General features: G+C 31.6%; 122 protein-coding genes, 1 rRNA gene and 4 pseudogenes (1 of these 127 running past the window's edge). 95 read left to right on the top strand and 32 right to left on the bottom strand.

The window, feature by feature from the left end:
* The 20 genes from IDG45_RS05195 to pepG1 all read left to right on the top strand — a co-directional run.
* Positions 1 to 828: the 3' end of a terminase large subunit gene (locus IDG45_RS05195; protein ID WP_000133304.1), read on the top strand. It extends 867 nt beyond the left edge of the window; the window shows 828 of its 1,695 coding nt (coding positions 868-1,695); the start codon falls outside the window, past its left edge; the stop codon is at positions 826 to 828.
* 13 nt (positions 829 to 841) lie between these two features.
* Complete coding sequence (locus IDG45_RS05190; RefSeq protein ID WP_000365300.1) at positions 842 to 1,042, top strand: hypothetical protein; 201 nt, start codon at positions 842 to 844, stop codon at positions 1,040 to 1,042.
* 5 nt (positions 1,043 to 1,047) lie between these two features.
* Positions 1,048 to 2,298 carry a phage portal protein gene (locus IDG45_RS05185; protein ID WP_000511067.1) on the top strand — a complete coding sequence of 417 codons (1,251 nt, stop codon included), beginning with the start codon at positions 1,048 to 1,050 and terminating at the stop codon, positions 2,296 to 2,298.
* Positions 2,291 to 2,875, top strand: a complete 585-nt coding sequence (locus IDG45_RS05180) for an HK97 family phage prohead protease (RefSeq protein WP_000032525.1) — start codon at positions 2,291 to 2,293, stop codon at positions 2,873 to 2,875. Before IDG45_RS05185 ends, IDG45_RS05180 begins: the two co-directional genes overlap by 8 nt.
* An 87-nt stretch (positions 2,876 to 2,962) precedes the next feature.
* Positions 2,963 to 4,210, top strand: a complete 1,248-nt coding sequence (locus tag IDG45_RS05175) for a phage major capsid protein (protein ID WP_000849950.1) — start codon at positions 2,963 to 2,965, stop codon at positions 4,208 to 4,210.
* A gap of 35 nt (positions 4,211 to 4,245) precedes the next feature.
* Positions 4,246 to 4,404 carry a hypothetical protein gene (locus tag IDG45_RS05170; RefSeq protein ID WP_001252099.1) on the top strand — a complete coding sequence of 53 codons (159 nt, stop codon included), beginning with the start codon at positions 4,246 to 4,248 and terminating at the stop codon, positions 4,402 to 4,404.
* Positions 4,405 to 4,412: 8 nt separating this feature from the next.
* Entirely contained in the window at positions 4,413 to 4,745 is a 333-nt protein-coding gene (locus tag IDG45_RS05165) for a head-tail connector protein (protein WP_001177483.1), read from the top strand.
* Positions 4,732 to 5,067: a phage head completion protein gene (locus tag IDG45_RS05160; RefSeq protein ID WP_000975314.1), complete on the top strand. Its 336-nt coding sequence runs from the start codon at positions 4,732 to 4,734 to the stop codon at positions 5,065 to 5,067. The genes IDG45_RS05165 and IDG45_RS05160 overlap by 14 nt, the downstream gene beginning before the upstream one ends.
* A complete protein-coding gene (locus tag IDG45_RS05155; RefSeq protein ID WP_000501244.1) occupies positions 5,067 to 5,444 on the top strand; it encodes an HK97-gp10 family putative phage morphogenesis protein in 378 nt (125 codons plus the stop codon). Before IDG45_RS05160 ends, IDG45_RS05155 begins: the two co-directional genes overlap by 1 nt.
* Complete coding sequence (locus tag IDG45_RS05150; RefSeq protein ID WP_000611452.1) at positions 5,441 to 5,821, top strand: hypothetical protein; 381 nt, start codon at positions 5,441 to 5,443, stop codon at positions 5,819 to 5,821. The genes IDG45_RS05155 and IDG45_RS05150 overlap by 4 nt, the downstream gene beginning before the upstream one ends.
* Positions 5,822 to 6,775, top strand: a complete 954-nt coding sequence (locus tag IDG45_RS05145; protein ID WP_000570652.1) for a major tail protein — start codon at positions 5,822 to 5,824, stop codon at positions 6,773 to 6,775.
* Positions 6,776 to 6,839: 64 nt separating this feature from the next.
* Positions 6,840 to 7,286 (top strand): phage tail assembly chaperone G, encoded by a 447-nt coding sequence (gene gpG, locus IDG45_RS05140; RefSeq protein ID WP_000442602.1) that lies wholly within the window; start codon positions 6,840 to 6,842, stop codon positions 7,284 to 7,286.
* A gap of 59 nt (positions 7,287 to 7,345) precedes the next feature.
* A complete protein-coding gene (gene gpGT / locus IDG45_RS05135) occupies positions 7,346 to 7,468 on the top strand; it encodes a phage tail assembly chaperone GT (protein WP_000570353.1) in 123 nt (40 codons plus the stop codon).
* A 55-nt stretch (positions 7,469 to 7,523) separates the two neighbouring features.
* Complete coding sequence (locus tag IDG45_RS05130) at positions 7,524 to 12,173, top strand: phage tail tape measure protein (RefSeq protein WP_054193856.1); 4,650 nt, start codon at positions 7,524 to 7,526, stop codon at positions 12,171 to 12,173.
* Positions 12,173 to 13,663, top strand: coding sequence for a phage distal tail protein (locus IDG45_RS05125; RefSeq protein ID WP_001154327.1), 1,491 nt, complete (start codon positions 12,173 to 12,175; stop codon positions 13,661 to 13,663). Before IDG45_RS05130 ends, IDG45_RS05125 begins: the two co-directional genes overlap by 1 nt.
* 15 nt (positions 13,664 to 13,678) lie before the next feature.
* Positions 13,679 to 17,464: a phage tail spike protein gene (locus tag IDG45_RS05120; RefSeq protein ID WP_000582192.1), complete on the top strand. Its 3,786-nt coding sequence runs from the start codon at positions 13,679 to 13,681 to the stop codon at positions 17,462 to 17,464.
* Positions 17,454 to 17,606: a hypothetical protein gene (locus IDG45_RS05115; RefSeq protein ID WP_000654329.1), complete on the top strand. Its 153-nt coding sequence runs from the start codon at positions 17,454 to 17,456 to the stop codon at positions 17,604 to 17,606. The genes IDG45_RS05120 and IDG45_RS05115 overlap by 11 nt, the downstream gene beginning before the upstream one ends.
* Positions 17,607 to 17,652: 46 nt before the next feature.
* A complete protein-coding gene (locus tag IDG45_RS05110) occupies positions 17,653 to 17,940 on the top strand; it encodes a hypothetical protein (RefSeq protein ID WP_001040255.1) in 288 nt (95 codons plus the stop codon).
* A gap of 55 nt (positions 17,941 to 17,995) precedes the next feature.
* Positions 17,996 to 18,370, top strand: coding sequence for a hypothetical protein (locus IDG45_RS05105; RefSeq protein WP_000340977.1), 375 nt, complete (start codon positions 17,996 to 17,998; stop codon positions 18,368 to 18,370).
* A 184-nt stretch (positions 18,371 to 18,554) separates the two neighbouring features.
* Positions 18,555 to 18,689 carry a type I toxin-antitoxin system toxin PepG1 gene (gene pepG1, locus IDG45_RS05100; protein ID WP_000880504.1) on the top strand — a complete coding sequence of 45 codons (135 nt, stop codon included), beginning with the start codon at positions 18,555 to 18,557 and terminating at the stop codon, positions 18,687 to 18,689.
* Positions 18,690 to 18,741: 52 nt separating this feature from the next.
* On the opposite strand, the gene IDG45_RS05095 is transcribed toward pepG1, so the two are convergent.
* On the bottom strand, positions 18,742 to 18,849 hold the full coding sequence (locus IDG45_RS05095; protein WP_031762631.1) for a hypothetical protein: 108 nt from the start codon (positions 18,847 to 18,849) through the stop codon (positions 18,742 to 18,744).
* 51 nt (positions 18,850 to 18,900) lie between these two features.
* Here IDG45_RS05095 and IDG45_RS05090 point away from each other — a divergent pair, with 51 nt between their 5' ends.
* From IDG45_RS05090 to scn, 5 genes and pseudogenes are all read left to right on the top strand, one after another.
* Entirely contained in the window at positions 18,901 to 19,155 is a 255-nt protein-coding gene (locus IDG45_RS05090) for a phage holin (RefSeq protein ID WP_000611512.1), read from the top strand.
* Positions 19,156 to 19,166: 11 nt separating this feature from the next.
* Positions 19,167 to 19,922, top strand: coding sequence for a CHAP domain-containing protein (locus tag IDG45_RS05085; protein ID WP_000861038.1), 756 nt, complete (start codon positions 19,167 to 19,169; stop codon positions 19,920 to 19,922).
* Between the two features lie 190 nt (positions 19,923 to 20,112).
* Positions 20,113 to 20,604 carry a staphylokinase domain-containing protein gene (sak, locus tag IDG45_RS05080; RefSeq protein WP_206171566.1) on the top strand — a complete coding sequence of 164 codons (492 nt, stop codon included), beginning with the start codon at positions 20,113 to 20,115 and terminating at the stop codon, positions 20,602 to 20,604.
* A 647-nt stretch (positions 20,605 to 21,251) separates the two neighbouring features.
* Positions 21,252 to 21,590: pseudogene (locus IDG45_RS05075) on the top strand (SH3 domain-containing protein); the annotation flags it as partial.
* A gap of 510 nt (positions 21,591 to 22,100) precedes the next feature.
* Positions 22,101 to 22,451 carry a complement inhibitor SCIN-A gene (gene scn / locus IDG45_RS05070; RefSeq protein WP_000702263.1) on the top strand — a complete coding sequence of 117 codons (351 nt, stop codon included), beginning with the start codon at positions 22,101 to 22,103 and terminating at the stop codon, positions 22,449 to 22,451.
* 51 nt (positions 22,452 to 22,502) lie between these two features.
* On the opposite strand, the gene IDG45_RS05065 is transcribed toward scn, so the two are convergent.
* The 4 genes from IDG45_RS05065 to IDG45_RS05055 form a co-directional block, all read right to left on the bottom strand.
* Positions 22,503 to 22,763: a hypothetical protein gene (locus IDG45_RS05065; RefSeq protein WP_001791826.1), complete on the bottom strand. Its 261-nt coding sequence runs from the start codon at positions 22,761 to 22,763 to the stop codon at positions 22,503 to 22,505.
* Positions 22,742 to 23,050, bottom strand: a complete 309-nt coding sequence (locus IDG45_RS14065; RefSeq protein WP_001789576.1) for a hypothetical protein — start codon at positions 23,048 to 23,050, stop codon at positions 22,742 to 22,744. Before IDG45_RS14065 ends, IDG45_RS05065 begins: the two co-directional genes overlap by 22 nt.
* 23 nt (positions 23,051 to 23,073) lie before the next feature.
* Positions 23,074 to 23,253 (bottom strand): hypothetical protein, encoded by a 180-nt coding sequence (locus tag IDG45_RS05060; protein ID WP_000669791.1) that lies wholly within the window; start codon positions 23,251 to 23,253, stop codon positions 23,074 to 23,076.
* A 371-nt stretch (positions 23,254 to 23,624) separates the two neighbouring features.
* Positions 23,625 to 23,822 (bottom strand): hypothetical protein, encoded by a 198-nt coding sequence (locus IDG45_RS05055; RefSeq protein WP_000239611.1) that lies wholly within the window; start codon positions 23,820 to 23,822, stop codon positions 23,625 to 23,627.
* Between the two features lie 388 nt (positions 23,823 to 24,210).
* On the opposite strand from IDG45_RS05055, the gene eap reads away from it, so the two are divergent.
* Together eap and IDG45_RS05045 are read left to right on the top strand one after the other, a co-directional pair.
* Positions 24,211 to 25,647: an extracellular adherence protein Eap/Map gene (eap, locus tag IDG45_RS05050; RefSeq protein WP_046463167.1), complete on the top strand. Its 1,437-nt coding sequence runs from the start codon at positions 24,211 to 24,213 to the stop codon at positions 25,645 to 25,647.
* A gap of 14 nt (positions 25,648 to 25,661) precedes the next feature.
* Positions 25,662 to 25,952, top strand: coding sequence for an MAP domain-containing protein (locus IDG45_RS05045; RefSeq protein WP_000671713.1), 291 nt, complete (start codon positions 25,662 to 25,664; stop codon positions 25,950 to 25,952).
* Between the two features lie 270 nt (positions 25,953 to 26,222).
* Here the strand turns inward: IDG45_RS05045 and IDG45_RS05040 are convergent, their stop codons facing one another.
* Positions 26,223 to 27,509 (bottom strand): aminotransferase class I/II-fold pyridoxal phosphate-dependent enzyme, encoded by a 1,287-nt coding sequence (locus IDG45_RS05040; RefSeq protein ID WP_001068524.1) that lies wholly within the window; start codon positions 27,507 to 27,509, stop codon positions 26,223 to 26,225.
* A gap of 199 nt (positions 27,510 to 27,708) precedes the next feature.
* Between IDG45_RS05040 and IDG45_RS05035 the strand changes: the two genes are divergently transcribed.
* The 7 genes from IDG45_RS05035 to pmtD all read left to right on the top strand — a co-directional run bounded on the left by IDG45_RS05035 (position 27,709) and on the right by pmtD (position 32,047).
* Positions 27,709 to 27,807, top strand: a complete 99-nt coding sequence (locus IDG45_RS05035; RefSeq protein ID WP_000990056.1) for a Trp-rich small protein — start codon at positions 27,709 to 27,711, stop codon at positions 27,805 to 27,807.
* A gap of 242 nt (positions 27,808 to 28,049) precedes the next feature.
* Positions 28,050 to 28,226 carry an SE1626 family protein gene (locus IDG45_RS05030; RefSeq protein WP_000681972.1) on the top strand — a complete coding sequence of 59 codons (177 nt, stop codon included), beginning with the start codon at positions 28,050 to 28,052 and terminating at the stop codon, positions 28,224 to 28,226.
* Positions 28,227 to 28,483: 257 nt separating this feature from the next.
* Positions 28,484 to 28,864 (top strand): PSM export ABC transporter transcriptional regulator PmtR, encoded by a 381-nt coding sequence (pmtR, locus tag IDG45_RS05025; protein ID WP_000691584.1) that lies wholly within the window; start codon positions 28,484 to 28,486, stop codon positions 28,862 to 28,864.
* Positions 28,861 to 29,757 (top strand): phenol-soluble modulin export ABC transporter ATP-binding protein PmtA, encoded by an 897-nt coding sequence (pmtA, locus tag IDG45_RS05020; protein ID WP_000991298.1) that lies wholly within the window; start codon positions 28,861 to 28,863, stop codon positions 29,755 to 29,757. Before pmtR ends, pmtA begins: the two co-directional genes overlap by 4 nt.
* Positions 29,758 to 30,438 (top strand): phenol-soluble modulin export ABC transporter permease subunit PmtB, encoded by a 681-nt coding sequence (gene pmtB, locus IDG45_RS05015; protein WP_000645727.1) that lies wholly within the window; start codon positions 29,758 to 29,760, stop codon positions 30,436 to 30,438.
* On the top strand, positions 30,435 to 31,307 hold the full coding sequence (gene pmtC, locus IDG45_RS05010) for a phenol-soluble modulin export ABC transporter ATP-binding protein PmtC (RefSeq protein ID WP_000763047.1): 873 nt from the start codon (positions 30,435 to 30,437) through the stop codon (positions 31,305 to 31,307). Before pmtB ends, pmtC begins: the two co-directional genes overlap by 4 nt.
* Positions 31,307 to 32,047, top strand: coding sequence for a phenol-soluble modulin export ABC transporter permease subunit PmtD (gene pmtD, locus IDG45_RS05005; RefSeq protein ID WP_001221656.1), 741 nt, complete (start codon positions 31,307 to 31,309; stop codon positions 32,045 to 32,047). The genes pmtC and pmtD overlap by 1 nt, the downstream gene beginning before the upstream one ends.
* A gap of 65 nt (positions 32,048 to 32,112) precedes the next feature.
* Here the strand turns inward: pmtD and IDG45_RS05000 are convergent, their stop codons facing one another.
* Positions 32,113 to 32,676, bottom strand: a complete 564-nt coding sequence (locus tag IDG45_RS05000) for a thioredoxin family protein (RefSeq protein WP_000182842.1) — start codon at positions 32,674 to 32,676, stop codon at positions 32,113 to 32,115.
* Positions 32,677 to 32,796: 120 nt separating this feature from the next.
* Between IDG45_RS05000 and IDG45_RS04995 the strand changes: the two genes are divergently transcribed.
* From IDG45_RS04995 to IDG45_RS04985, 3 genes are read left to right on the top strand one after another with little or no spacing between them, the layout of a single operon-like run.
* Positions 32,797 to 33,321 (top strand): membrane protein, encoded by a 525-nt coding sequence (locus IDG45_RS04995; protein ID WP_000966288.1) that lies wholly within the window; start codon positions 32,797 to 32,799, stop codon positions 33,319 to 33,321.
* A 59-nt stretch (positions 33,322 to 33,380) separates the two neighbouring features.
* A complete protein-coding gene (locus tag IDG45_RS04990; RefSeq protein WP_001033968.1) occupies positions 33,381 to 33,938 on the top strand; it encodes an HAAS signaling domain-containing protein in 558 nt (185 codons plus the stop codon).
* Positions 33,935 to 34,777 carry a DUF4097 family beta strand repeat-containing protein gene (locus IDG45_RS04985; protein WP_000713074.1) on the top strand — a complete coding sequence of 281 codons (843 nt, stop codon included), beginning with the start codon at positions 33,935 to 33,937 and terminating at the stop codon, positions 34,775 to 34,777. The genes IDG45_RS04990 and IDG45_RS04985 overlap by 4 nt, the downstream gene beginning before the upstream one ends.
* A gap of 56 nt (positions 34,778 to 34,833) precedes the next feature.
* Here the strand turns inward: IDG45_RS04985 and IDG45_RS04980 are convergent, their stop codons facing one another.
* Positions 34,834 to 35,874, bottom strand: coding sequence for a C45 family autoproteolytic acyltransferase/hydrolase (locus IDG45_RS04980; protein WP_001188066.1), 1,041 nt, complete (start codon positions 35,872 to 35,874; stop codon positions 34,834 to 34,836).
* 450 nt (positions 35,875 to 36,324) lie between these two features.
* Here IDG45_RS04980 and IDG45_RS04975 point away from each other — a divergent pair, with 450 nt between their 5' ends.
* Positions 36,325 to 36,498: a hypothetical protein gene (locus IDG45_RS04975; protein ID WP_000267034.1), complete on the top strand. Its 174-nt coding sequence runs from the start codon at positions 36,325 to 36,327 to the stop codon at positions 36,496 to 36,498.
* A gap of 56 nt (positions 36,499 to 36,554) precedes the next feature.
* Here the strand turns inward: IDG45_RS04975 and IDG45_RS04970 are convergent.
* Positions 36,555 to 36,860: pseudogene (locus IDG45_RS04970) on the bottom strand (YolD-like family protein); the annotation flags it as partial.
* A 183-nt stretch (positions 36,861 to 37,043) separates the two neighbouring features.
* Here IDG45_RS04970 and IDG45_RS04965 point away from each other — a divergent pair.
* From IDG45_RS04965 to IDG45_RS04950, 4 genes and pseudogenes are all read left to right on the top strand, one after another.
* Positions 37,044 to 38,156 (top strand): tyrosine-type recombinase/integrase, encoded by a 1,113-nt coding sequence (locus IDG45_RS04965; protein WP_000706213.1) that lies wholly within the window; start codon positions 37,044 to 37,046, stop codon positions 38,154 to 38,156.
* A 2-nt stretch (positions 38,157 to 38,158) separates the two neighbouring features.
* Entirely contained in the window at positions 38,159 to 40,222 is a 2,064-nt protein-coding gene (locus IDG45_RS04960) for a site-specific integrase (protein WP_000026850.1), read from the top strand.
* Positions 40,223 to 40,230: 8 nt separating this feature from the next.
* Complete coding sequence (locus tag IDG45_RS04955) at positions 40,231 to 40,596, top strand: DUF6262 family protein (protein WP_000410574.1); 366 nt, start codon at positions 40,231 to 40,233, stop codon at positions 40,594 to 40,596.
* A gap of 4 nt (positions 40,597 to 40,600) precedes the next feature.
* Positions 40,601 to 41,970 (top strand): annotated as a pseudogene (locus IDG45_RS04950) (hypothetical protein).
* 42 nt (positions 41,971 to 42,012) lie between these two features.
* Here IDG45_RS04950 and IDG45_RS04945 read toward each other — a convergent pair.
* Positions 42,013 to 42,423: a YolD-like family protein gene (locus tag IDG45_RS04945; protein ID WP_000612779.1), complete on the bottom strand. Its 411-nt coding sequence runs from the start codon at positions 42,421 to 42,423 to the stop codon at positions 42,013 to 42,015.
* Positions 42,424 to 42,736: 313 nt separating this feature from the next.
* Positions 42,737 to 43,582 carry a penicillin-hydrolyzing class A beta-lactamase BlaZ gene (gene blaZ, locus IDG45_RS04940; RefSeq protein WP_000733622.1) on the bottom strand — a complete coding sequence of 282 codons (846 nt, stop codon included), beginning with the start codon at positions 43,580 to 43,582 and terminating at the stop codon, positions 42,737 to 42,739.
* Between the two features lie 106 nt (positions 43,583 to 43,688).
* Here blaZ and blaR1 point away from each other — a divergent pair, with 106 nt between their 5' ends.
* A complete protein-coding gene (blaR1, locus tag IDG45_RS04935) occupies positions 43,689 to 45,446 on the top strand; it encodes a beta-lactam sensor/signal transducer BlaR1 (RefSeq protein WP_001096367.1) in 1,758 nt (585 codons plus the stop codon).
* A complete protein-coding gene (gene blaI, locus IDG45_RS04930; protein WP_001284658.1) occupies positions 45,436 to 45,816 on the top strand; it encodes a penicillinase repressor BlaI in 381 nt (126 codons plus the stop codon). The genes blaR1 and blaI overlap by 11 nt, the downstream gene beginning before the upstream one ends.
* 87 nt (positions 45,817 to 45,903) lie before the next feature.
* On the opposite strand, the pseudogene IDG45_RS04925 reads toward blaI, so the two are convergent.
* Positions 45,904 to 46,005 (bottom strand): annotated as a pseudogene (locus tag IDG45_RS04925) (hypothetical protein); the annotation flags it as partial.
* A gap of 270 nt (positions 46,006 to 46,275) precedes the next feature.
* Between IDG45_RS04925 and pglS the strand changes: the two are divergent.
* Entirely contained in the window at positions 46,276 to 47,304 is a 1,029-nt protein-coding gene (pglS, locus tag IDG45_RS04920) for a 6-phosphogluconolactonase (protein ID WP_000181312.1), read from the top strand.
* A gap of 119 nt (positions 47,305 to 47,423) precedes the next feature.
* Here the strand turns inward: pglS and IDG45_RS04915 are convergent, their stop codons facing one another.
* Positions 47,424 to 48,803: an aldehyde dehydrogenase gene (locus tag IDG45_RS04915; RefSeq protein ID WP_001021218.1), complete on the bottom strand. Its 1,380-nt coding sequence runs from the start codon at positions 48,801 to 48,803 to the stop codon at positions 47,424 to 47,426.
* A 51-nt stretch (positions 48,804 to 48,854) separates the two neighbouring features.
* On the opposite strand from IDG45_RS04915, the gene IDG45_RS04910 reads away from it, so the two are divergent.
* Positions 48,855 to 49,028, top strand: a complete 174-nt coding sequence (locus IDG45_RS04910) for a hypothetical protein (RefSeq protein ID WP_001790680.1) — start codon at positions 48,855 to 48,857, stop codon at positions 49,026 to 49,028.
* Between the two features lie 192 nt (positions 49,029 to 49,220).
* Here the strand turns inward: IDG45_RS04910 and IDG45_RS04905 are convergent, their stop codons facing one another.
* Entirely contained in the window at positions 49,221 to 50,150 is a 930-nt protein-coding gene (locus IDG45_RS04905; protein WP_001140871.1) for a manganese-dependent inorganic pyrophosphatase, read from the bottom strand.
* Positions 50,151 to 50,202: 52 nt separating this feature from the next.
* The gene (locus IDG45_RS04900; RefSeq protein WP_000149686.1) at positions 50,203 to 50,763 is read right to left on the bottom strand and encodes a cysteine hydrolase family protein; all 561 of its coding nucleotides are present in this window, start codon (positions 50,761 to 50,763) and stop codon (positions 50,203 to 50,205) included.
* Positions 50,764 to 51,134: 371 nt separating this feature from the next.
* On the opposite strand from IDG45_RS04900, the gene IDG45_RS04895 reads away from it, so the two are divergent.
* Positions 51,135 to 52,232, top strand: coding sequence for a glycosyl hydrolase family 28-related protein (locus tag IDG45_RS04895; protein ID WP_000275712.1), 1,098 nt, complete (start codon positions 51,135 to 51,137; stop codon positions 52,230 to 52,232).
* Between the two features lie 204 nt (positions 52,233 to 52,436).
* Positions 52,437 to 53,999 (top strand): SLC13 family permease, encoded by a 1,563-nt coding sequence (locus IDG45_RS04890; protein WP_000323164.1) that lies wholly within the window; start codon positions 52,437 to 52,439, stop codon positions 53,997 to 53,999.
* Between the two features lie 10 nt (positions 54,000 to 54,009).
* Here the strand turns inward: IDG45_RS04890 and IDG45_RS04885 are convergent, their stop codons facing one another.
* From IDG45_RS04885 to IDG45_RS04875, 3 genes are all read right to left on the bottom strand, one after another.
* Positions 54,010 to 54,117 carry a hypothetical protein gene (locus IDG45_RS04885; protein WP_001802312.1) on the bottom strand — a complete coding sequence of 36 codons (108 nt, stop codon included), beginning with the start codon at positions 54,115 to 54,117 and terminating at the stop codon, positions 54,010 to 54,012.
* Between the two features lie 71 nt (positions 54,118 to 54,188).
* Entirely contained in the window at positions 54,189 to 54,983 is a 795-nt protein-coding gene (locus tag IDG45_RS04880) for a prephenate dehydratase (protein ID WP_001177828.1), read from the bottom strand.
* Positions 54,984 to 55,002: 19 nt separating this feature from the next.
* A complete protein-coding gene (locus tag IDG45_RS04875; protein WP_000897647.1) occupies positions 55,003 to 56,079 on the bottom strand; it encodes a nitric oxide synthase oxygenase in 1,077 nt (358 codons plus the stop codon).
* 183 nt (positions 56,080 to 56,262) lie between these two features.
* On the opposite strand from IDG45_RS04875, the gene IDG45_RS04870 reads away from it, so the two are divergent.
* The 4 genes from IDG45_RS04870 to IDG45_RS04855 all read left to right on the top strand — a co-directional run bounded on the left by IDG45_RS04870 (position 56,263) and on the right by IDG45_RS04855 (position 59,571).
* Entirely contained in the window at positions 56,263 to 57,732 is a 1,470-nt protein-coding gene (locus tag IDG45_RS04870; protein WP_206171564.1) for a nicotinate phosphoribosyltransferase, read from the top strand.
* Positions 57,725 to 58,546, top strand: a complete 822-nt coding sequence (nadE, locus tag IDG45_RS04865) for an NAD(+) synthase (protein ID WP_000040872.1) — start codon at positions 57,725 to 57,727, stop codon at positions 58,544 to 58,546. Before IDG45_RS04870 ends, nadE begins: the two co-directional genes overlap by 8 nt.
* 268 nt (positions 58,547 to 58,814) lie before the next feature.
* Positions 58,815 to 59,417, top strand: coding sequence for a DUF2179 domain-containing protein (locus IDG45_RS04860; protein WP_000011539.1), 603 nt, complete (start codon positions 58,815 to 58,817; stop codon positions 59,415 to 59,417).
* Positions 59,398 to 59,571, top strand: coding sequence for an NETI motif-containing protein (locus tag IDG45_RS04855; protein WP_000669861.1), 174 nt, complete (start codon positions 59,398 to 59,400; stop codon positions 59,569 to 59,571). Before IDG45_RS04860 ends, IDG45_RS04855 begins: the two co-directional genes overlap by 20 nt.
* Before the next feature lie 290 nt (positions 59,572 to 59,861).
* Here the strand turns inward: IDG45_RS04855 and IDG45_RS04850 are convergent, their stop codons facing one another.
* A complete protein-coding gene (locus IDG45_RS04850) occupies positions 59,862 to 60,188 on the bottom strand; it encodes a staphostatin A (RefSeq protein WP_000434533.1) in 327 nt (108 codons plus the stop codon).
* Positions 60,189 to 60,218: 30 nt separating this feature from the next.
* A complete protein-coding gene (gene scpA, locus IDG45_RS04845) occupies positions 60,219 to 61,385 on the bottom strand; it encodes a cysteine protease staphopain A (RefSeq protein ID WP_000827765.1) in 1,167 nt (388 codons plus the stop codon).
* Positions 61,386 to 62,244: 859 nt separating this feature from the next.
* On the opposite strand from scpA, the gene purB reads away from it, so the two are divergent.
* The 6 genes from purB to IDG45_RS04815 all read left to right on the top strand — a co-directional run bounded on the left by purB (position 62,245) and on the right by IDG45_RS04815 (position 70,223).
* Positions 62,245 to 63,540, top strand: a complete 1,296-nt coding sequence (purB, locus tag IDG45_RS04840) for an adenylosuccinate lyase (protein WP_000572880.1) — start codon at positions 62,245 to 62,247, stop codon at positions 63,538 to 63,540.
* Between the two features lie 108 nt (positions 63,541 to 63,648).
* Positions 63,649 to 63,951 carry a YerC/YecD family TrpR-related protein gene (locus IDG45_RS04835; protein ID WP_001165363.1) on the top strand — a complete coding sequence of 101 codons (303 nt, stop codon included), beginning with the start codon at positions 63,649 to 63,651 and terminating at the stop codon, positions 63,949 to 63,951.
* A 171-nt stretch (positions 63,952 to 64,122) separates the two neighbouring features.
* The gene (gene pcrB, locus IDG45_RS04830) at positions 64,123 to 64,815 is read left to right on the top strand and encodes a heptaprenylglyceryl phosphate synthase (RefSeq protein ID WP_000272064.1); all 693 of its coding nucleotides are present in this window, start codon (positions 64,123 to 64,125) and stop codon (positions 64,813 to 64,815) included.
* Complete coding sequence (gene pcrA / locus IDG45_RS04825) at positions 64,812 to 67,004, top strand: DNA helicase PcrA (RefSeq protein WP_000992924.1); 2,193 nt, start codon at positions 64,812 to 64,814, stop codon at positions 67,002 to 67,004. Before pcrB ends, pcrA begins: the two co-directional genes overlap by 4 nt.
* A 3-nt stretch (positions 67,005 to 67,007) precedes the next feature.
* Positions 67,008 to 69,011, top strand: coding sequence for an NAD-dependent DNA ligase LigA (ligA, locus tag IDG45_RS04820; RefSeq protein ID WP_000774565.1), 2,004 nt, complete (start codon positions 67,008 to 67,010; stop codon positions 69,009 to 69,011).
* Positions 69,012 to 69,023: 12 nt separating this feature from the next.
* Positions 69,024 to 70,223: a CamS family sex pheromone protein gene (locus tag IDG45_RS04815; protein ID WP_000831693.1), complete on the top strand. Its 1,200-nt coding sequence runs from the start codon at positions 69,024 to 69,026 to the stop codon at positions 70,221 to 70,223.
* Positions 70,224 to 70,505: 282 nt separating this feature from the next.
* On the opposite strand, the gene IDG45_RS04810 is transcribed toward IDG45_RS04815, so the two are convergent.
* Positions 70,506 to 71,465 carry an NAD(P)H-dependent flavin oxidoreductase gene (locus IDG45_RS04810; RefSeq protein ID WP_111063786.1) on the bottom strand — a complete coding sequence of 320 codons (960 nt, stop codon included), beginning with the start codon at positions 71,463 to 71,465 and terminating at the stop codon, positions 70,506 to 70,508.
* Positions 71,466 to 71,589: 124 nt separating this feature from the next.
* Here IDG45_RS04810 and IDG45_RS04805 point away from each other — a divergent pair, with 124 nt between their 5' ends.
* Positions 71,590 to 71,943 carry a winged helix-turn-helix transcriptional regulator gene (locus IDG45_RS04805; RefSeq protein ID WP_000238681.1) on the top strand — a complete coding sequence of 118 codons (354 nt, stop codon included), beginning with the start codon at positions 71,590 to 71,592 and terminating at the stop codon, positions 71,941 to 71,943.
* Positions 71,944 to 72,101: 158 nt separating this feature from the next.
* On the opposite strand, the gene putP is transcribed toward IDG45_RS04805, so the two are convergent.
* Positions 72,102 to 73,640 carry a sodium/proline symporter PutP gene (putP, locus tag IDG45_RS04800; protein WP_000957020.1) on the bottom strand — a complete coding sequence of 513 codons (1,539 nt, stop codon included), beginning with the start codon at positions 73,638 to 73,640 and terminating at the stop codon, positions 72,102 to 72,104.
* Between the two features lie 365 nt (positions 73,641 to 74,005).
* Here putP and gatC point away from each other — a divergent pair, with 365 nt between their 5' ends.
* From gatC to dinB, 8 genes are all read left to right on the top strand, one after another.
* Positions 74,006 to 74,308 (top strand): Asp-tRNA(Asn)/Glu-tRNA(Gln) amidotransferase subunit GatC, encoded by a 303-nt coding sequence (gatC, locus tag IDG45_RS04795; protein WP_000170162.1) that lies wholly within the window; start codon positions 74,006 to 74,008, stop codon positions 74,306 to 74,308.
* Position 74,309: 1 nt separating this feature from the next.
* Positions 74,310 to 75,767: an Asp-tRNA(Asn)/Glu-tRNA(Gln) amidotransferase subunit GatA gene (gene gatA / locus IDG45_RS04790; RefSeq protein ID WP_000027928.1), complete on the top strand. Its 1,458-nt coding sequence runs from the start codon at positions 74,310 to 74,312 to the stop codon at positions 75,765 to 75,767.
* Between the two features lie 12 nt (positions 75,768 to 75,779).
* Entirely contained in the window at positions 75,780 to 77,207 is a 1,428-nt protein-coding gene (gene gatB, locus IDG45_RS04785; RefSeq protein WP_000545370.1) for an Asp-tRNA(Asn)/Glu-tRNA(Gln) amidotransferase subunit GatB, read from the top strand.
* A 38-nt stretch (positions 77,208 to 77,245) separates the two neighbouring features.
* On the top strand, positions 77,246 to 77,392 hold the full coding sequence (locus IDG45_RS04780; protein ID WP_001807163.1) for a hypothetical protein: 147 nt from the start codon (positions 77,246 to 77,248) through the stop codon (positions 77,390 to 77,392).
* A 465-nt stretch (positions 77,393 to 77,857) separates the two neighbouring features.
* Positions 77,858 to 78,805, top strand: coding sequence for a diacylglycerol kinase (locus IDG45_RS04775; RefSeq protein WP_001231458.1), 948 nt, complete (start codon positions 77,858 to 77,860; stop codon positions 78,803 to 78,805).
* A gap of 80 nt (positions 78,806 to 78,885) precedes the next feature.
* Positions 78,886 to 80,247 (top strand): 23S rRNA (uracil(1939)-C(5))-methyltransferase RlmD, encoded by a 1,362-nt coding sequence (gene rlmD, locus IDG45_RS04770; RefSeq protein WP_001196015.1) that lies wholly within the window; start codon positions 78,886 to 78,888, stop codon positions 80,245 to 80,247.
* A 169-nt stretch (positions 80,248 to 80,416) separates the two neighbouring features.
* The gene (locus IDG45_RS04765) at positions 80,417 to 80,947 is read left to right on the top strand and encodes a DUF3267 domain-containing protein (RefSeq protein ID WP_000548781.1); all 531 of its coding nucleotides are present in this window, start codon (positions 80,417 to 80,419) and stop codon (positions 80,945 to 80,947) included.
* Between the two features lie 245 nt (positions 80,948 to 81,192).
* Complete coding sequence (gene dinB / locus IDG45_RS04760; protein WP_000140174.1) at positions 81,193 to 82,263, top strand: DNA polymerase IV; 1,071 nt, start codon at positions 81,193 to 81,195, stop codon at positions 82,261 to 82,263.
* 66 nt (positions 82,264 to 82,329) lie between these two features.
* Here dinB and IDG45_RS04755 read toward each other — a convergent pair whose 3' ends face one another.
* Entirely contained in the window at positions 82,330 to 82,884 is a 555-nt protein-coding gene (locus tag IDG45_RS04755) for a 3'-5' exonuclease (RefSeq protein ID WP_000613738.1), read from the bottom strand.
* 216 nt (positions 82,885 to 83,100) lie between these two features.
* On the opposite strand from IDG45_RS04755, the gene IDG45_RS04750 reads away from it, so the two are divergent.
* Positions 83,101 to 83,193, top strand: a complete 93-nt coding sequence (locus tag IDG45_RS04750; RefSeq protein ID WP_001790679.1) for a hypothetical protein — start codon at positions 83,101 to 83,103, stop codon at positions 83,191 to 83,193.
* Between the two features lie 81 nt (positions 83,194 to 83,274).
* On the opposite strand, the gene ftnA is transcribed toward IDG45_RS04750, so the two are convergent.
* The gene (gene ftnA, locus IDG45_RS04745) at positions 83,275 to 83,775 is read right to left on the bottom strand and encodes an H-type ferritin FtnA (RefSeq protein ID WP_000949467.1); all 501 of its coding nucleotides are present in this window, start codon (positions 83,773 to 83,775) and stop codon (positions 83,275 to 83,277) included.
* 291 nt (positions 83,776 to 84,066) lie between these two features.
* Between ftnA and murT the strand changes: the two genes are divergently transcribed.
* From murT to IDG45_RS04725, 4 genes are all read left to right on the top strand, one after another.
* Positions 84,067 to 85,380, top strand: coding sequence for a lipid II isoglutaminyl synthase subunit MurT (murT, locus tag IDG45_RS04740; RefSeq protein ID WP_001250333.1), 1,314 nt, complete (start codon positions 84,067 to 84,069; stop codon positions 85,378 to 85,380).
* A 1-nt stretch (position 85,381) separates the two neighbouring features.
* On the top strand, positions 85,382 to 86,113 hold the full coding sequence (gatD, locus tag IDG45_RS04735) for a lipid II isoglutaminyl synthase subunit GatD (RefSeq protein ID WP_000544973.1): 732 nt from the start codon (positions 85,382 to 85,384) through the stop codon (positions 86,111 to 86,113).
* A gap of 85 nt (positions 86,114 to 86,198) precedes the next feature.
* Positions 86,199 to 86,309, top strand: a complete 111-nt coding sequence (locus IDG45_RS04730; RefSeq protein WP_001790257.1) for a hypothetical protein — start codon at positions 86,199 to 86,201, stop codon at positions 86,307 to 86,309.
* 28 nt (positions 86,310 to 86,337) lie between these two features.
* A complete protein-coding gene (locus IDG45_RS04725) occupies positions 86,338 to 86,751 on the top strand; it encodes a hypothetical protein (RefSeq protein WP_025174475.1) in 414 nt (137 codons plus the stop codon).
* 188 nt (positions 86,752 to 86,939) lie between these two features.
* Here the strand turns inward: IDG45_RS04725 and IDG45_RS04720 are convergent, their stop codons facing one another.
* Positions 86,940 to 87,926, bottom strand: a complete 987-nt coding sequence (locus tag IDG45_RS04720; RefSeq protein ID WP_000999713.1) for an FUSC family protein — start codon at positions 87,924 to 87,926, stop codon at positions 86,940 to 86,942.
* A gap of 172 nt (positions 87,927 to 88,098) precedes the next feature.
* Here IDG45_RS04720 and IDG45_RS04715 point away from each other — a divergent pair, with 172 nt between their 5' ends.
* The 6 genes from IDG45_RS04715 to vraR all read left to right on the top strand — a co-directional run bounded on the left by IDG45_RS04715 (position 88,099) and on the right by vraR (position 92,359).
* Positions 88,099 to 88,554, top strand: coding sequence for a hypothetical protein (locus IDG45_RS04715; RefSeq protein WP_142392776.1), 456 nt, complete (start codon positions 88,099 to 88,101; stop codon positions 88,552 to 88,554).
* Positions 88,555 to 88,622: 68 nt separating this feature from the next.
* Positions 88,623 to 89,381, top strand: coding sequence for a type I methionyl aminopeptidase (map, locus tag IDG45_RS04710; protein WP_000636142.1), 759 nt, complete (start codon positions 88,623 to 88,625; stop codon positions 89,379 to 89,381).
* 216 nt (positions 89,382 to 89,597) lie between these two features.
* Positions 89,598 to 89,984, top strand: a complete 387-nt coding sequence (locus IDG45_RS04705) for a hypothetical protein (RefSeq protein WP_001110179.1) — start codon at positions 89,598 to 89,600, stop codon at positions 89,982 to 89,984.
* Positions 89,985 to 89,998: 14 nt separating this feature from the next.
* Complete coding sequence (vraT, locus tag IDG45_RS04700; protein ID WP_000149068.1) at positions 89,999 to 90,700, top strand: cell wall-active antibiotics response protein VraT; 702 nt, start codon at positions 89,999 to 90,001, stop codon at positions 90,698 to 90,700.
* Positions 90,697 to 91,740, top strand: a complete 1,044-nt coding sequence (vraS, locus tag IDG45_RS04695; RefSeq protein ID WP_001017131.1) for a sensor histidine kinase VraS — start codon at positions 90,697 to 90,699, stop codon at positions 91,738 to 91,740. Before vraT ends, vraS begins: the two co-directional genes overlap by 4 nt.
* The gene (vraR, locus tag IDG45_RS04690; protein ID WP_000153530.1) at positions 91,730 to 92,359 is read left to right on the top strand and encodes a response regulator transcription factor VraR; all 630 of its coding nucleotides are present in this window, start codon (positions 91,730 to 91,732) and stop codon (positions 92,357 to 92,359) included. The genes vraS and vraR overlap by 11 nt, the downstream gene beginning before the upstream one ends.
* A gap of 112 nt (positions 92,360 to 92,471) precedes the next feature.
* Here the strand turns inward: vraR and IDG45_RS04685 are convergent, their stop codons facing one another.
* The 3 genes from IDG45_RS04685 to IDG45_RS04675 all read right to left on the bottom strand — a co-directional run bounded on the left by IDG45_RS04685 (position 92,472) and on the right by IDG45_RS04675 (position 94,713).
* The gene (locus IDG45_RS04685) at positions 92,472 to 93,689 is read right to left on the bottom strand and encodes a YihY/virulence factor BrkB family protein (protein ID WP_000037088.1); all 1,218 of its coding nucleotides are present in this window, start codon (positions 93,687 to 93,689) and stop codon (positions 92,472 to 92,474) included.
* Positions 93,690 to 93,966: 277 nt separating this feature from the next.
* Positions 93,967 to 94,242: a YtxH domain-containing protein gene (locus IDG45_RS04680; protein ID WP_000428172.1), complete on the bottom strand. Its 276-nt coding sequence runs from the start codon at positions 94,240 to 94,242 to the stop codon at positions 93,967 to 93,969.
* Between the two features lie 6 nt (positions 94,243 to 94,248).
* Complete coding sequence (locus tag IDG45_RS04675) at positions 94,249 to 94,713, bottom strand: low molecular weight protein-tyrosine-phosphatase (RefSeq protein WP_000228666.1); 465 nt, start codon at positions 94,711 to 94,713, stop codon at positions 94,249 to 94,251.
* Positions 94,714 to 94,859: 146 nt separating this feature from the next.
* Here IDG45_RS04675 and IDG45_RS04670 point away from each other — a divergent pair, with 146 nt between their 5' ends.
* From IDG45_RS04670 to IDG45_RS04660, 3 genes are all read left to right on the top strand, one after another.
* A complete protein-coding gene (locus IDG45_RS04670) occupies positions 94,860 to 95,060 on the top strand; it encodes a DUF1128 family protein (RefSeq protein ID WP_000180462.1) in 201 nt (66 codons plus the stop codon).
* A gap of 2 nt (positions 95,061 to 95,062) precedes the next feature.
* Positions 95,063 to 96,319, top strand: a complete 1,257-nt coding sequence (locus IDG45_RS04665; RefSeq protein ID WP_001793428.1) for an aminopeptidase — start codon at positions 95,063 to 95,065, stop codon at positions 96,317 to 96,319.
* A gap of 89 nt (positions 96,320 to 96,408) precedes the next feature.
* A complete protein-coding gene (locus tag IDG45_RS04660) occupies positions 96,409 to 96,939 on the top strand; it encodes an acyl-CoA thioesterase (RefSeq protein WP_000184381.1) in 531 nt (176 codons plus the stop codon).
* A 259-nt stretch (positions 96,940 to 97,198) separates the two neighbouring features.
* Here the strand turns inward: IDG45_RS04660 and yfkAB are convergent, their stop codons facing one another.
* On the bottom strand, positions 97,199 to 98,350 hold the full coding sequence (yfkAB, locus tag IDG45_RS04655; RefSeq protein WP_001089604.1) for a radical SAM/CxCxxxxC motif protein YfkAB: 1,152 nt from the start codon (positions 98,348 to 98,350) through the stop codon (positions 97,199 to 97,201).
* Between the two features lie 223 nt (positions 98,351 to 98,573).
* On the opposite strand from yfkAB, the gene IDG45_RS04650 reads away from it, so the two are divergent.
* From IDG45_RS04650 to IDG45_RS04620, 7 genes are all read left to right on the top strand, one after another.
* Positions 98,574 to 98,735, top strand: a complete 162-nt coding sequence (locus IDG45_RS04650; protein ID WP_001005407.1) for an SE1561 family protein — start codon at positions 98,574 to 98,576, stop codon at positions 98,733 to 98,735.
* 129 nt (positions 98,736 to 98,864) lie between these two features.
* Complete coding sequence (locus tag IDG45_RS04645; RefSeq protein ID WP_000163287.1) at positions 98,865 to 99,380, top strand: type 1 glutamine amidotransferase domain-containing protein; 516 nt, start codon at positions 98,865 to 98,867, stop codon at positions 99,378 to 99,380.
* A 339-nt stretch (positions 99,381 to 99,719) separates the two neighbouring features.
* On the top strand, positions 99,720 to 100,529 hold the full coding sequence (sgtB, locus tag IDG45_RS04640) for a monofunctional peptidoglycan glycosyltransferase SgtB (RefSeq protein WP_000830380.1): 810 nt from the start codon (positions 99,720 to 99,722) through the stop codon (positions 100,527 to 100,529).
* A gap of 260 nt (positions 100,530 to 100,789) precedes the next feature.
* Positions 100,790 to 101,608: a recombination regulator RecX gene (recX, locus tag IDG45_RS04635; RefSeq protein ID WP_001124428.1), complete on the top strand. Its 819-nt coding sequence runs from the start codon at positions 100,790 to 100,792 to the stop codon at positions 101,606 to 101,608.
* Positions 101,586 to 101,900, top strand: a complete 315-nt coding sequence (locus IDG45_RS04630; protein ID WP_000435806.1) for a YfhH family protein — start codon at positions 101,586 to 101,588, stop codon at positions 101,898 to 101,900. The genes recX and IDG45_RS04630 overlap by 23 nt, the downstream gene beginning before the upstream one ends.
* A gap of 14 nt (positions 101,901 to 101,914) precedes the next feature.
* Positions 101,915 to 103,432 (top strand): ABC transporter ATP-binding protein, encoded by a 1,518-nt coding sequence (locus IDG45_RS04625; RefSeq protein WP_042908027.1) that lies wholly within the window; start codon positions 101,915 to 101,917, stop codon positions 103,430 to 103,432.
* Between the two features lie 8 nt (positions 103,433 to 103,440).
* Complete coding sequence (locus IDG45_RS04620) at positions 103,441 to 104,277, top strand: membrane protein (RefSeq protein ID WP_000886457.1); 837 nt, start codon at positions 103,441 to 103,443, stop codon at positions 104,275 to 104,277.
* Positions 104,278 to 104,537: 260 nt separating this feature from the next.
* Here IDG45_RS04620 and IDG45_RS04615 read toward each other — a convergent pair whose 3' ends face one another.
* Positions 104,538 to 105,515 (bottom strand): metal-dependent hydrolase, encoded by a 978-nt coding sequence (locus tag IDG45_RS04615; RefSeq protein WP_000379098.1) that lies wholly within the window; start codon positions 105,513 to 105,515, stop codon positions 104,538 to 104,540.
* Positions 105,516 to 105,666: 151 nt separating this feature from the next.
* Between IDG45_RS04615 and mutY the strand changes: the two genes are divergently transcribed.
* The 3 genes from mutY (at position 105,667) to IDG45_RS04600 (ending at position 109,577) form a co-directional block, all read left to right on the top strand.
* Positions 105,667 to 106,704, top strand: a complete 1,038-nt coding sequence (gene mutY, locus IDG45_RS04610) for an A/G-specific adenine glycosylase (RefSeq protein WP_000284743.1) — start codon at positions 105,667 to 105,669, stop codon at positions 106,702 to 106,704.
* A gap of 302 nt (positions 106,705 to 107,006) precedes the next feature.
* Positions 107,007 to 107,549: a nucleoside tri-diphosphate phosphatase gene (ntdP, locus tag IDG45_RS04605; protein WP_000251253.1), complete on the top strand. Its 543-nt coding sequence runs from the start codon at positions 107,007 to 107,009 to the stop codon at positions 107,547 to 107,549.
* A 291-nt stretch (positions 107,550 to 107,840) separates the two neighbouring features.
* Positions 107,841 to 109,577, top strand: coding sequence for an SAV1866 family putative multidrug efflux ABC transporter (locus IDG45_RS04600; protein ID WP_000597233.1), 1,737 nt, complete (start codon positions 107,841 to 107,843; stop codon positions 109,575 to 109,577).
* A 189-nt stretch (positions 109,578 to 109,766) separates the two neighbouring features.
* Here IDG45_RS04600 and IDG45_RS04595 read toward each other — a convergent pair whose 3' ends face one another.
* Entirely contained in the window at positions 109,767 to 110,861 is a 1,095-nt protein-coding gene (locus IDG45_RS04595) for an FUSC family protein (RefSeq protein ID WP_001236371.1), read from the bottom strand.
* Between the two features lie 292 nt (positions 110,862 to 111,153).
* Positions 111,154 to 112,443, bottom strand: coding sequence for a glutamate-1-semialdehyde 2,1-aminomutase (locus IDG45_RS04590; protein ID WP_001011598.1), 1,290 nt, complete (start codon positions 112,441 to 112,443; stop codon positions 111,154 to 111,156).
* Positions 112,444 to 112,523: 80 nt separating this feature from the next.
* On the opposite strand from IDG45_RS04590, the gene bcp reads away from it, so the two are divergent.
* The 4 genes from bcp to IDG45_RS04570 all read left to right on the top strand — a co-directional run.
* Entirely contained in the window at positions 112,524 to 112,979 is a 456-nt protein-coding gene (gene bcp / locus IDG45_RS04585; protein WP_000939527.1) for a thioredoxin-dependent thiol peroxidase, read from the top strand.
* A 5-nt stretch (positions 112,980 to 112,984) separates the two neighbouring features.
* Positions 112,985 to 113,935, top strand: coding sequence for a phosphoglycerate dehydrogenase (locus IDG45_RS04580; protein WP_000869457.1), 951 nt, complete (start codon positions 112,985 to 112,987; stop codon positions 113,933 to 113,935).
* Positions 113,936 to 114,031: 96 nt separating this feature from the next.
* Entirely contained in the window at positions 114,032 to 114,478 is a 447-nt protein-coding gene (perR, locus tag IDG45_RS04575; protein ID WP_000110011.1) for a peroxide-responsive transcriptional repressor PerR, read from the top strand.
* A gap of 739 nt (positions 114,479 to 115,217) precedes the next feature.
* A 16S ribosomal RNA gene (locus IDG45_RS04570) occupies positions 115,218 to 115,343 on the top strand; the annotation flags it as partial.

The following is a 115,343-nucleotide window of genomic DNA, read 5'->3' as shown; positions in this document are numbered from 1 at the left end:
GAACATAGAAAAACTATACTTCAAAATGTAAAAGCTGATATACAAGACGAATTAGAAAAAGGGACATCATATCATAAGATTTTGATTAAAAACTTCAATTTATGGCAAGCGCAAAGAGAAGATAGCTTGCTAGATATTTCAGATTGGGAACAAGTAATAACGCCTATGCCTAATATCAATGGTAAAGATGTGTATATAGGTGTCGACTTATCGAGATTGGATGACTTAACATCTGTAGGGTTTATTTTCCCTAACGACGATAAAAAAGTGTTTTTACATAGTCATTCTTTCATTGGATTAAGAACAAACTTAGAACAAAAATCTAAGAGAGACAAAATAAATTATGAATTAGCGATTGAACGTGGCGAAGCTGAGACTACACAATCAGATAGCGGCATGATTGATTATAAACAAGTTATCGATTTTATAGTGAAATTTATAACGACGCATGACCTGAATGTACAGGCTGTTTGCTATGACCCTTGGAATGCGCAAAGTTTTATAACAACAATCGAATCAATGGCTTTAGATTGGCCACTCATTGAAGTGGGACAAAGTTTTAAGGCGTTATCACAATCTATTAAAGAATTTAGAATGTGGGTTGCAGATGAAAGAATACAGCATAACGATAATATGTTACTTACAACATCAGTTAATAATGCCGTTTTGATTCGTGACGGAGAAGACAATGTGAAAATAAATAAAAAAATGAATCGTCAAAAAATAGATCCGATTATTTCGATTATCACAGCTTTCACTGAAGCTAGAATGCACGAATTCCAAGAAAATTGGACGGAGAAATATGAAAGCGAAGAATTCGGATTTTAAAGGTGGTGACAAAATGGACTTGAATAAAATAAATGTCTTTTTTAATTTCTTGGTTGCTAATTTGGTTAGCATCCTTTTTTTATTAGGTTTGTTTGTGGTTAATGTTTCTGTGTATAAAGCATTCGGTCAAAATATAGGACTTTTATGCATTGGTATAACACTGATTGTTATTTCGTTGATTTTAAATCACGAAAGCAATCAAGAAAGGAGTTAGTAGTTGTGGGGATTTTTTATAAAAATGAAAAACGAGACTTGCAATACAACGAAGATGATTTGCAAATGATGGTTCAAACTTTGCCAGGTTTTCAAGGAACAAAATTACGACAATATAAAGATATAGAAGCAATTAGGCATAGCGACATCTTTACTGCAGTTATGATGATTGCTTCTGATTTGGCGCGCATGCCAATTAGGGTGACAGTGAACGGCCAAATTAATTATAGTGACAGGATTGTTAATTTGTTAAATACACGTCCTAACCCAATGTATAACGGCTATATATTCAAATTAGTAGTGTTTGTTAGTGCCTTACTAACATCGCACGGCTATATTGAAATTACACGTGATAAAACAGGAGAACCTATGAATTTAACGTTCAGAAAGACATCCGAAATAGAATTGAAATCAGACGCAAGAGGTCGACTGTATTATTTTCATCAAAGGATAGACAGTAACGGAAATAATATAGAACGTAATGTTAAGTTTGAGGATATGCTAGACATCAAATTTTATTCGTTGGATGGTATAAATGGTTTGTCACTGTTAGACACATTAAGTCGCACGATAGAATCAGATAACAATGGAAAAGATTTCCTTAATAATTTCTTGCGAAATGGCACACATGCTGGTGGTATTTTGAAAATGAAAGGTGTATTAGATAATAAAAAAGCAAGAGACCGTGCCAGAGAAGAATTTCACAAAAGTTTTAGTGGAACTAAACAAGCTGGGAAAGTTGTCGTACTCGATGAATCAATGACGTTTGATCAATTAGAAGTTGATACAGAAGTTTTAAAGCTTATCAGAGAAAACAAATCATCAACAAGAGAAATAGCAGGTGTATTTGGTATTCCATTGCATAAGTTCGGCATAGAAACAGCGAACATGAGTATCACGGATGCTAATTTAGATTACTTATCAACTTTAAAACCTTATATTACATGCGTTTGTGCAGAATTGAATTTTAAGTTTAATGATGAATATGTGAATCGTGAATTTAAATTTGATACCACTGAAATACGAGTTGTTGATGAAAAAACACAAGCTGAAATTGACAAAATTAACATTGATTCTGGAAAGATGAATATCGATGAAATTAGACAACGTGATGGATTAGCGCCAATACCAGGCGGTAATGGTAGCATTCACAGAGTCGATTTAAACCATGTAAATATTGAACTTGTAGATGAGTATCAGATGAATAAATCGAGAGCTACTGATAAAAAATTGAAAGGTGGTGAGGAAAATGAGTAAGGAAACGAGAGTTGGCAACATTATTGAGGTACGCTCAAATGATAACAACGAAATGGTCATAGAGGGGTATGCGTTAAAGTTTGACACTTGGTCTGAAAATCTTGGTGGATTCAAAGAAACGATTTCACGTCGCGCTTTAGAAAACACTGATTTATCTGATGTGCGTTGTTTAGTAGATCATATCCCATCGCAAATAATTGGTAGGACAAAATCGGGTACTTTGGAGCTCGAAACTGATGATGTTGGACTTAAATATCGTTGTAAGTTACCAAACACAACATTTGCACGTGATTTATATGAGAACATGCGTGTAGGCAACATCAATCAATGTTCGTTTGGTTTTATGCTTGACGATAAAGGCGATGAAGTGCGTTTTGATGAACAAGAAAACATTTACAAACGTACTTTAACAGCAATTCGTGAACTTACAGATGTTTCTGTAGTGACTTATCCGGCTTACAAAGACACTGATGTTAAACCAGCATTACGTAGTATTGAAACCGTTAAAAAAGAACAACGTAAAAAAGAATTAGAAATAAGACTAAAGAAACACTCTATATTAAATAATATTTGGTGAAGTTGAACACCATTATCAAATACAGCCATTGGACATGCTGAATATAGCGATGTCTATTTTTTTATGCCAATTTTAGGAGGAAATTAAATGAAAACAAAAGAAGAGTTACAATCTGAGATTTCAGACATTAAAAGACAAATTGATTTAAAGGTGAAGTATGCAACGAGAGCACTTAATAACGATGAGTTAGAAAAAGCAGAAAAATTAGAACAAGAAATTACTGATTTACGTTCTCAAATCCAAGAAAAACAAGAAGAATTAGATAAGCTAAAAGAAAAAGATGGAACTTCAGAAAACAATCAACAATCAGTGGAAGTAAACGAAGCACGTACTTATCGAAACCAAGCAAACATTAATGATTTAGGTATTTCGATTCAAAACACAAAGGTAACATCACAAGAAGTTAGAGATTTTACTGAATATCTTGAAACACGCAATGATATTCAAGGTGGTTCGTTAAAAACAGACTCAGGATTTGTAGTTATTCCAGAGGAAATTGTTACAGATATTTTAAAATTAAAAGAGGTTGAGTTTAATCTTGATAAGTATGTGACGGTCAAACGTGTTACAAATGGTTCTGGTAAATATCCGGTAGTACGACAATCAGAAGTTGCAGCCCTTGAAAAAGTTGAAGAATTAGAAGAAAACCCTGAATTAGCAGTTAAACCATTCTTCCAATTAGCATATGACATTAATACACACCGTGGTTACTTCCGAATTTCACGTGAAGCAATCGAAGATGCAAAAGTGAATGTTTTGCAAGAATTGAAACTATGGATGGCGCGAACTATTGCAGCAACACGAAACAAAGCAATTATTGATGTTATCACTAAAGGATCAACGGGTTCTACAAGTTCAGGTTTTGAAAAAGAAGGCAAGAAATTAGAAGTTAAAAAAGCAAAATCTTTAGATGATATTAAAGATGCTATTAACCTGAATGTTAAACCAAATTACGAACATAATGTTGCGATTGTTTCGCAAACTATGTTTGCAAAATTAGACAAAATGAAAGATAAGCTAGGAAACTATTTAATCCAACCAGATGTTAAAGAAAAAACGCAACAGCGTTTATTAGGAGCTAAAATCGAAATTTTACCTGATGAAGTACTAGGGCAAAAAGGTAATAACACTTTGATTATCGGTAACTTAAAAGATGCGATTGTTTTATTTGACCGCTCTCAATACCAAGCATCATGGACTGACTACATGCATTTCGGAGAATGTTTAATGATTGCTGTACGTCAAGACTGTAGAATTCTAGATTATAAATCAGCAATTGTGATTGAATATGATGATAGTGAACGCGGTGAAGGCGATCTTGGCTTAGAAGCATAATAAGCGCTCGATACTTTATAAAGAGGTGATAAACTATGGCAATGTATGAAGTGAAGAAATCTTATACTGACTTGGAAAAAGGCCAGTATTTAAAGTCAGGTAAACGTGTTGAAATGACAGTAAAACGTGCTGAATATGTTAACAAAAAGCTGAAAGAGCATGGAGTAATACTTGAAAGAGTAAAAGAAGAATAGGTGATTGAATGCAATTAACAGCTGAGGAACTTAAGTTATTAAAAAAGCATTGCAAAATAGATCACAATTCAGAGGACGACTTATTAGAAATATATTACTCTTGGGCATTCCATGAAATAGCTAGCGCTGTTACGGATGAACCAAGTAAATATATTGATTGGTTTAAAAGTCATCCTCTATTTGCTCGTGCTATATACCCTTTAGCAAGTTACTATTTTGAAAACCGTATTGCTTATTTGGATAGGGATTTATCGCTTGCGCCACATATGGTTTTAAGTACGGTGCATAAATTGAGAGGTTCATTTGAGCAATTTTTGGAGAGTGAAAATGATGAAATTTAATTCCAATAAATTAAATGAACGTATAGATTTTTGTGAAGATGTAAGCGAGAGAGTGAACGGAAATCCGATGAAACCGAAGACGAAAATATTATACTCTTGTTTCGCTTGCATTCAAGAATCTAAAGAATCCGACACTCAAACGAATCTCAATACAGGTAGCAAATTCATTAAAACTATTATTATCAGAGATACACGAGGTGATTATAAACCAACAAATAAGCATTACGTCTTGCATGAAGGGCAAAGATTTAACATCAAATATGTAAAGCCAGATTATCAAGATAAATCTTATTTGCGTATCTATGGCGAGGTGGTCATTTAATGGGGGCAAGAATTGAAAGTAATAACATCGAACAAGGTTTGAAAAATGCAGTTTTAAAAATGAATTTAAATAGTAATGTAATTGTCAAAGCTGGGGCTATGTCATTAGTCCCGCTTTTAAAAAGTAATACACCTTTTGCGAATACTAAAAAGCATGCTCGCGATCACATAGCTGTTTCTAATGTGAAAACAGACAGACACACAAGTGAGAAAATCGTTACAATTGGTTACGCTAAAGGTGTCTCACATCGTATTCATGCAACAGAATTTGGAACAATGTACCAAAAACCACAATTGTTTATAACAAAAACAGAAAAGCAAGGGAAAAACAAAGTTTTAAAAACAATGCTTGATACTGCTAAGAGGTTGCAAAAATGATTAATGTTACCAAATTAATTAGAAACGCTATTATTGCAAATAACATTACAGATGAAGTGAATGTGTTTAACTACACTATAGATGACCATTTTCACGAAAAAACTGACAAGCCTATTATTCGTATATATCCCTTACCGTTCAATCCTGACACATACGCTGATGATAACGAGATTTCAAGAGAATACCATTACCAAATTGATGTTTGGTGGTCTCAAGATGAACCGAACGAGCAAGCAGAAAAAATTGTTGAGTTACTCAAAGTGATAAATTTTCAATGTTATTACAGAGAACCGTTATACGAGAGTGACGTCATGTCATTCAGACATATTATAAGAGCAAAAGGCTCGATTTTATCAATGAAATTGGAGGAAAATTAAATGATTGAAAAATTGAAACAAGCACCAAGATTTTTAAAATTAAACTTACAACATTTTGCAGATACAGGAGTTTCGGGTATCGCAATTGGGGTATCAAACTTTTATTATGCACCTATTTTAAAAGATACAGAAAATGAATGGGAAACTGGAGCTGGCACACGTATTCGTTTCTTAAAAGAAATTGAAGTAGACCGTCCACAAGATACCGAGGAAGATTATGGGGATGATATGGTCGCAGCAACTGCTGTATCTAATGGTAAACTAAGTGTTAAGACAACATTTGTTACTGTTCCTGCTGACGATAAGGCGTTCTTGAATGGCGCTAAAAAAGGTGTAGGTGGTTATAAATATGGAGCTAAGGATATCCCGCCAGATGTAGCGATTGTATTTGAAAGACGTAATCATGATGAGTCTTCAGAATGGGTTGGCTTGTTCAAAGGTAAATTCACTCGTTCAAGCATCAAAGGGCAAACAAAACAAGATAAAGTTGAATTCCAGAATGACGACGTAGAAGGCAATTTTATTGATCGTTTGTTTGATGAGAGCTCGCATGTTACTGGCTATGATAAAAAAGGAAGCACTACAGGGCGCGATTATGTATTCATGGAAACATTTGGTAAAACTTATGATGAATTCATGTCTAGTCGAGGAGAACAAAATATGGAACCTGTAGAAAAAGAAATGAAAAAAACAGAAAAAGTTGAAGTCACTTCTGTAAACGTCACTGATGAACAAGTTACAGTTAAAGTTGATGCTACTAAACAACTATCAGCCACAACCGAACCATCTGGACAGAAAGTAACTTATGCAGTGACTGAGGGGCAAACGTATGCTAGCGTAACATCAACTGGCCTCGTTAAAGGTTTGGCGGAAGGTAATGCGACCGTTACAGCGACTGCAGGAAAGCAAACTGATACTGTGCAAATTACAGTACAATCTAATTTAGAAATGTAAGTTTTGAGGGCTTAACGCCCTCTTTTTATTTTGGCCAAATTAAAAAGAAAGTAGGAATTTAATAATGGAACGTACATCAATTGAATTAATTACAGGATTTACAAAAACAGGAAAGCCGCAATATCAAAAGTATTTAGCGAAGCCGATTATTACTTTGTTTGAAACAATTCAAGGTTCAAAATTAGGTTTGAAACTTAACAAAGCCTTTAAGGGGGCTGATTTTAAAGATCTAACAGAAGAAGAATTTAATAACTTAAGTGTGACAGAACAGGAAGAATACAGAAACAAGCAAGAAGAATACGAAAACAACATGGCTGTACAAATGGAAGTATTAGAAGAAGTTTTGGATTTCATCGTTGAAGCTTTTGATAATCAATTTACCAGTATAGAACTTCAAAAAGGATTACCAAATGGTCAAGAAGGTATTGAAAAGATTGGACAGTTAATTGGACGAATTACAGGTGGGGAACCTAGCGATACAAAAAAGTTCGTGACAGAGAATCAGAAATAAGAAAAGAAGATTTAACACCTGAAGCTGTCTACAACAATTACAGGAAAATAGCTAAAGATTTGATAGAAAAAGGCATGGATGCAGAAAAAGTGGCTAACATGCCGATACACTTCTTTTTAGACATTGTCGAATCGAAGATTGAAACAAAGCGAACTGCGAAAAGTTTTAAAGATATTTTTTAATCAGCCTTTAAAGGTTGATTTTTTATTTACATCTTGGAAGAAAGGAGGTTTTTAAATGCCTAATCCTATAGGTAATATGGTCATAAAGGTTGATTTAGATGGTTCTGGATTCAATAGAGGTGTGACAGGTTTAAATAGGCAAATGAAAATGGTTTCGCGTGAGCTTTCGGCTAATTTATCACAATTTTCTAGATATGATAATTCATTAGAAAAGTCGAAGATAAAAGTCGAAGGTTTGAGTAAAAAACAAAAAGTTCAAGCCCAGATTACTAAAGAGCTGAAAGATAGTTATGACAAACTTAGTAAAGAAACTGGTGAAAACAGTGCAAAGACACAAGCTGCGGCTGCTAAATACAATGAAGCTTACGCTAAATTAAACCAATATGAGCGAGAGTTAAATCAAGCCACACAAGAATTAAAAGACATGCAAAGAGAGCAGAAAGCATTAAATACTGCAATGGGAAAACTTGGTACCAACTTTAATAATTTTGGTCCTAAACTTCAAGAAATTGGTAACAGTATGAAAAATGTAGGCCGTAACATGACTATGTATGTAACTGCGCCGGTGGTTGCTGGGTTTGCTGTAGCAGCTAAAAAAGGTATTGAATTCGATGACAGTATGAGAAAAGTTAAAGCAACTTCAGGTGCTACTGGGGAAGAGTTTGAAGCTTTGAAGAAAAAGGCTCGCGAAATGGGTGCAACAACAAAATTTAGTGCATCAGATTCGGCTGAAGCATTAAATTACATGGCACTTGCTGGTTGGGATTCTAAGCAAATGATGGAAGGTTTAAGCGGAGTTATGGATTTAGCGGCAGCATCTGGCGAAGAACTGGGAGCAGTAAGTGACATTGTTACAGATGGACTAACGGCATTCGGTTTAAAAGCAAAGGATAGTGGTCATTTTGCGGACATTTTAGCACAAACTAGCTCGAAGGCAAATACGGATGTTAGAGGGCTCGGAGAAGCTTTTAAATATGTCGCTCCTGTAGCAGGTGCGTTAGGTTACACGATTGAAGATACATCTATTGCGATAGGTTTAATGAGTAATGCTGGTATCAAAGGTGAAAAAGCAGGTACAGCGTTACGAACAATGTTCACCAATCTTTCAAGTCCAACTAGAGCTATGGGGAATGAAATGGAACGCTTAGGAATATCTATTACAGATAGTAATGGGAAAATGATTCCTATGCGAAAGCTTTTAGACCAACTGAGGGAAAAATTTAAACATCTTTCAAAAGACCAACAAGCTAGTTCTGCAGCTACAATATTTGGTAAAGAAGCGATGTCAGGAGCATTAGCGATTATAAATGCTTCTGATGAAGACTATCAAAAGTTAACCAAATCTATAGATTCATCTACCGGCGCATCTAAAAGAATGGCCGATACAATGGAATCTGGTTTAGGTGGGAAATTAAGAACTTTAAGGTCGCAATTAGAAGAACTAGCCTTAACGATTTATGACAGAATAGAACCAGCACTAAAGATTATAGTAAGTGCTTTTAGCAAAGTAGTGACATGGGTTACTAAATTACCAACGTCAATTCAATTAGCGGTTGTTGGGTTTGGATTATTTGCAGCAGTTTTAGGTCCTTTAGTTTTTATGTTCGGTTTATTTATCAGCGTGATGGGGAATGCAATGACAGTTTTAGGACCCTTGTTAATAAACGTTAATAAAGCTGGTGGTTTATTCGCGCTTTTAAGAACTAAAATCGCATCACTTGTTAAACTATTTCCGATTTTAGGTGTGTCGATATCAAGTTTAACGTTACCTATAACATTAATTGTAGGTGCATTAGTTGGTATTGGCATAGCTTTCTATCAAGCTTATAAACGTTCAGAAACTTTTAGAAATATTGTAAATCAGGCAATCTCTGGTGTAGCAAACGCATTTAAAGCAGCTAAACTAGCGTTACAAGGTTTCTTTGATTTATTCAAAGGTGATAGTAAAGGCGCGGTTACCCTAGAGAAGATATTTCCACCCGAAACTGTAGCAGGAATACAAAATGTAGTTAATACGATTAGAACAACTTTCTTTAAAGTAGTTGATGCAATCGTTGGTTTCGCCAAAGAGATAGGCGCTCAATTAGCCTCTTTCTGGAAAGAGAACGGCTCAGAAATAACACAAGCTTTGCAAAATATAGCTGGTTTCATTAAAGCAACCTTTGAATTTATTTTTAACTTTATTATTAAACCAATCATGTTTGCGATTTGGCAAGTGATGCAATTTATTTGGCCGGCGGTTAAAGCTTTGATTGTCAGCACTTGGGAAAATATCAAAGGTGTAATACAAGGGGCTATTAATATTATTTTGGGTATTATCAAAGTGTTCTCTAGTCTTTTCACAGGAAACTGGCGAGGCGTTTGGGACGGCATTGTAATGATACTGAAAGGTACTGTGCAGTTAATTTGGAATTTAATACAACTGTGGTTTGTAGGTAAAATTCTAGGTGTAGTGAGATACTTTGGTGGATTACTTAAAGGTTTAATATCCGGTATCTGGAGTGTTATCAAAGGTATCTTTACAAAATCTTTATCGGCAATTTGGAATGCGACGAAAAGTATTTTTGGTTTCTTATTCAATAGTGTTAAATCTATTTTCACTAATATGAAAAACTGGTTATCTAGTACGTGGAATAATATCAAAAGCAATACCGTCGGCAAGGCTCATTCGTTATTTACGGGTGCAAGGTCTAAATTCACAAGTTTATGGAATGCGACGAAAGATATATTTACTAAATTAAGAAATTGGATGTCAAACATCTGGAACTCTATTAAAGATAACACTGTAGGTATAGCTGGTCGCTTATGGGATAGAGTACGTAACATCTTTGGAAGCATGCGTGACGGTTTAAAATCTATCATTGGTAAAATTAAAGATCATATCGGTGGTATGGTAGACGCTGTTAAAAGAGGTCTTAATAAATTAATTGAAGGTTTAAACTGGGTCGGTGGTAAGTTGGGTATGGACAAAATACCGAAGTTACACACTGGTACTGAACATACGCATACTACTACAAGATTAGTTAAGAACGGTAAGATTGCGCGGGATACGTTCGCTACGGTTGGGGATAAAGGACGTGGAAATGGTCCGAATGGTTTCAGAAATGAAATGATTGAATTCCCTAATGGCAAACGGGTACTTACGCCTAATACAGATACGACAGCGTACTTACCTAAAGGTTCAAAAGTATATAACGGCGCACAAACTTATTCAATGTTAAATGGAACGCTTCCAAGATTTAGCATAGGTACTATGTGGAAAGATATTAAATCCGGTGCATCATCGGCATTTAACTGGACAAAAGATCAAATAGGTAAAGGTACAAAGTGGCTTGGCGATAAAGTTGATGATGTCATGGACTTTATCGATAATCCAGGCAAACTTTTAAATTATGTACTTCAAGCGTTTGGAGTTGATTTCAGTTCTCTAACTAAAGGTATGGGTATTGCTGGCGATATAACAAAAGCTGCATGGTCTAAGATTAAGAAAAGTGCAATCAAGTGGCTTGAGGATGCTTTCGCAGAGTCGGGTGATGGCGGTGTATTAGATATGAGTAAATTACGTTACTTATACGGTCACACTGCTGCTTATACACGAGAAACCGGACGCCCATTCCATGAAGGTCTGGATTTTGATTACATTTACGAACCTGTTCCATCAACCATTAATGGTAGAGCACAAGTTATGCCTTTTCATAATGGTGGTTATGGAAAATGGGTGAAAATTGTAAAGGGCACCTTAGAAGTTATTTATGCACATTTATCTAAATATAAAGTTAAAACTGGTCAACAAGTTAGGGTCGGCCAGACTGTTGGTATATCGGGGAATACGGGGTTTAGTACAGGACCTCACGTACATTATGAGATGCGTTGGAATGGAAGACATAGAGACCCGTTACCGTGGTTAAGAAAGAATAATGGGGGCGGCAAAAGTACACCCGATGGTAATGGTGCAGCTAATGCTAGACGAGCTATTAAGGCTGCTCAAAATATTTTAGGAGGAAGGTATAAGGCGAGTTGGATTACTAACGAGATGATGCGTGTTGCGAGTCGTGAATCCAATTATACAGCTAATGCAGTCAATAATTGGGATAGCAACGCAAGAGCTGGTATACCTTCAAGAGGTATGTTCCAAATGATAGATCCTTCATTTAGAGCGTACGCAAAGTCGGGTTACAATAACCCTCTCAACCCAACTCATCAAGCTATATCGGCTATGAGATATATTGTGGGTAAATGGGTACCAAGAACAGGCTCATGGAGAGCTGCGTTCAAACGCGCTGGTGATTACGCATATGCTACTGGTGGCAAAGTCTATAACGGATTGTATCACTTAGGGGAAGAAGGATATCCAGAGTGGATAATACCTACTGATCCAAGTAGAGCGAACGAAGCACACAAATTATTAGCTTTAGCTGCTAACGATATTGATAACCGCTCTAAAAATAAGCGACCAAACAACTTACCAAATCCAAGTATAAGTAATAGTGATACAAACTATATTCATACATTGGAGAATAAACTGGATGCGGTTATTAATTGTTTGGTTAGTTTGGTTGAGTCTAATCAAGTTATTGCAGATAAGGATTACGAACCAGTTATTAATAAGTATGTGTTTGAAGATGAGGTAAATAATTCTATCGATAAACGAGAGCGTCACGAATCTACAAGAGTTAGATTTAGAAGAGGAGGCACGATAATCTAATGCAAGATACAATTCAAATAGACAATAAAACAATTGGATGGCTGGTTGTGCAAAGAGGGTTCGAGATACCCTCTTTTAATTTTGTTACTGAAAAAGAAAACGTAAAAGGTAGAGCGGGATCTATTGTTAAGAATCGTTATTTAAATGATATCGAATTTGATTTACCATTAATTATTCGAAACGAAAAATTGTCACCAGGTGGAGAAAAAACACACGATGATATATTAGAAGCATTGGTCAAGTTCTTCAATATTAAAGATTTAACACCTAAAAAACTTAAATTCAAATCTCAAAACTGGTATTGGTTTGCATATTTTGATGGTCCATTAAAATTACCGAAAAACCCAAGAGGTTCAGTGAAGTTCACTATAAAAGTAGTGTTAACAGATCCTTATAAATACTCGGTAACTGGAAACAAAAACACCGCGATTTCAGACCAAGTTTCAGTTGTAAATAGTGGGACTGCTGACACTCCTTTAATTGTTGAAGCCCGAGCAATTAAACCATCTAGTTACTTTATGATCACTAAAAATGATGAAGATTATTTTATGGTTGGTGATGATGAGGTAACCAAAGAAGTTAAGGATTACATGCCTCCTGTTTATCATAGTGAGTTTCGTGATTTCAAAGGTTGGACTAAGATGATTACTGAAGATATTCCAAGTAATGACTTAGGTGGTAAGGTCGGCGGTGACTTTGTGATATCCAATCTTGGCGAAGGATATAAAGCAACTAATTTTCCTGATGCAAAAGGTTGGGTTGGTGCTGGCACGAAACGAGGGCTCCCTAAAGCGATGACAGATTTTCAAATTACCTATAAATGTATTGTTGAACAAAAAGGTAAAGGTGCCGGAAGAACAGCACAACATATTTATGATAGTGATGGTAAGTTACTTGCTTCTATTGGTTATGAAAATAAATATCATGATAGAAAAATAGGACATATTGTTGTTACGTTGTATAACCAAAAAGGAGACCCCAAAAAGATATACGACTATCAGAATAAACCGATAATGTATAACTTGGACAGAATCGTTGTTTATATGCGGCTCAGAAGAGTAGGTAATAAATTTTCTATTAAAACTTGGAAATTTGATCACATTAAAGACCCAGATAGACGTAAACCTATTGATATGGATGAGAAAGAGTGGATAGATGGCGGTAAGTTTTATCAGCGTCCAGCTTCTATCATAGCTATCTATAGTGCGAAGTATAATGGTTATAAGTGGATGGAGATGAATGGATTAGGTTCATTCAATACGGAGATTCTACCAAAACCGAAAGGCGCAAGGGATGTCATTATACAAAAAGGTGATTTAGTGAAAATAGATATGCAAGCAAAAAGTGTTGTCATCAATGAGGAACCAATGTTGAGCGAGAAATCGTTTGGAAGTAATTATTTCAATGTTGATTCTGGGTACAGTGAATTAATCATACAACCTGAAAATGTCTTTGATACGACGGTTAAATGGCAAGATAGATATTTATAGAAAGGAGATGAGAGTGTGATACATGTTTTAGATTTTAACGACAAGATTATAGATTTCCTTTCTACTGATGACCCTTCCTTAGTTAGAGCGATTCATAAACGTAATGTTAATGACAATTCAGAAATGCTTGAACTGCTCATATCATCAGAAAGAGCTGGAAAGTTCCGTGAACGACATCGTGTTATTATAAGGGATTCAAACAAACAATGGCGTGAATTTATTATTAACTGGGTTCAAGATACGATGGACGGCTACACAGAGATAGAATGTATAGCGTCTTATCTTGCTGATATAACAACAGCTAAACCGTATGCACCAGGCAAATTTGAGAAAAAGACAACTTCAGAAGCATTGAAAGATGTGTTGAGCGATACAGGTTGGGAAGTTTCTGAACAAACCGAATACGATGGCTTACGTACTACGTCATGGACTTCTTATCAAACTAGATATGAAGTTTTAAAGCAATTATGTACAACCTATAAAATGGTATTGGATTTTTATATAGAGCTTAGTTCTAATACCGTCAAAGGTAGATATGTGGTACTCAAAAAGAAAAACAGCTTATTCAAAGGTAAAGAAATTGAGTATGGTAAAGATTTGGTTGGGTTAACTAGGAAGATTGATATGTCAGAAATCAAAACAGCATTAATTGCTGTGGGACCCGAAAATGACAAAGGAAAGCGTTTAGAGTTAGTTGTGACTGATGACGAAGCACAAAGTCAATTCAACTTACCTACCCGTTATATTTGGGGAATATACGAACCTCAATCAGATGATCAAAATATGAATGAAACACGGTTGCGTTCTTTAGCCAAAACAGAGTTAAATAAACGTAAGTCGGCAGTTATGTCATATGAGATTACTTCTACTGATTTGGAAGTTACGTATCCGCACGAGATTATATCAATTGGTGATACAGTCAGAGTAAAACATAGAGATTTTAACCCGCCATTGTATGTAGAGGCAGAAGTTATTGCCGAAGAATATAACATAATTTCAGAAAATAGCACATATACATTCGGTCAACCTAAAGAGTTCAAAGAATCAGAATTACGAGAAGAGTTTAACAAGCGATTGAACATAATACATCAAAAGTTAAACGATAATATTAGCAATATCAACACTATAGTTAAAGATGTTGTAGATGGTGAATTAGAATACTTTGAACACAAAATACACAAAAGTGATACACCGCCAGAAAATCCAGTCAATGATATGCTTTGGTATGATACAAGTAACCCTGATGTTGCTGTCTTGCGTAGATATTGGAATGGTCGATGGATTGAAGCAACACCAAATGATGTTGAAAAATTAGGTGGTATAACAAGAGAGAAAGCGCTATTCAGTGAATTAAACAATATTTTTATTAATTTATCTATACAACACGCTAGTCTTTTGTCAGAAGCTACAGAATTACTGAATAGCGAGTACTTAGTAGATAATGATTTGAAAGCGGACTTACAAGCAAGTTTAGACGCTGTGATTGATGTTTATAATCAAATTAAAAATAATTTAGAATCTATGACACCCGAAACTGCAACGATTGGTCGGTTGGTAGATACACAAGCTTTATTTCTTGAGTATAGAAAGAAATTACAAGATGTTTATACAGATGTAGAAGATGTCAAAATCGCCATTTCAGATAGATTTAAATTATTACAGTCACAATACACTGATGAAAAATATAAAGAAGCGTTGGAAATAATAGCAACAAAATTTGGTTTAACGGTGAATGAAGATTTGCAGTTAGTCGGAGAACCTAATGTTGTTAAATCAGCTATTGAAGCAGCTAGAGAATCCACAAAAGAACAATTACGTGACTATGTAAAAACATCGGACTATAAAACAGACAAAGACGGTATTGTTGAACGTTTAGATACTGCTGAAGCTGAGAGAACGACTTTAAAAGGTGAAATCAAAGATAAAGTTACGTTAAACGAATATCGAAACGGATTGGAAGAACAAAAACAATATACTGATGACCAGTTAAGTGATTTGTCCAATAATCCTGAGATTAAAGCAAGTATTGAACAAGCAAATCAAGAAGCGCAAGAAGCTTTAAAATCATACATTGACGCTCAAGATGATCTTAAAGAGAAGGAATCGCAAGCGTATGCTGATGGTAAAATTTCGGAAGAAGAGCAACGCGCTATACAAGATGCTCAAGCTAAACTTGAAGAGGCAAAACAAAACGCAGAACTAAAGGCTAGAAACGCTGAAAAGAAAGCTAATGCTTATACAGACAACAAGGTCAAAGAAAGCACAGATGCACAGAGGAAAACACTGACTCGCTATGGTTCTCAAATTATACAAAATGGTAAGGAAATCAAATTAAGAACTACTAAAGAAGAGTTTAATGCAACCAATCGTACACTTTCAAATATATTAAACGAGATTGTTCAAAATGTTACAGATGGAACAACAATCAGATATGATGATAACGGAGTGGCTCAAGCTTTGAATGTGGGGCCACGTGGTATTAGATTAAATGCTGATAAAATTGATATTAACGGTAATAGAGAAATAAACCTTCTTATCCAAAATATGCGAGATAAAGTAGATAAAACCGATATTGTCAACAGCCTTAATTTATCAAGAGAGGGTCTTGATATCAATGTTAATAGAATTGGAATTAAAGGCGGTGACAATAACAGATATGTTCAAATACAGAATGATTCTATTGAACTAGGTGGTATTGTGCAACGTACTTGGAGAGGGAAACGTTCAACAGACGATATTTTTACGCGACTGAAAGACGGTCACCTGAGATTTAGAAATAACACCGCTGGCGGTTCACTTTATATGTCACATTTTGGTATTTCGACTTATATTGATGGTGAAGGTGAAGACGGTGGTTCATCTGGTACGATTCAATGGTGGGATAAAACTTACAGTGATAGTGGCATGAATGGTATAACAATCAATTCCTATGGTGGTGTCGTTGCACTAACGTCAGATAATAATCGGGTTGTTCTGGAGTCTTACGCTTCATCGAATATCAAAAGCAAACAGGCACCGGTGTATTTATATCCAAACACAGACAAAGTGCCTGGATTAAACCGATTTGCATTCACGCTGTCTAATGCAGATAATGCTTATTCGAGTGACGGTTATATTATGTTTGGTTCTGATGAGAACTATGATTACGGTGCGGGTATCAGGTTTTCTAAAGAAAGAAATAAAGGTCTTGTTCAAATTGTTAATGGACGATATGCAACAGGTGGAGATACAACAATCGAAGCAGGGTATGGCAAATTTAATATGCTGAAACGACGTGATGGTAATAGGTATATTCATATACAGAGTACAGACCTACTGTCTGTAGGTTCAGATGATGCAGGAGATAGGATAGCTTCTAACTCAATTTATAGACGTACTTATTCGTCCGCAGCTAATTTGCATATTACTTCTGCTGGCACAATTGGGCGTTCGACATCAGCGCGTAAATACAAGTTATCTATCGAAAATCAATATAACGATAGAGATGAACAACTGGAACATTCAAAAGCTATTCTTAACTTACCTATTAGAACGTGGTTTGATAAAGCTGAGTCTGAAATTTTAGCTAGAGAGCTGAGAGAAGATAGAAAATTATCGGAAGACACCTATAAACTTGATAGATACGTAGGTTTGATTGCTGAAGAGGTGGAGAATTTAGGATTAAAAGAGTTTGTCACGTATGATGACAAAGGAGAAATTGAAGGTATAGCGTATGATCGTCTATGGATTCATCTTATCCCTGTTATCAAAGAACAACAACTAAGAATCAAGAAATTGGAGGAGTCAAAGAATGAAGGATAACAAACAAGGATTACAAGCTAATCCTGAATATACAATTCATTATTTATCACAGGAAATTATGAGGTTAACACAAGAAAACGCGATGTTAAAAGCGTATATACAAGAAAATAAAGAAAATCAACAATGTGCTGAGGAAGAGTAATCCTTAGCACTATTTTTATACAAAAATTTAAGGAGGTCATTTAATTATGGCAAAAGAAATTATCAACAATACAGAAAGGTTTATTTTAGTACAAATCGACAAAGAAGGTACAGAACGTGTAGTATATCAAGATTTCACAGGAAGTTTTACAACGTCCGATTCAGCAAGTTATGCACAAGATTTTAAATCTGAGGAAAACGCTAAAAAGATTGCTGAAACTTTAAATCTTTTATATCAATTAACAGGCAATCAAAACGGTGTGAAAGTTGTGAAAGAAGTTGTGGATAGAACTGACTTGTCATCTGATAAATCAGTTGATAGCGAAACAATGTAACTATACTAAGTTATGAGCATTACGCTCATAGCTTTCTTAGAAAGTAGGTGTAGTTTTGGATGATATTCAGAAAATAAAAAAAGAGCTTTCTGAATTAGTTGAACGTGTTGATGATGTTGAAATACTAGCAAACGAAACAGCTGATCATGTGCTTGAACTTAGAGAGGAACATAAGCAACATCATAATGAACTAAGAGAATCTCATAAAGAACTTAAAGATAAGCAAGATAAAGTTGTAGATGAGAATTTAGAGCAAACAAAGATATTAAACAGAATTGAAGAAAGATATCAAACGCAAGTAGATGTTGCGCAAAAAAATGAAGAAAAGACACTCGCCCAAAATAAATGGCTCGTAGGTGCCATATGGGCGCTTGTAACAATTGTTATGATTGCAGTCATTACTGCATCAATTACTGCGTTATTACCTTAAGGGAGGTGGACATAATGAGTTGGGCAAGATGGTTATCATGTTATTTGTATGGTCGTAAATGTAAATAATGTTTTTGGTCAGTGCATCGGCACTGGCTTTTTATTTATTGTTGTAATTATGGTAATATGCAGAAGTGAGCAAGTTGGATAGATGGTGGCTATCTGAGTATAAGGAGGTGGTGCCTATGTTGGCATTACTGAAATCTTTAGAAAGGAGACGCCTAATGATTACAATTAGTACCATGTTGCAGTTTGGTTTATTCCTTATTGCATTGATAGGTCTAGTAATCAAGCTTATTGAATTAAGCAATAAAAAATAACCATCGCTAACTTTGGCTGGTTTCGATGGTTAAATGGTTATTAATTTAATCTTTAATCTAAAATAGCCACCGTCTTTTTAACGGGCTCACTAGGGTAACATGTTTGCGCATGTTGCCCTTTTTCTATATATAAATTAACACACCATAATATAAATATCAAATAGACGGCTTATTAGTCGTCTTTTTATTTTGGATAAAAGGAGATAAGAATATGATTAATTGGAAAATTAGAATGAAACAAAAATCATTTTGGGTAGCGATATTGTCAGCTATCTTTTTATTTGCTCAAAACATCGCCAAAGCTATTGGGTATGATATTCAAGTTTATACAGAGCAATTAACAGACGGTTTAAACGCTATATTAGGATTTTTAGTATTAACTGGTGTGATTCAAGACCCGACTACTAAAGGTATAGGTGATAGCCACCAAGCTTTAGAATATGAAGAACCAAGAAGAAAATACTAGGAGGTAAAATAATGAAAACATACAGTGAAGCAAGAGCAAGGTTACGTTGGTATCAAGGTAGATATATTGATTTTGACGGTTGGTATGGTTACCAATGTGCAGATTTAGCAGTTGATTACATTTATTGGTTGTTAGAAATTAGAATGTGGGGAAATGCAAAAGATGCAATCAATAACGATTTTAAAAACATGGCAACAGTATATGAAAACACACCATCGTTTGTTCCACAAATAGGTGATGTGGCTGTATTTACCAAAGGAATATATAAACAATACGGTCATATTGGTTTAGTGTTTAATGGTGGTAATACAAATCAATTTTTAATTTTGGAACAGAACTATGACGGTAACGCAAATACGCCTGCAAAGTTACGTTGGGATAATTATTACGGCTGTACTCACTTTATTAGACCTAAGTATAAAAGTGAGGGCTTAATGAATAAGATCACAAATAAAGTTAAACCACCTGCTCAAAAAGCAGTCGGTAAATCTGCAAGTAAAATAACAGTTGGAAGTAAAGCGCCTTATAACCTTAAATGGTCAAAAGGTGCTTATTTTAATGCGAAAATCGACGGCTTAGGTGCTACTTCAGCCACTAGATACGGTGATAATCGTACTAACTATAGATTCGATGTTGGACAGGCTGTATACGCGCCTGGAACATTAATATATGTGTTTGAAATTATAGATGGTTGGTGTCGCATTTATTGGAACAATCATAATGAGTGGATATGGCATGAGAGATTGATTGTGAAAGAAGTGTTTTAATTCTTAGGTTAAAATGTTAAATATTTGTTAATTATTTTTTAATGTAAGTTTAGTTTCTTTTAATATTTTATTGATTTTTAATATTTTCTCAATATAAAATGAAGTTGTTGATATTTATCATCTTAAATAAGGGTGTTAGCTATAAAAAGAGATAAATAAAAACAAATATATTATATTTGGAGGAAGCGCCATGCTCAAAAGAAGTTTATTATTTTTAACTGTTTTATTGTTATTATTCTCATTTTCTTCAATTACTAATGAGGTAAGTGCATCAAGTTCATTCGACAAAGGAAAATATAAAAAAGGCGATGACGCGAGTTATTTTGAACCAACAGGCCCGTATTTGATGGTAAATGTGGCTGGAGTTGATGGTAAAGGAAATGAATTGCTATCCCCTCATTATGTCGAGTTTCCTATTAAACCTGGGACTACACTTACAAAAGAAAAAATTGAATACTATGTCGAATGGGCATTAGATGCGACAGCATATAAAGAGTTTAGAGTAGTTGAATTAGATCCAAGCGCAAAGATCGAAGTCACTTATTATGATAAGAATAAGAAAAAAGAAGAAACGAAGTCTTTCCCTATAACAGAAAAAGGTTTTGTTGTCCCAGATTTATCAGAGCATATTAAAAACCCTGGATTCAACTTAATTACAAAGGTTGTTATAGAAAAGAAATAAAACAAAATAGTTGTTTATTATAGAAAGCAATGTCTTGATTGAATATGTGTAGTGAAAATTATCTTTCATCAAATTCTCATTCATGCACGAATGGTTCTTCCCCACCTAATCAGATATTAGGTGACTTATGGGGAGAAATCAGTTAGGATGAAAAAGTGGATAATCCTTTTTTAGGCAGGTACTTCGGTACTTGCCTATTTTTTTATGTTATAATCTTTCTAGACGTATTCAAAGGACGTCTTTTTAGATTGTATGTTATAGCTAGCTTTCGGGCTAGTTTTTTGCTATGATGTGTTACACATGCATCAACTATTTACATCTATCCTTGTTCACCCAAGCATGTCACTGGGTGTTTTTTTCTTATGATAGAGAGCATAGTTTTCATACTACTCCCCCGTAGTATATATGACTTTAGCATTCCCGTATAATAGTTTACGGGGTGCTTTTTATGTTATAATTAAGTGTATATAGTAGGAGTGAACTATATAGCCTGTTAAGTGGCCTAGTAACCTAACACTTATCCTGCAATTGATATCCTTTTTGCCCTTCACTCGATACATATATCTCAACAACATAGAAATATTACAGTCGCTACACCGCATCTTAAATGGTGTGGTTATTTTTATTGGAAGTGTGTATCAGGTATCAGTAATGTTAAAACACCAGCTAAAAATGAAAAGAATTCACCAGTGCCAGCAGGTTATACACTCGATAAAAACAATGTACCGTATAAAAAAGAGACTGGTTATTACACAGTTGCCAATGTTAAAGGTAATAACGTGAGGGATGGCTATTCAACTAATTCAAGAATTACAGGTGTATTACCCAATAACGCAACGATCAAATATGACGGCGCATATTGCATTAATGGCTATAGATGGATTACTTATATTGCTAATAATGGACAACGTTGTTATATAGCGACAAGAGAGGTAGACAAGGCAGGTAATAGAATAAGCAGTTTTGGTAATTTTAGCGCACTTTGAAAAAAAGTGTGTAAAGTTTCATATGAAGTTAATTAATTTATTATAGAATAGTTTGAAATTATGCTATAATCATTTTAGACACAGCAATGTGTTCAAATTTTCATCTATTCATAAGCTAGCCTTCGGGCTAGTTTTTTTGTGCTATATATTTGTTTTAATTAAATAAAATTAGATAATGCAATAGTAGCCATTTTATGTTAATATTACCTTGGGCGTTTTCAAGGAGCGCCTTTCATTTTTTATGTATTGCTCCCCTTCGGGCTAGTATATTAAATTTATTTTTGCGCTTTCCAAATCAATGTATATGTGTTATATTGTTTATGGGAAGTAGGTAAGCATTTCGGTGCTTACCTTTTTTTGTTTTTCTATAAATACAATAAGGTATGTCAATTTGATAATTTATTAATTTTCATTTAATAAGAAGATCTATATAGTTAATGAATAATTAATGTACTTTTTTTTAGTTAGTCATTAAAATAAATTAGTACTAATTACTAAGGAGAATAAAAAATGAAAATTAGAAAATCTATACTTGCGGGAACTTTAGCAATCGTTTTAGCATCACCACTAGTAACTAATCTAGATAAAAATGAGGCACAAGCTAGCACAAGCTTGCCAACATCGAATGAATATCAAAACGAAAAGTTAGCTAATGAATTAAAATCGTTATTAGATGAACTAAATGTTAATGAATTAGCTACTGGAAGTTTAAACACTTATTATAAGCGAACTATAAAAATTTCAGGTCAAAAAGCAATGTATGCTCTTAAGTCAAAAGACTTTAAGAAAATGTCAGAAGCAAAATATCAACTTCAAAAGATTTATAATGAAATTGACGAAGCACTAAAAAGTAAATATTAAAAAACCACCCGTAAAAGGGTGGTTTTAATTTTCTAGATAATATAAAAGTGTTCATAAATAAAACAGTATAGGTAAACAATAAAGTATTGAAAAAAGTAAGTTTAATATGAAAATTGTTAAATGAACGACATCTTTTGTTTTTATAAATATCAAGAAAATAATCAAACTCAAAATAAATAACGTAACTGTAGTCATAGGCGTCCATACATAATCAGCATTAGTCATTAAGAATGGTGCGGCCATTATGAAAAAATTTATAATGCAGATGAAATAGACAATTAGACTATAAATTAGGTAAATAACAATACACACCCTTCATAAATAAATAATTTAAATCCTATATATTTTAACAAAAGTAAAACACAGAAGTGTAGAAAATAAAAAATATTGGTAAATAAAATCAATAAGTTTAACCAATATGTTGCTCGCTTCATACCGTATATTGCAACAAAAATTCCGATCAAGAAAAATATAGCCCCTATGATAAAACAGAAATCCGATGCTGAATTATTAAAAAATGAGGTGTTTAGAGTTAGAAAATGAGTTAATGAGTTGACTATAACTAATAAGATATTAATTATATTTGTATGGTTCTTCACATGATACCTCCAAGTAAAAAAATCTAATTAATAAAGTGAATGCTTGATGAACAAGCAGTTATTCCAAACAGAATCAATAAGAAAAGTAGAATCAACATGCTAATGCCCCATAAACAACCCTTTTCACTTTCACTATTATTAATTTCTTGACTTCTTTTAAAGATATTATTACTTTTACATTCTTTAGTTGTTTTAAATTTCACGTTTTTATTACTTCCTTTTGTTTAAAAGTTTACAATGAATTTTTGATTATAATAATATATTCAAAATAGTACTATCTAGTTTGATATGTCAAGCAATATTATTATAAAATTGGAATTCTGAGTTGTCTACTCTAATTTATTATATTTACCTATAAAAATACACCTCAAAAAATAGATTTTTCAGTCTAGCTTTTGGGGTGTACATTCCACACAAACATGTGATTATTTTGATGTTTCTATTAAACTTGTAATTTTAAATTTAAAGTCCCTAAAAAGTCCCTAAAATTTTATTTTATATGAGGTATTATTGATAATGATAAAGTTATAAACCTTGATATTATGCTGTTTTACTTTTTGAATGATAAGTAATTTTATGTTAAAAGTCTCCAGTTTGAATACAAAACGGTCGATAACATATAAACGTTATGACTAACTAACTTCAAATCAGTATCATCTTTCTTAGATTCGGCTTTGGCACTATTGTCAGTAAGTGCACCAACTAATAATAAATTTGCTAATGCAAGTGTTGCAACTTTTTTTAGTGAATTGGATTTTGTTTTTTTCACCATCATTATCACTCCTTTTATATAGCTTACAACAAAATAGATGCAAAATTGATTAACTAAATTTAAATTAATTATTAAATCGAATTTATATTTTTAAGCAAATGTTTTTTGAGTATAAAGATGCTGTAAATATAATCGACAAATGTAATCGGAATTAAGAAATGAATGTTGTTATGACATTTAAGTTTGAAGATTGGTATAAACAAAACCAAACAACATTTTAGGTATTGTAAATTAATTAGTTAATCAAAATTAAAAGAACTTTTAACAGTGTTAAAAAATTATTGTTAAAGATAATTTATTATTAATATTCAGTTAATTCAAAAAATAGAGAAAGTCTGGCTATAATTAAGTTGCAATTACGAATTACACAAAAAAGGAGAGATAATTTATGAAATTTAAGTCATTGATTACAACAACTTTAGCATTAGGTGTTTTAGCATCAACAGGTGCAAACTTTAATAATAATGAAGCGTCTGCCGCAGCTAAGCCATTAGATAAATCATCAAGTTCGTTACACCATGGATATTCTAAAGTCCATGTTCCATATGCAATCACTGTGAACGGTACAAGCCAAAATATTTTATCAAGCTTAACATTTAATAAGAATCAAAATATTAGTTATAAAGATTTAGAGGATAGAGTTAAATCAGTTTTAAAATCAGACAGAGGTATTAGTGATATAGATTTAAGACTATCGAAGCAAGCGAAATATACTGTTTACTTTAAAAATGGAGCAAAAAGAGTTATCGATTTGAAAGCAGGTATTTACACAGCTGATTTAATTAATACAAGTGAAATTAAAGCTATTAATATTAACGTAGATACTAAAAAGCAAGTTGAAGATAAAAAGAAAGATAAAGCAAATTACCAAGTTCCATACACAATTACTGTGAACGGTACAAGCCAAAATATTTTATCAAACTTAACATTTAATAAGAATCAAAATATTAGTTACAAAGATTTAGAGGGTAAAGTTAAATCAGTTTTAGAATCAAATAGAGGTATTACCGATGTTGATTTAAGACTATCAAAGCAAGCGAAATATACAGTTAATTTTAAAAATGGAACGAAGAAAGTTATTGATTTGAAAGCAGGTATTTACACAGCGAACTTAATAAATTCAAGTGATATTAAAAGTATCGATATTAACGTAGATACAAAAAAACATGTCGAAAATAAAGCTAAAAGAAACTATCAAGTTCCATATTCAATTAATTTAAATGGTACATCTACAAACATTTTATCGAATCTTTCATTTTCAAATAAACCTTGGAAGAATTATAAAGATTTAACTAGTCAAATAAAATCAGTACTGAAGCATGATAGAGGTATTAGTGAACAAGATTTAAAATATGCTAAGAAAGCTTATTATACTGTTTATTTTAAAAATGGTGGTAAAAGAATCTTACAGTTAAATTCAAAAAATTACACAGCAAACTTAGTTCATGCGAAAGATGTTAAGAGAATTGAAATTACTGTTAAAACAGGACCTAAAGCGAAAGCAGACAGATATGTACCATACACAATTGCAGTAAATGGCACATCAACACCAATTTTATCTAAATTAAAACTGTCTCAAAAGGAATTAATTAGTTACAAATATTTAAATGACAAAGTGAAATCTGTATTAAAAAGTGAAAGAGGCATCAGTGATCTTGACTTAAAATTTGCGAAACAAGCAAAATATACAGTACATTTCAAAAATGGAAAGAAACAAGTAGTGAATTTAAAATCAGACATCTTTACACCTAATTTATTTAGTGCCAAAGATATTAAAAAGATTGATATTGATGTAAAACAACACACTAAATCAAAAAAAAAATAAATAAATCTAATAATGTGAAATTCCCAGTAACAATAAATAAATTTGAAAACTTAGTTTCAAATGAATTTGTGTTCTATAATGCAAGCAAAATTACAATTAATGACTTAAGTATAAAACTTAAATCAGCAATGGCAAATGATCAAGGGATTACTAAACATGACATAGGGCTTGCTGAACGCGCAGTGTATAAAGTGTATTTTAAAAATGGTTCGTCAAAATATGTAGACTTAAAAACTAAGTATAAAGATGGAAAAGTATTTAAAGCAACTGACATTAAAAAGGTAGATATTGAACTTAAATTCTAATCTTTAATTTTATAATAAGGCATCTCACAATCGTGGGGTGCCTTTTACATTTGTAGAGATGTGATGCTTGAATTGATTTGCCAAAAGTTATATAAATTTGTACCAAATAAATTAAATTTTGTTAGGAGAGATGTATAAAACTAATTAGGTATAGTGTTTGATAAGTAGCTGAATAAAATATATCTTATGATGCTTTGAAAGTAGGAATAATTTTAAAAATAAAAAACCAATAATCAGAGTCATACTCATCAGATTATTGGTTGAAATTAATTATCTTAAGTCATCAATCGCTTTAGCAATTGAATCAAATACATGTGGGATATCTTCTTTTTCTACACAGCTAAACGCAATACGAATATCTGTTGCATTTAGTGCAATAACACCAATTGAATATTTTTCAATTAAATGTTTACGAAGTTCTTCAGGGTCAACATCATGAACTTTTATTGCCATAAAGTATCCAGAGTTAAAGTCATAGGCTTGCCAATGTGAATGATATTTATCAGCATAGACAACTTCCTTAGTGACTTCATAGCGTTCTTTTAATGTTTGAATATTTTGTTCGATTTCTTTATCGAATTGTTTATTATTTTTTAATACATGCTTAACAGCGCTTTGTGTTGGAAGAGGTCCACTAGAAATGTTACTTCGTATAAGACCTTTTACTTTGGCTTCTAATACTTCTTTAGTTGTTTGATCAGACGTTCCAAATGTCATAAATCCAACACGGAATCCCCATGCGAAAAATTCTTTTGTTGCACCATCTAAACGAACAGGTAATATTGCATTTGAATTTAAATTAGATAATGCAGTAAATAATGATTGAGTATACACATCTTCATAGAATAAACCATAGTATGCGTCATCCACAACAGCTATAACTTTTGTACCTTTATCAGCTAATGCTTTAATTGCATCGACGATGGTAGTCACTTCTTTATGCGTAGGTGTGTAACCTGTCGGATTATTAGGATAATTTAAAATCATAATGACTTTATCTTTATTGTATGATTGTAAAGCTTCTACTAGTGAATCAGTAGTATAATGCCCGTCTTTATCAAAGATAGGATATGTTTGAAGGTTTGCACCATTTCTCGTATTGAAAACAAGTTTGTAATTACCCCAATTATGCTCTGGTAACAAGATAGTGTCACCTTGATTTACAAATAAATCGCCAACTAAAGATAAACCATGTGTTAATGCATTCGTAACAATTGGTAGAGACATGTTGTCGATTGATAGCTCTGGATTGTCACGCAACATTTTTTGTTGCCATAAATCACGTAATTCTTCGATGCCTTGTGGTGGCGCATAAGGGAATATCTCATCTGGAGTTAAATCATTAAACATTGCATCTAAAGATGATGCAAACATTTTTCCGTCTTTGTTTGTCGCCATACCTATAGTTGCATTATATGTTGTACTCTTTGCTTCAGCAGATTGAGATAAAATGCCTTTTGGATAAAACATATTTTGACCTAAGTCAGATAACATTGCAAAGGCAGTTGCATTTGACTGTTGAAGTTGTTCATTTAAGCTTTGGGCTAAAGGATTCATTATTGCTTAACCTCTCTTTAAAAAAATTGTATGCCTATATATTATCTTCAATTATACCAAAGATAAAGTGTTGTTGGTGAATTAACGAATAATATGTAAAATCCGCTATCAAAATACGAACATATGTTCTGTTTTTGTGTTAGAATAGGTGTAGGTCATCCTTCAGTATGATACTTTAGTCGAACGGAGGTGTAGTGTAATGATGTGGTGGCAAGAAGGGATGATGACACTTATTACAGGTGGCTTACTAATTATTTTTCGACTTTGGTTAGAACTGAAATGGAAAAATAAAAAATGATCCTACACACATAAATAACCCCAAGTCTGCTGGTACCAGACTTGGGGTTGTGTAGTATAATTCTGTGGATACACTTAAATAATATCATTGAACACAATATATCGCAATCAATAATCATTTTGATTGAATGGTTTTGTTGCGCTATTTTAGTTGAAAGTGATTAGCCCCTTGAACTGTTGAAATTCAATAACTTATTAAAAAAATTTATATTTGTTATAATAACGATGTTGAGGTGAAAGAAGTTGAAACATCTAACGAAAGTATTTGTAGCATTAGCAATTATTTTATTTATTGTTGGTTATTATTTACAAGCAACAAACCATGAGAGCCAAGGTATAAAACTATTATTGGCAGCAATTATGTTTATAATTTGTGCTTTTATAAGTAGAAGTAATGATCGACGTAAAAATAACAAATAGAATTGACTGTTTTAAACGACTGTTCTTGATGACGCGACAATCACCGTTAAAGTATAAGAATATTCGTTTTGACAGTCTTTTTTATTGAAATAGACAATGCAAGATTAAATGGTAGTGTCATTTCATTTTATTCAACTGCTAATATTACAATACTCAGTGTTATTTCTGAAGACTGGTTGATAATGAGATATGCATATTTACAAAAATGTGTATATTGTGTATATTGTATATATACAGAAGGTGATAGGGGGACGTTGATGAAAATAATTTTAAAAAACAATAGTGATTTTCCGATTTATGAACAGATTAAGCAACAAGTAAAACAAAATATTTTAAAGGGGCATGTTGCTCCTGGAGAGCATTTGCCATCAATGAGGGAACTTGCCAAAGATCTTCAAGTAAGTTTGATTACTACCAAACGTGCTTATGAAGATTTAGAGAAAGACGGTTTTGTTACAACAATTAGAGGAAAAGGGACCTTTGTTAAGGAACAAGATAGTTCTATTTTAAAAGAGAAACAATTTTTTACCATTGAAAATTTGGTTAAAGAATTGGTTAATGAAGCGCAAGCCATCGAAATGTCACTTGAGGAACTTCAAGATATTTTAACGTTCATTTATGAGGAGGAATCATCATGAATGCCATAGAATTAAGTAATGTTAATTATTCAAGTGACCAGTTTAATTTAAAGAATATCTCTTTCAAAGTTCCTCAAGGATTCGTCACTGGTTTTATTGGTAGAAATGGCGCTGGTAAAACCACAATAATAAGGTTAATTATGGATTTGTATCAACCTCAAACTGGTGTTATTAGAGTATTAGAAGAGGATATGGCTCTCAATCCGATAGAGTTAAAGAATAGAATTGGGTTTGTTTACGCTGAAAATTATTTTAATGAGAGATGGACTACGAAGCAACTTGAAAAAATGATTGCCCCTTTTTATCGTAAATGGGACCATCAAGTATTTGAATTTTATCTTGAAAAGTTCGATTTACCAATCAATAAATCAATAAAAACATTTTCGACTGGCATGAAAATGAAATTATCACTAGCAGTTGCATTTTCACATCATGCTGAATTGTATATTTTTGATGAGCCTACTTCAGGTCTTGATCCCTTAGCTAGAAATGAGCTATTGGAGATAATTCAGCAAGAATTAATTGATGAAAATAAAACAATATTCATGTCGACACACATTATCTCAGATTTAGAAAAAATAGCTGATTATATCATTCACTTAAGTGACGGTGAAGTTATCTTAAATGGTTCAAAAGAACAACTGTTACAAAGATATCAAGTTGTGAGTGGTGCAATTGAGGACCTTGATGATGAATTAGCATCTCTACTTATTTTTGAAGAACATAAGCGTACGGGATTTATAGGATTAACAGAACATGCGCAAGTATTTAAAGAAATTTTAGGTCATAAAGTGAATATCACTACACCTTCTATTGAGAACCTAATGGTTTATCTTGAAAAGAGAAAACCTAAATATCATGAAAACATCAAATTGATGGAAGAAGGTTTTTAAATGAAGGCATTGTTAATTAGGAATTTTAAATTACGACGATATACACTTATCATCTATGTTCTATTATTAACCTTATATCCTTTTTATATAATGCTTGACTCAACAAAGTTCTTTTACTTATTGCAATCTTTTATAAGTCCAACAATATTGATTATTTGGATTTTAGATGCTGGTCACTTATTTAGACTCAATCGTAGATTAGGTGGTAATGATTCATATTATTTTTATATGAGTTTACCAGTGTCAAAAAAACAATTGCTTAATGCCAACTATATTACATGCATTGTTTTAACATTAATTGGAACGCTTGTTATTAGTTTATATGCTTATGAAGCAGATGTGATTGAACCAAATTCAATCTATTTTTCAACTGCATATGCATTTGTCATATCTAACTTCTTGTCTATACCAATTGCATTTAGTCAATTTACAGAATTGCGTAGAGTCAAAGTGCCATATGGTATATACGTGTTTACTATTATCATTTTAGTTCCATTTTTATTTTCAATTGCAATAGTGTTGGTGAATTATTTTGTTCTAAGTCAATCATCATTCCCAGATCTATATTCATATATTTTAAATATTGGTTTTCTAATTATAAGCATTGTTATACTTATTGTTAATTATTTTAAACAGCTCAATAAAATAAATACTAGAAAATTTAAAGGAGGCAGTCGATGAAATTAGAACATATTACAAAAAAATACGGCTCAAATGTCGTTTTAAATGATATTGATTTTGACTTTGGCGATAGTAGAATTGTCGGATTAATAGGAAAAAACGGTGTTGGTAAAACAACCGTTATGAAAGTAATGAATGGTAATATTATTAAATTTGATGGAAAAGTAGATATTGATAATGCAGATAATATCGGTTTTTTAATTGAGCATCCTAAATTATATGATAATAAATCAGGATTGTATAACTTGAAATTATTTGCACAAGTATTAGGTAAGGGTTTTGATAAAGCATACACAGACAAAATTATAGATGCATTTGGTATGAGACCTTATATTAAAAAGAAAGTTAAGAAATATTCAATGGGGATGAAGCAAAAGTTAGCAATTGCAGTATCTTTAATGAATAAACCTAAATTTTTAATATTGGATGAGCCTACAAATGGTATGGATCCAGATGGCTCAATTGATGTGCTGACTACAATTAAGTCTCTAGTAAATGAACTTGATATGAGAATTCTAATATCAAGTCATAAGTTAGAAGATATTGAATTAATTTGTGATAGAGCTGTATTTTTAAGAGACGGACATTTTGTTCAAGATGTAAACATGGAGGAAGGTGTTGCATCTGACACAACGATAGTTACTGTTGATCATAAAGACTTTGATAGAACTGAAAAATATCTTGCAGAGCATTTCCAATTACAAAATGTCGACAAAGCAGACGGACATTTAATGATCAATGCACAAAAAAATTATCAAGTTATACTAAAAGCATTATCTGAATTTGATATTTATCCGAAATATATTGAAACACGTAAAAGTTCATTGCGTGATACGTACTTCAATATAAATCAAAGAGGTGATAAATAATGAGAATTTTAAATTTAGTTAAGTATGATCTTTATAGTATTTTTAAAAGTCCTTTAACATATTTAGCGATACTAGTCGTATCTAGTTTGATTGCAACTCAAAGTATACTTATGGCAAATTCGATGGATAACCCGAAACATATTATTGTCTATGGATCTGTATTTGCTGCAGCAAAATGGTTATTGTTAATAATTGGATTAATGTTTGTTGTTAAGACAATTACGCGTGATTTTTCACAAGGTACAATTCAACTATATATGAGTAAAGTTAAAACACGCGTTGGATACATTATTTCGAAAACAATTTCAATTATTTTAATTTCAATATTATTTGCATTAATTCATTATGTGATTTTGATTGTTGTGCAGGCATCTAGCAATGGAAAAAATTTGGCGTTTTCTAAATATGTAGATAATTTATGGTTCTTCCTAATCTTTTTACTATTCTTTGGCTTGTTTTTATTCTTAATCACACTTGCATCACAAAAAACAGCAATGATATTTTCATTAGGTGTATTTTTAGTACTCATTGTACCGTTTATTAAACCTTTTATTACATTTATCCCAAGATACGGTGATAAAGTTTTAGATGCTTTTGATTATATCCCTTTTGCTTACTTAACTGATAAAATGATTAGCTCTAACTTTGATTTTAGCAATTGGCAATGGGTAATTTCATTAGGTTCTATAGTGATATTCTTCATTTTGAATATCTTATATGTCGCTAAAAAAGACATTTAATAAAAATAATTTTGAGGTTGGGAATTTTAAATTTTCCCAACCTCAAAGTTTGTCTTATTGTAAATTTATTTATTTTCTAATTTATTTAGGATGGAATTATAAACTGCTTTCCAAAATGAAGCGTCAGTTTTATAGCGGTTTGATATAACTAAGTGTGTTTCTTTTTCTAAATCTGCATAGTCTGGATGATCTTTGCTCGGTAATTTATCAGCACGAACATCAGTTACAAATTTTTGGACTTCATTTGCTCTTGGTCCCCAAACTGTTTCTTGTTCGAATTGATCATTCAAGAATACGAAGATAGGAATTGCACGTGATTTACCATTTGTTAAATATTGATCGATCAGTTTTGTATCATCATCTCTATGGAACACGCGTACTTCTAAATTTAATGCTTCACTGATGTGTTTTAGAATTGGGAGATTCATCATTGCATCTCCACACCAGTCTTCAGTAATTACTAATACTTTAGAATAATTCATCTCTTTTATTTTTTTGATGCGTGAATCATCTTCTGGTAACTCAAATGATTGATAGATACTGAGAACGGTATCTTGATTTGTCTTCATTCCATCAATGTATTCATTTAAGGGTTGGCTATTTTTGAAATAAGTTTCTAAATTTGTCATTGTAAAAACCTCCTTTAGCATTTACAACATTATACCAATTTATAGTAATAAAAGGTAATGAAATAAATTAATTGCAAATTCTTTGTTAATTTTTGTTAAGGATGAAACGGGAAGCACCTTATGCTATATTTAAATAAGTACAAAGAAAGGGTGACATCAGTGCGTATTCAAAATCGCTGGGTTGTGTTTATATTATTTTTAATCTGTTCTTTTGGTGTATTAATTGGTTTATATCAATATCGTCATACGAAAACTGTGGATTTGTCTAATCTTGAAATAAACGATATTAAATTAAATGAGAAGTTTGATAAAAAAGGCTATGAAGTAAATAAAAAAATTAAGTTTGATCGTTTTAAATTTTATAACAGTAAAGCTCACCCTGACCTTACCGTTAAAGTGAGAGAAAAGGATAACATCGTTAAGGGGATAATATTAGTAAGAGATGAAAAGATACATACTAATTTTGATGGGGGAATTGGTTCGCCGATAAATAACGCGATTGAAAATCTTGGATTCGGATATAAAAGAACAAAAGTTGGCAATGATTTCTCATCGGTAAAGTATATTGATAGAGATAACCATTTAAAATTAAACTTACTTTATCAAGATTTAGAAATTAAACGTATTGAATTTTTTAGTAAATAGCTTTAGGTCTTAAAGTTATAAAAAACGAATGAATAATTTTATTGGGATGAGTGACCTATATGAACAAGATTACTTATTTAAATGAATTAGAAACAGCACTTGATGCGCTACCTAGGCATTTAAGAGATCAAAAAATGTATGAATATGAACGTTATTTTTATGAGCAAGAACTTAATGGCGTTGATGAAGAGGAAATTTTAAAGAAGTTAAAAGACCCACAAGATGTTGCAGCTGAAACAAAAGCTAGAAGTGTTATTGATTATGCTGAATCTAAACCAACATTTGAAAATATTTCAAGAGCTGTTGCTGCTTCATTAAGTTTAGGCATTCTATCTATTTTTGTCATCCTTATACCAGTATCTATAGTTGGATTATTTGTATTAGCATTATTTTTAATATCACTTTTGTTGCTGTTTTGTCCAATTATTTTATTAGCATCAGCAATATCCAGAGGAATTGTAGACTCAATTAGTAATGTATTTTTTGCCATATCATATTCAGGATTAGGATTAGTATTTATCATTGTCATATTTAAGATTTTAGAATACATTTATCGTTTAATCTTAAAATATTTACTTTGGTATATTAAAACTGTCAAAGGAAGCGTTAGAAAATGAAGAAATTCTTTTTTATTGGGCTTTTAGTGTTTGTTGTCTTTTTTACAGCAGCAACCATTATTTGGTTCAGCTATGATAAAAACAAATATGGTACTAAACAATATGATAAAACATTCAAAGACGATGCTTTTGACAATGTATCTATAAATTTGGATAGTACAGAACTTCGTATAAAACGGGGGAATCAATTTAGAGTTAAATATGATGGTGACAATGATATATTAATTAATATAGTAGATAAGACGTTGAAGGTTAGTGATAAAAGGTCTAAGACAAGAGGATATGCAATTGATATGAATCCTTTTCATGAGAATAAGAAAACGTTAACGATTGAAATGCCTGATAAAATGATCAAACGTTTAAATATATCGTCTGGAGCAGGAAGTGTTAGAATCAGTGATGTTGATTTAGAGAACACAAGTATTCAAAGCATTAACGGTGAAGTAGTTATTAAAAACTCAAATCTTGACGCACTAGATTCAAAGACAAATGATAGTCCTACTTATATTAGTAAAAGTAACATTAAAAATAGTAATATTAAAGTTGTTATTGGTACGCTACAAATCGACAAGAGTCAAATTAAACAATCCATATTTTTAAACGATCATGGTGACATTGAATTTAAAAACATGCCATCAAAAGTAGATGCAAAAGCTTCTACTAAACAAGGAGATATTCGTTTTAAGTATGATAGTAAACCTGAAGATACTATACTAAAGCTAAATCCGGGAACGGGTGATAGCGTAGTTAAAAATAAAACATTTACTAATGGTAAAGTTGGGAAAAGCGACAATGTTTTAGAATTTTATACGATTGATGGTAATATCAAAGTTGAATAAATAAAGGATGTAAGCACCGATATTAGGAAGCATAATTTCTCTAATATCGGTGTTATTTATTTGTTGGCAAAAGTTAAGTCGGTATCTATATTACCAGTAAAGTGAGTGATATTAAGGTCTTGACCATCTAACCATGATTTGAAATCTATTATTTCTGGTGGCGCATTTTCTCCCAATGTAAAATATGCAGTTAATGTTTCAGGGTGATACATTGATGTATGGATGGTGCCAGACCAGCTTTTGAATAGTTTACTGTAAATTTCATACTGAGGATTATTGAATAACTTAAATGCTGTAGTCATATCTAAATTATCATTAGTTTGTGAAATGGTACGCGCTAGTCTTTCTTTAGATTCTTTTGTATAATTGCGATTTTCATGTGTTAATATTTCAAAATGATTTGTACATATATTATCATAACGAACATCTATTGATCTCGGCGTCACTTCAACAATTGCATGGTTCAATGATTTGTCCATCAGTATGTAGCTAAATGAGCTTCTGTGTGGTATTTCTTTCAATAATTGGATTGCTTCTGTTACATTTCGGCAATTTTCAAGAATTAGACGACCAATCATATAACATACAAAACCATTTGCTGGTTTCTTCCGGTGCATAAAGTTATAGCCCATAGTTAATCCTGACTCATTCATACCATCCATTCTTCCAGTTACCCTTGATACAGGACCAATTTGAGCTAAACCGCTATCTGTAGGTTGATATAGTAAGTAGCGACCATCATAAGTTGCAGGGTGGTAATCATAATTTCGAACCATGAAGTCTTTGCCTTCAAAGACCGTGCAACCACTTTCTTTTAAATCGGTAAAACGATAATGTCCAAAGTTTAAAATAATTTGGCGTGTTGGCATTTTGAGTATACTTTGTAGTCCCATTAATTCTTCCCATATTTGAGGTGCGTAAGTTTGGAATATTTGATAAGTTTCATTTACATCTATATCGAAACGTGGGACACGTTTTTTCCATTCTTTTTCTCGGTTTTTTAGCAGAGGCGTTTGTTGAAGCCATTTACCAGTTTTAACACCTAACTCGAAATGTGAACCTCTAAAAGTCATGATATCTGATGTCACTTGTTGCATATCATCGGCCCCTTTCTTTTTAGTTGTAATATATTGTAAATAAATAGTAATCGTATGTATATTGAATGTCATGTTAAATAAAGTTATATTTTACTAAATGAAATATAAAATTGTTTGAGGTGATTTCTCGGTGTATAAGACTTATCAATCAGTTAAAACATATTTTTATAGATGGTGGGGATATTAAGTTAAAAACTTAAAATCATCTTATCATAAATATCAATCTTAAGTTAGCATTCACGATAATAGTCATTGTTAACATTAGCATATAAGGTCATGTCACGTTGAAACAGAGGTTCCTCGGCATTTTTGAAAATAATCATTAGCTTGCTCGCTATATAATTTGATGAATATATTTCGTAAAAGTGGGTATTTATTTAATGATTATTCTATATATGATAGTATAATGAAATGTAGATAGGTATTTAATTTAACAGAGGTGAAATTGAGATGTGGAATTTTATTAAATGTGTGTTTAAATTCGTATTTAGCTTAGTTGCTATTACAACATTAGTTGCTGGTGTTGGTGTAGTAGCATTTGCTTATATCTTTAAAAAAGATTTTGAAGATATTGAAAGAAAAACTAAAGAAATTATTTCTGATATCGAAAGTAAAAATAACTAATAACATTTAGGCAAGGACAATATAGATTGTTCTTGCCTTTAATTATGTTCAAAGCATTAAGGTAACAAGACAATATCTAAGATATCAAAGATAGAAATTTTTTGACGTTGTTGCTGATTGTAAACATAACCATCAATTTCATAATTAATAGCATCAATACGATAAATGGTTAAGCGTACTGAATCTACAAAGCCATTATTATAAAATTTAACTTCTACAGGTTGGGCATATTGTAGCGCCTCGTGTAGCCGAATGTTTAGCTCAGCCAATTGATCATCTGATAATACAGGACGTGTAATTTTGTTTTGGTCGATAATGTATTGTTGAATCGTTTCGAATTGTTCGGGTAATGTTGCAAAAGGTTATATATATGTTGAAGAATATAGACTATTTTGTTTAAAATGAATCATATTTTAAGAAAAAATGAACAAAGTAAAAATATTAAATAGTCTTTTTTTATTACGTGTAATAAGTTTAATATGTATGATGTAAAAAGAATTTGAATAGTGTATACTTATACTATTAAAATTAGAAATGAGATTATTATGAAAATAGTAGAAGTAAAATCTAAGAATGGTACCAATTTTATGATTTTAGATGGTAATAATGAACCTATAGTAGATGCAGTAAGATATTTGAAGTATCTGGATAGTGTTAAGAAAAGTTTAAATACCAAGAAAACCTATGCCTATGCACTAAAAAATTTTTTTGTTTACTTAGAAAGTAAAAAGATATGCTATAAAGAAGTTAGTTTTGATAACTTTGTTGATTTTATAAGATGGATGAAAACACCTTTTGAATATGAGAATGTCCTCTCTTATCACCGAAAAGAAAAAAGCATTAGTCCTAAGACAATTAATCTGACTATGACTGTAGTATCTAATTTTTATGATTATCTCTATAGGAGTAAAAAATTAGATGTTAATTTCTATGATTTTATGCATATGGAAAGTAAATACTCTAAAAAATATAAAAGTTTCATGCATCACATAAATAAGGACTATAGAACGTTGAAAAATATTTTGAAAGTTAAAGAACCAAAGAAAAAAATAGAAGTGTTAACTAATGCGGAGGTTAAGAAATTATTAGAGGAAGCTAATAATATTAGAGATAAATTCTTAATACAATTACTATATGAAACCGGATTACGTATAGGTGAGGTATTATCATTACGTATTGATGATATTAAATTTGACTTTAGAAAAGGCCATCAAATAGTTTTGAAAAATAGATTTAATGATAATGGTACTTATTTGAAAACTGGGGAAAGAAAAATATTTATTTCCCAATCGTTAATTGATTTATACGATGATTATGTCTACGAAATAATTGACGAACTTTCAATATGTTCTGATTATCTTTTTGTAAAAATAAAGGGGAGAAATGTAGGAGAAGCTATGAATTATAGTGATATATATTCATTATTTAAAAGGCTAAAACATAAAACATCTATAAATGTTCATCCTCATTTATTTCGCCATACACATGCAACTGTTTTTTATAATGAAACTAAGGATATAAAACAAGTTCAAGAAAGACTTGGTCATAGTAATATACAAACGACTATTAATTTATATGTTCATCCCACTGAAGAAGATATACGTGAAGATTGGAATAAAGTAAAGCATCAATTTCAAGTTTTTAATAAAGGGGAATGACTATGTCAATACCAATTAATTTACCTACAAACAGTACTATGATTAATGAATTATGTACATTACAAAGTAGAACCATCAATATAAAAGGAGAGGTTTTAATAACTGAAATATATGATGATTACTTTTTTAAAAATGATGAGTGGCACATTACAGCTTTTAACAAATTCAAGCAATTTCAAGATAGTATCAAGAACTATAGAGACAAAAGAAAAAATGTTTTCTTTAGGATTAAAAGTAAAAATTTGAATTTAGAATTTAAATACCTTTTTTTGAAACTGATAGTTAAAGAGGATTGGTCCTTATCTAATTTATTTAATACTGGAGCAGTAAAGCTTAATAAGATTGCTAAGTTCTTTAATGAAGTTTATCCAAATTTAAATTCTTTACTTGATTGTGATATAAATACATTAGAAAAGCACTGGTTTAATTGGCTGACTGAAAATAATATACCAATAAAAAGAAGATCATCAACAATAGTTTTTGGTGATTATGAATACAAAAGCGGACTGGCTTCTTTTTTAAAGAATATGTACATTAATCTAATTAAGTTCATTGATAAGCGAGAAGAATGGGAAAAAGATAAATGGGATATTAGAAATTTAGAAAAATATGGATTGAGTTATAATAAAACACTAACTGGCAATTATTTAAACTTTGAAAAAATTGAGTCAATTAAAATGCGAGAATTAGCAAAAAAATATTTAAAAAATCGTTTGATAACTGGTGATATAGCATTTGCTACAGCAAGGTTTTATATAAGAGTTTTAACTAGGTTTTTTCAAAATATATCTAAAAATAAAGAAACAAGGAATAGTTTAAATGAACTAGATAGATGTCATATCGAAGCATATATAGAATTTTTGTTTGAATATGCAGCTAATAAACATTTGCAAAGTACTAAGAATTTTGTGAGAGAAGAATTAAAAACAATTAGAAGGTTCTTAAACGATATTATAACTCAAAACTATGCTATAGCACCGTACCAAGATATACGATTTTTAATTTATCCTCAAGACTTACCTAAACACGAAAAGAAAAATAGTAGCCAAATTGATTATATCCCAGATTTTGTATTGGAACAGCTTTTTGAGCATATAAATGATTTGCATAAAGATTTAATACCTGTAGTTTGGATAGCTTTTAAAACAGGATTAAGAATTTCTGATGTATTGACATTACAAAATAATTGCCTTGCAAAAGTTAATGGAAAGTATTCAATAATCACAGATATTGCTAAAACTTTTGTTAAAGGACATAGAATACCAATTGATAATAAATTAGCTGATATAATAGCAGTTTTAATAGCCGATTCTAAAAGTAAAAGTACAAAAGATAATAATCCTAATAATTATATTTTTGCTATTTATAAAGGAAAAAGAAAGGGAATGCCCTTTACACAACATATGGTCAGAGCACACTTAAATCATTTATCAAAGACTAAAAATATTATTGATGAACAAGGAGAAATCTTCCATTTCAAAACTCATCAATTTAGACATACCTATGCAGTAAAATTGTTAAATGGTGGAGCAGATATATTAACGATACAAGAATTATTAGCACACTCCTCACCAGAAATGACTCTAAGATATGCTAAGTTACTTGATGATACAAAGAGAAAGGCTTTTGAATCAGTTATTGATCAAGGAGCTTTTAGTTTTGATGTTGACGGTAAAATTAAAAATATACAGCATAGTAGTGAACTATCTGAAAAAGCATTGAATTCTTTATGGCAAGAACATAAATTAAACGCAATGGACAATCCTTATGGCACTTGTCATGCTAGATTGAGTGGTGATTGTCCATACATGGAAGCTCCGCCATGCCTGACTTGTAATTCTGGGAAACCATGTAAGGATTTAGCTATTGGATTTTCTGATTTAGATGTTGAAAAATATGAATTACATATCAAATCAACGGTCAAATCTATAGAATTAGCTAAAAATAATAATAGACAAGATATGGTTGAAAAGCATATAAATATATTAAATAAATATGAAGAAATACTAGGTAATATAAAAGATGGAAACATTATATTCGGGAGAAGTAATAGAATAAAAGTATAGAGGTTAAGATGGAAAAATTTAATAGACAAGAACAATTAAAACAGTTGCATGCAGAACGAAAAGTTAAAACCGAGAAAAAAGTTGATAAAGCAATAAATGATTTAGTTCAAAAAAATAAAGAAATTAACTTTAACATCGTTTCTAAACATTCAAAAGTTTCGAAAGCTACATTATATAAAAATAATAAAATTCGAAAGAAAATAGAGAAGTTACGTGAACAAAACAGAGAAATATTTGTTCATAAAAATAAAAATGACGGTAAAGATGCGTTAATCTCCTCTTTAAAAAGAAAAGTAAATTCTTTAGAAAAAGAGAAAAAAATGTTGAAAGAAGAAATTAGCGTTTTATATTCTAGGCTGTATGAGGATATTTAAAATAATGGACAATAAAATTGAAAAGATTCTAGAAGATATTAATAAATTACAAGGCTATAAAGTAACATATCAATATGCTACTGCTATAAATATAAAAGATAATAACATGAATCCTTGGTTTGAAAAAATTGAGGAAATTCTATTGAATGTAAAAGGAGTTATACGCATTTTATCTCCTGACAACCCCCCGGTAAATTATGATTATTGGATTTTACCTGGAAGATATAAAAGACATACAAAAGAATATCACGAAAAACTAGAAAAATTTTTAGAAAAATTTGCTACTAATGCAAATATTAATGATGGATTGTTTGATCAAAATAATATACATGGATACAAATATAAAAAATATATATTCACTCCACATATTGAAATTACTCATGAGAACACTTTGAATTTATTTTTTTAACCTTAACTATATTTAACAATGGTACATTTGTTATAGAAATCATTGAAGACTTAGAGAGTATAAACTTTGGAAGCGACTTGTATAGTACTTTCTCATGTGTAAAAGATAAGATATATCCTCTAATTAATCAAGAAAAAAATAATAGACAAAGACAGTATCAATTGTATGGTAATAGACATTGTAAAAATATTAGAGATGTTTCTAGACAAATTAATAGAATTATAAAAATTAATAGTAAGGATATTTTTGAATATAAAGTATCTAAAAATATGGGTTTTGAAGTTTATTATTTAGCTAATGAAAATGAATTTACTGATGATCCTTTCTATGAGGACGTGAAGATTCAAGAGTGGTTAGTAAATGCGCCTATTTTTTCATTTGAAGGAAAAAGTAAACATTTTAGGCAAGATGGTTATAGCGATAATTATATAAACTTCTTGAATAAAGCATCTGTTTTTGTAGTTTGGATGGATGAGCAAGAAGAAGATGTTTTAGAAAAATGTTCTCAAATGGCACTTTATTTCAATAGTTCTGCTAATTTCTTTTTCTTAGAAACTATGTTAAATGAATTACAATTGTATGGGTATCAACAATATAATTTAAATGGAAAAAAAGAAGCCCTATATTTTAGACAATGGATACTAAATTTCAAGAGATCTATTGCAATTATTTATAGAACAGAGCTTTTACCTAGTTTATATTTATATTTGTATCTAAAGAATAATAATGATTTTAAATCTCCACAATATATTGAAGAATTAAACAAAGAAGAATTATCACTAATTGAATTGGAGCAGTCATATAAGGAAGAAGAAAGAAGCGAAAAATTAAATAAACTTTTGTTAATAATAAGTCTTTTATCAATTTTCCAAGTAGTAGAAATTTTTTTCAGTGATAAAAATAATATATTTAATATCAGTATGATACTTATAATGATTTTGCTAGAAGTATTTCGAAAAAGGTAATTATAAGAACACTATTTAAACTTTTTAAAAGTTTAAATAGTGTTAAGTGATACTACAAACGTTAGCATTATTTAAATTATATATATTATTGTTAGTATCAGAAAAGGAAAATGTATTACTAATTTCATCCTTTTTTAAAATTTTTCCTGTATATTTTGAAATGTTACCGTCTTCCCAATATGAGATTGTACATAACTCATCATTTTGAATTTTTATTTGAAAAATCTGATCTAAATTATCTAATGAATCATGTGTTAGCAATGGTTTTTCTATTTTATTTTGATCCTTTATAATTTGTTCTAAAATTTCAAACTGTTGCGGGAGAGTCGCAAAAGCTTGCCATTTGATTTTTCCACGCCCTTGAGGGATTTTAGGGTTTAAATATTTTCTTGGTATTTTTCTATAATCAGTTTCATATTTATATTCATCTGGCGCATTAGGATTTGGAATCATGTTTACCACCTCATCATCATTGTAGAACGTATGTTCTTTTTTGGCAAGGATTATATAATTTTTTAATGTGATTAATTAATTAATTTAAAATAAGTTATTTTCTATATGGAAAAGTTGAGTAAGATTATCGAGCATTTATAATTATAGTAACTGGAATTATGATGTTTGGTATGTTAATAGTATTTTCTCTTTTAAAAAATGTGAACATAAAAAAATAGAACATATATAATTATAAATAATATATATGTTCTTCGATATTATGAAGTTTTATGAAAGATAGAATTATATCAGTTTTTGTAGTACATTTAGACTATTAAAATTTGTTTATTACATTCTTGGCGGTTTCACTTATCAATTTATCATTAGGTTTATCACTTTTATTGTCTTTATTCGTAAAAATGACTAAAATAATAGGTTCAGATTGGTTCTTAGGATAAACAAAAGCTACATCATTTCTAGAAGCATATGTTATTGCTTGACCACTTTTATCAGCAACCTTATAGTCTTTTGGAACACCATCTTTAATTAAAGTGTCTCCGTTTTTATTATTTAACATTAAATCAAGTAAGAAATTTTTATTTTTTTTGCTTAATTTTCCATTTGCGATAAGTTTATTTAAAGTCTTGCCGAAAGCAGCAGGCGTTGAAGTATCTTTTTTGCTCTTTGGTGAATAGTAATTTAATTCTATTTCATATCTAACTGGATTTGTTACTTTATCTCCCAATTTTTTTAAACGTTTTTTAATTTTTTTGATTCCACCGATTTCGTTTATAATTTTATTGTTTGCTGTATTATCACTATACTTCATTGAAGCCTCAATAAGTTCTTTTAAAGTGATATCTTTTCCTACATATTTTTCTAAAATAGGAGAATAAGCAACTATATCATCTTTGTTAATATGTACTTTTTTATTTAACTTATTATAAGGTACTTGTTCTAACAAAATAGCACTATTTATCGCTTTTGAAGTTGAAGCATAGGCAAATCTCTTATCGGCATTAAATTTTACTTCCTTACCACTTTTAGTATCTAATGCATAGACACCAATATTAGCATTATATTTCTTTTCTAAATTATTTAACTCTTTAGCATGTGAACTGGTTGAATTACATGCACTTAAAACTAAAGCAATTGCAATTAAAAGTATTAACTTTTTCAAAATATACCCTCCAATATTACAGTTGTAATTTCTATAAATCAATAATATTACAATTGTAATATTCGCGTCAATAGTTTATTATAAATATTTGAAAGAAGGTGTTGAAATGGCTAAGTTATTAATAATGAGCATAGTAAGCTTTTGTTTTATATTTCTATTGTTATTATTTTTTAGGTACATATTAAAACGCTATTTTAATTATATGTTAAATTATAAAGTTTGGTATCTAACTCTTCTTGCAGGATTAATTCCTTTCATCCCTATTAAATTCTCTTTTTTTAAATTTAATAATTTGAATAATCAAGAGCCCACAGTTGAAAGTAATTCACACAATTTGAATCCTAACATAAATACCACTAAACCTGTTCATGAGTTTACAACAGACATCCATAAGTTTAATTGGGATTCAATAGATAATATCTGCACAGTTATTTGGATAGTTTTAGTTATTATTTTAAGTTTTAAATTTTTAAATTCTTTATTATATCTTAAGTATTTAAAGAAACAGTCACTTTATCTAAATGAAAAAGAAAAAGATAAAATAAACAAGATACTTTTCAATCATCAATATAAAAGAAATATTGTGATTCGAAAAGCAGAATCTATTCATTCTCCAATAACTTTTTGGTATGGAAAATATATTATTTTGATTCCCAGTTTATATTTTAAAAGTATAAATGACAAAAAACTAAAATATATAATATTGCACGAGTATGCTCATGCTAAAAACAGAGATACTTTGCATTTAATTATCTTTCATATTTTTTCTATTGCTATGAGTTATAATCCACTAATACAAATTGTAAAAAGAAAGATGATTCATGACAATGAAGTAGAAGCCGATAGATTTGTCCTTAATAATATTAACAAAAATGAATTTAAGTCTTATGCGGAAGCTATTATGGATTCCGTATTAAAAACCTCATTTTTCAACAAAAATATATTAAGCCATTCATTTAATGGTAAAAAATCATTACTCAAAAGAAGATTAATTAATATAAAAGAAGGCAATCTGAAGAAGCAGTCAAAATTAATTCTAATTTTTATTTGTATTTTTACTTTTTTTATCATGATAATTCAAAGCCAGTTTTTAATGGGGCAATCCTTAACTGATTATAATTATAAAAAGCCCTTACAAAGCGATTACCAAATTTTAGATGAAAGTAAAAATTTTGGTTCAAATAGTGGATCTTTCGTTATGTACAGCATGAAGAAAGACAAATACTATATTTATAATGAAAAAGAAAGTAGAAAAAGATATTCTCCTGATTCAACTTACAAAATTTATTTAGCACTGTTTGGACTTGACCGTCATATTATAAGTGATAAAAATTCACGTATGTCATGGAATCATAATCATTATCCTTTCGATTCTTGGAATAAGGATCAAGATTTAAATACGGCAATACAAAACTCAGTTAATTGGTACTTCGAACGTATTAGTAATCAATTATCAAAGAACTATACTTCTGATCAACTCAAGCAATTGAATTATGGTAATAAAAATTTGGGAAGTTATAAAGCCTATTGGTTGGAAGATAGTTTGAAAATATCTAATCTTGAACAAGTAATAGTTTTAAAAAATATGATGGAACAAAATAACCATTTTAGTAAAAATGAAAAGAAACAATTATCTTCTTCGTTATTGATTAGAAAAAATGAAAATTATGAATTGTATGGGAAAACAGGTACAGGTATAGTAAACGGGAAATATAATAATGGGTGGTTTGTAGGTTACGTAATTACAAATCATGATAAGTATTATTTTTCTACACATTTATCAGATGAAAAAGCCTCTGGTGAAAATGCTAAATTCATAAATGAAAAAATATTAAAAGAAATGGGTGTTTTAAATGGCCAATAAGCAAGTTGAAATATCTATGGCTGAATGGGATGTTATGAATATAATATGGAATAAAAAATCAGTATCAGCTAATGAAATTGTAGTTGAGATTCAAAAAAATAAAGAAGTTAGCGATAAGACGATTAGAACATTAATTACAAGACTATATAAAAAAGAGATTATAAAACGCTATAAATATAATAATATTTATTTTTACTCATCAATTATTAAAGAAGATGATATTAAAATGAAAACTGCTAAAACCTTTCTTAATAAATTGTATGGAGGGGATATGAAAAGTTTAGTGCTTAATTTTGCGAAAAATGAAGAATTAAATAACAAAGAAATTGAAGAATTGCGAGACATTTTAAATGATATTAGTAAAAAATAAATAGATATAGGGTTCAAACATAATACATATATAAATTATGTTTGAACCCTATTAAATTAGATTTTTTATGAGATTAGTACATATAACAAAAGGAGCCCATTTAATCATGCCTCTTCCCATAGGTATATTGTTATCTAGTAATTCTCTTGGAACGTTACGATAATCAGTTTCTTCTTCATAACTTGTCATCCTTAATTCACCCCAATCTGATAATTACATTATACGAACATGTGTTCTGTTTTGCAACAAAAATTTTGTAGAAGCATAAACGCGTTAATAATTAATGCTCGTGTAAGTAAAAAAGGGGGATTAATTAAAATCGAATAATGACATATCACCAGCAAATAGTTCTTTTAAAGTAGTTAAACAGTTTTAGCTTTAAGGGAATGATAAATGATTGTTAATTCTAGCTAAAATTTAATAAAATGAAAATAAGACTAACATGGAGGGGTAAAAGTAATGACAAATGGATATATTGGTTCTTACACTAAAAAGAATGGTAAAGGGATTTATCGTTTTGAATTAAACGAAAATCAGTTACGTATTGATTTATTAGAAACAGGATTTGAATTAGAAGCGTCTACATATTTGGTGCGTAATAACGAAGTTTTATATGGAATCAACAAAGAAGGAGAACAATGCGGTGTTGCGAGTTTGAAAATTGATGACAATGGTGAATTACATTTATTAAATAAATGTTTGTCTTCAAAAGCTGGTACAGGTTGTTATGTATCGATTTCAGAAGATAAACGATATTTATTTGAAGCGGTATATGGTGCTGGCATCATACGTATGTATGAATTAAATACGCACACAGGTGAAATTATACGTCTAATTCAAGAACTTGCGCATGATTTTCCAACAGGTACACATGAAAGACAAGATCATCCACACGCACATTATATTAATCAAACTCCAGATGGTAAGTACGTTGCAGTAACAGATTTAGGTGCTGATCGTATTGTTACTTATAAATTTGATGACAACGGGCTTGAATTTTATAAAGAATCTTTATTTAAAGATAGTGATGGGACAAGACATATTGAATTTCATGATAATGGAAAATTTGCTTATGTCGTACACGAATTATCCAATACTGTGAGTGTTGCAGAATATAATGACGGTAAATTTGAAGAGCTCGAGCGTCATTTAACAATTCCTGAAAACTTTGATGGAGATACTAAACTTGCAGCAGTGCGTTTATCTCATGATCAACAATTCTTATATGTATCTAATAGAGGGCATGATAGCATTGCAATTTTTAAAGTTCTTGATAATGGTCAACACTTAGAACTAGTAACAATTACTGAAAGTGGTGGTCAATTCCCAAGAGATTTTAATATTGCCTCATCAGATGACCTTTTAGTTTGTGCTCATGAGCAAGGAGATTCAGTTGTAACGGTTTTCGAAAGAAATAAAGAAACAGGTAAAATTATGCTAAGTGATAACACTCGTGTAGCATCTGAAGGTGTATGTGTCATATTTTAATCTTTGATTAATCATGATAAAAAGAAAACCATGTTTCCAAAAAATTTGTGTATACCTTGAAATTTATTGTTTTCAAGAACATCAAATTATGGAAGCATGGTTTATTTTTGTCTCAAAAATTAATTTTTAAAGAAAGCTTTGATGTATTTAAATTTACCTTTATATGGTGGTAAATGGACACCTGATTCTAATCGTGTAGATTTGAAAATGTAGCTTTTTTCATGTGTAAAAGTGTCGAATGAATATTTACCATGATAGCGTCCCATACCTGAGGCGCCAACACCACCAAATGGTAATTTAGGATTCGCTAGGTGCATCAATGTATCATTAATAGCGCCGCCGCCAAATGATAGCTCGTTTATTACACGTTGTGTAGCATTTTCATCTTCGCTAAATAAATATAAACTCAAAGGTTTTGGTCTTTGGTGAATAAAGGCTATTGCTTCATCCAATGACTGATATGTTAAAATCGGTAAGATAGGACCAAAAATTTCTTCTTGCATAATTGCTGAATCACTTGTAACGTAATCTAACAATGTTGGTTCTATATAACGTTCATCCTCATCACTATGACCACCAAATACAATATTCATTTGTGCACTGTTAAGTAATGACGTCAGACGATGATAATGTTTAAGGTTTACAATGCGGCCATAATCTGGACTTTGTTGTATATTTTGACCATAAAATTCACGCAACGTTTTTGATAGGGCTGTGATTAAATCATCTTTTACAGATTCGTGTACTAAAATGTAATCTGGTGCAACACATGTTTGGCCGGCATTAGTGAATTTCCCAAAACAAATGCGTTCACTGGCAACTTTAATATTCGCTGTTTCATCAACGATGACTGGAGATTTACCGCCCATTTCTAATGTTACAGGAACTAAATTTTCGCTGGCAGCTTGATAAACGATTTTGCCTACATTTTCACTTCCTGTAAAGAAGACATAGTCAAAAGGTAAGTGAATTAACGTTTGCGTTTCTTCAATTCCTCCCTCAATAACTTCAATGTAATTTGCATCAAATGTTTCATTGATTAATCGTTTAATCACTCGTGCAACATTTGGTGTCAACTCAGATGGTTTAATAATTGCTGTATTACCTGCTGCAATAGCACCGATTAAAGGTTCGAACACTAGTTGAAAAGGATGGTTAAATGGTGCAATGATCAAAACTGTTCCATAAGGTTCTTTTTTGATATAGCTTTTTGTTGGAAATAAATATAAAGGTGTGTCTACATTTTTTGTTTTAGTCCAGTTTTTAAGTTCCTTACGGGCATTTTTGATACTTTTCAAAGTTATGCCAATTTCAGTAGCATAAGCTTCGACTTTATTTTTTCCTAAATCTGTATATAGTGCTTCTAAAATATCGCTCTCATATGATTTAATAGCTTTGCTTAACTTCTTTAATTGCTCTTTTCTAAAACTAATATCTTTAGTTTGTTGTGTATTGAAAAAAGCTTTACTGTCATAAAATTTTTGCTCAATGATATTCATAATGAAAAGAACCTCCTTATATGATTATTTTGGAAAAAGTGATTAATTGATTTGAATGTTGTGGCCGTTAATTTTAAATGGTCTTTCGAATTATATATGTTGAAAGTTGAAAATAGAGCGATGAATCGTGTACATAATAATATTTATAACTTTAATCATAACGAAAAAGGTAGGAAGAAAACAAAAATTTATACTCAACATCGCAAATATTTTAAGAAAATGTAAAGACAAAAGGGGAATTGTATAGAAATCACTAATCTGTGGGTTAGGATAGCTAAAGGAATGAAAACTACTATTGAAAAGGTTGTAAATTAGTCAAACGTAAATAAAAAACAGTTCATTGAAAGTGAAATAAATTCTACTTTAATGAACTGTTAGTTAAATACAACATGTCTATAATTAGACAGTAATATAGTATTATTTTGTTAATGCTTCAGTGATTTGAGGTACGATTTGTTTTTTTCGAGAAACAACACCAGATAAGAAGGCCATGTCATCTTCTAATTGAACATTGAATGCTTCGCCAACTTTATCTTTTTCAGCACCAACAACTAAAATTTTAGAATCACTATTAATGATGTCAGTAACAACAAGTACAAATAAGTCATATTTTTCTTGTGCACTTACAGCTAACATTTCTTTTTCTAAATCTTCTTTACGATTTAACACTTCGTCAAGGTCAACAGCATTAACTTGTGCAATACGAGTCACATAGTCACCCATAGTAAATGATTTAGCATCCATGTTTAATAAGAATTCAACTGATTTATCAGTTGTTGAAGCACCTGCTTTTAACATATCTAAGCCGTACTTTTGAATATCAACTTTAGCAATATCTTTTAATTCTTCAGCTGCTTTAACATCTTGTTGTGTACATGTTGGTGATTTGAAAAGTAAGCTATCTGAAATAATTGCTGATAACATTAAACCAGCAATTTCAGGTTTAATTTCAAAGCCACGTTCTCTAAACATTTTGTATAAAATTGTAGCTGTACAACCAACTGGTTCAGCACGATAACATAAAGGGCCAGCAGTTTCGAAATTTGCAATTCTGTGATGATCAATTACATGCTTAATTGTAGCAGAGGCAATCGTATCAGAACTTTGTTGGAATTCGTTATGATCAACTAAGATAACATCTTGACCATCTAAATCATCCGTTAATAATTCCGGAGCAGGTACATTAAATGTATCTAACGCGAATTGAGTTTCTGCACTCACATCACCTAAACGGTATGCTTTGGCTCCTGAATTACCTCTAAGTTGTTCAAATTCTGCCATAATAATCGCAGATGAAATTGCATCAGTGTCTGGATTCTTATGTCCGAAAATATATGTTTTAGCCATTGTCAAATATCTCCCTTGTATATTGTATTCTTTATAATTATTTTAGCACGATTTAAACGTGTTGTTCTACCTCTGCACCTAATGAGTTTTTGAAATGTGCAAGTGCCCATTCATGCCCTTTTTGATTAAATGAAGCCACTCCCTCAGCAGGTACTGAAATTTTATAACCTAAGTTGTATGCAGAAATTGCTGTATGTAACACACAAATATCGGTACATACACCAACGATTTCGACTTGATTAATACTTCTTTCTCTCAATAAACTATCAAGCGGGGTACCAAAGAACGAATCATAGCGCGTTTTATCAATGAAATGTACATTAGGTTGCGCTTTAATTGTTTCGTATAATTTACCTACTTTACCGTATAATTCTCTACCACTTGTATCTACGATATTGTGTGGTGGGAATAATTTACTTTCAGGATGATGAATGTCATGTAAATAATGTAAATCCATTAAAAAGAATATATGGTCTTGATAATAATTAAAGTCATTGATACGAGAAACAATAAAATCTTCAATATTTTGTCCAGGTTTACCGCATGTTAGTAAGCCGTCGTCTGCGATAAAGTCATATGAATAGTCAACAACTAATAGTGCGCGATGTGTCATTCAACATCTCTCCTATATAATAATAAAATAAACTCCCATCTATTCATAAATGCTAGAGTAATTTTTAACCCTAATGGTTAATATATAAATATAGATTAAGTATATAGATTAATCAACTTTTTTGGAAGAGCAAATCACGCAATCAACAAATATTATAAGATGTTTTTACGGTAGTTTTAAAATAGCTGTAATAGAATACTAAATGTGACAAACTTAGAACTAATATCAAGTGATGATGTTTTGAATATAAAAATGCTAATAGATGTCATCACGAGATTTATGACTATCTGCTAAATCAACCTAACACGATTATAATTTGAATAATTGGTTAATATATGAGTGATTAAAAAATAGACAAAGGATGACGATTTATGTATATCAATATGAAAGATTATGGGTTAACAGGCATAAACAAAACTAAAGATACTCGAGCAATACAACGTGCGTTAAATCATGGAAGATGTAAACCAACGACAGTTTATATACCGAAAGGGACGTATGATATTTGCAAACCATTAACGATATATGGCAATACAACACTTTTGTTAGATAATGAAACTATTTTACGCCGATGTCATTCGGGTCCTTTATTAAAAAATGGTCATCGCTTTGGTTTTTATCGTGGTTATAATGGACACAGTCATATTCATATCAAAGGCGGCAAGTTTGATATGAATGGCGTATCGTATCCTTATAACAATACAGCTATGTGCATTGGGCATGCTGAAGATATTCAATTAATAGGTGTAACCATTAAGAATGTAGTGAGTGGTCATGCAATTGATGCTTGTGGGATTAATGGACTCTATATTAAAAACTGTTCATTTGAAGGATTCATAGACTATAGTGGCGAACGCTTTTATTCTGAAGCAATACAATTAGACATTCAAGTACCTGGTGCTTTTCCAAAATTCGGAACGACAGATGGTACGATAACGAAAAATGTCATTATCGAAGATTGTTATTTTGGACCTTCAGAATTGCCCGAAATGGGAAGTTGGAATCGTGCTATTGGCTCACATGCAAGTAGACATAATCGTTACTATGAGAATATTCATATTAGAAATAATATATTTGAAGATATACAAGGTTATGCATTAACTCCCTTGAAGTATAAAGATGCTTTCATTATTAATAATAAGTTTATTAACTGTGAGGGTGGTATTAGATATTTAGGAGTTAGAGATGGTAAAAATGCTGCAGATGTTATGACAGGAAAAGACTTAGGTTCCCAAGCAGGAATAAATATGAATATAATTGGAAATGAATTTAAAGGATCAATGTCTAAAGATGCGATACATGTACGTAATTATAATAATGTTAAACATAAAGATGTATTAATCGTTGGGAATACATTCAATAATTCGACTCAATCAATTCATTTGGAAGATATTGATACAGTGTTTTTAAGTCCTGTTGAAGCGGGTATTCAAGTTACTACAATCAATGTAGATGAAATAAAAAAGTAAAAAGTTTCGCATGACATTAGGATTAAGAATAGTAGATAATTTTTGAAAGCGCATTCATAAAACGGTATAAATATGCTATAATAAACCCAATTATCTGATAAAAGGGGTATTTTGACGGTAATGATAATACAAGATAGACAACTTTCTATACTCTAATATAGTGAGTTGAAGCAGCTTGTCATAACCATCATGAGGGGGGAATTTATGGCTTATTTCAATCAACATCAATCAATGATATCAAAAAGGTATTTAACATTCTTTTCAAAATCAAAGAAAAAGAAACCGTTTAGTGCGGGACAACTTATTGGACTAATATTAGGTCCATTACTTTTCCTATTAACATTATTATTCTTTCATCCACAAGACTTACCTTGGAAAGGCGTCTATGTTTTAGCAATTACTTTATGGATTGCGACTTGGTGGATTACTGAAGCAATTCCTATTGCAGCAACGAGCTTATTACCAATTGTGTTATTACCATTAGGTCATATACTTACACCAGAACAAGTATCATCCGAATATGGCAATGATATTATCTTTTTGTTTTTAGGTGGATTTATTTTGGCAATTGCAATGGAAAGATGGAATTTACATACGAGAGTAGCGTTGACAATTATTAATTTAATTGGTGCAAGCACTTCAAAAATATTACTTGGATTCATGGTGGCAACAGGATTCTTATCTATGTTTGTATCGAACACTGCAGCTGTAATGATCATGATTCCGATTGGTTTAGCAATTATTAAGGAAGCACATGATTTACAAGAAGCCAATACAAATCAAACAAGTATTCAAAAGTTTGAAAAATCTCTAGTTTTAGCAATTGGCTATGCAGGTACGATTGGCGGATTAGGTACACTTATCGGAACGCCACCGCTAATTATTTTAAAAGGACAATACATGCAACATTTTGGACATGAAATTAGTTTTGCTAAATGGATGATTGTAGGGATTCCAACGGTCATTGTTTTGTTAGGTATTACTTGGCTCTATTTAAGATATGTTGCGTTTAGACATGATTTGAAATATTTACCTGGTGGTCAGACGTTAATTAAACAAAAGTTAGACGAGCTTGGCAAAATGAAGTATGAAGAAAAGGTAGTACAAACTATCTTTGTACTTGCCAGCTTATTATGGATTACAAGAGAGTTTCTTCTGAAAAAATGGGAAGTTACGTCATCCGTTGCAGATGGTACGATTGCTATTTTTATATCAATATTATTATTTGTTATTCCAGCTAAAAATACTGAAAAACATCGTCGTATCATTGACTGGGAAGTTGCAAAAGAGCTCCCGTGGGGTGTATTAATTTTATTTGGTGGCGGTTTAGCATTAGCGAAAGGTATATCAGAAAGTGGTTTAGCAAAATGGTTAGGCGAACAGTTGAAATCATTAAATGGTGTTAGTCCGATTCTTATTGTAATTGTCATAACGATCTTTGTCTTATTTTTAACTGAAGTGACATCTAATACCGCAACTGCAACGATGATTTTACCGATTTTAGCAACGTTGTCTGTTGCGGTTGGAGTGCATCCATTACTACTTATGGCACCTGCAGCTATGGCGGCTAACTGTGCATACATGTTACCAGTAGGGACACCACCGAATGCAATTATCTTTGGTTCAGGTAAAATATCTATCAAACAAATGGCATCAGTAGGATTCTGGGTAAACTTAATCAGTGCAATAATTATTATTTTAGTCGTGTATTATGTAATGCCTATAGTTTTAGGTATTGATATAAATCAACCACTGCCATTGAAATAGTAATTGCAGATTAGAACGAAAAATAAAAAGTTACATTAGCAATTGCTTGAACGAGTGGTAACGAAACGTATACCGCAGCATCGTGTAAAAACAATACAAACAAAAGAAAGTCAACCAAGGATGGATTCCTATTTTAATCCTTGGTTGACTCTTTATTTTATTTAAATTGTAGAACCTAGAAAATAAAGTTTAATTAAAAGCGCCAATCATTTCTACTTTGAAATCTAAGGTTTCTAAAATAGCAATGACTTTCTTTATATCGGTTGTAATTGCTGAATCAGCCTGAACGAAAAATCGATACATACCTAATTGTGTTTTTAAAGGACGAGACTCAATCCAGGATAAATTAATATTAAACAAAGCAAATGTATTAAGCACACTTGCTAACAACCCAGGTTTATCATGCATTGGTGTAATTAAAAACATCAATGATGTCGCATTTTGATCAAATTGCTGCTGATTTTTTATAACTAAAAAACGTGTCACGTTATGTGGATAGTCTTCAATATGTGTATCAATAGGTGTAAAACCATAAGCTTCGCCACTACCTAAAGGTGCAATTGCTGCAACGCCATTTTCAATTTTAGTCAAACTTTGAATTGTACTGTCGACATAATCATAGTCAAATTGATGTTGATGTATGTAATTTGTTGTTTGACTGATCGCTGGTGCAATAGAATACACTTTTTTAATATCAGAAATGGAATCTGTTCCATTACCATATAATGCAAAGTTAATATCTAAACGTATTTCACCGTGTGCAAAGACATCTTGCTGTGCAAGTGCATCTGCCACAATGTTGATTGTTCCTTCTATAGAATTTTCAATAGGGACAACACCAATCGATGTGTCATCATCTGCAACTGCCTTGATGACTTCAAATAAATTTGACTTTGGTTGAAAAGTTGCTTCATTTTCAGAAAAATACTGACGACAAGCCAAATATGAAAATGTACCTTTAGGGCCTAAATAATATAATTGCATATGCTACACCTCTACTAACTTAATGATGGAAAGGGCACTGGTTAGCATTTGATTCTTTCTTTTTATAGAAAAAGTTTGGATCTTTTACTGTATTGTCATATCCGTGATGATAATTTGACGTCAATGTTGGAGATAATGGCGGTGCTAGCCAAGACCATTTTCCGGTAACTTGACGACCTTGTTGTGCTTCATTACGTTCGAATAGTTCGAATTGCTTTGCAGCGGTCAAATGATCGACAATTGATACGCCTTCTTTTTTAAAGGAATGATACACAGCATAGTTCAATTCAACAAGTGCTCGATCTTTATTAAATGAATTATTTTTAAGTGTATCAAATTCAAACGCATCTGCAACTTTTTCTAGTAAATTGTAACGGTAATCATCAATAAAGTTACGTACGCCAATTTCAGTTACCATATACCAACCGTTAAAGGGTGCAGTTGGATATACAATGCCACCGATTTTTAAGTCCATATTGGAAATGATAGGGACTGCATACCATTTTAAGTTCAATTTTCTTAATTTTGGATAATGATTATGTTCAATAGGTACTTCTTTAATTAATGAAGTAGGATATTCGTAAAATTTAACTGACTCATTAGGTAATTGGTAAATCAGTGGTAACACGTCAAAATTAGTACCTTTTCCTTTCCAACCTAAGTGATTTGCTAAGCGTGTAACTTCTTTTTCAGCAGGATCACCACAATTGTCATAGCCAGCATAGCGAATTAATTGATTGTTGAAAATTTTAGGTCCATCCTTTGGAGCATATATAGTAATATACGGCTTTAATTTACCTTCATTTGTAGCCTGTGTAATATGATAAGTAATTGATGATAAGAACGATGCTTCGTCAGTAACATCTCTTGCATCAATGACATTTAACGAATCCCAAAATAAACGACCAATGCAACGATTTGAATTACGCCAAGCCATTTTAGCACCATAAATAAGTTCTTCTTCTGTATGTGTATATGTCCCAGTTTCTTTTATTTCTAGTTCAATGTCATGTAAACGTTTATTGATAATTTGCGTTTCATAATGACACTTTTTATACATGTTTTCTATGAAAGCTTGAGCCTCTTTAAATAACATTAACAACACCTCGCTTTATATTATAGTCTACATTATTAAAATACTCTTAAAAATTATGTATATGTCATTAAATTGTTGGTTGATTTTAATTAAAAGTATGGAAATTAAGGGGCTCTTATGTATATAAAAAAATGAATTATGATAAAATGTAAGAAAATATTTAGGTCGATTGGAGAGATACAGGTGTACCAATTAGAAGACGACAGTTTAATGTTACATAATGACTTATATCAAATTAATATGGCTGAAAGTTATTGGAATGATAATATTCATGAAAAAATGGCTGTATTTGATTTGTATTTTAGAAAAATGCCATTTAATAGTGGCTATGCTGTTTTTAATGGTTTAAAACGCGTCATTGATTTTATAGAACATTTTGGATTTTCAGAATCTGATTTGGAATATTTAAAGTCTATTGGCTACAAGGATGATTTCTTATCATATTTAAAAGATTTAAAATTCACAGGCAGCATCCGTTCGATGCAAGAAGGCGAATTATGCTTTGGTAACGAACCATTGTTACGCGTAGAAGCACCATTGATTCAAGCGCAATTAATAGAAACAATTTTATTAAACATTGTAAATTTCCATACACTAATTACAACAAAGGCTAGTAGAATTCGTCAAATTGCATCAAATGATAAATTAATGGAGTTTGGTACACGTCGTGCGCAAGAAATTGATGCAGCATTGTGGGGCGCTAGAGCTGCTTACATCGGGGGCTTTGATTCTACAAGTAATGTTAGGGCAGGTAAATTATTTGGTATACCTGTGTCTGGTACACATGCACACGCATTTGTCCAAACTTATGGAGACGAATATGTTGCCTTCAAAAAATATGCTGAAAGACATAAAAATTGTGTGTTCCTAGTAGATACATTCCATACTTTAAAATCTGGCGTGCCAAATGCAATAAAAGTTGCAAAAGAATTAGGTGACAAAATTAACTTTGTAGGTATTCGATTGGATTCTGGAGATATCGCTTATTTATCTAAAGAGGCAAGACGTATGCTTGATGAAGCAGGATTTACTGAAACTAAAATTATCGCGTCTAATGATTTGGATGAACAAACGATTACGAGTTTGAAAGCACAAGGTGCAAAAGTAGATTCTTGGGGCGTTGGTACAAAGCTAATTACAGGATACGATCAACCAGCATTAGGTGCAGTATATAAACTTGTAGCTATTGAAAATGAAGATGGTTCATATAGTGATCGTATTAAATTATCAAATAACGCTGAAAAGGTTACGACGCCAGGTAAGAAAAATGTATATCGCATTATAAACAAGAAAACAGGTAAAGCAGAAGGCGATTATATTACTTTGGAAAATGAAAATCCATACGATGAACAACCTTTAAAATTATTCCATCCAGTGCATACTTATAAAATGAAATTTATAAAATCTTTCGAAGCCATTGATTTGCATCATAATATTTATGAAAATGGTAAATTAGTATATCAAATGCCAACAGAAGATGAATCACGTGAATATTTAGCACAAGGATTACAATCTATTTGGGATGAAAATAAGCGTTTCCTTAATCCGCAAGAATATCCAGTCGATTTAAGCAAGGCATGTTGGGATAATAAACATAAACGTATTTTTGAAGTTGCGGAACACGTTAAGGAGATGGAAGAAGATAATGAGTAAATTACAAGACGTTATTGTACAAGAAATGAAAGTGAAAAAGCGTATCGATAGTGCTGAAGAAATTATGGAATTAAAGCAATTTATAAAAAATTATGTACAATCACATTCATTTATAAAATCTTTAGTGTTAGGTATTTCAGGAGGACAAGATTCTACATTAGTTGGAAAATTAGTACAAATGTCTGTTAACGAATTACGTGAAGAAGGCATTGATTGTACGTTTATTGCAGTTAAATTACCTTATGGAGTTCAAAAAGATGCTGATGAAGTTGAGCAAGCTTTGCGATTCATTGAACCAGACGAAATAGTTACTGTAAATATTAAACCTGCAGTTGATCAAAGTGTGCAATCATTAAAAGAAGCCGGTATTGTTCTTACAGATTTCCAAAAAGGAAATGAAAAAGCGCGTGAACGTATGAAAGTACAATTTTCAATTGCTTCAAACCGACAAGGTATTGTAGTAGGAACAGATCATTCAGCTGAAAATATAACTGGTTTTTATACGAAGTACGGTGATGGTGCTGCAGATATCGCACCTATATTTGGTTTGAATAAACGACAAGGTCGTCAATTATTAGCGTATCTTGGTGCGCCAAAGGAATTATATGAAAAAACGCCAACTGCTGATTTAGAAGATGATAAACCACAACTTCCAGATGAAGATGCATTAGGTGTAACTTATGAGGCGATTGATAATTATTTAGAAGGTAAGCCAGTTTCGCCAGAAGAACAAAAAGTAATTGAAAATCATTATATACGAAATGCACACAAACGTGAACTTGCATATACAAGATACACGTGGCCAAAATCCTAATTTAATTTTTTTCTAACGTGTGACTTAAATTAAATATGAGTTAGAGTTAATAACGTTAAACCACATTCAGCTAGGCTACTTCAGTATATAAATTGAAAGTGTATGAACAAAAGTAAGTATGTTCATTTAAGAATAAATTTTTATTTATGACAAATTCGCTATTTATTTATGAGAGTTTTCGTACTATATTATATTAATATGCATTCATTAAGGTTAGTTTGAAGCAGTTTGGTATTTAAAGTGTAATTGAAAGAGAGTGGGGCGCCTTATGTCATTCGTAACAGAAAATCCATGGTTAATGGTACTAACTATATTTATCATTAACGTTTGTTATGTAACGTTTTTAACGATGCGAACAATTTTAACGTTGAAAGGTTATCGTTATATTGCTGCATTAGTTAGTTTTTTAGAAGTATTAGTTTATATCGTTGGTTTAGGTTTGGTTATGTCTAATTTAGACCATATACAAAATATTATTGCCTACGCATTTGGTTTTTCAATAGGTATCATTGTTGGTATGAAAATAGAAGAAAAACTGGCATTAGGTTATACAGTTGTAAATGTAACTTCAGCAGAATATGAGTTAGATTTACCGAATGAACTTCGAAATTTAGGATATGGCGTTACGCACTATGCTGCGTTTGGTAGAGATGGTAGTCGTATGGTAATGCAAATTTTAACACCAAGAAAATATGAACGTAAATTGATGGATACGATAAAAAATTTAGATCCGAAAGCATTTATCATTGCGTATGAACCTCGAAACATACATGGTGGATTCTGGACTAAAGGCATTCGTCGTAGAAAGCTTAAAGATTATGAACCAGAAGAACTGGAAAGTGTAGTAGAACATGAAATTCAAAGTAAATGAGAATGAAACAATTGCTGATTGCTTGTCACGAATGAAAATGCAAGGGTATATGCCGGTAAAACGTATTGAAAAACCCGTGTTTCAAGAGCAAAAAGATGGCACGGTTGAAGTATCACATCAAGAAATCATTTTTGTAGGTAAGAAAATCCAATAACATAATCCAATTTAAATAAAGACTATTTGAAGAGGAAAGGCTATTCAAAGTTTGAGTAATTTTACTTTGAATAGCCTAAGTGTTTATACATGCAAGATGCTCAATCCATATTGTATTAAAAACCCCCAGCAAGCTATATAAAGCGTATGCTGGGGGTTCTTAATATTTTAAAATTATTGTTAGATTATATATATCATCGCTTTTTCTAAAACAATCTCATCGCATGAAATTTTTTCTTCCTAGAGACCTTTAATAAGATTAATAGTTTACTTAATCATATCTAGATAGTCTTATGACTTATGCTTAATGAAAGTCATTCTAGGAGAAGTTCCCAAAGCTTCTGTGTTCATAATTGTTAGTAGTATTTTATTATCATTTGGTATAAATATTTCAATAACAATTGAGCTATTATTTTTATTATATAATGTGAGTTGTTTGTGTTCTGTATTTATATATTTGCAAATGTAATCAGAATCGTCTGAGGTACTGAGAATAAATTTTAAAGGGCTATCATTTAAATCTTGAGGGTGCCATTCTCCCTCAATAATATTAAGGTAATACTTAGCCTCTGAATTACATTTGAATTTATCAATACTAAATAATTCAAATTGTTCCATAATATTATTTACCTTTCTAAAATACAAATTTTAATAACCATAAATAGATGAATACCATCGATAATGGTCGCCATTGGATACTGGAATAACATTGTTTTTAGCATCTTGAGTCATAAAACCATTATCCCATGGATTCCATATAATTATAACCTCTTGTCCATTATCTAATTTAGCGTTCCCAACAACTGCCATGGCATGCCCTGCGTGCATACCATTTCTTGATTCTACTCTACTACCTAAAACAGCAATTCCTTTATTATTTTTAGTAAGATTGTCAACTTCATTATATGTAGTCATTCTATTAAGAAGTTGTGGACTTCTTCCCTGAGTTTGTCCAAAATAAATCATCTCTCTTGGCGTTAAACCAGTAAATTGGAATCGTTGTCCTTGTAAGTTTGGGTGTAAAAATCTCATCACAGCTTCTGCATGATATTTGTTAGTATTATAAGTCGCATTTAGTAATGCAGACATCGTATAGCCTGCACACCAACCATTGTTACCTTGAGTTTCTCTTATCCTGAAATTCTCAAGTTTATTTACATATTGCTCGTTGTAAGTATAATTATTACTTTTAAATTGACTAGTTGGCATAGTGACAGAAGCTTTTTGCTTTAGTTGCGTTACATTATTGCCAGTAGGTATACTCTCGGTCTTTTTTAACTTTTTATCTTCTAGACGTGGTGTTTTTAGTACGAGTTTAGCTTTATGATTTTGAGTAACCACATAGTAACCTTTTGAGTTTGTCAAAATAGTAATTTGTTGATCTTTATATTGATTTAAGACTTTAGATAAAAATGGAGAAACATTGATTGTGTATTTAGAAGATGAACTAGAATACTTAGTGACTTTTGGTGAAATTGTAACTATATAATCGATATTACCTTCAGTGTTCAAAACTGGAAAATAATAATTACCATCACTCTTTTTGTTGAATTTATAAATTTTAAAAGGTTCACCAAGTGTATACGAGGCTTTCTCTTTATTATAGATTTTATCAAGTGAAGTAACATAAGAAAGATAGTCTTTTTGCGCTAAATTACGTACGTCAGTGGGAACACTTTTGTCCTCGACATTAACTTGCACATGCTTCTTATCTTTTGCTTTGATATTTGAATTGCTCTCAGCGTTTGCAATAGGGGTAACACTTAAAGAAAGTATTAAACTTAAAGCTATTAATTTTGGAAAGTTTCTTTTCATATAAAAACTCCTTTCTTTTATTATAAAATAATTATATTAAATTTAGTTAAGAGTTTCAATATAAAATTTTAATCTATGTTTAAAAAATATTTAATTTTTACACATTATCAGTTTATGTAATAATTTAGTAGCTTATTTACTAAATTGCAAACATCTCATTCAATAATTAATATGATCGAAAGCTTCATCAAAATATATTAGTTGATTTCGAAAGAAGCGTAGTCAATTTATGTCTTGCTATAAAAATTTACTATTAAGAAAATCTCTGCGTATTTTTCTATAAACAGTTTCGTATTTATACGATTCTGGAGTTCGATATTAATGGCTTATATTTAAAATGCTACACCTATGCAATAGAACATATATTCTTTTTGTGAGTAGAAAATTTGTTATATTAGAAGTGAATAATTTTAAAACAAATTATGAAATGTAAGAAGAAATATTATGAAACTAGGTAAAGTAGATTGTTGAAAATTCCATACAATAGGAGAAGTAAAGTGAATATTATCTGGTATTACTAAAGCTTTTGATTGTCCTAATTGTAATAAAAAGTTGGATAGTGTAGGTGAGGGGAGAAAAACTAAAATGCAATAATATATTCTTAATGGATCATTATAAATGCCAATTAGATTAAAGTGTTGCGAACATTTACAATTAGAAATCAGTATTAATCTGCCATAGATAATTGTATTAATGTAAAAAATAAAATAGAATGAGAATATACGGAAATTTTTTATACATTTATAACCAATTCTGTTAAACTGTGAAGAGTAGAGTTAAAAACGAACTTTTTATTTATTTTCATTAAAAATGTTCTGTTTTTTAAAATTCGAGTATACATACGATAGGAGTTAAAAAAATGATTGAACGCTATTCTAGAGAAGAAATGTCTAATATTTGGACTGATCAAAATCGCTATGAAGCATGGTTAGAAGTGGAAATTTTAGCATGTGAGGCATGGAGTGAATTAGGACATATACCGAAAGCTGACGTACAAAAAATTCGTCAAAACGCAAAGGTAAATGTCGAACGTGCACAAGAAATTGAACAAGAAACACGCCATGATGTTGTAGCCTTTACTAGACAAGTTTCTGAAACGCTAGGTGAAGAACGTAAGTGGGTACATTATGGTTTAACTTCTACTGATGTTGTAGATACAGCTTTAAGTTTCGTTATTAAACAAGCAAATGACATTATTGAAAAAGATTTAGAAAGATTTATCGACGTTTTAGCTGAAAAAGCAAAAAATTATAAATATACATTGATGATGGGACGTACACATGGAGTGCATGCAGAACCAACTACATTTGGTGTCAAAATGGCATTGTGGTACACGGAAATGCAACGTAACTTACAACGTTTCAAACAAGTAAGAGAAGAAATTGAAGTAGGGAAAATGAGTGGTGCAGTAGGTACTTTTGCTAACATTCCTCCTGAAATAGAAAGTTATGTGTGTAAACATTTAGGTATTGGCACAGCGCCTGTATCAACGCAAACATTGCAACGCGATCGACATGCATACTATATTGCGACATTAGCATTAATCGCGACGTCACTAGAAAAATTTGCCGTTGAAATTCGTAACCTTCAAAAAACCGAAACAAGAGAAGTTGAAGAAGCATTTGCAAAGGGTCAAAAAGGTTCATCTGCAATGCCTCATAAACGAAATCCAATTGGTTCTGAAAATATCACAGGTATTTCAAGAGTAATTCGTGGTTATATTACTACAGCTTATGAGAATGTGCCATTATGGCATGAAAGAGATATTTCTCATTCTTCAGCTGAGCGTATTATGTTACCAGATGTTACAATAGCACTAGATTATGCATTGAATCGTTTCACGAATATTGTGGACCGTTTAACTGTATTTGAAGATAATATGCGTAATAACATAGATAAAACATTTGGTCTGATTTTCTCACAACGTGTCTTATTAGCATTAATTAATAAAGGTATGGTTCGTGAAGAAGCATACGACAAAGTACAACCAAAAGCGATGACATCTTGGGAAACGAAAACACCTTTCCGTGAATTAATCGAACAAGATGAGTCTATTACAAGTGTTTTAACAAAAGAAGAATTGGATGAATGTTTCGATCCTAAACATCATTTGAATCAAGTTGATACTATTTTCGAACGCGCTGGATTAGCATAAAATTAAATAAAGTAACGATTCAGATTTAATAAAATATAAATCGCTACACTTTAATAGGTTAATGCGTTAAAATGACATAAAGAATAAAATTATAGGGGTTGTTTCGATATGCAAATTGAAAAATTACGAGGTGCAGCGTTAGATGAATTGTTTGATGCAATACTAACGTTAGAAAATAGAGAAGAATGTTACCAATTTTTCGATGATTTGTGTACTGTAAATGAAATTCAATCACTGTCTCAAAGATTACAAGTTGCTAAAATGATTAAGCAAGGTTATACCTATGCAACGATTGAACAAGAATCTGGAGCATCGACTGCAACGATTTCTAGAGTGAAGCGTTCATTACAATGGGGTAATGATGCTTATACAATGATTTTAGATCGTATGAATATTGAAACAAATGAATAATAAATGAACGATAAACAATGGTTATCTATCTGCACTAATAAGGTAGATAATCATTGTTTTTTCACGAAAAAATTTACAGAGTAAAAGAACTTAAATTTCATATTAAGTCTTTAGAACTCGACACTTAAAAATGCTATAATCATATGTATGTTAAAAAAGGAGTTTCGGAAAATGTATGACATTAAAAAATGGCGCCATATTTTTAAATTAGACCCAGCTAAACATATTTCAGATGATGATTTAGATGCGATTTGTATGTCTCAAACAGATGCAATTATGATTGGTGGAACTGATGACGTTACTGAAGATAATGTCATTCATTTAATGAGCAGAGTAAGAAGATACCCATTGCCTTTAGTACTTGAAATATCAAACATCGAAAGTGTAATGCCTGGTTTTGATTTTTATTTTGTACCTACAGTACTGAACAGTACAGATGTTGCATTTCACAATGGTACATTATTAGAAGCGCTTAAAACATATGGACATAGTATAGATTTTGAAGAAGTAATATTTGAAGGGTATGTCGTGTGCAATGCTGATAGCAAAGTGGCAAAACATACCAAAGCAAATACAGATTTAACAACAGAAGATTTAGAAGCATATGCCCAAATGGTCAATCATATGTATCGATTACCGGTTATGTATATAGAGTATAGTGGCATTTATGGCGACGTATCAAAGGTTCAAGCTGTCTCAGAACATCTAACAGAAACGCAACTATTTTATGGTGGCGGTATTTCCTCAGAACAACAAGCGACAGAGATGGCAGCTATTGCAGATACAATTATCGTCGGTGATATTATTTATAAAGATATTAAAAAAGCTTTAAAAACAGTAAAAATAAAGGAGTCTAGTAAATGAATGCGTTATTAAATCATATGAATACAGAGCAAAGTGAAGCTGTAAAGACAACAGAAGGACCATTGTTAATTATGGCAGGTGCTGGTTCAGGGAAGACACGTGTTTTAACACATAGAATTGCTTATTTATTAGACGAAAAAGATGTCTCACCATACAATGTTTTGGCTATTACTTTTACAAATAAAGCTGCAAGAGAAATGAAAGAACGTGTTCAAAAATTAGTAGGTGATCAAGCAGAAGTTATTTGGATGTCAACATTCCACTCAATGTGTGTTCGTATTTTACGTCGTGATGCAGATCGAATTGGTATAGAACGCAATTTTACGATAATTGATCCTACAGACCAAAAATCTGTTATTAAAGATGTCTTAAAAAATGAAAATATTGATAGTAAAAAGTTTGAACCACGTATGTTTATCGGTGCGATCAGTAATTTGAAAAATGAACTTAAAACACCTGCAGATGCTCAAAAAGAAGCCACAGATTATCACTCGCAAATGGTAGCAACGGTTTATAGTGGATATCAACGCCAATTGTCACGTAATGAAGCGTTAGATTTTGATGACCTTATTATGACAACGATTAACTTATTTGAGCGTGTACCAGAAGTTCTAGAATATTATCAGAACAAATTCCAATATATTCATGTAGATGAGTATCAAGATACCAATAAAGCACAATACACATTAGTTAAATTATTAGCAAGTAAGTTTAAAAACTTATGTGTTGTAGGTGACTCAGATCAGTCAATTTATGGTTGGCGTGGTGCTGATATTCAAAATATCTTATCATTTGAAAAAGACTACCCAGAAGCGAATACAATCTTTTTAGAGCAAAATTATCGTTCGACGAAAACGATTTTAAATGCGGCTAACGAAGTGATTAAAAATAATTCTGAACGTAAGCCAAAAGGACTGTGGACTGCAAATACGAATGGTGAGAAAATTCATTACTATGAAGCAATGACAGAACGTGATGAAGCGGAATTTGTAATACGAGAAATTATGAAGCATCAACGTAATGGTAAGAAATATCAAGATATGGCAATTTTATATAGAACAAATGCACAATCACGTGTACTTGAGGAAACATTCATGAAATCTAATATGCCATACACAATGGTTGGTGGACAAAAGTTCTATGACCGTAAAGAAATCAAAGATTTATTAAGTTATTTGCGTATAATTGCCAATAGTAATGATGACATTAGTTTGCAACGTATTATTAATGTTCCAAAAAGAGGTGTAGGTCCTTCATCTGTTGAAAAAGTTCAAAATTATGCACTTCAAAACAATATCAGTATGTTTGATGCACTTGGAGAAGCTGATTTTATCGGATTGTCAAAAAAGGTGACACAAGAGTGTCTTAATTTTTACGAGTTGATCCAAAGCTTGATAAAAGAACAAGAATTTTTAGAAATTCATGAAATAGTTGATGAAGTATTACAAAAGTCTGGCTACCGAGAAATGCTTGAACGTGAAAATACACTAGAATCTCGAAGTAGATTAGAAAACATCGATGAATTTATGTCAGTACCAAAAGATTATGAGGAAAATACCCCATTAGAAGAACAGTCATTAATTAACTTTTTAACGGATTTATCGTTAGTAGCTGATATTGATGAGGCAGATACTGAAAATGGCGTAACACTAATGACGATGCACTCGGCTAAGGGCCTTGAATTTCCAATCGTCTTTATAATGGGGATGGAAGAATCTTTATTCCCACATATTAGAGCGATTAAGAGTGAAGATGATCATGAAATGCAAGAAGAACGTCGTATTTGTTATGTAGCAATCACAAGGGCTGAAGAGGTGTTATATATCACTCATGCGACATCAAGAATGTTATTTGGTCGCCCTCAGTCAAATATGCCATCTAGATTTTTAAAGGAAATTCCAGAATCACTATTAGAAAATCATTCAAGTGGCAAACGACAAACGATACAACCTAAGGCAAAACCTTTTGCTAAACGTGGATTTAGTCAACGAACAACGTCAACGAAAAAACAAGTATCGTCATCTGATTGGAATGTAGGTGACAAAGTGATGCATAAAGCCTGGGGAGAAGGCATGGTGAGTAATGTAAACGAGAAAAATGGCTCAATCGAACTAGATATTATCTTTAAATCACAAGGGCCAAAACGTTTGTTAGCGCAATTTGCACCAATTGAAAAAAAGGAGGATTAAGGGATGGCTGATTTATCGTCTCGTGTGAACGAGTTACATGATTTATTAAATCAATACAGTTATGAATACTATGTAGAGGATAATCCATCTGTACCAGATAGTGAATATGACAAATTACTTCATGAACTGATTAAAATAGAAGAGGAGCATCCTGAGTATAAGACTGTAGATTCTCCAACAGTTAGAGTTGGCGGTGAAGCCCAAGCCTCTTTCAATAAAGTCAACCATGACACGCCAATGTTAAGTTTAGGGAATGCATTTAATGAGGATGATTTGAGAAAATTCGACCAACGCATACGTGAACAAATTGGCAACGTTGAATATATGTGCGAATTAAAAATTGATGGCTTAGCAGTATCATTGAAATATGTTGATGGATACTTCGTTCAAGGTTTAACACGTGGTGATGGAACAACAGGTGAAGATATTACCGAAAATTTAAAAACAATTCATGCGATACCTTTGAAAATGAAAGAACCATTAAATGTAGAAGTTCGTGGTGAAGCATATATGCCGAGACGTTCATTTTTACGATTAAATGAAGAAAAAGAAAAAAATGATGAGCAGTTATTTGCAAATCCAAGAAACGCTGCTGCGGGATCATTAAGACAGTTAGATTCTAAATTAACGGCAAAACGAAAGCTAAGCGTATTTATATATAGTGTCAATGATTTCACTGATTTCAATGCACGTTCGCAAAGTGAAGCATTAGATGAGTTAGATAAATTAGGTTTTACAACGAATAAAAATAGAGCGCGTGTAAATAATATCGATGGTGTTTTAGAGTATATTGAAAAATGGACAAGCCAAAGAGAGTCATTACCTTATGATATTGATGGGATTGTTATTAAGGTTAATGATTTAGATCAACAGGATGAGATGGGATTCACACAAAAATCTCCTAGATGGGCCATTGCTTATAAATTTCCAGCTGAGGAAGTAGTAACTAAATTATTAGATATTGAATTAAGTATTGGACGTACAGGTGTAGTCACACCTACTGCTATTTTAGAACCAGTAAAAGTAGCTGGTACAACTGTATCAAGAGCATCTTTGCACAATGAAGATTTAATTCATGACAGAGATATTCGAATTGGTGATAGTGTTGTAGTGAAAAAAGCAGGTGACATCATACCTGAAGTTGTACGTAGTATTCCAGAACGTAGACCTGAAGATGCTGTCACATATCATATGCCAACCCATTGTCCAAGTTGCGGACATGAATTAGTACGTATTGAAGGCGAAGTAGCACTTCGTTGCATTAATCCAAAATGCCAAGCACAACTTGTTGAAGGATTGATTCACTTTGTATCAAGACAAGCCATGAATATTGATGGACTAGGCACTAAAATTATTCAACAGCTTTATCAAAGCGAATTAATTAAAGATGTTGCTGATATTTTCTATTTAACAGAAGAAGATTTATTACCTTTAGATAGAATGGGGCAGAAAAAAGTTGATAATTTATTAGCTGCCATTCAACAAGCTAAGGACAATTCTTTAGAAAATTTATTATTTGGTCTAGGTATTAGGCATTTAGGTGTTAAAGCGAGCCAAGTGTTAGCAGAAAAATATGAAACGATAGATCGATTACTAACGGTAACTGAAGCGGAATTAGTAGAAATTCATGATATAGGCGATAAAGTAGCACAATCTGTAGTTACTTACTTAGAAAATGAAGATATTCGTGCTTTAATTCAAAAATTAAAAGATAAACATGTTAATATGATTTATAAAGGTATCAAAACATCAGATATTGAAGGACATCCTGAATTTAGTGGCAAAACGATAGTACTAACTGGTAAGCTACATCAAATGACACGCAATGAAGCATCTAAATGGCTTGCATCACAAGGTGCTAAAGTTACAAGTAGCGTTACTAAAAATACAGATGTCGTTATTGCTGGTGAAGATGCAGGTTCAAAATTAACAAAAGCACAAAGTTTAGGTATTGAAATTTGGACAGAGCAACAATTTGTAGATAAGCAAAATGAATTAAATAGTTAGAGGGGTATGTCGATGAAGCGTACATTAGTATTATTGATTACAGCTATCTTTATACTCGCTGCTTGTGGTAACCATAAGGATGACCAGGCTGGAAAAGATAATCAAAAACATAACAATAGTTCAAATCAAGTAAAAGAAATTGCTACGGATAAAAATGTACAAGGTGATAACTATCGTACATTGTTACCATTTAAAGAAAGCCAGGCAAGAGGACTTTTACAAGATAACATGGCAAATAGTTATAATGGCGGCGACTTTGAAGATGGTTTGTTGAACTTAAGTAAAGAAGTGTTTCCAACAGACAAATATTTGTATCAAGATGGTCAATTTTTGGATAAGAAAACAATTAATGCCTATTTAAATCCTAAGTATACAAAACGTGAAATCGATAAAATGTCTGAAAAAGATAAAAAAGACAAGAAAGCGAATGAAAATTTAGGACTTAATCCATCACACGAAGGTGAAACAGATCCTGAAAAGATTGCAGAAAAGTCACCAGCCTATTTATCTAACATTTTAGAGCAAGATTTTTATGGTGGTGGAGATACAAAAGGTAAGAATATTAAAGGTATGACGATTGGTTTAGCTATGAATAGTGTCTATTACTATAAAAAAGAAAAAGATGGACCGACTTTTAGTAAAAAACTAGATGATAGCGAAGTTAAAAAGCAAGGTAAACAAATGGCTAGTGAGATATTATCAAGGTTACGTGAAAATGATGATTTAAAAGATATACCAATTCATTTTGCAATTTATAAGCAATCAAGTGAAGATTCAATCACACCAGGTGAATTTATCACTCAAGCGACTGCAGAAAAGAGTCAAACAAAGCTTAATGAATGGCATAATATCAATGAAAAATCAGCTTTATTACCTTCTTCAACAGCAGCAGATTATGATGAAAATTTAAATAATAATTTCAAGCAATTTAACGATAATTTGCAATCATATTTTTCTAATTTCACACAAGCAGTAGGGAAAGTTAAATTTATTGATAAAAAGCCACAACGATTAGTAGTAGATTTACCAATCGATTACTATGGACAAGCTGAAACAATTGGTATTACACAGTACGTTACTGAACAAGCGAATAAATATTTCGATAAAATCGATAACTATGAAATTCGTATTAAAGATGGTAACCAACCACGTGCTTTAATTAGTAAGACAAAAGATGACAAAGAACCGCAAGTTCATATTTACAGTAATTAATTGTAAATTAAAGATAATAAAAAGGTACCAATGTTAGTCAGAATTTTGATTAACATTAGTACCTTTTTAATTTGTTAAAGTTTTAAATGTGGTTAAATGATAAAATCGATGAGATTAGGACATAAATCCATAAAAGTGCCTGGCATATTTATAAAATGATTTCTTTAAAGTTTACTTTGAATGGAGCATGTCATTGAATGCTGTCACAGACCCATGATTATATTCATCGTTTATTAAATAAAGTAGTCATGGATAAATATAAATACGTTCGTTTATTATTAACTAGTTGAAATCTTGCATCAAGTCATCAATTACTGATTTAGTGCTTCTTATAGAATTTATTGGACTGATACCAGTACCTACAGAAACATACCCATTTTCTGTATCTCCGTTTAACATTCCAAGACGCATATTTCGACCACCACCCATATGTTTTGCTAATTCTTCATTAGTTGCTCCATTTTTATCCATTTCTTCTAATTCTCTAGCTAGTTTTCCAGGTAGTGAAAGATAATAGGATGGAATAGTTCGAAATAAGATTAAATCTTCAGCATTTGAATCGACAATATATTGTTTAACATTTTCCGCAGCTGGGTTTTCAAAAGTTGGGATTAAAACACTTCCAACGAATACGCCCTCAGCTCCTAGACAAAAAGCAGCTCTAACTCCTCGTACGTCACCGATACCTCCCGCAGCGATTACAGGAATTTTTATTGCATCAGCAATCATGGGAATAATCGAAAAAGTACCGATAATTTTTTCTGGAACTGTACAGCCTTCATCAAAACCTGTAGCAACAAAAACATCTGCTCCTAACTCTTCAGATTTAATGGCATTTTCAATTGTAGGTGTTAGTGGTCTGAATATTATTTTAATATTATTTTCTTTAAGTTTATTAAAGATAGTTTGATCTAATATGCCGTTAATTAAGACGGCAGATATATTTTCTTCTATAAGCATGTCGATAAGATAAGAAGTATATGATAAATCTTCGCTTACCATAATTGTTGAGGCGAATGGTTTACTCGTTAATTTTTTAACTTTCTTTACCTCCAATCTCATTTTTTCTGCGGTTTCAAATGGTGAATTCGTAATTCTTGCTTCGCCTGCATTTGGACCTAAAATGCCTAAACCACCTGCTTCACTAACTGATGCTACAAAATTTGCATTGGTTAATCCATTCATTGGTCCTTGAATAATCGGTTTCTCTATATTTAAAATTTTAGAAACTCTATTTTCCATGATTACCCTCCTTTTATAATCGAAATATATAAAATACGTTAGTATATATGATATAAATAGGGAAGTAGGCAAAAATAATTAACTAAGTACTAACAATCATACTAATGTGGAGAGGTAGAGCTAAATGGTTAAAATATGTAACGATGGATTTGATGAAAATTTTATTGAAGAACATAGAAATCTATATAGCATTGCATACACACAAAATGTGTTATCTGGAAGATATAAAAATCTAATTATTTGGTACTTAAAAACAGAGGGAAAACGATTTGGTGAAATTAAGAAATTTTTCGCAAATATATCTCAAGGATCACTAACAAAACAGCTTAAAGAATTAGAATCAGATGGTATTTTAAATAGAGAAGTATATGCAGAAGTTCCGCCTAAAGTTATTTATAGTTTGACTGACAAAGGTAAAGATATCTTGCCCTTAATTGATTTGATGGAGAAATACGGTCGGATGTATGGTGATAAATAGCTTCTAAATTAGATGATACATTTTTAATGGAATAGCAATTAAAAAATTAAACTTTAACATAGAAAAATCGATTGAGAAATAACTTTCAGGTTATTTCAACAATCGATTATTAGGGTGCATTTAATATTTCATTCATGCACGAGATATGACATAAAATTTTATTTTTCTCTAACGATGTCACGAACTTTGTTTAAGTCAGTTTCAACAAATGCACCAGGTTTTTTAGTAAGTTTACTTACAACATATGTAACGATTACACTTACAATAAATCCAGGAATAATTTCATATAAGCCGAATATTTCGTTGATATGTGCCAATGGTTTAATCCACGCAATCCAAACGATAACGACTAAGGCACCTGAAACCATTCCACTTACAGCACCGGCACGTGTCAAACCTTTCCAGTAAAGTGCAAATAGCACAAGTGGACTGAACGATGCACCAAATCCGGCCCAAGCATTACCGACTAAGTTTAGAATTGTGTCGTTTGGATTCCATGCAATCGCGATGGCAACAATTGCTACAACTAATACAGATAATCTTCCAATCATAACAAATTCTTTTTGGTGCGTTTTAGCTTTTTCTTCACCACGAATTAATTTATAAAAGTCTTCCGTTAATGAACTAGATGTTACAAGTAATTGTGAAGAAATCGTGCTCATAATTGCAGCTAGAATCGCAGCAAGTAAGAAACCACCTACAAGAGGATGGAAGAGTACTTGACTCATCACGATGAATAATGTCTCAGGATCTTCTAGTTTAATATGATAAGCAGGTACGAATGCAATACCTGTTAAACCAACAGCCACAGCGCCTAATAAACCAACTGCCATCCAGCTAATACCTAAACGTCTAGCTTTAGGTAGCATCTTGTGTGATTTAATAGACATAAACCTTACAATGATATGAGGTTGACCGAAATAACCTAATCCCCATGAAAATAGAGAGATAATTCCTATAAATGATAACCCTTTAAATAAATTTAAATTTGTAGGTTTCATAGCTGCTACATCATGAAACGTTCCCCAGCCGTTTAAATTCATCATAGCAACAATAGGGACCATAACCATCGCAATTAACATAATGACACCTTGGAAGAAATCTGTAATTGATACAGCTAAATATCCACCAAAGAAAGTATAGAAAATGACAATGAAAGCAACTAATATTAAACCGAAATGATAATCTAATCCAAAAGCACTTTCAAATAATTTACCACCAGATACGAAACCAGAATGTGTATATAATGTAAAGAATACTACGATAATCAATCCAGAAATAATCTTTAACACATTATTTTTATCGTTTAAACGATTTTTAAAGAAATCTGGTAATGTAATTGCATCTCCAGCTAATTCGGTATAAACACGAAGTCTAGGAGCAACAACAAAGTAATTTATATAAGCACCTAATGTTAAACCGATTGTAATCCACATAGCTGATAGACCAGTGCTATAGACAGAACCAGGTAGACCCATAATCATCCATCCACTCATATCTGAAGCTCCAGCTGATAATGCAGTAATATACGGTCCAATACTACGTCCACCTAACATGTACTCGCTTAAGTTACCAGTTGCTTGCTTGTAACCGTAAAAGCCAATAACGATTAGTATCAAGAAGTAGACGGCAATCATAATATAAGTTTGCCAATTGGCATCTACTTGTTGACTTAATGCTGTCCCCATTGTAAGCATGATAAACACTCCCTTTATTTAATTTATAATTTAGTTACTTGAAAACATTATACATAAAGATAAATGTTTAGAAAAGTAGGAAAATTAAATTTATTCTTTTTGAAATACTTGTATACCAATATAGAAAGCGCTTTCGTATTTTTTGGATATGGGCAAATTTTTATAATTAAAATTGCATAATCATAATATTGAATTGGGTTGTCTAATATTAAAGGGTGTTGTTTTCATAAAAAATAATTTGGTAAACGAATGATAATGTTTATACAGTTTATATGAAATTAAAGTAGCACCTCATAAATACTTAGATTTTTAATTGGAAATTTGATACAATTTAGTGATGAATGACTTAAAGGAGGCTTTTATTAATGACAAAAGTAACACGTGAAGAAGTTGAGCATATCGCGAATCTTGCAAGACTTCAAATTTCTCCTGAAGAAACGGAAGAAATGGCCAACACATTAGAAAGCATTTTAGATTTTGCAAAACAAAATGATAGCGCTGATACAGAAGGCGTTGAACCTACATATCACGTTTTAGATTTACAAAACGTTTTACGTGAAGATAAAGCAATTAAAGGTATTCCGCAAGAATTAGCTTTGAAAAATGCCAAAGAAACAGAAGATGGACAATTTAAAGTGCCTACAATCATGAATGAGGAGGACGCGTAAGATGAGCATTCGCTACGAATCGGTTGAGAATTTATTAACTTTAATAAAAGACAAAAAAATCAAACCATCTGATGTTGTTAAAGATATATATGATGCAATTGAAGAGACTGATCCAACAATTAAGTCTTTTCTAGCGCTGGATAAAGAAAATGCAATTAAAAAAGCGCAAGAATTGGATGAATTACAAGCAAAAGACCAAATGGATGGCAAATTATTTGGTATTCCAATGGGTATAAAAGATAACATTATTACAAACGGATTAGAAACAACATGTGCAAGTAAAATGTTAGAAGGTTTTGTGCCAATTTACGAATCTACTGTAATGGAAAAACTACATAATGAGAATGCCGTTTTAATAGGTAAATTAAATATGGATGAGTTTGCAATGGGTGGTTCAACAGAAACATCTTATTTCAAAAAAACAGTTAACCCATTTGACCATAAAGCAGTACCAGGTGGTTCATCAGGTGGATCTGCAGCAGCAGTTGCAGCTGGCTTAGTACCATTTAGCTTAGGTTCAGACACAGGTGGTTCAATTAGACAACCGGCTGCATATTGTGGCGTTGTCGGTATGAAACCAACATACGGTCGTGTATCTCGATTTGGATTAGTTGCTTTTGCATCTTCATTAGACCAAATTGGTCCATTGACTCGAAATGTAAAAGATAATGCAATCGTATTAGAAGCTATTTCTGGTGCAGATGTTAATGACTCTACAAGTGCACCTGTTGATGATGTAGACTTTACATCTGAAATTGGTAAAGATATTAAAGGATTAAAAGTTGCATTACCTAAAGAATACTTAGGTGAAGGTGTAGCTGATGACGTAAAAGAAGCAGTTCAAAACGCTGTAGAAACTTTAAAATCTTTAGGTGCTGTCGTTGAGGAAGTATCATTGCCAAATACTAAATTTGGTATTCCATCATATTACGTGATTGCATCATCAGAAGCTTCGTCAAACCTTTCTCGTTTTGACGGAATTCGTTATGGTTATCATTCTAAAGAAGCTCATTCATTAGAAGAATTATATAAAATGTCAAGATCTGAAGGTTTCGGTAAAGAAGTAAAACGTCGTATTTTCTTAGGTACATTTGCATTAAGTTCAGGTTACTACGATGCTTACTATAAAAAATCTCAAAAAGTTAGAACATTGATTAAAAATGACTTTGATAAAGTATTCGAAAATTATGATGTAGTAGTTGGTCCAACAGCGCCTACAACTGCCTTTAATCTAGGTGAAGAAATTGATGATCCATTAACAATGTATGCCAATGATTTATTAACAACACCAGTAAACTTAGCTGGATTACCTGGTATTTCTGTTCCTTGTGGACAATCAAATGGCCGACCAATCGGTTTACAGTTCATTGGTAAACCATTCGATGAAAAAACGTTATATCGTGTCGCTTATCAATATGAAACACAATACAATTTACATGACGTTTATGAAAAATTATAAGGAGTGGAAATCATGCATTTTGAAACAGTTATAGGACTTGAAGTTCACGTAGAGTTAAAAACGGACTCAAAAATGTTTTCTCCATCACCAGCGCATTTTGGAGCAGAACCTAACTCAAATACAAATGTTATCGACTTAGCATATCCAGGTGTCTTACCAGTTGTTAATAAGCGTGCAGTAGACTGGGCAATGCGTGCTGCAATGGCACTAAATATGGAAATCGCAACAGAATCTAAGTTTGACCGTAAGAACTATTTCTATCCAGATAATCCAAAGGCATATCAAATTTCTCAATTTGATCAACCAATTGGTGAAAATGGATATATCGATATCGAAGTCGATGGTGAAACAAAACGAATCGGTATTACTCGTCTTCACATGGAAGAAGATGCTGGTAAGTCAACACATAAAGGTGAGTATTCATTAGTTGACTTGAACCGTCAAGGTACACCGCTAATTGAAATCGTATCTGAACCAGATATTCGTTCACCTAAAGAAGCATATGCATATTTAGAAAAATTACGTTCAATTATTCAATACACTGGTGTATCAGACGTTAAGATGGAAGAAGGATCTTTACGTTGTGATGCTAACATCTCTTTGCGTCCATATGGTCAAGAAAAATTTGGTACTAAAGCCGAATTGAAAAACTTAAACTCATTTAACTATGTACGTAAAGGTTTAGAATATGAAGAAAAACGCCAAGAAGAAGAATTGTTAAATGGTGGAGAAATCGGACAAGAAACACGTCGATTTGATGAATCTACAGGTAAAACAATTTTAATGCGTGTTAAAGAAGGTTCTGATGATTACCGTTACTTCCCAGAGCCTGACATTGTACCTTTATATATTGATGATGCTTGGAAAGAGCGTGTTCGTCAGACAATTCCTGAATTACCAGATGAGCGTAAAGCTAAGTATGTAAATGAATTAGGTTTACCTGCATACGATGCACACGTATTAACATTGACTAAAGAAATGTCAGATTTCTTTGAATCAACAATTGAACACGGTGCAGATGTTAAATTGACATCTAACTGGTTAATGGGTGGCGTAAACGAATATTTAAATAAAAATCAAGTAGAATTATTAGATACTAAATTAACACCAGAAAATTTAGCAGGTATGATTAAACTTATCGAAGACGGAACAATGAGCAGTAAAATTGCGAAGAAAGTCTTCCCAGAGTTAGCAGCTAAAGGTGGTAATGCTAAACAGATTATGGAAGATAATGGCTTAGTTCAAATTTCTGATGAAGCAACACTTCTAAAATTTGTAAATGAAGCATTAGACAATAACGAACAATCAGTTGAAGATTACAAAAATGGTAAAGGCAAAGCTATGGGCTTCTTAGTTGGTCAAATTATGAAAGCGTCTAAAGGTCAAGCTAATCCACAATTAGTAAATCAACTTTTAAAACAAGAATTAGATAAAAGATAATTTTAATCATCAAACTATGATGATATAACACTGAACCCTTGGTTGCTGACTTAGATGCAATCGAGGGTTTATTTATATTTATAGAAGTCATATTACTTTTAACTTTATTCATTGTACATGTTATTGGTAAAAATATTAATTTTATTAATGCGTTAGCTTTAATTATATTAAGGCAAACTGTATAATAAAAAGGTATAAAACATTTTTGTATAAAGACAACATTATATTTACAACATCATTTTAAAGGTAAAATAGCATAATTGACGAAGTCTATATAACGAAGAACGGCAAAAATGCTGAATAAATAACAACCTTTGTACATATTGAGATAGTATTTGTTTGAGATACAAGTTGGTCTTTAACGATATTAAGAATGATGAAATAAGACTGAGCCTGGGTCATAAATTCAATGTCCTAGGCACTACAATGTTATATTGGCAGTAGTTGACTGAAAGAAAATACGCTTGTAACAAGCTTTTTTCAATTCTAGTGGGGCCCCAACAAAGAGAATTTCGAAAGGAAATTCTACAGACAATGCAAGTTGGGGTAGAACGAAATAAATTTTGTTAAATATTATTTCTGTCCCACTCCCTATTAGACGAAACCAAGATGAAGTTAAAATATATGAATTTTAAGTAGAGGGATAAGATATGAGGAAACGTGCTAGAATCATTTATAACCCGACATCAGGTAAAGAGCAATTTAAAAGAGAATTACCTGATGCCTTAATAAAATTAGAAAAAGCGGGATATGAAACGAGTGCATATGCAACCGAGAAAATCGGTGATGCCACACTTGAAGCAGAAAGAGCTATGCATGAAAATTATGATGTATTAATCGCTGCAGGTGGTGACGGAACATTAAATGAAGTAGTTAATGGTATCGCAGAAAAGCCTAATCGTCCTAAGCTAGGTGTCATTCCTATGGGTACTGTTAATGACTTTGGACGTGCATTGCATATACCTAATGACATCATGGGGGCACTTGATGTCATCATTGAAGGTCATTCTACTAAAGTAGATATTGGTAAAATGAATAATCGATACTTTATTAATTTAGCTGCAGGCGGACAATTGACGCAGGTCTCTTATGAAACACCGAGTAAATTGAAATCTATTGTTGGTCCATTTGCTTATTACATCAAAGGTTTCGAAATGTTACCTCAAATGAAAGCTGTAGATTTAAGAATTGAATATGATGGTAATGTTTTCCAAGGAGAAGCATTATTATTCTTTTTAGGTTTAACAAATTCAATGGCAGGATTTGAAAAATTAGTGCCGGACGCTAAGTTAGATGACGGCTATTTTACGTTAATTATAGTTGAAAAATCAAACCTTGCAGAACTTGGTCATATTATGACTTTAGCTTCAAGAGGAGAACATACTAAGCATCCTAAAGTTATTTATGAAAAAGCAAAGGCAATTAATATTTCATCATTCACAGACTTACAACTAAATGTAGATGGAGAATATGGTGGTAAATTACCAGCGAATTTCTTGAATCTAGAACGTCATATAGATGTCTTTGCACCTAATGATATTGTAAATGAAGAGTTAATAAATAATGATCATGTTGATGACAATTTAATCGAAGAATAAACAGAAGTAGTGAAATATATAATGGCAGGTTAGGAAGCGCATAATTTTGTTCCTAACCTGTTCCTTTTGGAGGTAAAATTTTGCAAGTAATAGCTAAAAATGACATTAAAACGGGAACAGTTGTTGATTTAACGCATGAAGGCCATGGTGTCGTAAAAATAGATCGCTTTCCTATTTTCATACCACAAGCTTTAATTAATGAACAAATTGAATATAAAATTATCAAAGTAAAAAAGAACTTTGCGATAGGTAAGTTGCTTAATATAAATACGAGAAGTGAGAATCGTGTTGCACCGTCATGTATATATTATGAACGTTGTGGTGGGTGCCAACTTCAACACTTATCATACGAAGCACAACTTGAAATGAAAAAGGAACAAGTGATTAATTTGTTTCAGCGAAAAGCGCATTTTGATAATTCTAAGATTAACGATACAGTTGGCATGACAGATCCTTGGAGATATCGAAACAAGTCCCAGATTCCAGTTGGTAAGAATGAACAGAATGAAGTTATTATGGGCTTTTATCGTCAAAGAAGCCATGACATTATTGACATGGAAAGTTGTTTAATACAAGATTCACAACATCAAGAAGTGATGAATGAAGTTAAATCTATTTTAAAAGATTTAAATGTAAGTATTTATCAAGAACAATTGAAAAAAGGTTTAATGAGACATTTGGTTGTAAGAACAGGATATCATACAGACGAAATGATGATTATTTTTGTAACTAATGGTAAAAAGTGGTCACAAAAAAATGCTGTTGTTGAGAAGATATTAGATGCATTTCCTAATGTGACAAGCATTAAACAAAACATTAATGATAGCCACTCTAATGTTATTATGGGACGTCAGTCTATAACGCTATATGGTAAAGATACAATTATTGATCAATTAACAGATAGTACATTTAAAATAAGTGATCAGTCATTCTACCAAATTAATTCTGAACAAACAGAGAAATTATATAATAAAGCAATTGAGTATGCGCAATTGACAGGTAATGAAGTTGTATTAGATACCTATTGTGGTATTGGAACAATAGGGCTATATATGGCACCACATGCAAAACATGTATACGGTGTTGAAGTAGTACCTTCTGCAATTGAAGACGCACAACAAAATGCGACTATAAACCAATGCAATAATACAACTTTTGTCTGTGGGAAAGCTGAAGAAGTTATTTTACAATGGAAGGCACAAGGGATTAAACCAGATGTTGTAATGGTTGATCCGCCAAGAAAGGGCTGTGACGAAACGTTTATTCAGACTTTGCTTACATTAGAACCTAAGCGTATTGTCTATATTTCATGTAATCCCGCAACACAGCAACGTGATGCATTATTATTAGCTGAAAAATATCAACTTGAAGAGGTAACACCGGTAGATATGTTTCCACAAACAACACATGTTGAGACAGTTGCATTATTCAATTTGAAATAGCGCACATGATTTGAGATAAAATTTCGCCTTATTAAGTGAAGAAAGAAATCGTATATTAAAATTTTATTACAGCCAATTTACTTTCTTGATATGAACTTTTTAAATTAAATGTGACATTGTATACTATATTTAAAGAAGAATAAGAATGTCATGATCAGGAGGGTTGGCAATGCATAAAATTGATTTAACGACAAATAATTTTCAAATGCGAAGGTTTATTATCTTGCAACTTGTTATTGCGTTATTCGTGATTTTATTTACGTATAAGTGGGCGTTAGGTGTCACAGCGGTTGTCGATCAAAATATCATCATCAATCTTGTATATGGGTTTGCTGGATTCATTATTTTATTGATTTTACATGAACTTATCCATAGAGCATTATTTCTTTTATTTAAAAAAGATAGCAAACCTATGTTTAATATAAAAAAAGACAGAATCTTATTCCAAACAGCAGATGCTTGCTTCAACAAATGGCAATTCTCAATTATTATGCTGTCACCACTAATCCTATTAAGTACTGGCTTGCTTATTTTAATTAAGGTATTTGGTTATTCATCACTTATTTTTATGTTTAGTATGCATACCGCTTATTGCTTTATAGATATTTTGCTTGTTGCATTAACAATATCTAGTAGTTTTAAATATGTTCAACAAGATGAAGATAGTATTTATTTGTATCATCAAAAGCCGACTCAATAATAAATTTAAATATGATGATACCAACAAAATGAATTTGCTTGAATTATTTCAGATTACCTATGTTTTCTTACTCAATCGTCTTCATCATCATGCTTAAATAGCAATTGATTTTATAACAACTTGTAGTTATCTCAATATAGTTATCGCTAAGTGCAAGATTTATGTAAAAAAATCGTACACAGCGTATAATTATGTTGAGATATTTTTGTGCGTTATAAAAGTAAAAATTAGAGGGAGGTGAGCACTTGACTGAGAGACGAATTATTCATATAGATATGGACTATTTTTTTGCACAAGTCGAAATGAGAGATAACCCCAAATTGAAAGGGAAACCAGTCATTGTTGGTGGTAAAGCAAGTAGTAGGGGTGTTGTCTCTACGGCATCTTATGAAGCACGAAAATACGGCGTCCATTCAGCAATGCCTATGTCACAAGCGCATAAATTATGTCCAAATGGATACTTTGTCACAAGTAATTTTGGTGCTTACCGAGAAACATCTGCGCAGATTATGTCTATTTTCCGAAGTTATACAGACAAGGTAGAACCGATGTCATTGGATGAAGCGTATTTAGATATTACAGAATTAGTGAGACCAGACCTTCCTGCTTCGAAAATTGCTCAGTATATTAGAAAAGATATTCTAGAGCAGACACATTTAACAGCATCTGCAGGTGTTTCTTATAACAAATTTTTAGCTAAATTAGCGAGTGGTATGAATAAACCTGATGGTATGACTGTGATTGATTATCAAAATGTCCATGATATTTTGATGACATTGGATATTGGAGATTTTCCAGGCGTAGGTAAAGCTTCCAAAAAAGTAATGCATGATAAAGGTATTTTTAACGGTAGAGATTTATATGAGAAAACGGAATTTGAATTAATACGTTTGTTTGGAAAAAGAGGTCGGGGTTTATATAACAAGGCACGCGGTATTGACCATAGTGAAGTTAAATCATCAAGAGTAAGAAAATCAGTAGGGACAGAACGTACATTTGCAACAGACGTGAATGATGATGAAGAGATTTTAAGAAAAGTATGGGAGTTGTCAGGTAAAACAGCTGAACGTCTAAATAAATTACAGAAGTCAGCTAAAACTGTAACGGTTAAAATTAAAACTTATCAATTTGAAACGTTATCTAAACAGATGAGTTTAAGAGATTCGGTTAGTTCTGAAGAAGATATTTATAATATTGCATATTTACTTTATAACGATTTAAAAGACCCTGATGTACCAATTCGACTTATTGGTGTCACTGTAGGTAATTTAGAACAATCGACTTATAAAAATATGACGATATATGACTTTATATAAAATAAAGCTCCCTGCAAAGTTTACATTTTTACAATGCTTACTTTGAAGGGAGTATTTTATTTAGTCCTAGCCTTTATCTTTTAGATTTTTACCATAAATATTAGTTACATATGTTAAATTTTCATAATTTTTCAGTAGCCTAAAAGTAATCATTGCACATGCTTTGGCATCATTCAATGCATCATGATGACCATGAAAATCTAATTGATAAAACTCCATCATATGTTTTAAACCGTATCGATACGAATCAACGGTTCTTTTAGCAAGTTGATAACTACAAAAGTAAGTTAAATTTGGAGTTGGTAAACCAATATTTTGAATGCTTTGATGTAAGACGTTCATATCAAATGCCGCGTTATGTGCGACAACAGGTAAATCTGCAATAAATTGCATCATATATGGAAATACGTAGTCAAACGTAGGTGCATTTTCAACATCTTCTGGTTGTATGCCATGAACTTTAATATTTTGTTGTGAAAAATAGTCTTGAGGATTCACAAGAGTATGAAATGTTTCTGTTATTTGACTATCAATGACTTTAACCATTCCGACAGAACAAATACTTGTACGTTTACCATTTGCTGTTTCAAAATCAAGTGCAACAAAAGCATCTTGTATCATGTAGTCAATCCTTTCAATTAATTAAATGTATATATTAAAAGACTTTTTAGTCATTTGCTTACAAACGATACATAATATTATACGTGAAGGTATAACGTGAAATCTATCATTTGGATGTAACTCTGATTAAAAAGTAAATGATGATATGCTTTAAAATCGGTCAAATTAATTCAACATTAAATTTAGAGTTATTAACATTAGTAGTTTAAAAAATAAATGACTAAAAATACAATAATTAGCCTTGAAAATGAAAAAACGCAGATCAATGATTCAGAAAATGAATCTAGTGATCTCCGTAAAGCAAAATAATATAGACATTGGGTTATTGTATGTGACCCAAATGTCTATCATGTCGTATGATATTTATCTGTCTATTGTAGTGATGTTTAATTATTCTTCGTCGAATGTACGAGCGCCAAGTTCTTTTTCGTAAAGATATAATGCATTGCTGTCATCGCCGATACGAGTTAAATAATTGATGTGAGTTTCAAACATTGATTCTTCTTCGACTTGTTCATCTAAGAACCAGTTTAAGAATGAGATAGTTGCATAATCTTTATCTTGACGAGCGATTTCAGATAAGTTATAGAAACGTCTTGTTACTTCTTGTTCTTGAGATAAGCTGTCTTTGAAAGTTTCTAGTATGCTTGAAAAGTCAATTTTTGGTGCTGAAACTGCTCTGAATTCTGCATGTGCACCTCTGTCGTTAATATAGTTATAAATCTTTTGTCCATGGAAACGTTCTTCTTTAGCTTGTTGAATGAAGAAGTTTGCAAATCCTTCGTACGATTCTTTATCACAGTATGCTGCCATTGCCATATATGCATGTGCTGCAAAGTACTCATGGTTCATTTGATCATTTAATGCTTCTAATAAATTTTTACTTAACATTTTGATGCACCTCTTATTTGTAAATTAAAATTACTATGAATTAAACTTAGTATAACAAACTCATTCTCAATTGTAAATAATAATAATTATAATTTAATGCCCGATTTCAGCATTATAATTGAGAAAATGTATCATTTAGCGAGATTTAATTGAGAATAAATATCATTTTTAATTATCTAAATGAGAATGCTTATAATTTAGAAACGCTGTATCAATTTGTGATTGAGAAACTTTTTTGAAGTTGCCTTGTCATGTTATAATGATGCGAGTGGAAATTTGAGGAGGAAACACATGAGACAGTGGACGGCAATCCATCTAGCGAAATTGGCGCGTAAAGCAAGTAGAGCAGTAGGTAAAAGAGGAACAGATTTACCTGGACAAATCGCTAGAAAAGTGGATACAGATATATTAAGAAAATTAGCAGAGCAAGTTGATGATATTGTATTTATCAGTGGAACAAATGGTAAAACAACGACTTCAAACTTAATTGGACATACTTTAAAAGCAAATAATATTCAAATTATACACAATAATGAAGGTGCTAATATGGCTGCAGGTATAACTTCTGCATTCATCATGCAATCAACACCTAAGACTAAAATTGCGGTAATCGAAATTGATGAAGGTTCGATTCCACGTGTGTTAAAAGAAGTTACACCTTCAATGATGGTATTTACTAATTTCTTTAGAGATCAAATGGATCGCTTCGGTGAAATTGATATTATGGTTAACAACATTGCAGAGACAATTAGTAATAAAGGCATCAAATTATTGCTAAATGCTGATGATCCATTTGTGAGTCGTTTGAAAATCGCAAGTGATACGATTGTGTACTATGGTATGAAAGCACATGCACATGAATTTGAGCAAAGTACGATGAATGAAAGTAGATATTGTCCAAACTGTGGTCGCTTATTGCAATACGATTATATTCATTATAATCAAATTGGTCATTATCACTGTCAGTGTGGTTTCAAACGAGAGCAAGCAAAATATGAAATATCAAGTTTTGATGTGGCACCGTTTTTACATTTAAATATCAATGATGAAAAATATGATATGAAAATTGCAGGTGACTTTAACGCTTATAACGCGTTAGCAGCATATACAGTTTTAAGAGAGCTAGGGTTAAATGAACAAGCAATTAAAAATGGCTTTGAAACGTATACATCAGACAATGGTCGTATGCAGTACTTTAAAAAAGAACGAAAAGAAGCGATGATTAATTTAGCTAAAAACCCTGCAGGAATGAATGCAAGTTTATCAGTTGGTGAACAATTAGAGGGCGAAAAAGTGTATGTTATTTCGCTAAATGATAACGCTGCAGATGGTCGAGATACTTCATGGATTTATGATGCAGATTTTGAAAAATTATCTAAGCAACAAATTGAAGCTATCATCGTGACAGGTACACGAGCAGAAGAACTTCAATTGCGATTGAAGTTAGCAGAGGTTGAAGTACCAATTATAGTTGAGCGTGATATTTATAAAGCAACGGCAAAGACTATGGATTATAAAGGTTTCACAGTTGCAATACCAAACTATACATCATTAGCGCCTATGCTTGAACAATTAAACCGTTCGTTTGAAGGAGGTCAATCATAATATGCATGAATTGACGATTTATCATTTTATGTCAGATAAATTGAATTTATACAGTGATATAGGAAATATTATTGCTTTAAGACAACGTGCAAAAAAACGAAATATTAAAGTTAATGTCGTAGAAATCAATGAAACAGAAGGTATTACCTTTGATGAATGTGATATTTTCTTTATTGGTGGTGGAAGTGATAGAGAACAAGCATTAGCAACAAAAGAATTAAGTAAAATTAAGACACCACTTAAAGAAGCGATTGAAGATGGTATGCCGGGATTAACGATTTGTGGAGGCTATCAATTTTTAGGAAAAAAATATATCACGCCTGATGGTACAGAATTAGAAGGGTTAGGTATTTTAGATTTTTATACTGAATCAAAGACAAACCGATTAACAGGAGATATTGTTATCGAAAGTGATACTTTTGGAACTATTGTAGGTTTTGAAAATCATGGTGGTAGAACATATCATAATTTCGGTACACTTGGTCATGTTACTTTTGGTTATGGTAATAATGATGAAGATAAAAAAGAAGGCATTCATTATAAAAATTTATTAGGTACTTATTTACACGGACCAATTTTACCTAAAAATTACGAAATCACTGATTATCTGTTAGAAAAAGCTTGTGAACGTAAGGGTATTCCGTTTGAGCCTAAAGAAATAGATAATGAAGCGGAAAAGCAAGCGAAACAAGTATTAATAGACAGAGCAAATAGACAGAAGAAATCTCGTTAACTCTGAACATCGCATCAATGGATTTAAAATTGATAAACGATGAAGTATAGTAATTAATCATATATGTATAAACACACACATTATTTTGGATGGAAACAACCAAATTGATGTGTGTTTTTTTGTTCTAGTGAATAATTATTATACAATGAGTATCTATCCTAGAATTATCAATAGTAATGGTGATTATGCAACATGAAAAAATGAATGATGAAAGGAATTTGACGATGAAGCCTACTAAAGTGATTTTAAGAGATGCATCTTATGTACATAGTAAAACATCGATAACATTTATTTTAAAAGATGTAGTTATCGAAGAAGATAATAAAATTTATTATTTCGACACTAGTGCAACTTTCGAAGATCAAGAAATTAAATTTGAATTTGCACTTTTTGATAGTGACATGGACAATTTAAAACATATGGAATACGATAATCCAGTTACCGAAATATATTTTATAGAACCTGATTTACATTTTACGATTATTGATTTTAATCAAGAACTGCTTTGTATTTATATTGATTTTGATTCTGGTTTAAGGCATTCAAACATGGCAACAGAATCTGGTATTTCATTAAGGATAAACGTTACTAAATCAGATTTTAATATATTTATTAATGAATTAGCCTCGTTACATTAATGATTTAAATCTGATACATAATTGCAATCAAAAAAGACAGCCACATCCCTCCGTAGTTTAGGTGTGTGGCTATATTTGAGTCTGAATATTTATGCTTGTAATTTTAAAAAGGGACATGCTATATACGATGAAATTACTTATAAAGTAAGAATATATCTAATGGTGCCAATTAGCATAAGGTGCTTAAATTAAGCATATCTGCTGTCTAGCAGTCGATAAATCATTAGAACTTCGTATAGTATATGACTTTTAATTTGATTTTCACCACTAATTTCAAGTGCTTTTATTGTCGAACGTAAAGTTTCTACAGAATCATCTTCTCTCTTAAATGAACCATCATAAAATATATCTTTGATGCTACTACTAATTTTTAGTAATGCCATTTTTTCGTCACCTGAAAAGTTAACACGAGTATTTTTAGGCAAGTAAATGATATTTGATAAATGAGTGATAAATAAACGATTCGTATATGCACGTTTAGTTAATTGGTTGAGTAATTTCCAATCACATTCTTTTTTCTTATGATAGCTTAATTCGTCACGTTGATAACTTATTAACGTTTCAACTTGATTGTTTAAATTGAAAATATTTTTATATGCTTTTTCGCTTTTATCAGATTGCAGTCTTGATAAAATAAGTTCTTGGCAGCGATTGTAAAATAATTTATACATCAAGGCATCTGTCTTACTTAATTTTTCTTCGACCTGACCATAATACTTAGGTGGAAACACCATGAAGTTAATTAAACCTGATGTCACGAGTCCAATAATCGCCGTCAATGTTCGAGACAAAAAGTTGAATATGTAGGCATCATGAATACCTGGAATCATAGCTAATGATGTTAGTACAGCAACATTCGTACCAACTTGCAATTTGAGTTTTGTACAGAATAAAATCGTGAACGTCGCACTCAATGCATATGTAAAAGGTGATTGATCGCCGAATAAATATGTAAATAATACTGCAAAGCCTGCACCAATTACCGTAGCAGGTAATCTACGATAACCTTTAATAAGTGATGCCTTGGCAGTTGGTTCAATTGTGACTACAGCTGTTAAAATGGCATAGATGGGAGTTAAATCTAGTGCCATACAAAAGACAGCAGTTAAAAAAATGGCAATACCAGTTTTAATTGTTCTGGCACCAATTAAATGTTTATACCATTGATCGTTCATTTTTTAACCTCTAATCATCGTAAAATCTTAGCGAGCGCTTTATAATAATAGTATCGTACATTGGAAAAGTTCATGTATGTAAAACATTTGAAATAATCATGCTTAAGCATTACTTTGATTTTCATATACATTAATCAAAGTTCTGGGCTCCACAATGTTATATTGTTAGTAGTTGACTGAAATAAAATGCACTTGTAACAAGCATTTTTCAATTCTAGTCCGGGGCGCCAACACAGAAGCTGACAAAAAGTCAGCTTACGATAATGTGCAAGTTGGCGGGGCCCCAACACAGAGAATTTCGAAAAGAAATTCTACAGGCAATGCAAGTTGGGGTGTGGGCCCCAACATAGAGAAATTGGAACACCAATTTCTACAGACAATGCAAGTTGGGGAGGGTCCCAACATAGAGAATTTCAAAAAAAGAAATTCTACAGGCAATGCAGGTTGGCGGGGCCCCAACACAGAGAATTTCGAAAAAAGAAATTCTACAGGCAATGCAGGTTGGCGGGGCCCCAACATAGAGAATTTCGAAAAAGAAATTCTACAGGCAATGCAAGTTGGGGACGATAAAGAAATATTTTTTCTTTATCACACAATGTCCCACTCACTTTCCAAAATACTAAAGTAACATCTTTAGTATATCAAAGAATTTTTGCTATAATAAGTTATAATTATATAAAAAAGGAACGGGATAAAATGATTGTAAAAACAGAAGAAGAATTACAAGCGTTAAAAGAAATTGGATACATATGCGCTAAAGTGCGCAATACAATGCAAGCTGCAACCAAACCAGGTATCACTACGAAAGAGCTTGATAATATTGCGAAAGAGTTATTTGAAGAATACGGTGCTATTTCTGCGCCAATTCATGATGAAAATTTTCCTGGTCAAACGTGTATTAGTGTGAATGAAGAGGTGGCACATGGGATTCCAAGTAAGCGTGTCATTCGTGAAGGAGATTTAGTAAATATTGATGTATCGGCATTGAAGAATGGCTATTATGCAGATACAGGCATTTCATTTGTCGTTGGAGAATCAGACGATCCAATGAAACAAAAAGTATGTGACGTAGCAACGATGGCATTTGAGAATGCAATTGCAAAAGTAAAACCGGGTACTAAGTTAAGTAACATTGGTAAAGCGGTGCATAATACAGCTAGACAAAATGATTTGAAAGTCATTAAAAACTTAACAGGTCATGGTGTTGGTTTATCATTACATGAAGCGCCAGCACATGTACTTAATTACTTTGATCCAAAAGATAAAACATTATTAACTGAAGGTATGGTATTAGCTATTGAACCGTTTATCTCATCAAATGCATCATTTGTTACAGAAGGTAAAAATGAATGGGCTTTTGAAACGAGCGATAAAAGTTTTGTCGCTCAAATTGAGCATACGGTTATCGTGACTAAGGATGGTCCGATTTTAACGACAAAGATTGAAGAAGAATAGTTCAACATATACTAAGACTAAAGTATGAACATCATTTAGTTCCGGAGCCTATTCATATTGGTTTCGGAACTGTTTTATAATAATTAAGAACACAATCAATGCGTCATTTCAAAAATATGTTGTAATAAAGTAGTTTTTAAGCAAACATATCATCGACATCAACGAAGATACATAGCGCATTTGGTATTTTAAAACTTATTATAAAAGGTGATAGTTATGAACTATGTTGAACGTTATATTGAACAGTTTTTGAGAGCAACAGTAAGAAATAATATCAAGCACTACCTTTTAATGTTAGATGAAAAAATGAAAAATTTAGATGACTATATGCGTTATTTAATTACTAAAAAAGAACAACTTAGCAAGTTAATTGACAGTCTAATGCTAACATTAGAAAATAAATATATTGATATTGCTGAAGCATTTCAAATTCAATGTGCAAGAGAAATCAATAATCAAGAAATTGAAAATATTAAATCAGAGTTGAATAAAGTTGAAGCATATTATGCACAAATTGAAACTCAAATTCAACAAACTTCAACTGAAAAAATAGCAACAGAAAAAACATCGTATCTAATAAATTATATGAACGCTGTGGCATAGAAAGGCGGCGAAACATGACACACAAATATATATCAACGCAAATGTTGATCATTTTTACTGCATTAATGATTATTGCCAATTTTTACTACATATTTTTTGAAAAAATTGGCTTTTTACTCGTTCTATTATTGGGATGTGTATTAGTTTATGTAGGATATCTTTATTTTCATAAAATACGTGGCCTTTTGGCGTTTTGGATAGGCGCGCTATTAATTGCATTCACATTATTGTCTAATAAGTATACAATCATCATCTTGTTCGTCTTTTTATTACTACTTATTGTGCGTTATTTAATACACAAGTTTAAACCAAAAAAAGTAGTTGCGACGGATGAGGTTACGACTTCACCATCTTTTATTAAACAAAAGTGGTTTGGTGAGCAACGTACACCAGTTTATGTATATAAGTGGGAAGATGTACAAATTCAACATGGAATTGGCGACCTACATATTGACTTAACAAAAGCTGCAAATATTAAGGAAAATAATACCATTGTTGTTAGACACATTTTAGGTAAAGTGCAGGTTATATTGCCGGTTAATTACAATATTAATTTACATGTAGCTGCTTTTTATGGAAGTACTTACGTGAATGAAAAATCATATAAAGTTGAAAATAACAATATTCATATTGAAGAAATGATGAAACCGGATAACTATACAGTTAATATCTACGTATCAACGTTTATCGGAGACGTAGAGGTGATTTATCGATGAACCACTACATTAGAACAATTGGTTCAATGCTCATCTTAGTATATAGCATGCTAGCTGCATTTCTGTTCATCGATAAAGTTTTTGTAAATATCATCTATTTTCAAGGTATGTTTTATACACAAATATTCGGAATACCAGTCTTTTTATTTTTAAATCTCATCATCATTTTATTGTGTATTATTGTTGGTTCGGTACTCGCTTACAAAATCAATCAGCAAAATGATTGGATTAAGACGCAAATTGAGCGTTCAATGGAAGGCGAAACAGTTGGCATTAATGATCAAAATATAGAAATATATAGTGAAACGTTAGATTTATACCATACACTCGTACCTTTAAATCAAGAATTGCATAAGTTGCGACTTAAAACTCAAAACTTAACCAATGAAAATTATAATATTAATGATGTGAAAGTTAAAAAGATTATTGAAGATGAACGTCAAAGACTAGCACGAGAACTTCACGATTCTGTTAGTCAGCAACTTTTTGCGGCAAGTATGATGCTATCTGCTATCAAAGAAACGAAGTTAGAACCACCATTAGACCAACAAATTCCGATTTTAGAGAAAATGGTTCAAGATTCGCAGTTAGAAATGCGTGCTTTGCTGTTACATTTAAGACCGCTTGGTTTAAAAGACAAATCTTTAGGTGAGGGTATTAAAGATTTAGTTATTGATTTACAAAAAAAAGTGCCAATGAAAGTTGTGCATGAAATTCAAGATTTTAAAGTGCCTAAAGGTATTGAAGATCATTTGTTCAGAATTACACAGGAAGCAATTTCGAATACATTGCGTCATTCAAACGGTACAAAAGTGACAGTAGAATTGTTTAATAAAGACGATTATTTATTGTTGAGAATTCAAGACAATGGTAAAGGTTTTAATGTTGATGAAAAATTAGAACAAAGTTATGGACTTAAAAATATGCGTGAAAGAGCTTTGGAAATTGGTGCAACGTTCCATATTGTATCATTGCCAGATTCGGGTACACGTATCGAGGTGAAAGCACCTTTAAATAAGGAGGATTCGTATGACGATTAAAGTATTGTTTGTGGATGATCATGAAATGGTACGTATAGGAATTTCAAGTTATCTATCAACGCAAAGTGATATTGAAGTAGTTGGTGAAGGCGCTTCTGGTAAAGAAGCAATTGCCAAAGCCCATGAGTTGAAGCCAGATTTAATTTTAATGGATTTACTTATGGATGACATGGATGGTGTAGAAGCGACGACTCAGATTAAAAAAGATTTACCGCAAATTAAAGTATTAATGTTAACTAGTTTTATTGAAGATAAAGAGGTATATCGTGCATTAGATGCAGGTGTCGATAGTTACATTTTAAAAACAACAAGTGCAAAAGATATCGCCGATGCAGTTCGTAAAACTTCTAGAGGAGAATCTGTTTTTGAACCGGAAGTTTTAGTGAAAATGCGTAACCGTATGAAAAAGCGCGCAGAGTTATATGAAATGCTTACAGAACGAGAAATGGAAATATTATTATTGATTGCGAAAGGTTACTCAAATCAAGAAATTGCTAGTGCATCGCATATTACTATTAAAACGGTTAAGACACATGTGAGTAACATTTTAAGTAAGTTAGAAGTGCAAGATAGAACACAAGCTGTAATCTATGCATTCCAACATAATTTAATTCAATAGTTCATATCGAATTAAGAAAAGTTACTTACGCCAATCACAATATAACATCAAATAGACACCAAAAAACAGAGGTCTTCGCAATCATTAGCGAAAACCTCTGTTTTATTGTTGTTTAGTCTTTTTTAAGCTTATCAACGATTTTGTCTTTTATATTTTTATCATCTTCTGGATAGGTATCACTAGGATGTTCATCAACATGATACGTTCGTTGATGTGTTGCATTAGTATCTTCATCATATTCGTACCTAGTGTTCTCATTATAATGATTTTTATTATTGTCATCATGTTCTAATGCTGCTTCTTCAGGTGTTTTACCTTTAATTACACTACGCTGATGAATGATTGCATTGATTTCAGCACCGACAATTATAATAAAACTTGTGATATATAACCATAGTAACAAAATGATGATACCCGCGATACTGCCATATGTTTTAGAATAGTTACCAAAATTTGAAATATACCAACCAAAACCAAATGAACCAGCTAACCAAATAATTGAAGTAAAAACTGCACCAGGTAATACTGATTTAAGTTTTGTTTTAACGTTAGGTGCAACCGAATATAACACGATAAACACGATAAATATAATAATGATTGGTAACACAATTCTAATAAGATTAAAAATCCATTTCACTTGTTCATCAAATCCAAGTGGACCGAATAGGAAATGACTAATTACAGAACCAAGCGTTGGTAATGCTAGAGCAACTACAAACACAACGCCCATAACTACAGTGAAGACTACACTTAGTAGTTTTAATACGATTCCATTACGGCTATCTTCTACATCGTAAGCAACATTGAAAGAATTCATAATTGCAGTCATTCCATTTGAAGCTGACCAAATTGCTAAAATCAAACCGATAGATAATAAGCCACCACTGGAGTTTTGAGTTATATCACCAATTACACTCTTAATTAGAGTAGATGTTTCAGCGGGTGCATTACTTAACATATTAGTAATTTGACTCTGCTTAATATTGAAAAATGGTAATAGTGTTAATAGGAAAAGCAACATAGGGAACATAGCAAGTACGAAATGGTAAGTCATTTGCGCTGCTAGTCCTGAGGCATCATCTTTTCCTATGCGATAGATGAGATATGATAAGAAATTAGAGTCTTTCTTATATTTTGCAGGTTTATTTAATCTTGATAAGAAGAAAACCTGATCCTCTTTTTTAGGTTTCTTAGATTGGAATTGTTGAGGTTCAATATATGTACGATCAACATCAATTTTGGGATTACTTTTATTTTTCTTTTTTGACTCCTCTTGCGCTTCCTTAACAGAATTAAGGTATTTTGAAGAAGAGTGATCCTTTTTCGACATGTGCACTCCTTAACCTTTCTCTATGTAATGTTTTATAAAGTAACTATTAGTATTTATCCAATTATAAAAAAACTAAACAATGATATGCTATAAAAATGATAATATTATAGAAATTAATTGATTTAAATCTTTCATAGGCTATTTTGATTTAAAATTAAAACAAAGGCAATACTGAAACAATGCAGTTTGGCCAATCATTGTATTATCATTTAATAATGATAACTATGAAAGGCGTACACCAAATTGTTAAGTATTGCCTTATAAAAACAAAATCATCTTAGCGTTGATTTTTTCTATTAACAAATGTTTCTTTCGCATCCTTTAATGAACGTTCTAATTCAGGATTATTACGACGAATTTCTTCAACAACATCTTTCCAGTATAAAACTTCGTCTTTAATCTTGCTGACTTTAGAAGGCTTACGAGTGCGGTTACCATTTTTTGCATCTTTAACTGATTGAACTAAAGCTTGACGTGTAGATTTATCAGCTAAACTAATTGCGCCACCAATTACGGCACCAATTAAAATACCAGGAACAAATTTATTTTCCATAAAAAACTACCCCTCTTTCAAATTTGCATCTTTTACGATGTAGTCTATTAAATTATCACAAGATGATAATACCATGTCGTATACACCTTCAAAATTATTCGTGTAGTATGGATCTGGTACATCACTCTCTTCCATATTACTAAATTCTAACAGTTTGAACAATTGTCCCTTAAGATTAGGATTGATAGATTTAATATTATCAACGTTACTTTGATCCATAGCCACAATGTAATCAAAATCATCTGTCGCTTCGAATAATTCACTAATCATGCCATCAAATGGAATATTGTGTTTGTTGAGAATTTTTTGTGTACCTTCATGAGGCGGCTCTCCTAAATTCCAGCTACCAGTACCTCTTGAATGTACTTTTATATCATGAATATTTCTGTCTTTAAGTCTTTGTCGCATGATTGCTTCTGCCATTGGAGAACGACATATATTGCCAAGACAGACAAATGCTACATCTACCATTTTGATTCCTCCAAACTATGTAGTTATATCCCCATTTTATAGCGACTTTAAACAATAAGAAAGCAGATTATATAAAATTCTATTAAAGTTTATTAAATTGTGATACTTTGATAACATAACTATTATTAGAGGTGAACATTGTGGCTATGACAAATGAAGAGAAAGTATTAGCTATTAGAGAGAAGTTAAATATTGTTAATCAAGGATTATTAGATCCTGAAAAATATACAAATGCAAATGAAGAAGAATTAACAGATATATATGATTTTGTTCAATCAAGAGAAAGATTATCGCCAAGTGAAGTGACAGCTATTGCTGACGCTTTAGGACAATTGCGACACGACTAGGAGTGGGAATTTTGACTAATTACAAAGAAAAGTTACAACAATACGCTGAACTATTAGTTAAGGTTGGTATGAATGTTCAACCAAAACAGCCAGTATTTATTAGATCATCAGTAGAAACATTAGAATTAACGCATTTAATTGTAGAAGAAGCATATCATTGTGGCGCTTCAGATGTACGTGTTGTATATAGCGATCCAACCTTAAAACGCTTAAAATTTGAAAATGAATCTGTGGAACATTTTGCTAATCATGAGATAAAATCATATGATGTTGAAGCGAGAATGGATTACGTTAAACGTGGCGCTGCTAATTTAGCACTTATTAGTGAGGATCCTGATTTAATGGATGGTATCGATAGCCAAAAATTACAAGCATTTCAACAACAAAACGCACGCGCATTTAAAGGATATATGGAAAGTGTACAAAAAAATCAATTTCCATGGGTCGTAGCTGCTTTTCCATCTAAAGCTTGGGCGAAGAGAGTATATCCTGAACTATCTGTAGAAGAAGCATATATTAAGTTTATTGACGAGGTATTCGATATTGTGCGAATTGATGGTAACGATCCAGTTGAAAATTGGCGTCAACACATCGCTAATTTAAGTGTTTACGCTCAAAAGTTACAACAAAAAAATTACCATGCGTTGCATTATGTATCTGAAGGTACTGATTTAACAGTAGGTTTAGCGAAAAATCATATCTGGGAAGATGCTACAAGTTATGTTAACGGCAAGGAACAAGCTTTTATTGCTAATATACCAACTGAAGAAGTATTTACAGCACCAGATCGAAATAGAGTAGATGGATATGTTACTAATAAATTGCCTTTAAGTTATAATGGCACAATTATCGATCAATTTAAATTGATGTTTAAAGATGGAGAAATTATTGATTTTTCAGCTGAAAAAGGTGAAGCGGTATTGAAAGATTTAATCAATACCGATGAAGGTTCAAGAAGATTAGGTGAAGTAGCGTTAGTACCTGATGATTCACCGATATCAAATCGTAATACCATTTTTTACAATACTTTATTTGATGAAAATGCAGCATGTCATTTAGCGATTGGATCTGCTTACGCCTTTAATATTCAAGGTGGAACGGAAATGACTGTTGAGGAAAAAATTGCAAGCGGATTAAATGATTCAAACGTACATGTCGATTTCATGATTGGTAGTAGTGATTTGACTATTTATGGCATATTCGAAGATGGTTCAAAAGAACTAGTATTTGAAAATGGAAATTGGGCATCAACATTTTAATAAATGTTATTTTGAGGTGCTGAGTAGGAAATGAAACATGTATTTAAAGGTCAAATACGTGATTAAAGTATAGATTGGGAGATAAAATAATGACAAATCAGGACAGACCAATGAAATCTATGTCAGAATCAAAATGTTATAAAAATAGACAAGTTTTCCCTCAAGATACGAATCACCATCATACAATGTTTGGTGGTACATTGATGGCTAATATTGATGAAATTGCAGCAATCACAGCTATGAAACATGCTGGTGCGCAAGTAGTTACTGCATCTACAGACTCAGTAGATTTCTTAAAGCCGATTAAAACAGGGGACATATTACAATACGTAGCGATGGTTTCATACGCTGGGACAAGTTCGATGGAAGTGGTCGTTCAAATTAGAATTGACGATGTATTTAATAACAAGCATGATTTAGCTGCATTAAGTTATCTGACATTTGTTGCGTTAGATGATGATGGGAAGCCTAAACATGTACCTGGAGTATATCCAGAAGATGATGTTGAAAAATGGTTTTATGATACAGCACCACAACGTGTTGAACGAAGAAAAGCACGTCGCATTGAAAGTAAACAAACAATTGAATATTTAGCTCAAGTGCAACATATTAGAGACTAAAAATATAAAGGCAGATTGTTAAGGATGAATTGAACTGTTATGTTCGAATATTCCACCTACAATCTGTCTTTTTGATTATGCACATTTATGTTTTTAGTTAAAATTTAACCCTTTTATTATAGACTATTAGTCCTATTAAATGACCTTTATTATTTAAGCAGAGTGCTGTCAGCAATTAATTGTTTTTTATTTTGTAATAGCATTAAAATATGCGGAGACTACTTATCGATAAAGTGCTTCTCCGCATAATTAAGCGTTTTTAAAATTGTATAATTTGTGGTTGTTTGTGCATATGACGCTCATTATCTTTAAAATCCATATTTGGATAGTACATATTTTTAACAAGAACATTTGGTCCTAAACAACTAAATTCGGAACAATGACAATTTAATGATTTAGCAAGATCAGAGGATAACCATTTATCAAATACATCTGTTAATTTATCTTTTTGTATATTCGAAATTGTACCTGTTTCATCTCCGAAATCAGTTACGATTACATTACCTGTAAATACATTGACATTTAAACGACTACGGCCATCCGGGTCATTTCTAGTCGTTACATTGTTAGCAGTTCTTAAACGTGTTAGTAACTTTTGATCTTCATCATCTTTTAAGCATGGAAACACAGGCAAAGTACCAAATAACATCCAAATATCTTCATCTCTGAAATCCAATATATCATGAATTGTCTTTTTCATTTCCGCTAGAGTTAACACATTTAATTGACTTGCAAAGTCAGCTGGATACATAGGGTGAATCTCGTGTCTGCTACATTTCATATCATGAACGACTTCTTGATGTATTTTTCGTAAATGTGGTAGCGTACTTTGATTGAGCATTGTTTCCGCAGATACAAACATTCCTTGTTCTGATAATGTACGTGCATTCGAAATCATTTGTTCATATAATTTTAACTTAGCTTTTAACGGTGGTTGCTTCTTCATTGCGCCAAAGCCAACATTTGCGAATTCATCAGTTGTTCCCCAGTTATGTGAGATATGCATAACATCGATATATTCAGCAATATCTAAATAACGATCTTGAGGCAATGTTAGATTTGAATTCATTTGTGTATATATACCTCGATTATGTGCATACTTTAATAGAGGTTTAACAACATTTCTAATAGACTTTTTAGAAAACATTGGTTCGCCACCTGTAATTGACATCGTTCGCAGATTTGGAATTTCATCAAGTCTACGATAAATTAAGTCCATATCTAAAGGCTCGGGGTCGACAGTTTGTAAAGTATAACCAACTGCACAGTGGCTACAACGCATATTACAAAGATTTGTAGTTGTAAATTCGATGTTACTTAAAGTTAATTGGCCATGTTCTTTAACATCGTTATATGCTTCCCATGGATCATTGTGAATGCTAACAGGTTGCTTCAATTTGACGCTATTCATCGTCTTAAACTTCCTTCTTTCTATTTGGTTCATATCGGTATGATACCACTTCGTATTATCACTCGTAACAAATTATCTCTTAATTTTAGTTAATTGAAAAGGGGATTTTTAAAAGTCAAAATAATTTGAATGTCATAAATATAGCTAAGATTATATCGCTTTAACGCAATTTCTGTTAGGATAATAATGAAAAAGAAAACAAAATAAAAGGAGTTAACTTTTTATGAATGAACAGCAAACAATCGAACAGATAAAAGCGCGTTTAAATAAGTTTATTGAGGATATCGATCATGTAAATCCTGATGAAGTACGTGTTGAAGATATAGATGAATGGATTGGATTGTTAGATCAGCTTGAAGAAAAGGTTAAATTAGTATCTAAGTAAATGCCACATAAGATGTGTTAGAGTTAGATATCGCGACAGTCGCTTAATATTTTTATATCTTGTATGTTTAATCATTGATTTACTTGTCTATAGTATTTGTATCAATGATATATAGAAAGGTGATTTTCAATGACTAAAAAAGTAGCAATTATTCTAGCAAACGAATTTGAAGATATAGAATATTCAAGTCCTAAAGAGGCATTAGAGAATGCTGGCTTTAATACTGTAGTGATTGGAGATACTGCAAATAGTGAAGTTGTTGGTAAACACGGTGAAAAAGTTACTGTCGATGTAGGTATTGTAGAAGCTAAACCAGAAGATTATGATGCATTATTAATTCCTGGAGGATTTTCACCAGATCATTTACGTGGAGATACAGAAGGTCGATATGGAACATTTGCTAAATACTTTACTAAAAATGATGTACCAACATTTGCCATTTGTCATGGGCCACAAATACTAATAGATACAGATGATTTAAAAGGTCGTACGTTAACAGCAGTATTAAATGTACGCAAAGATTTATCAAATGCAGGCGCACATGTAGTTGATGAGTCTGTAGTTGTAGACAACAATATTGTAACAAGTCGAGTACCAGACGATTTAGATGATTTTAATCGAGAAATCGTTAAGCAATTACAATAGAGTATTGCGGTTATCGATTGTTAAAATTTATATATTTTCGCTTGAAATGAAATGTGGATTTTAGTTTTAAAAAATGAATAACAAATAAAAGGTCGTCTCTATTGGCATTTAATAGGGATGGTCTTTTATTTTTATAAAATATAACAATATTTGACATGATTAATATTTAAAATCGCAATGATTTATCTATAATCTTTTCAAAAAACAAAAAAGTAAGTATGATGGCGTATACGATTGTAAGCCCTTGGACTGATTTTCCCAAAAAGTGTAGCCTATTTGTGATAGTACTGGTAAACTCAAGGTATATACTAAGTGAGTTTTAAAAGAAGGAGCAAACGCATGAAAAGAAGCGATAGGTACTCAAACTCAAATGAACATTTTGAGCATATGAAACACGAACCTCACTATAATACGTATTATCAACCAGTTGGCAAACCGCCGAAAAAGAAAAAAAGTAAACGAATACTATTGAAAATATTATTAACCATTCTAATCATTATCGCATTGTTTATTGGTATCATGTATTTTTTATCTACACGCGATAATGTGGATGAACTAAGAAAAATAGAAAATAAAAGTAGTTTTGTGTCAGCTGATAACATGCCAGAGTATGTTAAAGGTGCCTTTATTTCAATGGAAGATGAACGATTCTACAATCATCATGGATTTGATTTGAAAGGTACAACTAGAGCTTTATTTTCAACGATTAGCGACAGAGATGTGCAAGGTGGTAGTACCATTACACAACAAGTTGTCAAAAATTATTTTTATGATAATGATCGTTCATTTACTAGAAAAGTAAAAGAATTATTTGTAGCTCATCGAGTTGAAAAACAATATAATAAGAACGAAATTTTAAGCTTTTATTTAAATAATATTTACTTTGGGGATAATCAATATACGCTTGAGGGCGCAGCAAACCATTACTTTGGAACAACGGTGAATAAAAATAGTACAACAATGTCTCACATTACAGTTTTACAAAGCGCTATTTTAGCTAGTAAAGTCAATGCACCTAGCGTATATAATATCAATAATATGTCTGAGAATTTTACGCAACGTGTAAGCACGAACTTAGAAAAAATGAAGCAACAAAATTATATCAATGAAACACAATATCAACAGGCTATGTCACAATTAAATCGTTAAATACTTGCATTCATGTGTAAGATACTTGGAACAATAATGTAGAAGGTTTAATTGAAATGTCATAATGATAAAGTTGAATTGTTTCTGCTTAATAAATTTTACAGATTTGCTTGTAATCACACTTTCATTTTAAAAGATGATAGTGTGATTTTTTGTTAGCATCGAAAAATATTTAAAGTTAAACATTTGCTATAGGAAGTGGCTTATTGAATAATAAAAGAGTATTGTATTAAAACTTGAGAAAGTAACGGGGTGATCCAGTGCCGAAGATTACTAAAATAGAAGTTCAAAAGAAAAACAAAGAACGTTTTAATCTTTTTTTAGATGAACAATTTGAAATGGGTATAGATATCGATACATTAGTCAAATTTAATTTAAAAAAAGGGCAACAACTTGAAGCTGCTGATATGGCAGAGATTCAAAAGTATGATTATTATCGCATAGGTTTAAATAAAGCAATCCAATATTTATCATATAAAAAGAGAACTGAAAAAGAAGTTATACAATATTTACAAAAAGAAGAGATATCAGAGCAAGCGATTTCTGAAGTGATTGAATATTGTTATCGCGAAAAGTTAATCGACCATCAAGATTATGCGGAAAGTTTAAAAAATACAATGATTCGCACGACAGATAAAGGACCTAAAATTTATCAACAAAAACTATATCAACTTGGTATAGAACCAAATATCATTGAAATGTTTACAGAACTTTATAGAGAACAACAGGAACTTGATGATATTATCCAAATTGCTGAAAAAATATCTAAAACAAAAAAAGGGCCACAAAATAAGGTTAAAGAAAAAGTAATGCAATCTTTAATTCAAAAAGGGTTTGAAATGGAAACCATTCATGCTGTATTGAATGAAATGGATTTTACACAAGATGAAGCGGTTTTAGACGATTTATTACAAAGAGATTTAGAAAAAATTTATAATAAAAATCGAAAGAAGTACACGCAACAGAAATTAATTTCAAAAACTATCGAAGGCCTTATGAGAAAAGGATATAAATATGATAAAATTAAAGCTAAATTAGAAGAAAGTGGTATTGCCGATGGAACAGAAGAAATTGAGTGAAATGTCTGAGCCAGAATTAAGACACGAAATACAACTTTATAAAGAGAAAATGAGAAAAGCTGAGATGAATGGTATTTTAAATGAATATGACGTTTATCAAAGTAAAGTAATTGTTGCCGAAAGTTACTTAGTAGACAGAAAAAAGATAGAAATTGGTAAAATTTATAAACTGACTGATGGCAGTAATCAATATTTTAAAGTAGAAAGATTAAAAGGTATTTTTGCGTGGGGGTTTAGATTTAATAGCGATGAACCCGAAGAAGGCTTACCTATAGCGTTATTACAATTATAGAAGGATGAAAATAGATGGGAAGTTCAATTGTTTTAAAGTTACTAAAAGTAACACACTACTATAGGAATAAACAGAATAAGAAATGGTATTTACCTTTTGGATATGATGCTGAAGATATCGATTTAAACAATATTAGTTTACATATTTATCAAGGAGAAGCATTAGGTATAATTGGTGAACCTGAATCTTCCAAAGCGTTGGTAGGTCAATTGTTGGCAGGTGCAATTAAACCTGATAAAGGTAAAGTAGTTTGTACTGAAGATTTGTTCTACGGATATATTGAAGATCAATCGTTAATTCATCAAACTGTTGAAGCTTACACAGCGCAGTTAGTTCAACTATTTCCATATGAAATTAATGATCATAAAGCTGAACAGATTATTCAATATGCACATTTAGGCGATTATAAAACGAAGCCGGTTAACCATATTTCGAAAGCGGCATACGCTCAATTACTATTAAGTATTGCACGCTCATCAAAATCAAATATTATTATTTTAAATCATGTTATTGACTATTTAACACCACAATTTATGGAACGTGCGATTGAATTAACAAATGATTATATTGAAAATAATTTAACGATTGTGTCAATTGGTGATGATATTGATAAAATTTCACAAGTGAGTAACTATATAGCTTGGTTTTCACATGGTCAATTAAGAATGGAAGGGTCACTTAAACAAGTTATTCCATCTTTTAAAGAACATGAACGTGATCGATTAAGTCTAAAATCAAAAGAAGAAATTGAAAACTTTGATTTAGATTGGAAAAAGAATCGTACAAGAATACCGGAGATGACCTATAATTTTAAACGCGTTGAGCGCTATAATCATGCAAAACCGCCTAAGTTTTTAGTGCGTTTTTGGACTTTAGCCTCAGGTACTATTTTAGGCTTAGCATTGATGATGTTGCTCATTTTTAATAATATAGGAATTATTTCGATAACAGATTTTACGAATCGTGCTACGATGCAAAATGAAAATAAAGATCCATATGGCGAAAAGTTAGCTTATGGAATTGCTTTTAATGGCAGTGTGGATATGCAAGGGGATAAACAAGTCACAATTCCAAAATATAGTGTAGTTACAATTACTGGCGAAAATAGTAAAAATTATCGTGTTACCGCCGATAATAAGACTTACTATGTTAGTAAAGATAAATTAGAATATTTTAACCCGGCAGGTTTATATCAAACGCATAGTTTTAAAAAATTAGCGCCATATATGAAATCAAATTATAGTAATTACTATGCATACTTTAACAGTCAATTACATAAAAAGCATAGTTCAGTTATTAAAACTTTAGTTCCTGATGATGATAACCGTTACGTTGCATCCGTTACACAACAACCGATACAATTACTTTTCAATGATAATAATCAGTTATACGGTTTTGTTTATCCAATTGTAGATAAAAAAGAATTAAAAGATAAGTTTAATATTAACAATAACATTTGGATTACTAAAGTTGGTAATGGATATTGTATTGCCAATTTGAAAGAAGACAAATGGATTTATATTGAATTGTAGGTGTAAAGATGCTAGATAATATTATTTTATATTTTAAAAACTTACCGCATACTAAAAGGTATGTAACAGAACGTTTAAAACAAAGTTGGAAAAGTTTTCTAATCGTATTAGCTGCATGTTTAATACTTATTATTGCAAGTGAAACGCTATTTTCCTTTAGTCATTTGACCGATGTTAAAGAGGTGCGATGGTTATTTAGAATTATTGCATTGATTGTTTTTGCGGTATTGATGTTCACAATTTATATCTCTTATCATCATTATATGAATGACTTTTTAGTTACTAAGTTATTTAATATTTCCGCAGCGACGCCAGTAGTTATTATGTCTATTTTAAGTTTTATTATGCTAGTCATTTTGACGATGATTAGTGCATTGGTTAAACCAGTAAACTTCGAAACATCGTATATAGCGCTATTCTATTTTATTGTGATGGCAACTATTTTTGTAGGATTAATATCAGTTACTTTTGGTCTTATTCGACTGTTAACTGAAAAAATAAATATCATATTTTATGGGATTTGTGTATTGTGTTTCTTATTGTTACCAATTATTTTCATACCAAATCCAAATCATGTATTTATCAATCACATCCTAATGCTAAATCCAATGTATTACATTGTTAATGGTATAGCACAATCTATCATATTTGGTATATCAAGTATGGAAAACATTCCATATCATTTTTACTTTATTTTATTCTTATGTTTAATAGCTGCAGTAAATTTCGTATTAGCAAGGTATACGACACACGCAATTTATAATAAAACATCTAAAGTGACACAAACTGATAATCAACAGGATGTTTCAAATGATAGTACAGACGAGGCGGATACTTCTTCATGATGTTTAGCTAACCTGTTGTGTAAATTAATCTGTGAGAATCAGAAACAATTAGAATATAATCTAGATATTGTTTTCCTATACTGATTTTGATATTTCGAGTCATTAAAGGTAGTTTGTTAGCAACAATATAAATTTTAGGTTTTGTAAAAGCATTTATAGTTTTACATTAAAAAACCGGACAGAGTAAAAATCGTTTTGATTTTCATTCTGCCCGGTTGTTCATTTTTTATAGATTAACTTTAGTGAATAATAACTTGAAATTATTTAGCATACAGTTTACGTTGTAACTTATCTTCTGTAAATACCCAGCCAATATAAGAGTGGTCTATGACATTATCGTTTGTTACATGTGCAATTGCCACAAATGAATAATGATCATTTTTTAAATAACGCAAATCAATCAAACGAATTTCAGTAGAACCATCTGCTAACGTTGTTGTTTGCCAACGATAGATTGATGAAAAGTTTAAAAAAGTACGTATATCTTTATTACCTTTGACTTTCCATAAAATGGAGTCTGTTGATAATGTTTGACGTTCCACTTTATCACTAAACACCACATTCCTACCATATGCTTTTCCAACATAGTCATGTGCATCAGTTTGTATCGCGACACGCCATTCCATAAATTTTATTGTTGGCGCAACAAATACTTTAACAGGGTGATGCTCTTGTTGAATTGCTTTTAAAGCTTGTTGCTTAATTACGGCTCTCATTTTAAAACGAATCATGTAATAAATGATTAGTAAAGCGATTATAGGAAAGAAGACTGCAAATGGATGCAAGCCTATAACCCATAATACAATACCAATACAAAGAACTGTGAAAATAATAGGGTCAAATGTGTTAATCACACTTAATTGAATCCATTTGTTTGTGATAGGTCTAAGTGCTTGTGTACCATAAGAATTGAATATATCTACAAAGACATGTAAAAATACTGCGAGCTGAGCCCACATCCATACATGAAATGGGTTGGTTCCACTAAAGAACGTGAATATTAAAAATGTAATTAAAATTGGCCATAGTATTGTGAAAGGGATGGAATGCGTGATACCTCTATGATGCGAAATATATGTTGCATTGTCCTTTAATTTAAGAACAGTATCCCCATCAGGAATTAATGAACCAACGATAAGGGTTGTAGCTGTTGCACCGAACGTAGAAGCCATTGCTGGATCTTGAGTTGCAAGTGCTGTAAGGCCCACCCCAATTGCGATATGTGTTGCAGTGTCCATATCAGTTCACTCATTTCATAATATTATATATACTATTATAATCCAATTTCGCAAATAACTAAATTAACTTACATACTAACCATGATTTTAATGTACAATAAAAACATTATGAGTAAAGACAATTAATTTTGGTGAGGAAAGGGTTTTATAAATGTATCAGCAGTCTAGTTTTAAAGAAAATTTGATACACTGGTTTGATGAAAATCAAAGAGAAATGCCATGGCGACAAACGACCAATCCGTACTATATTTGGTTAAGTGAAGTCATGTTACAACAGACACAAGTTAAAACAGTTATTGACTATTATCATCGTTTTGTTGAACGATTTCCAACTGTGGAAGTTTTGAGTCAAGCTTCGGAAGATGAAGTGTTAAAGTACTGGGAAGGCTTAGGATATTATAGTAGAGCTCGAAATTTTCATACGGCGATTAAAGAAGTTCATGATAAATATGAAGGCTTAGTTCCCAAAGATCCTGATCAATTTAAAGCGTTAAAAGGTGTTGGCCCATACACTCAAGCTGCAGTAATGAGCATTGCATATAATGTACCACTAGCAACTGTAGACGGAAATGTTTTTCGAGTATGGTCTAGATTGAATGATGACTATCGAGATATTAAATTACAATCGACGAGGAAATCGTACGAACAAGAATTATTACCGTATGTTACTACAGATGCTGGAACGTTTAATCAAGCTATGATGGAATTAGGGGCATTAATTTGTACACCGAAAAATCCATTATGCTTATTTTGTCCAGTTCAAGAAAACTGTGAGGCATTTGATAAAGGTACATTTGAAAAGTTACCTGTTAAATCTAAAAATGTTAGTAAAAAAGTTATTGAACAATCCGTCTTTTTAATTAGAAATAATCAAGGTCAATATCTGTTGCAAAAGCGTAGCGAAAAATTATTGCATGGTATGTGGCAATTTCCTATGTTTGAAAGTGAGCATGCTAGACGTGAAATGACTGAAAAAATCGGTCATGATATTCAACCAGTAGAAACACCTATTTTTGAGTTGAAGCATCAATTTACTCATTTAACATGGAAGATAAAGGTATACGCCGTTTCAGGAACAATTAACATTGAAACATTACCAGATGACATGATTTGGTTTGATTTAAGTGATCGAGATCAATATACATTCCCTGTACCTATGTCAAAGATTTATCAATTTATAAATGGGTAACATTCGATGATTGATAAGATTATCGAAAAATATAGTGACATTAATTTTAAAAATGTATAAATGATATCTTTAAATCTCATAGAATAACAATGTCAAAAAGTTAAAGTGTTGATATATAAAAGTGATGATTTTATATACTTTAAATGGGACATGTAAATCTCTGTTGTAGTACTTAGCAATATTACCGAGTTTAATCATTAAGTAGTAAAATCTTATTTCGTAAAAATATGTATTTATATAATACTATTTCTGAAATATGCTATAATTTATAATGGTTAAATTAACAGAAGGTGGTGTGGAGTATGGTCAGAGAATCCATACCTAAAGAAGGGGAAAACATTAAAATTCAGAGTTATAAACATGATGGTAAGATTCATCGCGTTTGGTCTGAAACAACAATATTAAAGGGTACTGATCATGTTGTCATTGGTGGCAATGATCATACGTTAGTAACTGAAAGTGACGGAAGAACTTGGATAACACGTGAACCGGCAATTGTTTACTTTCACTCAGAATATTGGTTTAATGTTATCTGCATGTTTAGAGAAGATGGAATTTATTACTATTGCAATTTGTCATCACCATTTGTTTGTGATGAAGAGGCATTAAAATATATAGACTATGATTTAGATATTAAAGTATATCCAAACGGAAAGTATCATTTATTAGATGAAGATGAATATGAGCAACATATGAATCAAATGAATTATCCGCATGATATTGATATTATTTTAAGACGCAACGTGGACATTCTTCAACAATGGATAGAACAGAAGAAGGGCCCATTCGCGCCAGATTTTATCAAAGTTTGGAAAGAACGTTACAAAAAAATTAGACAATATTAAGCAAATAAAGTGTAAATACTGATTAAATCATTTATATTGACTTAGTGATGTAAAGAAGTATGATAACTTTTGCTGTCGTGTGGGGACACAGTATCCATAGATTAAATTGAATAGAATATAACATACGAATAAGACAACGTATTTAATCACATGAATATGACAGAGGTTGAGATATCTTAATTTTAAAAATGTAAATTGTAAGAAGGATTTACATCTACAAATTATGTATCCAACCTCTATTCATTTTTATGCTTATGAATAGGATAGGGCAATAGATTAGGGGGGGATTGTATGATTAAACGATATTTGCAATTTGTTAAGCCATACAAATATCGTATTTTTGCAACGATTATTGTTGGGATAATTAAGTTTGGTATACCAATGCTTATACCACTTTTAATTAAATATGCAATAGATGGCGTGATTAATAACCACGCACTAACGACTGATGAAAAAGTTCATCATTTAACTATTGCAATTGGTATCGCATTATTTATTTTTGTAATAGTGAGACCACCAATTGAATTTATACGTCAATATTTGGCGCAATGGACAAGTAATAAAATATTGTATGATATACGTAAAAAGTTATATAACCATTTACAAGCTCTAAGTGCGAGATTTTATGCTAATAATCAAGTAGGTCAAGTAATATCTAGAGTGATTAATGATGTTGAACAAACGAAAGATTTCATTTTAACCGGGTTAATGAATATTTGGTTAGATTGTATAACAATTATTATTGCACTATCCATAATGTTCTTTTTAGATGTGAAATTGACTTTAGCAGCACTGTTTATCTTCCCATTTTACATTTTAACGGTGTACGTTTTCTTTGGAAGATTAAGAAAATTGACGCGTGAAAGATCTCAAGCATTAGCTGAGGTTCAAGGATTCTTGCATGAACGTGTTCAAGGTATTTCAGTCGTTAAAAGTTTTGCGATTGAAGACAATGAAGCGAAAAACTTTGATAAAAAGAACGCTAATTTCTTAACACGTGCGTTGAAACATACAAGATGGAATGCCTATTCCTTTGCCGCAATTAATACAGTTACAGATATTGGACCAATAATTGTCATCGGTGTTGGTGCATATCTTGCTATTTCTGGATCAATCACAGTAGGTACACTTGCAGCATTTGTTGGATACTTGGAGTTATTGTTCGGGCCTTTACGTCGTTTAGTCGCATCATTTACAACTTTAACGCAAAGTTTTGCTTCAATGGACCGTGTATTCCAATTAATTGACGAAGATTATGACATTAAAAATGGTGTTGGTGCTCAACCTATTGAAATTAAACAAGGTCGTATTGATATTGATCATGTTAGTTTTCAATATAACGATAACGAAGCTCCAATTTTAAAAGATATTAATTTGAGTATTGAAAAAGGAGAAACAGTTGCTTTCGTAGGTATGAGTGGTGGTGGTAAATCAACATTAATTAACTTAATACCGAGATTTTACGATGTAACTTCTGGGCAAATTTTAATAGATGGTCACAACATTAAAGATTTTTTAACGGGAAGTTTAAGAAATCAAATAGGATTGGTGCAACAGGATAATATTTTATTCTCTGATACAGTTAAGGAAAATATTTTACTTGGTCGTCCAACAGCAACAGATGAAGAAGTAGTTGAAGCGGCGAAAATGGCTAATGCACATGACTTTATTATGAACTTGCCACAGGGATATGATACTGAAGTAGGTGAACGAGGTGTTAAATTATCAGGTGGTCAAAAACAAAGATTATCGATTGCTAGAATATTTTTAAATAATCCGCCAATTCTTATCCTGGATGAAGCAACAAGTGCACTTGATTTAGAAAGTGAATCCATTATTCAAGAAGCATTAGATGTGTTGAGTAAAGATCGAACGACACTTATCGTAGCGCATCGCTTGTCCACTATTACACATGCTGACAAAATTGTCGTAATTGAAAATGGACATATTGTTGAAACAGGTACGCATCGTGAATTGATTGCAAAACAAGGTGCTTACGAGCATTTATATAGCATTCAAAACTTATAAAGTATTAGTTGTTTGACTTCAGTACAATTTTGTAGGGAAGATTTGTAACAGGATGGTGAGGTCATAACATAGAAAAAGCAGTAAGAGATTTTCTTAAGTGAAAATAATCTTACTGCTTTTTTAAATTTAATTTCGAGATTCAATATTACTTTATCTCATTGTGGTTTAATTACAGGAATTGTTTTAATGTTATAAATCAAAGTCTTCTTCAACAATTTCAATGTCTGCATCAGATCTATGATATGTGAAAAAGCTAATTCTTATGCGGTCTAAATGCTCTAAATGGTGTCGATACTCTTCGATGGCTGCAACAATTTGCATAACATTGGCAAACGAATATTCCGTTTGATAAGGATGATTTATTAACTCATGCTGAAATGTAGACAATAAATCTTTTTTCTGCGGATTATCTAACTCATAATCAACATGTGTCACATTATAACGTGCTTTTTTAGAAAGGCTAGCTAAAATTTGCTCGTGAAAAGCAGTTAATGAATCTAAATCTAATTTGATTTGTAATAGGAAATTGTTATTAAGTAAATATAAGTCGTTTTGATAACGCGACAATTTGTTTAATACTTCATAAGCTTGTCTAGTCGTCTGAACTACTTCTCTGAAAAGTATTTTCTTTCTATTCTGTTGGTGAATATGTTTTTTTGTAATAGGACGTTCTTCGCTATAGTAATCATAAATTTTCTCTAACTTTTCGACACGTTGTTTTAAATTATGACTATCTTGTTTAATATTATTAAACTCCGTCGTATCATTTAATACTAATTTAAACCACATAAAAATATCTGAGGATATATTTAATGAATTATAGTAAATTTTTGTTTCAAATTTAGGTGGTAGAAACACAAAGTTAACTAGAGATGAACTTATGACACCAATCATTACAAGTACAAACCTGTAAAAGGCGGTAATATAGAAAGAACCGGTATGTTGTCCCATAATGATTAATGCTGTTACACTCGCCAAAGTAGCAACATGTGCTAAATTAAATTTAAATAAAATAGCAATAAGTACTATGACGGTAACACCCATAATGATAAAATTATCACTAAAAATTGTTACCATTGTAACAGAAAGTATGGCACCTATAATGTTACCTAATGCTTGATCAGAAACTGTTTTAAATGAACGATAAATACTAGGTTGCATTGCAACAACAGCACTGACACCAGCTAAGGCTTTCAGACCAACATCATCCGGTAGTAAAGAAGCGATAGACATAGCTAAAATAATGGCTATACCAGTTTTAAAAATCCGAGCTCCTAGTCTCAAAAATAATGACGCCCCTTTTAAGTTTATTGAATATCTAATATTCGTATTCATTACTGTTATACACTTACTAGTTACAAAATTCAAGCTTATTTATAGTTGTTAAAATAAATCATACATAATACTGATAACGATGTAAAACTTTAGTCAGAGATTAAAAGAGTATAAATTTGTAAAATAAAAACTCACATAGTGACATATCAAGTTAAACGTTAATAGTTAACGATATAAAATGAATCTACTATGTGAGCATCTGTTTTATTTTAATTCAATTTAAAATATACTTCCTTAAAAGTTATTTCATTTGACTAAAAGCATAGTCTGCAGCTTTTAAAGTTTGTTTAATATCTTCTTCTGTATGTTCAGTTGTTAAGAACCAAGCTTCAAACTTAGAAGGTGCTAAATTGATACCTTGATTTAACATTAATTTGAAAAATTTACCGAACGCTTCGCCGTCAGAATGTTCAACTTGATCATAATGTGTGACTTTTTCATCTGTAAAGTACAATGTTAAAGATCCGTAAATACGATTAATTGTAGCTGTGATATTATGTTTTTCGATTAATTTAAGTAAACCTTCTTCTAGTTGTTGGCCTAAGCTGTCTAATTTTTCATAAACACCGTCTTGTTCTAGTACTTCAAGTAATGCAATACCTGCTTTCATAGATAATGGGTTACCAGCCATTGTACCAGCTTGATATGCAGGTCCTAGAGGTGCTACTTGTTCCATAATATCTTGACGTCCACCATAGCCTCCAATTGGTAAACCACCGCCAACAATTTTACCAAATGCAGTTAAATCAGGGATAACACCTAATAAGTCTTGAGCGGCACCGTAATGGAAACGGAATGCAGTAATTACTTCATCATAAATCACTAGTGTCCCGTTGTTATGTGAAATTTCATTAACCTCTTCTAAAAATCCAGGTTGAGGCATTACCATTCCAAAGTTACCAACAATTGGTTCTACTAATACTGCGGCAATTTCATCACCCCAAAATTCAATTGCTTCTTTATATGCGTTAATATCATTGAAAGGAACAGTAATGACTTCACGTGCTACGCTTTCTGGAACACCAGCTGAATCTGGAGAACCGAGCTGAGATGGGCCGCTACCTGCTGCAACCAATACTAAATCAGAATGGCCATGATAAGATCCAGCAAATTTTATAATTTTATTTCTTTTAGTATATGCACGTGCAACACGAATTGTTGTCATGACTGCTTCTGTTCCAGAATTTACAAAGCGAATTTTCTCAAGAGATGGAATTGCATCACGTAATTTTTTGCTGAATTCAATTTCTAGTTCAGTCGGCGTACCAAATAAAACACCTTTAGCAGCTTGTTCTTGAATTGCTTTAGTAATATGAGGATGTGCATGCCCCGTAATAATTGGACCGTATGCTTGAAGGTAATCAATAAATTTATTGCCATCGACATCATATAAATATGCACCGTGTCCTTCTTTCATAACAACAGGTGCACCGCCTCCTACAGCTTTATAAGAACGAGAAGGGGAATTGACACCGCCTAGAATATATTCGTTTGAAAGTTGTTGTAGACGTTCACTTTCACTAAAATTCATTTATATCAACCTCTTTTAATTTAATATTTTCATCTAATATCGTATCATAAAATTATTATAATGAAGAAAAAGGTGATTATATGTTGCAAAAAGGAGAACAATTTCCAATATTTAAATTAGAAAATCAGGACGGAACTGTCATTACAAATGATACATTAAAAGGTAAAAAGGCGATTATATATTTTTATCCTAGAGATAATACACCTACTTGTACCACAGAAGCTTGTCACTTTAGAGACAATTTAGAAATGTTCAATGATTTAGATGTTGCAGTATATGGTATAAGTGGTGATTCAAAGAAAAAACACCAAAATTTTATTGAGAAACACGGATTGAATTTCGATTTATTAGTAGATGAAGATTTTAAATTAGCTAAAGAAACTGGCGTATATCAGTTAAAAAAATCATTTGGCAAAGAAAGTATGGGCATTGTAAGAACGACTTTTATAATAGATGAACAGGGTAAAGTATTAGATGTTATCGAGAAGGTTAAAGTTAAAACACAAATAGAAGAACTTAAAAACATTTTGGGGTGACATATATGAAAGTTGTTGGGTTGAATCGTATGCGTGAAGTTGAAACTGAATTACAACAACGCTTTTCAGATTTAGATTTTAAATTTTATAAAAAAGCATCAGAAATACCTGAGAGTGACTTGGCTAATTTAGATATATTAGTTGGTTATGATGGCGGTATAAATGAGGCATTTTTACGACGTTGTCCAAATTTAAAATGGATCGCATGGTTTGCAACGGGTGTAAATACATTACCGTTAGATTATATTGCAGATCACGGCATACTTTTAACTAATGGAAAAGGTGTTCAAGCTAAACAATTATCTGAATACATTTTAGCTTTCATTTTAGATGATTATAAAAAGATGAAACTATCATATGATAACCAACGACAACATATATATGATTCGAAAATAACTGGTAAACGCCTATCAGGACAAACAGTTTTATTTTTAGGTACAGGTGCAATTGCTACTAGAACTGCGAAGTTAGCAAAGGCTTTTAATATGAATTTAATTGGTCTGAGTAAGTCAGGTCAGAACAAAGATGAATTTGATGAGGTATATACTATCGAATCACTTGAAAGCACATTACCAAATGCTGACATTGTTATAAATGCTTTACCAGAAACGCAAGAAACGATTCATTTACTAAAGAAAAAACATTTTGAATTAATGAAAGATGAAGCACTTTTTATAAATATAGGACGAGGTAGCATAGTTAAAGAAGCGCTCTTAATAGAAGTATTAAAAAGTAGAGTTATTCGACATGCATATTTAGATGTGTTTGAAAATGAACCTTTGAAACCTAATCATGAATTATATGAATTGGATAATGTAACTATAACAGCGCATATAACTGGTAATGATTATGAAGCAAAGTATGACTTATTAGATATTTTTAAAAACAATCTAGTTAATTTTCTCAATAAGAATAGTCTAATTGAGAATGAAGTTGATGCTAAAAAAGGCTATTAAATGAAATCGTCATGTAAATATTGACACGCGCGCAATACTACAGTTATATTTATAGTAAGTAATAATTATTATTATATAAGAAAGATGGTGATATAGATGAGTGTTGAAATAGAATCAATTGAACATGAACTAGAAGAATCAATTGCATCATTGCGACAAGCAGGCGTAAGAATTACACCTCAAAGACAAGCAATATTACGTTATTTAATTTCTTCACATACTCATCCAACAGCTGATGAAATTTATCAAGCACTTTCACCTGATTTTCCAAATATAAGTGTTGCGACAATATATAATAACTTAAGAGTGTTTAAAGATATTGGAATTGTAAAAGAATTAACATATGGAGACTCATCAAGTCGATTCGACTTTAATACACATAATCATTATCATATTATATGTGAACAATGTGGTAAGATTGTTGATTTTCAATACCCACAGTTAAATGAAATTGAAAGATTAGCTCAGCATATGACTGACTTTGACGTAACACATCATCGAATGGAAATTTATGGAGTTTGTAAAGAATGCCAAGATAAATAATTTAACTTTGGTAGTATGACAAATTAAAAAGGCGTTAGCTTACTTCATATAAGTAAGCGTAATATTTAAGAAGTTAAACGACATGAAAGTTGTTTAACTTCTTTTTTATGCTTATTCTGAAAAATATTTAAATAGAAGAAAAGAACATTCTAATCAACGGTGGTATTAACTAATAACTAGTATCCTTTATAAATAAACATAAAAATATTCAAACGAAGGTTTACTAAATAACTATCCATAAAGTGAGGATAAGTTTGTTTGTAAAACTGAAGTAAAAAGCGTAAGGAATTACACTTTAGATACATATAGTACTTACGAATAGAAAATAATCCCTTCAACAGTAATTTTTAAACAAAAATAAGTGTTGTTTTATGTTGACTCTACTAAAATAACTTGATATTATATAAAAGTCGTCAAACGGCACTAATATTTAAAAAACAAATGTTTTAAGTTGTTGATTTAAAATATTAATAAAGTGTAAATTTGACTATTGAAATTCGAACAAATACATAATAAAATAATATTTGTTGAATTAATTGAGTTAGGAAATTTATTTTTTAGAAATAAAATAATTAAAAATAATTCTTGACTTACAAAAACTTACGAGTTATAATTAAATCTTGTAAGTGACAAACGAACATTGAAAACTGAATGACAATATGTCAACGTTAATTCCAAAAACGTAACTATTAGTTACAAACATTATTTAGTATTTATGAGCTAATCAAACATCATAATTTTTATGGAGAGTTTGATCCTGGCTCAGGATGAACGCTGGCGGCGTGCCTAATACATGCAAGTCGAGCGAACGGACGAGAAGCTTGCTTCTCTGATGTTAGCGGCGGACGGGTGAGTAACACGTGGA

Origin of the sequence: Staphylococcus sp. EG-SA-10, from assembly GCF_017151945.1 — a bacterium.
GTDB lineage: Bacteria > Bacillota > Bacilli > Staphylococcales > Staphylococcaceae > Staphylococcus > Staphylococcus aureus.
Note: the sequence above shows the minus strand (reverse complement) of the source record. Positions and strands in the feature narration are given on the sequence as shown.

Excerpts from the sequence above, each read along its gene's own strand:
- IDG45_RS05190 (WP_000365300.1), top strand. The coding sequence starts at position 842 with ATGGACTTGAATAAAATAAATGTCTTTTTTAATTTCTTGGTTGCTAAT.
- IDG45_RS05180 (WP_000032525.1), top strand. The coding sequence starts at position 2,291 with ATGAGTAAGGAAACGAGAGTTGGCAACATTATTGAGGTACGCTCAAAT.
- IDG45_RS05175 (WP_000849950.1), top strand. The coding sequence starts at position 2,963 with ATGAAAACAAAAGAAGAGTTACAATCTGAGATTTCAGACATTAAAAGA.
- IDG45_RS05170 (WP_001252099.1), top strand. The coding sequence starts at position 4,246 with ATGGCAATGTATGAAGTGAAGAAATCTTATACTGACTTGGAAAAAGGC.
- IDG45_RS05165 (WP_001177483.1), top strand. The coding sequence starts at position 4,413 with ATGCAATTAACAGCTGAGGAACTTAAGTTATTAAAAAAGCATTGCAAA.
- IDG45_RS05160 (WP_000975314.1), top strand. The coding sequence starts at position 4,732 with ATGATGAAATTTAATTCCAATAAATTAAATGAACGTATAGATTTTTGT.
- IDG45_RS05155 (WP_000501244.1), top strand. The coding sequence starts at position 5,067 with ATGGGGGCAAGAATTGAAAGTAATAACATCGAACAAGGTTTGAAAAAT.
- IDG45_RS05150 (WP_000611452.1), top strand. The coding sequence starts at position 5,441 with ATGATTAATGTTACCAAATTAATTAGAAACGCTATTATTGCAAATAAC.
- IDG45_RS05145 (WP_000570652.1), top strand. The coding sequence starts at position 5,822 with ATGATTGAAAAATTGAAACAAGCACCAAGATTTTTAAAATTAAACTTA.
- gpG (WP_000442602.1), top strand. The coding sequence starts at position 6,840 with ATGGAACGTACATCAATTGAATTAATTACAGGATTTACAAAAACAGGA.
- IDG45_RS05130 (WP_054193856.1), top strand. The coding sequence starts at position 7,524 with ATGCCTAATCCTATAGGTAATATGGTCATAAAGGTTGATTTAGATGGT.
- IDG45_RS05125 (WP_001154327.1), top strand. The coding sequence starts at position 12,173 with ATGCAAGATACAATTCAAATAGACAATAAAACAATTGGATGGCTGGTT.
- IDG45_RS05115 (WP_000654329.1), top strand. The coding sequence starts at position 17,454 with ATGAAGGATAACAAACAAGGATTACAAGCTAATCCTGAATATACAATT.
- IDG45_RS05110 (WP_001040255.1), top strand. The coding sequence starts at position 17,653 with ATGGCAAAAGAAATTATCAACAATACAGAAAGGTTTATTTTAGTACAA.
- pepG1 (WP_000880504.1), top strand. The coding sequence starts at position 18,555 with ATGTTGGCATTACTGAAATCTTTAGAAAGGAGACGCCTAATGATTACA.
- IDG45_RS05090 (WP_000611512.1), top strand. The coding sequence starts at position 18,901 with ATGATTAATTGGAAAATTAGAATGAAACAAAAATCATTTTGGGTAGCG.
- IDG45_RS05085 (WP_000861038.1), top strand. The coding sequence starts at position 19,167 with ATGAAAACATACAGTGAAGCAAGAGCAAGGTTACGTTGGTATCAAGGT.
- sak (WP_206171566.1), top strand. The coding sequence starts at position 20,113 with ATGCTCAAAAGAAGTTTATTATTTTTAACTGTTTTATTGTTATTATTC.
- scn (WP_000702263.1), top strand. The coding sequence starts at position 22,101 with ATGAAAATTAGAAAATCTATACTTGCGGGAACTTTAGCAATCGTTTTA.
- IDG45_RS05055 (WP_000239611.1), bottom strand. The coding sequence starts at position 23,822 with ATGGTGAAAAAAACAAAATCCAATTCACTAAAAAAAGTTGCAACACTT.
- eap (WP_046463167.1), top strand. The coding sequence starts at position 24,211 with ATGAAATTTAAGTCATTGATTACAACAACTTTAGCATTAGGTGTTTTA.
- IDG45_RS05040 (WP_001068524.1), bottom strand. The coding sequence starts at position 27,509 with ATGAATCCTTTAGCCCAAAGCTTAAATGAACAACTTCAACAGTCAAAT.
- IDG45_RS05035 (WP_000990056.1), top strand. The coding sequence starts at position 27,709 with ATGATGTGGTGGCAAGAAGGGATGATGACACTTATTACAGGTGGCTTA.
- pmtR (WP_000691584.1), top strand. The coding sequence starts at position 28,484 with ATGAAAATAATTTTAAAAAACAATAGTGATTTTCCGATTTATGAACAG.
- pmtA (WP_000991298.1), top strand. The coding sequence starts at position 28,861 with ATGAATGCCATAGAATTAAGTAATGTTAATTATTCAAGTGACCAGTTT.
- pmtB (WP_000645727.1), top strand. The coding sequence starts at position 29,758 with ATGAAGGCATTGTTAATTAGGAATTTTAAATTACGACGATATACACTT.
- pmtC (WP_000763047.1), top strand. The coding sequence starts at position 30,435 with ATGAAATTAGAACATATTACAAAAAAATACGGCTCAAATGTCGTTTTA.
- pmtD (WP_001221656.1), top strand. The coding sequence starts at position 31,307 with ATGAGAATTTTAAATTTAGTTAAGTATGATCTTTATAGTATTTTTAAA.
- IDG45_RS05000 (WP_000182842.1), bottom strand. The coding sequence starts at position 32,676 with ATGACAAATTTAGAAACTTATTTCAAAAATAGCCAACCCTTAAATGAA.
- IDG45_RS04995 (WP_000966288.1), top strand. The coding sequence starts at position 32,797 with ATGCTATATTTAAATAAGTACAAAGAAAGGGTGACATCAGTGCGTATT.
- IDG45_RS04990 (WP_001033968.1), top strand. The coding sequence starts at position 33,381 with ATGAACAAGATTACTTATTTAAATGAATTAGAAACAGCACTTGATGCG.
- IDG45_RS04985 (WP_000713074.1), top strand. The coding sequence starts at position 33,935 with ATGAAGAAATTCTTTTTTATTGGGCTTTTAGTGTTTGTTGTCTTTTTT.
- IDG45_RS04980 (WP_001188066.1), bottom strand. The coding sequence starts at position 35,874 with ATGCAACAAGTGACATCAGATATCATGACTTTTAGAGGTTCACATTTC.
- IDG45_RS04975 (WP_000267034.1), top strand. The coding sequence starts at position 36,325 with ATGTGGAATTTTATTAAATGTGTGTTTAAATTCGTATTTAGCTTAGTT.
- IDG45_RS04965 (WP_000706213.1), top strand. The coding sequence starts at position 37,044 with ATGAAAATAGTAGAAGTAAAATCTAAGAATGGTACCAATTTTATGATT.
- IDG45_RS04960 (WP_000026850.1), top strand. The coding sequence starts at position 38,159 with ATGTCAATACCAATTAATTTACCTACAAACAGTACTATGATTAATGAA.
- IDG45_RS04955 (WP_000410574.1), top strand. The coding sequence starts at position 40,231 with ATGGAAAAATTTAATAGACAAGAACAATTAAAACAGTTGCATGCAGAA.
- IDG45_RS04945 (WP_000612779.1), bottom strand. The coding sequence starts at position 42,423 with ATGATTCCAAATCCTAATGCGCCAGATGAATATAAATATGAAACTGAT.
- blaR1 (WP_001096367.1), top strand. The coding sequence starts at position 43,689 with ATGGCTAAGTTATTAATAATGAGCATAGTAAGCTTTTGTTTTATATTT.
- blaI (WP_001284658.1), top strand. The coding sequence starts at position 45,436 with ATGGCCAATAAGCAAGTTGAAATATCTATGGCTGAATGGGATGTTATG.
- pglS (WP_000181312.1), top strand. The coding sequence starts at position 46,276 with ATGACAAATGGATATATTGGTTCTTACACTAAAAAGAATGGTAAAGGG.
- IDG45_RS04915 (WP_001021218.1), bottom strand. The coding sequence starts at position 48,803 with ATGAATATCATTGAGCAAAAATTTTATGACAGTAAAGCTTTTTTCAAT.
- IDG45_RS04905 (WP_001140871.1), bottom strand. The coding sequence starts at position 50,150 with ATGGCTAAAACATATATTTTCGGACATAAGAATCCAGACACTGATGCA.
- IDG45_RS04900 (WP_000149686.1), bottom strand. The coding sequence starts at position 50,763 with ATGACACATCGCGCACTATTAGTTGTTGACTATTCATATGACTTTATC.
- IDG45_RS04895 (WP_000275712.1), top strand. The coding sequence starts at position 51,135 with ATGTATATCAATATGAAAGATTATGGGTTAACAGGCATAAACAAAACT.
- IDG45_RS04890 (WP_000323164.1), top strand. The coding sequence starts at position 52,437 with ATGGCTTATTTCAATCAACATCAATCAATGATATCAAAAAGGTATTTA.
- IDG45_RS04880 (WP_001177828.1), bottom strand. The coding sequence starts at position 54,983 with ATGCAATTATATTATTTAGGCCCTAAAGGTACATTTTCATATTTGGCT.
- IDG45_RS04875 (WP_000897647.1), bottom strand. The coding sequence starts at position 56,079 with ATGTTATTTAAAGAGGCTCAAGCTTTCATAGAAAACATGTATAAAAAG.
- nadE (WP_000040872.1), top strand. The coding sequence starts at position 57,725 with ATGAGTAAATTACAAGACGTTATTGTACAAGAAATGAAAGTGAAAAAG.
- IDG45_RS04860 (WP_000011539.1), top strand. The coding sequence starts at position 58,815 with ATGTCATTCGTAACAGAAAATCCATGGTTAATGGTACTAACTATATTT.
- IDG45_RS04855 (WP_000669861.1), top strand. The coding sequence starts at position 59,398 with ATGAAATTCAAAGTAAATGAGAATGAAACAATTGCTGATTGCTTGTCA.
- IDG45_RS04850 (WP_000434533.1), bottom strand. The coding sequence starts at position 60,188 with ATGGAACAATTTGAATTATTTAGTATTGATAAATTCAAATGTAATTCA.
- scpA (WP_000827765.1), bottom strand. The coding sequence starts at position 61,385 with ATGAAAAGAAACTTTCCAAAATTAATAGCTTTAAGTTTAATACTTTCT.
- purB (WP_000572880.1), top strand. The coding sequence starts at position 62,245 with ATGATTGAACGCTATTCTAGAGAAGAAATGTCTAATATTTGGACTGAT.
- IDG45_RS04835 (WP_001165363.1), top strand. The coding sequence starts at position 63,649 with ATGCAAATTGAAAAATTACGAGGTGCAGCGTTAGATGAATTGTTTGAT.
- pcrB (WP_000272064.1), top strand. The coding sequence starts at position 64,123 with ATGTATGACATTAAAAAATGGCGCCATATTTTTAAATTAGACCCAGCT.
- pcrA (WP_000992924.1), top strand. The coding sequence starts at position 64,812 with ATGAATGCGTTATTAAATCATATGAATACAGAGCAAAGTGAAGCTGTA.
- ligA (WP_000774565.1), top strand. The coding sequence starts at position 67,008 with ATGGCTGATTTATCGTCTCGTGTGAACGAGTTACATGATTTATTAAAT.
- IDG45_RS04815 (WP_000831693.1), top strand. The coding sequence starts at position 69,024 with ATGAAGCGTACATTAGTATTATTGATTACAGCTATCTTTATACTCGCT.
- IDG45_RS04810 (WP_111063786.1), bottom strand. The coding sequence starts at position 71,465 with ATGGAAAATAGAGTTTCTAAAATTTTAAATATAGAGAAACCGATTATT.
- IDG45_RS04805 (WP_000238681.1), top strand. The coding sequence starts at position 71,590 with ATGGTTAAAATATGTAACGATGGATTTGATGAAAATTTTATTGAAGAA.
- putP (WP_000957020.1), bottom strand. The coding sequence starts at position 73,640 with ATGCTTACAATGGGGACAGCATTAAGTCAACAAGTAGATGCCAATTGG.
- gatC (WP_000170162.1), top strand. The coding sequence starts at position 74,006 with ATGACAAAAGTAACACGTGAAGAAGTTGAGCATATCGCGAATCTTGCA.
- gatA (WP_000027928.1), top strand. The coding sequence starts at position 74,310 with ATGAGCATTCGCTACGAATCGGTTGAGAATTTATTAACTTTAATAAAA.
- gatB (WP_000545370.1), top strand. The coding sequence starts at position 75,780 with ATGCATTTTGAAACAGTTATAGGACTTGAAGTTCACGTAGAGTTAAAA.
- IDG45_RS04775 (WP_001231458.1), top strand. The coding sequence starts at position 77,858 with ATGAGGAAACGTGCTAGAATCATTTATAACCCGACATCAGGTAAAGAG.
- IDG45_RS04765 (WP_000548781.1), top strand. The coding sequence starts at position 80,417 with ATGCATAAAATTGATTTAACGACAAATAATTTTCAAATGCGAAGGTTT.
- IDG45_RS04755 (WP_000613738.1), bottom strand. The coding sequence starts at position 82,884 with ATGATACAAGATGCTTTTGTTGCACTTGATTTTGAAACAGCAAATGGT.
- IDG45_RS04750 (WP_001790679.1), top strand. The coding sequence starts at position 83,101 with ATGACTAAAAATACAATAATTAGCCTTGAAAATGAAAAAACGCAGATC.
- ftnA (WP_000949467.1), bottom strand. The coding sequence starts at position 83,775 with ATGTTAAGTAAAAATTTATTAGAAGCATTAAATGATCAAATGAACCAT.
- murT (WP_001250333.1), top strand. The coding sequence starts at position 84,067 with ATGAGACAGTGGACGGCAATCCATCTAGCGAAATTGGCGCGTAAAGCA.
- gatD (WP_000544973.1), top strand. The coding sequence starts at position 85,382 with ATGCATGAATTGACGATTTATCATTTTATGTCAGATAAATTGAATTTA.
- IDG45_RS04725 (WP_025174475.1), top strand. The coding sequence starts at position 86,338 with ATGAAGCCTACTAAAGTGATTTTAAGAGATGCATCTTATGTACATAGT.
- IDG45_RS04720 (WP_000999713.1), bottom strand. The coding sequence starts at position 87,926 with ATGAACGATCAATGGTATAAACATTTAATTGGTGCCAGAACAATTAAA.
- map (WP_000636142.1), top strand. The coding sequence starts at position 88,623 with ATGATTGTAAAAACAGAAGAAGAATTACAAGCGTTAAAAGAAATTGGA.
- IDG45_RS04705 (WP_001110179.1), top strand. The coding sequence starts at position 89,598 with ATGAACTATGTTGAACGTTATATTGAACAGTTTTTGAGAGCAACAGTA.
- vraT (WP_000149068.1), top strand. The coding sequence starts at position 89,999 with ATGACACACAAATATATATCAACGCAAATGTTGATCATTTTTACTGCA.
- vraS (WP_001017131.1), top strand. The coding sequence starts at position 90,697 with ATGAACCACTACATTAGAACAATTGGTTCAATGCTCATCTTAGTATAT.
- vraR (WP_000153530.1), top strand. The coding sequence starts at position 91,730 with ATGACGATTAAAGTATTGTTTGTGGATGATCATGAAATGGTACGTATA.
- IDG45_RS04685 (WP_000037088.1), bottom strand. The coding sequence starts at position 93,689 with ATGTCGAAAAAGGATCACTCTTCTTCAAAATACCTTAATTCTGTTAAG.
- IDG45_RS04680 (WP_000428172.1), bottom strand. The coding sequence starts at position 94,242 with ATGGAAAATAAATTTGTTCCTGGTATTTTAATTGGTGCCGTAATTGGT.
- IDG45_RS04675 (WP_000228666.1), bottom strand. The coding sequence starts at position 94,713 with ATGGTAGATGTAGCATTTGTCTGTCTTGGCAATATATGTCGTTCTCCA.
- IDG45_RS04670 (WP_000180462.1), top strand. The coding sequence starts at position 94,860 with ATGACAAATGAAGAGAAAGTATTAGCTATTAGAGAGAAGTTAAATATT.
- IDG45_RS04660 (WP_000184381.1), top strand. The coding sequence starts at position 96,409 with ATGACAAATCAGGACAGACCAATGAAATCTATGTCAGAATCAAAATGT.
- yfkAB (WP_001089604.1), bottom strand. The coding sequence starts at position 98,350 with ATGAATAGCGTCAAATTGAAGCAACCTGTTAGCATTCACAATGATCCA.
- IDG45_RS04650 (WP_001005407.1), top strand. The coding sequence starts at position 98,574 with ATGAATGAACAGCAAACAATCGAACAGATAAAAGCGCGTTTAAATAAG.
- IDG45_RS04645 (WP_000163287.1), top strand. The coding sequence starts at position 98,865 with ATGACTAAAAAAGTAGCAATTATTCTAGCAAACGAATTTGAAGATATA.
- sgtB (WP_000830380.1), top strand. The coding sequence starts at position 99,720 with ATGAAAAGAAGCGATAGGTACTCAAACTCAAATGAACATTTTGAGCAT.
- IDG45_RS04630 (WP_000435806.1), top strand. The coding sequence starts at position 101,586 with ATGGAACAGAAGAAATTGAGTGAAATGTCTGAGCCAGAATTAAGACAC.
- IDG45_RS04625 (WP_042908027.1), top strand. The coding sequence starts at position 101,915 with ATGGGAAGTTCAATTGTTTTAAAGTTACTAAAAGTAACACACTACTAT.
- IDG45_RS04620 (WP_000886457.1), top strand. The coding sequence starts at position 103,441 with ATGCTAGATAATATTATTTTATATTTTAAAAACTTACCGCATACTAAA.
- IDG45_RS04615 (WP_000379098.1), bottom strand. The coding sequence starts at position 105,515 with ATGGACACTGCAACACATATCGCAATTGGGGTGGGCCTTACAGCACTT.
- mutY (WP_000284743.1), top strand. The coding sequence starts at position 105,667 with ATGTATCAGCAGTCTAGTTTTAAAGAAAATTTGATACACTGGTTTGAT.
- ntdP (WP_000251253.1), top strand. The coding sequence starts at position 107,007 with ATGGTCAGAGAATCCATACCTAAAGAAGGGGAAAACATTAAAATTCAG.
- IDG45_RS04600 (WP_000597233.1), top strand. The coding sequence starts at position 107,841 with ATGATTAAACGATATTTGCAATTTGTTAAGCCATACAAATATCGTATT.
- IDG45_RS04590 (WP_001011598.1), bottom strand. The coding sequence starts at position 112,443 with ATGAATTTTAGTGAAAGTGAACGTCTACAACAACTTTCAAACGAATAT.
- bcp (WP_000939527.1), top strand. The coding sequence starts at position 112,524 with ATGTTGCAAAAAGGAGAACAATTTCCAATATTTAAATTAGAAAATCAG.
- IDG45_RS04580 (WP_000869457.1), top strand. The coding sequence starts at position 112,985 with ATGAAAGTTGTTGGGTTGAATCGTATGCGTGAAGTTGAAACTGAATTA.
- perR (WP_000110011.1), top strand. The coding sequence starts at position 114,032 with ATGAGTGTTGAAATAGAATCAATTGAACATGAACTAGAAGAATCAATT.